Here is a 114038-nt window from a genome sequence, read left to right as displayed (position 1 = left end):
AAGACCAGGACCCGGGCGGTCTTACCGGTGCCGTGCGGAAGGTTCACGGTGCCACGGACCATCTGGTCGGCCTTGCGCGGGTCGACACCCAGGCGCATGGCCACCTCGACGGTCGCGTCGAACTTGGCGGCGGAGGTCTCCTTGGCGAGCCGAACGGCCTCGAGCGGGGCGTACACGCGCTCCCGGTCGATCTTGGCGTCCGCGCTGCGGAGAGTCTTGCTGCGCTTCACTGCTGCTCCTGAAAGGTTGTGGAGTCGTGGTCCGGGCCGCGCTTGGCCCTGCCACGGTGGTGCTACGGGGGTGTCAGCCCTCGACCGTGATGCCCATGGAACGGGCGGTGCCGGCGATGATCTTCTCGGCGGCGTCCAGGTCGTTGGCGTTCAGGTCGGGCATCTTGGTGGTGGCGATGTCACGGACCTGGTCGCGGGTGATCTTGGCGACCTTGGTCTTGTGCGGCTCGCCGGAGCCCTTCTCCACACCCGCGGCCTTGAGGATCAGCTTGGCGGCCGGCGGAGTCTTGGTGACGAAGGTGAAGGAACGGTCCTCGTAGACCGTGATCTCCACCGGCACGACCATGCCGCGCTGCGACTCGGTCGCGGCGTTGTAGGCCTTGCAGAACTCCATGATGTTGACGCCGTGCTGGCCCAGCGCGGGGCCGACCGGCGGAGCCGGGTTCGCGGCACCGGCCTGGATCTGGAGCTTGATCAGCCCCGTGACCTTCTTCTTCTTGGGAGGCATGCTCTCTCCGGGTCTTAGTGAGAGGTGATTCGCCTCCGAACCGGATCATCCGGATGGAGGCATACCGCACAACAGTAACGGGTATAGCTGTGCGGCCTAAAACCGAGCAGGTCAGACAGGCCGCGAAAGCCCGTCTGACCTGATCGGAAGGTTCGTATGGTCAGTTCTTCTGGATCTGGTCGAAGCTCAGCTCGACCGGGGTCTCCCGGCCGAAGATCTCCACCAGGCCCTTGACCTTCTTCGAGTCGGCGTTGATCTCGTTGATCGTCGCCTGCAGCGTCGCGAAGGGACCGTCGGTGACCGTGACCGAGTCGCCCACCTCGAAGTCCAGCACCTGGACCTCGACCTTGCGGCTCGGCGCCGGCAGGCCCGCCTCCTCGGCGGCGGCCTTGGCGGCCTTCTCCTCGGCCTCCGGGGCGAGCATCTTGACGATCTCGTCCAGGGTCAGCGGGTACGGGTCGTACGCGTTGCCCACGAAGCCGGTGACGCCCGGGGTGTTGCGGACCACGCCCCAGGACTCGTTCGTCAGGTCCATGCGCACCAGCACATAGCCGGGCAGCTTGTTCTGGCGCACGGTGCGGCGGTCGCCGTTCTTGATCTGGACGACCTCTTCCTGCGGCACCTCGGCCTGGAAGATGTAGTCCTCCACGTTCAGCGATACGGCACGCTGCTCGAGGTTGGTCTTCACGCGGTTCTCGTAGCCCGCGTAGGTGTGGATGACGTACCACTCGCCGGGGAGGGTCCGCAGCTCCTCACGCAGGGCCTCGACCGGGTCGACCGCGATCTCTTCTTCGGCGGTCTCTTCCCCGGCCTCTTCTTCGTCAGCCTCTTCTTCGGCCTCTTCTGCGTCGGCCTCGGCGTCCTCGGCCGCCAGGACAGCGTCCTCGTCCTCGACGCGGACCGCATCCTTCTCGGCCGGCTCTCCCGCCTCAGCCTCCGCAGCCTCGGCCTGGTCCTCATCGGCAGCCTCGATGATGTCGAGCTCGTCCTCATCGGACTCGACGGCCGCGGCGGCCTCGTTCAGGTTCGGGTCAGACACGGTGGCTGCTTCTTCCTGGCTTCAAGAGGGGTGGAACGTACGAAGGGGCAACTCGGGACAGCGCCACCCTTCGAGGGTCAGCCAAAGACGTACTTGATGGCTTGGTTGAACCCATAGTCGATCACTGTAACGATGCCGATCATGATGAGCACAAAGACGATCACCACAGTGGTGTACGTCGACAGCTGGCCACGCGTGGGCCACACGACCTTGCGCAGCTCAGCGACGATCTGGCGGTAGAAGAGCGCGAGCCTGCCGAAGGGCCCCTTCTTGGCGCGCTTGCCACCACGGCGGCTCTTCTTGGCCGCCACCTCTTCTTCGGGACGACCGCTTTCAGGCGTCGCGGTGGAGCCAAGGGCTTCCGTCACTACGTCCTCACCTGAATCCGGGTCGTGGCCGTGCCGCGTCCGGCCCGGCCGCACAGCGGTGCATTCTCAGTACGCGCCCACGCACCCTGGTAAATGTGCGTGTAGCAGGGCCGGAGGGACTTGAACCCCCAACCGCTGGTTTTGGAGACCAGTGCTCTACCAATTGAGCTACGACCCTTTGCGGCTCCACCCAACCTACCGCATCCACCCGGCTCCATGGAGTGCGCGAGGCGAAACGGCTGTTGAGCGGCCAACGACGGATGAGTGTACGTGGTCCAGGGCCGGGCGTCGAACGAGAAGCGCCCATGGCGCCCTTAAACCCGTGTGCCGCGCTATTCGGCGGTCTGGGACGATGCACATATGACCGCTGCTAACCCTCCTGCACAGTCCCCGACAGAGCGCCGTGTCTCCGCCCGTATCGGAGCCATTTCCGAGTCCGCCACGCTCGCCGTCGACGCCAAGGCCAAGGCCCTCAAGGCCGCCGGGCGTCCGGTGATCGGCTTCGGCGCGGGCGAGCCCGACTTCCCCACGCCCGACTACATCGTCGAGGCGGCGGTGGAGGCCTGCCGCAACCCGAAGTACCACCGCTACACCCCGGCCGGCGGGCTGCCCGAGCTCAAGGCCGCGATCGCCGCGAAGACGCTGCGCGACAGCGGCTACGAGGTCGAGGCGGCGCAGGTCCTGGTGACCAACGGCGGCAAGCAGGCGATCTACCAGGCGTTCGCGGCGATCCTGGACCCGGGCGACGAGGTCATCGTCCCCGCCCCGTACTGGACCACCTACCCCGAGTCGATCCGGCTCGCGGGCGGCGTCCCGGTCGATGTCGTCGCCGACGAGACCACCGGCTACCGGGTCTCCGTGGAGCAGCTGGAGGCGGCCCGCACCGAGCGCACCAAGGTGCTGCTCTTCGTCTCCCCGTCCAACCCCACCGGCGCCGTCTACCCGCGTGAGCAGGTCGAGGCGATCGGGCGCTGGGCGGCCGAGCACGGGCTGTGGGTGCTCACCGACGAGATCTACGAGCACCTGGTGTACGGGGACGCGGAATTCCACTCGCTTCCGGTCGTGGTGCCCGAGCTGCGGGACAAGTGCATCGTGGTCAACGGCGTGGCGAAGACGTACGCCATGACCGGCTGGCGGGTGGGCTGGGTCATCGGCCCCAAGGACGTCGTCAAGGCCGCGACCAACCTCCAGTCGCACGCCACCTCCAACGTGAGCAATGTCGCACAGGTCGCCGCCTTGGCCGCCGTCGCGGGCGACCTGGACGCCGTGGCCGCGATGCGCGAGGCATTCGACCGCCGCCGCCGCACCATCGTGCGGATGCTGAACGAGATCGACGGCGTGGAGTGCCCCGAGCCCGAGGGCGCCTTCTACGCCTACCCGTCGGTGAAGGCCCTGATCGGCAAGGAGATCCGCGGCAAGCGCCCGCAGAGCTCCGTGGAACTGGCCGAGCTGGTCCTGGAGGAGGCCGAGGTCGCGGTCGTCCCGGGCGAGGCATTCGGCACCCCGGGCTATCTGCGGCTCTCGTACGCGCTGGGCGACGAGGACCTGGTCGAGGGGATCTCCCGGCTGCAGAAGCTGCTGGGCGAGGCGCGCGACTGATTTCGCGCCCCCTCAGAGGCGCGCTCAGACGTGTGTGACGCGGGCGCTCGGCGGTGGCCGGGCGCCCGCGTCCGTTTACGCCCGCCCTTTGCGCCCGCGTTCAGGTAGACCCGCATTCATGTGCGGGCAAGCCCCCGTTCGGCGAAAGCGGTACCGGCGGGCTCCGGGCTGCGGCAGTATCTGCAGATGGCACGTGACGTACTTCTGCTCCCCAAAGCGCATCTCCATCTGCATTTCACCGGCTCCATGCGTCCCGCCACGCTGCTCGAGCTCGCCGACAAGTACGACGTCCACCTCCCGGAAGCGCTCAGCGGCGGCGAGCCCCCCAAACTGCGGGCCACCGACGAGCGCGGCTGGTTCCGGTTCCAGCGGCTGTACGACATCGCGCGGTCCTGTCTGCGCGAGCCCGAGGACATCCAGCGGCTGGTGCGCGAGGCCGCCGAGGAGGACGTACGGGACGGCGCCAAGTGGCTGGAGATCCAGGTCGACCCCACCTCGTACGCCCCGCGTCTGGGCGGTCTGATCCCGGCGCTGGAGATCATCCTGGACGCCGTGGAGACCGCCTCCCGGGACACCGGGCTCGGGATGCGGGTGCTGGTCGCCGCCAACCGTATGAAGCACCCCCTGGAAGCGCGCACGCTGGCCCGGCTGGCGGTCCGCTTCGCCGACCGCGGCGTCATCGGCTTCGGGCTGTCCAACGACGAGCGGCGCGGCCTGGCCCGGGACTTCGACCGGGCCTTCGCCATCGCCCGCGACGGCGGCCTGCTGGCGGCCCCGCACGGCGGCGAGCTGTCGGGCCCCAGCAGCGTCCGCGACTGCCTGGACGACCTCGGCGCCCAGCGGGTGGGCCACGGCGTACGGGCCGCCGAGGACCCCCGGCTGCTGCGCCGGCTCGCCGAGCGCGGCGTGACCTGCGAGGTGTGCCCGTCCTCGAACGTGGCCCTGGGCGTCTACGAGAAGCCGGAGGACGTGCCGCTGCGCACGCTGTACGAGGCCGGGGTGCCGATGGCGCTGGGCGCCGACGACCCGCTGCTGTTCGGGTCGCGGCTGGCGGCCCAGTACGAGCTGGCGCGCGAGCACCACGGCTTCACGGACACCGAGCTGGCCGAGCTGGCCCGCCAGTCCATCCGCGGCTCGGCGGCCCCCAAGGACGTGGCCGCGCCGCTGCTCGCGGACATCGACGCCTGGCTGGCGGCCGGGTGAGCGAGGCGACGGCTCAGAGGCTGACGCCGACCGTCACCGGCTCGTTGACGAGCGTGACCCCGAACGCGGCCTCGACCCCGGCGACGACCTCGCGGGCGAGCGCGAGCAGGTCCTCGGTCGTGGCCTCGCCGCGGTTGGTCAGGGCGAGGGTGTGCTTGGTGGAGATGCGTGCCGGGCCGGTGCCGTAGCCCTTGGTGAAGCCCGCCTTGTCGATCAGCCATGCGGCGGAGGTCTTGACCCGCCCCTCCCCCGCCGGATAGGCGGGCGGGGTGACGTCCGGGCCCAGGCGCTCGGCGACGCGGGCCAGGAAGGCGGCGTGGGCCTCTTCGGTCAGGATCGGGTTGGTGAAGAAGGAGCCCGCGGACCAGGTGTCGTGGTCCTGCGGGTCGAGGACCATCCCCTTACCCGCGCGGAGCTTCAGAACCTCGTCGCGGGCGGTGGCCACGGGCACCCGCTCCCCCACCGCCACGCCGAGGGCGCGGGCGGTCTCCGCGTACTTGACCGGCGCGGACAGGCCGTCCGCGTCCTCCAGCGCGAAGCGCACCCGCAGCACCACATGGCGGCCCGGGTCGGCCTTGAAGCGGCTGTGGCGGTAGGCGAAGCCGCAGTCGGCGTTCGGGATGGTCACGACGGTCTCGGTGCGCCGGTCGTAGGCGACGACCTCGGTGATCGTGGCCGAGACCTCCTGGCCGTACGCGCCCACGTTCTGGATCGGGGTCGCCCCCGCGGAGCCGGGGATTCCGGCCAGGCATTCGATCCCGGCGAGTCCGGCCCCGACCGTACGGGCCACCGCGTCCGACCAGTTCTCGCCCGCGGCCAGTTCCAGTCGGCCGCCGTCGAGGGTGAAGCCACTGGTCGCGATGCGCAGGGCGGTGCCGTCGAAGCCCTTGTCGGCGATGACCAGATTGCTGCCGCCGCCTATGACCAGCAGCGGGGTCCCGGCCGCGTCGGCCTCCCGGACCGCCGCGATCACCTCGTCGTCGGTGGTGGCCGTGAGCAGCCGGCCGGCCGGGCCGCCGAGGCGGAAGGTGGTGAAGGGGGCCAGGGGCGCGTCGTGGAGTTCCTGCACGCGCTCAAGAGTACGGGGGCGCCCCGACGGGGCCTGGTCTGGTCTGGCCTGGCCCGTGGGGCGCCTCTCGTGCTGCCTGCCGCCAGGAGGTCTCAGGCGAGGCGGACGACGGCGCGGGCCCGGCCCAGCACCTTCTGCCCCGCGCTGGTCGCCACGACGTCGACGCGGACCGTACGGGCCTCGTCGTCCAGCTTGGCGGCGACCTTGGCGGTCACCTCGACGACCGAGCCCTTCTCGTCGTTCGGCACGACGACCGGCTTGGTGAAGCGCACCCCGTACTCCACGACGGCCGCCGGGTCCCCGGCCCAGTCGGTCACCACACGGCCCGCCTCGGCCATGGTGAACATGCCGTGCGCGATGACGTCGGGGAGGCCGACCTCTTTGGCGAACTTCTCGTTCCAGTGGATCGGGTTGAAGTCGCCCGAGGCGCCCGCGTACTGGACGAGGTCCGCGCGGGTCACGGGGAATTCCTGCGCGGGCAGCTCGGTGCCGACCTCGACGTCGTCGTACGAGACCTTGGCTGTCATCTGCCGTCCTTTGCTGCCTGGGCGTCTGCTGCCTGAGCGTCCTGGGCCTGCGCCGGGATGTCCTGGACCGCCGTCGGGGTGACCTCGGCCGCCGGGGTGACCTGGGCCTCGACGGCGCGGGCCACGAGGGTCGTGTAGGAGGTCACCACGTGCTCCCCGGCCTCATCGTGCACCTCGCCGCGGACGGACAAAATGTCATTACCGGCCAGCGACTTGATCGAGTCGATCGTCGAGGTGACCGTGAGGCGATCGCCCGCGTGCAGCGGACGGGTGTAGACGAACCTCTGGTCGCCGTGCACCACCCGGCTGTAGTCCAGGCCCAGCTGCGGGTCCTCGATAACCTGCTGCCCGGCGGCCTTGAAGGTGAGCGCGAAAACAAAGGTCGGCGGGGCGATCACATCGGGGTGGTCGAATGCCTTGGCCGCCTCCGGATCGAAGTACACCGGATTGGCGTCGCCGATCGCCTCGGCGAATTCGCGGATCTTCTCCCGGCCGACCTCATAGGGCGCGGTGGGCGGGTAGGACCGCCCGACGAACGACTGGTCGAGCGCCATCGACTCGGCACCTCCTGTGATGGTGGAACGAAACAAGGCCGCCCCCGCGTGTGGGGGGCGACCTTGAATGCGGTCTATACGATCGATCTGACCGTCGTGTTTATCGCGTCTCGCGGTGCGCGGTGTGCGCGTTGCAACGCGGGCAGTGCTTCTTCAGCTCAAGACGATCCGGGTCATTACGCCGGTTCTTCTTGGTGATGTAGTTCCGCTCCTTGCACTCCACGCAGGCCAGCGTGATCTTCGGGCGGACGTCGGTGGCAGCCACGTGAGTGCTCCTTGACGAACGGATGGATGAACGCAGAAATAGTAGCCGATCGAAGGACCGACCCCACAATCGGCTACAGTGAGTAGCGGTGACCGGACTTGAACCGGTGACACAGCGATTATGAGCCGCTTGCTCTACCGACTGAGCTACACCGCTGCGATGCGATCGATCCCCCACCCGACCTGAGCCGAGCGGGACATCTCACACATCAGAGCCCCAATACGGAATCGAACCGTAGACCTTCTCCTTACCATGGAGACGCTCTGCCGACTGAGCTATTGGGGCGAGCGATGAAGACATTACACGCTCGGGCGCCGAAGGTGAAATCCGTATCGAGGGTGCCGTCACGGTCCGCCACCGCCCGCTCAGGCACCACGCCAGTACGACTATTCGGCTCCTCCCGGAAGCCGCCCGCGGCGCGCCCTAGGCTCGGGCTCGGATCACGCTGAGCGATCTTGAGCCCAGGACATCCACAGGACATCCATCCACCGGACATCCAGGAGCGCGATGCCCGACAGCCATCCGCAGCGGCAGCCCCATACCCCCGACGGCGCGGCCGGCACGGCGCCCGAGGACGCCCCCGCGCTGGTGCTCGGCGGCGTCCGGCTCGCCGACGGCCGCACTGTGGACGTACGGGTCCGCGGCGGCCGCATCGAGGCGGTCGGCACGGCGGGCAGCCTGATCCCCGGCACCCGCCTCGACCTCGACGGCTATCTGCTGCTCCCGGCCCCCGCCGAACCGCACGCCCACTGCGACACCGCCCTCACCGCCGACACCGTCGGGCCCGTCTCGCACACACCCGAGGACGTCCAGCGGCGCACCACCGAGGCCGCCCTGATGCACCTCGGCCACGGGGCGACCGCGCTGCGCACCCATGTGCCCATCGGCGGGGTGCACGGGCTGCGGTCCCTGGAGGCCGTCCTGCGCGCCCGGGAGACCCTGCGCGGGCTCACCGACCTGTCCTCCGTGGCGGTGCCCCGGATGCTGACCGGTGTGGCCGGGGCCGATGGCCTGGCGATCCTGAGGGACGCCGTGAAGATGGGCGCCGGGGTCATCGGCGGCTGCCCCGACCTCGACCCCGACCCCACCGGCCATGTGGAGGCCGTCCTCGATATCGCCGCCCGCCACGGCTGCGCCGTCGACCTGCACACGGACGGTGACGACCCGGCCCGCCTGGCCCGGCTCGCGGCCATGGCCGGCGGGCTGCGGCCGGGCGTCACGATCGGCCCCTGCGGGGGGCTGGCGCGGCTGCCGCGCGATGTGGTGGCACGGGTGGCGGACCGGCTCGCGGCGGCGGGCGTCACGGTCGTATGCCTGCCCCAGGGCGACTGCGCCGGGCTGGAGGACCGGCGCGCGCGAGGGGCGTACACCCCGAGCTGCGCGCCGGTGCGGCTGCTGCGCTCGGCCGGGGTCCGGGTGGCCGCGGGCAGCGGGGCGCTCCGGGACGCCGCCAACCCCGTCGGGCGCGGCGACCCGCTGGAGGCCGCCTTCCTCCTGGCCTCGCGGAGCGAGGCCGAGCCCGAGGAGGCGTACGAGGCGGTCTGCGGGCGCGCCCGAGCCGCGCTGGGGCTGCCCGAGGTGCGCGTGGAGGCCGGATTCCCGGCGGAGCTGCTCGCGGTGCGCGGGGACGGACTGCCGGGCGTGCTCTCGCTCGCGTACAGCCGGGTGGTGGTCCACCAGGGGCGCGTGGTGGCGCGGACGAGCGCGGTGCGCGAGTACTGCGCCTCGGCGGCCGCGGCGGCGCTGGACCTGCCGCGGCAGGCGCGGACGGATCACAGCGGCCGGCCGCAGCCGCCTGACTGAGTCGTGGGTTCGGGGCTGAGCCGGGGTGTCGGGCGGGTCAGCGGTTCCGGGCGTCCGCCTTGTCCAGGTCGTGGAGGTCGATCGGCAGGCCGTCGATACCGTTGATGTCCTCGGGACCCTGCACATCGTCGTCCACGATGAAGTCGTCCCCGGAGACGGCGTCGTCAGCACCGTCGACGCCGCCCAGCATCATCGCGCCGGCCGCCTCCATCAGCTCCTTGATGTCGAGCTCGGTGGCGCCGGACGGGGCGGTGATCTTCCCGCCCTCGCCGAAGGCCAGCTTGAGCGGCAGCTTGTCGCCCTTCTTCAGCCCCTCGGCGAGCGGCGCGAGATCCGCGCTGGCCTCGGCGAGCGCGCCGTTCTTGATGGCGAAGTCGACCGCGATCTTCTCGTTCGGCACATCCTTGAAGTCCTTGGCGGTCGGCAGGTCCTCGCCGCCCGGGAGCTCGTCGGTGAACGGCCGCAGCTCGTTGAAGACACCGGTCAGCAGGGTCCGTACGGGCCCGGTGGCCACCACATGGTCCGCCCCGTCACGGCGGCCCTTGTCCTTCAGGGTGACTTCGCGCGCGAAGAGCTTCTTGAGCGACTTGGTGATCTTCCGGCTGGTCTCGGGGGAGACCTCGGACCCGTCGGCCCCCTTCTTCCCGGCCCCGGCGCCCATCTCCTCACGGGCCTTATCCATCTCGGCGGTGTCGAGCTTGACCCACCCGCCATCGAAAAGCTTCCGCACCACCTTGCCGCCCGGCATGTCCGCGGGCAGCTCGTCGGCGGACGGTATGGGCTCGCCGCTCAGCTCACCCAACGCCCGCATGTCCACCCGCATGTACGCCGTCTCGCCCATGATCCGGTACTCGACGAGATCGCCGTCCGGTCCGCTCAGCTTCACCCGCGTCGCGATGAGGTCCTTGTCCTTGGCCTCCGCCAACGGCTTCTTCGCCTGGACGGCCACGCTGACCTTCATCCCGGCCAGCGCCTCCGCCTCCTCGCGCGTCATCGGCTCCGCCGCGCTGTCGCTCTTGGAGAGGGCGATCAGCTGCTCGGGCGTCGCGTCGAGGTCCAGCTCCACCGAGAGGGAGCGGCGCTCGCCGAGCTTGTCGACCGCGTTCTCCAGCTTCTTCCCCGCCGAGACGTTCTCGATGGTGCCGCACGCGGCGACGCCGGTGACCAGGACGGTCGTACAGCCGACGGCGACGAGGGACTTACGGATGGCGGTCATGGCGGTACGGGGCTCCTCCAGTCGGCTGAACAGACACCAGCGCCTGATCTCCCCGTCAGACTCGCGAGTGCCGAGGAGGGTTGCACGGCGTACGGTCGGGATCATGCGCATTGTCATCGCAGGAGGACACGGTCAGATCGCGCTGCGGCTGGAGCGGCTGCTCGCCCGGCGCGGCGACGAGGTCGCGGGCATCATCCGCCGCCCCGAGCAGGCGGGCGACCTGCTGGCGGCCGGGGCCGAACCGGTCATCCGCGACCTGGAACAGGCCTCGGTGGACGACGTCGCCCAGCACCTGGAGGCCGCCGACGCCGCGGTCTTCGCGGCCGGCGCGGGCCCCGGCAGCGGCACCACCCGCAAGGAGACGGTCGACCACGGCGCCGCCGTGCTCTTCGCCGACGCGGCCGAGCGGGCCGGCGTACGGCGGTTCCTCATCGTCTCCTCCATGGGCACCGACCGCGAGATCCCCGCCGACACCGACCCGGTCTTCGCCGCCTACCTGCGCGCCAAAACCGAGGCGGACGCGGCCGTACGGGCCCGCCTGGCCCTCGACTGGACCGTCCTGCGCCCGGGCCGCCTGACGGACGACCCGGGCACCGGCCGGGTGACCCTGGCCGAGCACGTCGAGTACGGCTCGGTGACCCGGGACGACGTGGCCGCCGTCCTGCTCGCCCTCCTCGACGAGCCCCGTACGGCGGGCCGCACGCTGGAGCTGGTGAAGGGCGCGACGCCGATCACGGAGGCGGTGCGGGCCTCAGCGTCCTGAACGATGTCCCGAGTGATGTCCTGAGCGATGTACCTGGGCCCTAGAAGTCCACCCGGGTGGCGTCATCCGCACGGGCCACGGACTCCTGTGCGTACTGGTGCTCATAGGCGTCCCGGATCCGTTCGATCTGCGGGTCGTGCTCCCGCGCCTCGGACACCGGGTACAGCAGGATCAGCTCGTACGACCGCTCCCGCTCGATCGTCCCGTTCTGGTCCCGCCACTGCCCCCGCCCGTCCTGGATCGTCAGCCCGGACGGAAAGCTCGGCGTGACCTCCTCGTCGACGAAGGCCATGAACTGCTTGTCGGTCACGGGCGGCCCGCCGTCGGGCCGCTGCGTCCCGAAGAACAACCGGGTCTCGACGTACGGCTTGCCCCGGCTGACGGCGGAGGCGGGGGCCGAGGACGTGGCGGACGCGGCGGACGCGGGCTCGTCGTCGAGCGCGGCGTACGCGGCGACGGGCGTGGCCGCGGCGAGAGCGAAGGCCACTCCGACGGCGGCGAGCCGCACGCGCGGCTTCAAGGTCACCATCCCCTGATCATCCCGCCGTCCCGCGCGCCCGCGACAGACCGCCTCCCGGCGCCTCAGAGCCGTACGGGCAGCCGCAGCAGGTGGAAGCCGTCCGCAGGCCAGTGCCCGAATTCCAGTTCGTCCCGCCGGACCGCGAGCGCCGCGCCCGGCCGCCGGATGAGCACCTGGTCGAAGACCGCCGAGGCGACGAGACGGCCGAGGGCCGCGCCCAGGCAGTAGTGGGCACCGTGGCCGAAGGCGAGGTGGCCGTCGCCACGGCCGAACTCCCGGGTGATATCGAGCCGTTCTGGCGCCTCCCCGTACTCCCGCGGGTCGTGGTTGGCGGCGAGCAGGGCCACGGTCACCGGCTCGCCCTTCCTCAGCGCGGTCCCGGCGAACTCGAAGTCCTCGGTGGCGTACATCGAGGCGCCGATCCGCACGAGGGTGACATAGCGGAGCAGTTCGGGCACGGCACGCCCCAGCAGCTCGGGCTCGGCGCGGAGCTGGGCCAGCTGGTCGGGGTGGTCGAAGAGGGCGAGGAGCGCGTGGGCGAGGAAGAGGGCGGGCGGGGTGATGCCCGTACTGATGAGCAGGAAGACCACCGAGACCAGCTCGTCCTCGGTGAACGCCTCGTCGCCGTCCCCGCCCTTGTTGTCTGTGCCCTTGTTGTCTGTGCCCTTGCTGTCCCTGCCCTTGCTGTCCCTGCCCTTGCTGTCCCTGCCCTTGCTGTCCCTGCCCTTGCTGTCCCTGCCCTTGCTGTCCCTGCCGCCTTCGATCAGGGCGGAGATCAGATCGTCGGTGGGCTCGGCCCGCCGCCGCGCGATCAGCTCCTTGACGTAGTCCACGATGCCCACGAGCCCGTCGGCCATCCGGCTGCCGTCGCCGTACGCGAAGTCGCGTATCCAGTCGCACACCCGGCCCCGGTCCGCCTCGTCGACGCCGACCAGCTCACAGATGACGACGGTGGTCAGCGGATACGCGAACTCACCCAGCAGATCCGCCTCGCCCTTCCCGGCCAGCCCACGGATCAGCTCCTCCGCGGTCCGCTCCACGAACGACCGCAGCGCAGCGATGCGCCGGGCGGTGAACGCCCGGGTCAGCGGGGCGCGGCGGCGGGCGTGGTCCTCGCCGTCGAACAGCGCCAGGTGACCGGCGACGTACTTCGCGTACTCGGCCGGAAAACCCTCGAACGCCGCCTCCACCAGCTCGGCCTGCGGATCCCCTCCCCCGGCCCCGCCGGGCACCTTGGAACGGTCCCGGATGAGCCGCGGCTCGGCCAGCGCCGCCTTGACGTCGGCGTAACGGGTGACGAGCCGGGCCGGGGTCGTCAGCCCCGGCAGCACCACCTGGGGGAGCTGATCCTGCGCACGGAATTCCGCGTAGGCGCCGACCGGGTCCTCGACGAGTTCCGGGGTGAGATGGACAGTGGCGGCGGTGGCGGTGCTGTGTCGTGAGGTCATGCCGCAGATCTTGCGGACGGTGGCCTTCACCGCGGTTTCGGGGCGGTTTCACGGCGGCCCGGACGGCCGCGGATGCGGACGCGAATATCGGCTGCTACCACTCGTGCCCCCCGAAGGTAGGGGTGCATTCCATGCTCTCGGGGGAGGCGTGCGGCCGATGACCAGCGCAGGGTAGAGGCGAGGGAAGGATGGAGATATGAGCCTGCATTCATCGCGCTTTACCTCGCGTCGTTCCGCACTCATTATCGGCATCTTCTTCGCGGTGGTCGCCCTGGTCACTTTCGCGATCTTCTTCTACGCCGCAAGCGCGGATTCCACACCCGGGAAGACCACGCCACGGGAATCCCATTCCTCGACCAAGTCGCCCGCTCCATCCAAATCCAAATACAAATCGAAATCCAAATCCCCCAAACACCGGTCCCACTCGGCCACTCCTCCTGAAGCACAGCCGTCCACGCCGGATCAGCCCCCGCCCGATACGCCGTCCGACCAGCCATCAGACCAGCCACCGCCCGCACAGCCCCCGCCCCAACCGCCGCCGCAGGACACCCAGCAGCCTCAGCCGGACCCGAACCAATCCCAGCCCGACCCGAACCAATCCCAGCCCGACCCCAACCAACAGCAGCAGCCCCAACCGGACCCGAACCAATCCCAACCGCAACCGGACCCCAACCAGCAGCAACAGCCCCAGCCCGACCCGAATCAGCAGCAACAACCCCAGCCCGACCCGAACCAATCCCAACAGCCCCAGCCCCAGCCGCCCCCGCCGCCTCCCCCGCCCCAGCAGCCGCCGCCGCAGCCGCCTCCGCAGCAACCGCCCCCGCAGCCGCCTCAGCAGCCGACCGCGCCATGATGTCGCGCCGGCCGACGCAAACGGCCCGTGAGCAGGCGCTGATCACGGGCCGCATTCCATGAATTGATGCCCGAGGTCACCATCGCTTCAGCGGCGTCGTAAAGACAAGCTCGGCGCGATCCCCAGAAAAGGTGACGTCGGAGAATTCCACGACCCGGCCGTTGATGTCGATGGAGATCTTCCGGAGGAGAATCACCGAGGCGCCCTTCTTCAGGCCGAGCTCTTCGGCTTCCGCCACGGTCGGCGGGCGGGCCGTAATCCGCTCCTCCACGCGATCCAGCTCGATGCCGAGCGTATAAAGCTGGCTCTGCGTACCGCCGGGCCACGGTTCATTCGAATCGTCGAGCAGATCCGGATTGGCCGCCGCCACATCGCGTACGAGATACGAGCGCACCAGCGCGAGGGGGAAGTCCTCACGGCAGTTGGTGCGGTAGATCCGCTCCAGCAGCCGGGTGCCGACCGGCACCCCGAACACCACCGCCCGATCCTCGTCGGCCGTGGCCTCGCGGTACTCGACGCGGAAGACGAGGTCGGCGGTCTCCAGCCCGGTGTCGTGCTCCGTGGAGCCGGTCTTCAGACGCTCGGCCCGCGACTGCCGTGCCCGGTCCTTCTCCCACTGGTGCCGGTCGTTGTTCCGCTCCACCCGCCGACGCGGCTCGCGGACGAAGGTCTCCATGTTGTGCTCACCGCCCTCATGAACAACAACGGCCCCTGGCCGCGTTTTCGCAGCTCAGGGGCCGTTTTCCCAGCGTGGCGGCGCCAGGATTCGAACCTGGGTAGGCTAAGCCGACGGATTTACAGTCCGCTCCCATTGGCCACTCGGGCACACCGCCTGGGATGTGACCAGGGGCTCCGTTCCCACTTTCGGGGAACCCCCTGGCGACGACGTAAACAATACCCGATGACAGGGGGTGCTCCGCCACCGGGTTGATCCCGTCTCGGCGTCTCTCTCGAGTCTCGATCATGGCCGGGATGGCTAAGACTTGTCCCGTATGTGTGTTCGGGGGCGGCCGGTGTGCGGTCGTGTCGTTCCGGCGTGGGCCTTGGGCCGCATGGGTGCGGGTCGGGTCTCATCCGGGGTTGTCACGGTGCAGGGTCCGGCGTTTCACCGAGCAGAGGCCGTCCATTGCCGAGCAAGGGTGTTCCCGTGGGGATCGGCTGCCGCGCGGGGCCGGCCCGAGGGCGCGGACTTCGGTGCGGTTGACTCGGTCAGGGCTTCTTGCAGCCCTTGGGCGAAGAGGATCTGGGCGGTGCGGGCGCTGGTGTGGTCCAGGCGGGCGGTGGTCGAGTCCCTCCGCCGACGTCGCCGCAAGAGGAGAGGGGATGACGATCAGCGAGGTCAGGCCCCTGCTCACGCCGAACCGCCAGGCCAGCACGCCCCAACCTCAATCGCCGACCGAGTCGTTAGGCTGACCCGTGTGGTCCGGCGGGCCGCGCCCCTGACAGATCTATGTACGAGGAGCCAACTCAAGATGGCCGACTCCAGTTTCGACATCGTCTCGAACGTCGAGCGGCAGGAGGTCGACAACGCGCTCAACCAGGCGAGCCGCGAGATCTCCCAGCGCTATGACTTCAAGAACGTCGGCGCCTCGATCGAGTGGTCGGGCGAGCGGATCGAGATGCGCGCCAACTCCGAGGAGCGGGTCAAGGCGATCCTCGATGTCTTCCAGTCCAAGCTGGTCAAGCGCGGTATCTCGTTGAAGGCGCTGGACGCGGGCGAGCCTCAGGCCTCCGGTAAGGAATACAAGATCTTCGCCTCGCTGCAGGAGGGGATCTCCCAGGAGAACGCCAAGAAGATCGCCAAGATCATCCGCGATGAGGGCCCCAAGGGCGTCAAGGCGCAGGTGCAGGGCGATGAGCTGCGGGTGTCGTCCAAGAGCCGGGACGATCTGCAGGCCGTGATCGCGCTGATCAAGGGCAAGGACCTCGACTTCGCGGTGCAGTTCGTCAACTACCGGTGAACGTCACCACTGCCGGCTAGGGACCGCTCTCCGGCTCTCCTTCGCATGGGCGGGCAGCCTGTTCACGGGCTGCCCGCCCTTGGCATGTGTCCGCCGCCGTCTTCCGCTGGAGCGGCTACCAGCGGCCGGTCGCGAAGGGGCGGTCCGTGGAGACGATCTCGTGGCCCAGGGGGGTCAGGGATATCGGGATCAGCTTGAAGTTGGCCAGGCCCAGCGGGATGCCGATGATCGTCAGGCACAGGATGGTGCCGGTGATGATGTGGCCGAGCGCCAGCCACCAGCCCGCAAGGACGAGCCACAGCACATTGCCGACGCAGGAGGGCGCTCCGGCGTCGCGGCGGGGGACGGCGGTGCGGCCGAAGGGCCAGAGGGCGAAGCCCGCGATGCGCCAGGAGGCGAAGCCGAACGGGATGCCGATGACGGTGAGGAAGAGGAACAGCCCGGCGATCAGATAGGCGCAGGCGAGCCAGAAGCCGGAGAGGACGAGCCAGATCAGGTTGAGGATGGTCTTCACGGTTGGCGTCCTGCCATCTCCTCGAGGCGGGCGATGCGCTCCGCCATGGGCGGGTGGGTGGAGAAGAGCTTGGCCATGCCCTCGCCGGCACGGAAGGGGTTCGCGATCATCAGGTGGCTCGCGGTCTCCAGGCGGGGCTCGGGCGGCAGCGGGAGCTGCTGGGTGCCCGTTTCGAGCTTGCGGAGGGCGCCCGCGAGGGCGAGGGGGTCGCCGGTGAGCTGCGCGCCGGAGGCGTCGGCCTCGTACTCGCGGGAGCGGCTGACGGCGAGCTGGATGATGGTGGCCGCGAGCGGGCCGAGGATCATGATCAGCAGCATGCCGAGGAAGCCGGGTCCCTCGTCGTCGTCGGAGCGGCCGATCGGGATCAGCCAGGCAAAGTTGACCAGGAACATCACGACGCTGGCGAGCGCGCCGGCGACGGACGAGATGAGGATGTCGCGGTTGTAGACGTGGCTGAGCTCATGGCCGAGCACCGCGCGCAGCTCGCGCTCGTCGAGGAGGCGCAGGATGCCTTCGGTGCAGCACACCGCCGCGTTCCGCGGGTTGCGGCCGGTCGCGAAGGCGTTGGGGGCCTCGGTCGGGGAGATGTAGAGGCGCGGCATGGGCTGGCGGGCGGCGGTGGAGAGCTCGCGGACCATGCGGTAGAGCTGGGGGGCCTCGAACTCGCTCACGGGCCGCGCGCGCATGGCGCGCAGGGCGAGCTTGTCGCTGTTCCAATACGCGTACGCGTTGGTGCCGAGCGCCACCAGGACGGCGATGATCAGGCCCGTACGGCCGAAGAGGCTGCCGACGACAATGATGAGCGCGGACAGTCCCCCGAGGAGTACGGCGGTTTTGAGCCCGTTGTGCCGACGATGCACGGTGTGCCCCTCCAAAAGATGCCGCAAGGGAACCCTTTTTCGCGGTGTCTCCACCTTCCAGTGGACCCTTCCGCATTGGTCAACGCCATATGAAGGTCGCTGGTTCCCTAGTGCACACATGGCGGGCCGTTGGGCCGTTGGAGTGAGACCTCAGACAGCGGTCACAGCAGGGCGCCGGAGGCGAAGCGCAGGACGAGTTGCGGGGCGCCGGAGAGGGCGACGCCGAGCACGGCGGCGAGGCCGATGACCGCGGTGAGGGAGGCGGGGACCGCACGGGTGGCGAGAGCGGGGGTGGCCGGGGCCGTCGGCTCGGCTCCGGCGGGCACGGGGGCTCCGGCGGGCGCGGGGGCTCCGGCGGGCGCGGGGGCTCCGGCGGGTGCGCGGAAGAGGACGGCCATCCACTGGAGGTAGTAGTAGAGCGCGATCACGACGTTCACGGCCATGACGACGGCGAGCCAGCCCAGCCCCGCGTCCACGGCCGCAGAGAAGACGGTGACCTTGGCGAACAGGCCGATGACGCCAGGCGGCAGCCCGGCCAGGCAGAGCAGGAAGAAGCCGAGCGCGAGGGCGGTCAGGGGGCGGGTTGCGTACAGGCCGCGGTAGTCGCTGAGGCGGCCCGTGGGGTGGGTGCGCGACACCAGGGCGACGACCGCGAAGGCGCCGAGGTTGACGGCGGCGTACATCAGGGCGTACGCGACCGTGGAGCCGATGGCGTGGGCCGCGTCGCCGGAGGAATCGGCGTAGCCGGCCGCGGCGATGGGGACCAGCAGATAGCCCGCCTGGCCGACGGAGGACCAGGCCAGCAGGCGTACGGCGCTGTGGGCGCGCTCGGGGCGCTGGCGCAGCGCGGCGACGTTGCCCGCAGTCATGGTGAGCGCGGCCAGCACGGCGACGGCCGGGCCCCATACGTCGGCGTACGCGGGGAAGGCGAGGACGGTGACCAGGATGAGGCCGGAGAAGCCGACCGCCTTGCCGATGACGGAGAGGTACGCGGCCACCGGGATGGGGGCGCCGACGTAGGTGTCGGGGACCCAGAAGTGGAACGGCACGGCGGCGGTCTTGAAGGCGAACCCCACCAGGGTGAGTACGACACCGGCCTGGGCGAGCGTGTCCAGCCGCGGGTCGACGTGGCCGAGGGCGGCGGCGATCCGGGACAGGTGGAGACTGCCGGTGGCGGCGTAGACGAAGCTGACGCCCATCAGCATGACCGCTGTCGCGGTGACCGAGGAGAGGAAGAACTTGAGGGCGGCCTCGGAGGAGAGGCGGTCGCCGCGGCGCAGCCCCACGAGCGCGAAGGCCGGCAGGGAGGCGACCTCCAGGGCGACGACGAGGGTGGCGAGGTCGCGGGAGGCGGGCAGGAGGGCCGCGCCCGCGGCGGAGGACAGCAACAGGAACCAGAATTCGCCGGCGGGAAGTTTGCCGCCCTCCGCGGCGTCCCTGGCGTCGGCACGCCCGGCGGCCCCGGTGTCACCGTCTCCGGCGTCCCTGGAGCCGCGGTTGTGGACCGTGCTCATGGACAGCAGGGCCGTCAGAAGAGCTCCGCCGAGCACCAGGAATTGGATGACGACGGCGAATTCGTCGGCCCTATAGCTGCATACGTCCGGGTCGGAGGTCAGGCAGAAGGTGCTGCGGTCCCCGGCGCGGAGCGGCAGCAGGAGGAGCGCGGCCAGGGCCAGGCCCGCGGTCGCGAACCAGCCCAGGAGGGGTTTATTCCGCTCGGCGAGGAAGAGGTCGGCGACCAGGACGGCCAGGGCGGCGACGGCGGCGATGGTGGGCGGGGCGATCGCGAGCCAGTCGACGGACTGGACGTAGGCTCCGGCGAGCGCGGTCATCAGTGGCCTCCCGCGAGAAGTTGCTGCACGGCCGGATCGGTGAGGCCGAGGAGGGCCGCGGGCCACAGTCCGCCGAGGACGGTGAGGGCGACCAGCGGGGTCCAGGCGGCGAATTCGTAGCCGCGTACGTCCGCCAGGGCGGGGCGGAGCGGCCCGGCGGGTGCCCCGGCGCCCTCGGCAGCCCCTGCGGCTCCGGTGGCCCCCGCGGCTTCTCCCGCCTCACCCACGGGGGCGCCCGCGGGCGCGCCGGTGAGCGTGCCGCCCATCTCGGCCTCCGGGTGCTCGCCCATGCAGACGCGGCGTACGACGACGAGCAGATAGGCGGCGGTCAGCAGGGTGCCCAGGCCCGCGAGCGCCATGAAGGTGAGGAAAGCGGGGCGGCTGAGCCCGTCGGCGGGCTCGAACGCGCCGAACATGGCGAGCATCTCGCCCCAGAAACCGGCGAGCCCCGGCAGCCCCAGGGAGGCGACGGCGGCGAAGGCGACCAGTCCGCCCAGGCGCGGCGCCCGGCCGTACAGGGCGGCTCCGCCGGTGCCGGAGAGCTGGTCGAGGTCGGTGGTGCCGCAGCGGTCCTTGAGGGCGCCGACGAGGAAGAAGAGCAGGCCGGTGATCAGGCCGTGCGCGATGTTGGCGAACAGCGCGCCGTTGACTCCGGTGGGGGTGAGCGTGGCGATGCCGAGCAGAACGAAGCCCATATGGCCGACGGAGGAGTACGCGATCAGCCTCTTGAGGTCGCCCTTGGCCCCGGTGCGGGCCAGGGCGAGGCAGGCGAGGGAGCCGTAGATGATGCCGACGGCGGCGAGGGCGGCCAGGTAGGGCGCGAAGGTGTGGGCCCCTTCGGGCGCGATGGGCAGCACGATGCGCACCAGCCCGTACGTGCCCATCTTGAGCAGCACGCCCGCGAGGAGGACGGAGCCGACGGTGGGCGCGGCGGTGTGGGCGTCCGGGAGCCAGCTGTGCAGGGGCCACATGGGGGCCTTGACGGCGAGGCCGACTCCGATGGCGAGGACCGCGATCAGCTGGGTGGTGTGGCTGAGCTTGGCGCCGTTGTCGGAGGCGAGTGCCACCATGTCGAAGGTGCCGCCCTTGAGCCCGACGAGGAGGAGGCCGAGCAGCATGATCACGGAGCCGAGAAGCGTGTAGAGGATGAACCTCCAGGCGGCGCGCTCGCGCCCGGCGCCGCCCCATCGGTTGATGAGGAAGTACATCGGGATGAGCACCATCTCGAACGCCAGGAAGAACAGCATCAGGTCGAGGACGGCGAAGGAAGCCAGGGTGCCGGACTCCAGGAGCAGCAGCAGCGCGACGAACGCCTTCGGGGAGGGCCCGGCGGGCATGTTGAAGTAGCCGTAGAGGGCGCACAGGAAGGTCAGCAGCGCGGTCAGCACGAGGAGGGGGAGCGAGACGCCGTCCACGCCGAGGTGGATCCGGATGTCCAGCGCCGGGATCCAGCTGATGTCGGTCTGTGCCTGCATGGCGGCCGGGCGGTCGTGGTCGAAGCCCGCGGCGAGGGCGATGGCGACGGCCAGGACGGCCCCGGTGACCGTGACGCCGTGGCGCAGCACGGCCTGGTCGGGGCCGCGGCCGCGCAGCCCGGGCGGGGCGGGGAGGAGCGCGGCGGCCGAGCCGAGGAGGGGCAGGACGATCAGGGCCGCGAGGAGCGACTGCAGGACGGTGTGGTTCACGGCTCAGGCTCCCGCTGCGACGAGGACGGCGACGGCCAGGACGAGCGAGCCCGCGAGCAGCGCGCCGAGGTAGGTCTGCACATTGCCGGTCTGGGCACGCCGTACGGCCGCGCCGAGCAGACGGGGAACGCCGCCCGCGCCGCGCACATAGGTCTCCACGACCTCCCGGTCGAGGAAGCCGACGAGCCGGGCGGCGGCGCGCACCGGGCGGACGAACACCGCGGCGTACAGGGCGTCGAGGTGGAAGCCCGCCGCGGCGTGCCGGTGGAGCGGGCCGAGGAGGAGACGGCCGGGGTCCGCCGGGTCGTGGGCCGCGGCGATATCGCCGTACGCGGGCTCGTGGGTGGCGATGGCCTCGGCCTCGGAGAGCGCGGGCTCGGCGTCCGGGTGGGCGGCCACGGCGCCCATCGGGGTGCGGGCGGCCAGCGCGGTGGTGTGCCGCCAGGCTCCGTACGTGACGAGGACGCCGACGAGGGCGAGCCCGGTGCCCAGTACGGAGGTGGTGAGGGTCGGGGCGAGGGACCCGCCGTCGAACCAGTCCGGGAGGGCGCCGAATGCGAGGCCGAACGCGGCGGCGGGGATGAAGAGCACCCATAGGACGGCGTTCATGACGAGGGGCTGGCGGCCGTGGTCGGGGGCTTCGGTGCCCTTGCCGCGGAAGGTCAGCAGCCACAGGCGGGCCGCGTAGCCGGCGGTGAGGAGGGCGGTGAGCAGCCCGGCGACCAGGACGGTCCAGCCGACGGCCGCCGGGACGGCCGGGGCGTGCCCGGTGGCCGCGTGCTCGGCGGCGCCGAGGACGGCTTCCTTGGAGAAGAAGCCCGCGAACGGCGGGATGGCGGCGAGCGCGAGCAGCGCGACCGTGATCGTCCAGTAGGCGTCGGGAATGCGCTTCGCCAGGCCGCTCATGCGCGACATCGCGGCCAGCGAGTTCGTCCCGGCCGCGTGGATGATCACGCCGGCACCGAGGAAGAGCAGTGCCTTGAACGCGCCGTGGGCCAGCAGGTGGAAGACGGCGGCGCCGCGGTCGTCGACGGCGAGCGCGCCGGTCATATAGCCGAGCTGACCGACGGTCGAGTAGGCGAGTACGCGTTTGATGTCGTCCTGGGCCAGAGCCGCGAGCGCCGAGCCGACCATGGTGACCGCCGCCATGACGGCGAGCACGGCGAGGGCGGCGGCGGAGGACGCGAAGACGGGCAGCAGCCGGGCGATGAAGTAGACGCCGGCGGCGACCATGGTGGCGGCGTGGATCAGCGCGGAGACCGGGGTGGGGCCGGCCATCGCGTCGGGCAGCCAGGTGTGCAGCGGGAACTGCGCCGACTTGCCCGCGACCCCGGCCAGCAGCAGCAGCGCGATCAGGGTGGGGTGGTCGAGTTGGAAGTGCGAGGCGGAGGAGGTCAGCTGGGCGTAGATGCGGCTGATGCGGAACGTACCGGCGTCGGCGCCGAGCGCGAAGATCCCGAACAGGAACGGCACATCGCCGAGCTTGGTGACCAGGAACGCCTTGAGGGAGGCGGAGCGCGCGGCCGAGGTCTCCCAGTAGTGGCCGACCAGGAAGTACGAGCAGATGCCCATGATCTCCCAGCCGACGAGCAGCACGATCAGGTCGTCGGAGTAGACGACCAGCAGCATCGCGGCGGTGAAGAGGGAGACGAGCGCGGCGTAGGACGGGTAGCGCGGGTCGTCGCGCAGATAGCCGGTCGAGTAGATCTGCACACAGCACGCGACGACGCCGACGAGGACCGCGACCAGGGCGGCGAAGCCGTCGATGTGCAGCGCGAGGTCGATGGGGAGCGAGCCGGTGTCGGTGAGCCGGGTCGCGGCGTCCAGCGCCCCCTTGCCGCCGCCCGATCCCCCGCCCTGCCGTACGGCGACGAGGACGGCGAGGGCGGCCGCGGCGACGGTCGGCAGCACCGCGAGGGGGCGTACGAAACCGGGGGCGCGGCGGCCGAGCAACAGTCCGGCGAGGGCGCCGAGGAAGGGCAGGAGGGGGACGAGGACGGCGGCGGTCGTGGTCGTCACGCGGTCTGCCTCCGGGCGGGGATTCCCTGGTCAGCGCTGGTGTCGGCGTCGCTGTCTGCGCCGTTGTCAGTGGTGCCTGGCACGCTGTCATCGGTGGGCGGGGGCTCGGCGAGGCCCCGGAGCTTGTCGATGTCGGCGGTGCCGCGGTCGCGGTGGACGAGGAGGACGATGGCCAGCCCGATGCCGATCTCGGCGGCGGCGATGGCGATGACGAAGAGCGTGAGGGCCTGGCCCGCGTGCAGGGTGTCGCGGAGCCAGACGTCGAAGGCGACGAGGTTGAGGTTGACGGCGCCGAGCATCAGCTCGACGGACATCAGCACCAGGATCGCGTTGCGGCGGGCGAGGACGCCGTACAGGCCGGTGCAGAAGAGGAGGACGGCGAGCACGGCGGGGTAGGCGAGGTGCATCAGCCCTCCTTTTCAGCGGCGGCGCGGGAGCGGTTGGGGCGGGGGCCGTTGGCGCCCGGGGTCCGCTGGGCGGATCGCAGCCGGGAGAGCACGATCGCGCCGACGAGCGCGGCGAGCAGCAGCACCGACAGCGCCTCGAACGGCAGCACCCAGTGCCGGAAGAGGCTTACGCCGGTGACCTTGGTGGAGCCCTGCACCTCCCCGAGGTCGATCCAGGTGGCCCGGAAGGCGTCCACGACCACCCAGACCAGGGCGGCCGCGGAGGCCACGGCCACCGCCAGGGCGGCCGGGCGGTTGCCCGAATCGGCGTCAGGCGACCGGCCGATGGGCGCCTTGGTCAGCATCAGCCCGAACAGGATGAGGACGACGACGGAGCCGACGTAGATCAGCACCTGCACCCAGGCGATGAACTCCGCCGTGAGGAGCAGGAATTCGACCGCGAGCCCGCCGAGCGTGACCACCAGCCACAGCGCGGCGTGCACCAACTGCTTGGTGGTGACGGTGACGACGGCCCCGCCCAGGGTCACCACCGCGACCAGAAGGAAGGTGATCTCCACACCGGTCGGTGACAGAAAACCGTGGCCGGCGGCCGCGAGCTGCGCCGCGGCGGTCATGACGCCGCTCCGTCCCGGCCGGAGGAGCCGGTGGGGCGATCGCCCTGCGCCGCGTCCTTGGCCTGCGCGGTCTGTGCCGCCTCGGCCGCCACTGCTGCGGCGATCTTGTCGGCGGCCTTGCGGGCGGCGGCGATCTCCTTGGGCTCCTCGGCACTGGGGTCGAGCGCGGGCGGCGCGGGCACCGTCCACATCCATTCGCGGAGCTTGTCCCGCTCATGGGTGAGGTCGCGGATGTCCTCCTCCGCGTACTCGAACTCCGGCGACCAGAACAGCGCGTCGAAAGGACACACCTCGATGCAGATACCGCAGTACATGCACAGGGCGAAGTCGATGGCGAACCGATCCAGCACATTGCGGCTGCGCTCGCGCCCGCCGGGCGCGGCCGGCGGCACCGTCTCCTTGTGGGAGTCGATGTAGATGCACCAGTCCGGGCACTCGCGCGCGCAGAGCATGCAGACCGTGCAGTTCTCCTCGAACAGGCCGATGACGCCGCGCGTCCGGGGCGGCAGTTCGGGCTGGACGTCCGGGTACTGCGCGGTGTGCGCCTTCCGGGTCATCGTGCGCAGGGTGACGGCCAGACCCTTGGCCAGGCCGGAACCGGGGATGCCCATCAGGAGATCACCACCTTGACGACGCCGGTGAGGGCGATCTGGACCAGGGCGAGCGGGATGAGGCCGGTCCAGGCGAGCTTCTGCAGCTGGTCCTCACGCAGCCGCGGATAGCTCACCCGCAGCCAGATCACCACGAAGGCGAGTACGGCCGTCTTCAGCAGCGTCCACACCCAGCCCAGGTCATGGGCGGCCGGACCGTGCCAGCCGCCCAGGAACAGCACGGTGGTCAGCCCGCAGAGGATGACGATGCCCGCGTACTCGGCCAGCAGGAACAGCGCGAAGCGCAGCCCGGTGTACTCGGTGTACGCGCCGAAGATGATCTCGGAGTCGGCGATCGGCGCGTCAAAGGGCGGACGCTGCAGCTCGGCGAGCCCGGCCGTGAAGAACACCACCCCGCCGACGATCTGCCACGGCACCCACCACCACTCGAACGCGTCGAGGATGCCGGGCAGCGAGACGGTACCGGCGGCCATCGCCACGGAGGCGGCGGTGAGCAGCATCGGCAGCTCGTACGCCATCAGCTGCGCGGCCGTACGCAACCCTCCGAGGAGGGAGAACTTGTTGGCCGACGCCCAACCCGCCATGAGCGAGCCCAGCACGCCGACGCCCATCACGGCGAGCACAAAGAAGATGCCGGCGTCGATGAACCGGCCGACGGCGCCGGGCCCGACCGGGATCGCGACCAGGACCAGCAGATACGGCAGCAGCGCGACGGCGGGCGCGAGCTGGAAGATCCGCCGGTCGGCCCCCGCCGGTACGACGTCTTCCTTCTGCGCGAACTTCACGCCGTCCGCGACCAGCTGTGCCCACCCGTGGAACCCACCGGCGTACATCGGCCCGAGCCGACCCTGCATATGGGCCATGACCTTGTGCTCGGTCTGTCCCACGACGAGAGGCAGTACGAGGAAGGCGACCAACAGCGCGAGCAGTCGCAGCGCGACGTCGAGGACGTCGTTCACGCGGTGCCTCCCGCCGGGTCGTCGGTGTCTGTGTGGGGTGCGTCGGGCTCAGCGGGCGCGTCAGGCTCACCGGCGCCCTCCGGCACCGCGGGCCGCCCCGGCCCTTGGGACCCCTCGCGGCGCGCGGGGTCTCCGGCGTTCCCGTCGTCCGCGACGGTCCGGGATGGCCGGGAAGCCGCCCGCGGCTCGGTGCCGGCCCCGGCCTCAGCGGCGGCACCGGACGCGGACTCGGTCTCGGACCCGGATGACTCTGACCCGGCGGCCTCCGCGCGAGACGGTTCCTCGGCGCCCGAGGCGGGGCCGTCCGCGGCCGTCGGCCCGCCTGTGGCCGGAGCCTGCGGCCCGGGCCCGGGGGGCGGCGGCTCGTCGCGGGCCGGGCGGGCGTGGTGCCAGGGGGCGTCGGTCGAGCGTTGGCGGGTGGTGGGGCGGTCCGGGCGCGCCTGGGCCTGACCGCCCGTCGCGGCGCGCCGGCTTGCCGGCCCCTCGCCGGCGCTACGGGCACGGCGCGCGGGCCGGGCAGCGCCGTCCGACGCCTCCTCCGCAGCCGCCCCCTCCGCTGCCTCCGCACTCGTGCCCCGCTGGCTCGCGGAGCCCTCGCTCACACTGCGCGACCGGCGCGCGGGCCGGGCAGTTCCCTCCGCCGCTGCCGTATCCGTACCGGCGTCCCGCTGCGTCGCCGAGCCCTCGCTCGCGCTGCGAGCGCGGCGTGTGGGCCGCGCGGAGTCGTCCGTCGGAGTCTCCGCGCCCGTGGTGTCGGTGGTGCGCTGGCCGGCCGAGCCCGCGGACGCGCTGCGGGCCCGGCGGGCCGGGCGTTCGCCCCCGGCGCCCGCGGCGCCTGCCGCGCCCGCCGTGCGGGTCGCGCGCGCCGGGCGGGCGGGGGCAGGGGGGAGCTGGCCCTTGAGGGGGCCCCATTCGTTGGGGTCGGGAACGCCGGGCGGCAGCATCTGCCGCCGTCTGGGCGCGTGGGCGGCGTCGGACTCCCCCGGCTCCTTCGCGCCCGGCCATGCCTTGACGACCCGCGCCGCCAGCACGAAGTCCTTGCGCAGCGGGTGCCCCTCAAAGCCGTCCGGGAGCAGCAGCGGCGCGAGGTGGGGGTGGTCGGCGAAGTCGATGCCGAACATCTCGTGGGTCTCGCGCTCATGCCAGGCCGCGCCCGCGTAGACGCCGGTCGCGGTCGGCAGGGCGGGCGCGTCGTGCGCCAGGGTGGTGCGTACGAGCAGCCTGCGTACGGCGGGAACGGCCACGGCGGTCGACGGCCCCAGGGCGACGACGTGCGCGGCCACGCGGAAGCCCTCGCCGGGCTCGTCGACCGCGCTCAGCCAGTCGAAGTAGGTGCAGCCCAGCGCGTCGCGGGCGGTCTCCAGCGCGGGGATCCACGCGTCGGCGGGGACGTCGACGGTGAGCAGCCCGTACGCCTCCTCCGCCGTCGCGCCTTCGCCGAACAGCTCGGTCGCCGGCCGCGGCAGCCAGCCGACCGTCGGCTGCGCGGGCTCGGCAGCGGCCCCAGCGTCAGCAGGCGCGGCGGCCTCGATGGGCTGGTTCCGGTCCTCGGGCGCGGTCACGGCGTGCCCTCCCCCGCGGCCGGTCCTGAGGACGGGGTGGGCGGCGCGACCAGGCCGCTGCGCAGAGCTGTAGCGGACGGCCGAGACGCCCCGCCGTCACGTCCGTACCGCTCGCCCAGCGACTCGCGCGCGATCTTCTCCTGAAGCTTCAGGATCCCCTGAAGCAGCGCCTCCGGTCGGGGCGGGCAGCCCGGCACATACACATCGACGGGGATGATCTGGTCGACGCCCTTGGTGACCGCGTACGAGTCCCAGTACGGCCCGCCGCAGTTCGAGCAGGCTCCGAAGGAGATGACGTACTTGGGCTCGGGCATCTGCTCGTAGAGCCGCTTCACCGCGGGCGCCATCTTGTCCGTCACCGTGCCGGACACGACCATGAGGTCGGCCTGGCGCGGCCCGGGGGCGAAGGGGATCACGCCGAGCCTGATGAAGTCGTGGCGGGCCATCGATGCCGCGATGAACTCGATGGCGCAGCAGGCCAGCCCGAAGTTGAAGACCCACAGGCTGTAGCGGCGGCCCCAGTTCAGGACCACCTTCATCGGCTCGGGCGCCAGCCTGGCGAGCGTCCCGAGGCGGCGCGGCTCCGGGAGATCCACAGGTGTGGCGGCCGGTGTGAGGGCGGGGGTCGGTGTCACGTCCATTCCAGGACGCCCTTCTTCCAGGCGTACAGCAGGCCCACGGCGAGGAAGCCGAGGAAGATGAACATCTCCACCAGCGTCGTTCCGCCATAGCCCGGTGCGGCGAACACCGTCGCCCAGGGGAAGAGGAAGATCGAGTCCACCGCGAAAATCACATACAAGAAAGCGTAGACGTAGTAGCGGATCTGGGTGTGGGCCCAGCCCTCGCCGACCGGGTCGACGCCGCACTCGTACGTCAGCAGCTTCTCCGGGGTGGGCACCACGGGCCGCAGCAGCCGCCCGGCCCCGAAGGCCACGGCGACGAAGAGCACGCCGACCACCGCGAGCAGGCCGACCACCGAATAGCCCTGGAAATAGTCGGCCGCGAGCGGCACGGCTGTGGTGCGCACGGTCGTCGCCTCCGGCACGTCCGCCCCTCGCTCCCTGTCCCGCCTGATGTTCGCCGATGTCGTATGTTCGACGCTACGTACGCACGGGAGTGTAGGCCCTGGAGCCGTCCAGGTGAGCCGCCGGTCCGAGATGCGGTGGGGTTACCCCTACCCGGGCACGGCGACGTACCCCATGGCGGGGCGGGGGCGGGCCGGGCAATCTTGGCCGTATGACCGTGAGTTCAACCGACGACGGCGACCAGGGCGACCAGGGCCACGAGCGGCTGCCCCGGCCGCCCGCCTTCGGCTTTCCCGCGCAGACCTGGAAGGAGATCGCCCACCTCCTCGCCAATCTGCCCATGGGCATCCTCGGCTTCGTCTACTCCCTGGTGTGGCTCGTCATGGGCCTGGGGCTGGCGATCACCGTGGTGGGGCTGCCGCTGCTGGCCCTGGGGCTGCGCGGCAGCCGGCTGTACGGCGCGTTCGAGCGGCGTCGCGCCCGCGCGCTGCTCGCGGTGCGCGTCGACGAGCCGAGCCGGCTGCGGCACCACGCGGACGGCGGCTTCTTCTCCTGGCTGTGGGCGCGGCTGCGGGACCCGGTGGGCTGGCGGACCACGCTGTACTCCTTCATGCGGCTGCCCTGGGCGGTGGCCACCTTCTGCGTCACCCTGCTCTCCCTCTTCCTCGCCTGGCCCGTGCTGCCCTGGATCGCCCGGGGCCTGACCAACGCCGACCGGGCGATGGTGCGCGGGCTGCTGTCCCCCTCCGACGAGCTGGAGCGGCGGATCGCGGAGCTGGAGTCGGACCGGGGCACGGTGGTCGACACGGCGGCGGCCGATCTGCGCCGTATCGAGCGCGATCTGCACGACGGGGCGCAGGCCAGGCTGGTCGCCCTCGCCATGGGTCTTGGCCTGGCGAAGGAGAAGGTGCTGGAGGACCCGGGGGCGGCGGCCGCGATGGTCGACGAGGCGCACGGCGAGGTGAAGCTGGCCCTCCAGGAGCTGCGCGACCTCGCCCGGGGCATCCATCCGGCGGTGCTGACCGACCGGGGCCTGGACGCGGCGCTGTCGTCGGTCGCGGCGCGCTGCACGGTGCCGGTGCAGGTCGGCGTGGACCTGCCGGAGCGGCCCGCGCCCGCCATCGAGGGCATCGCCTACTTCACCGTCTCCGAGCTGCTGCAGAACATCAGCAAGCACAGCGGCGCCCGGACGGCCACCGTCGAGGTGTGGCGGTCGGACGGGCGGCTGCTGATCCAGGTGCGGGACGACGGGCACGGCGGCGCGAGCACGGACGGGGGCAGCGGTCTGGCCGGGCTCGCGGAACGGCTCGGGTCGGTCGACGGCCTGTTCACGGTGGATTCACCGGTGGGCGGCCCGACGGCCGTGACCGCCGAGCTGCCGTGGCGCGACCGCGGAGCCGCGCGGGCCTAGGGGCGCTCCGGTGGTATGCCCAGGGCTACCCCGACGGTAGGGCTAGCCCCACGGTCAAGACGCCTACCTGCTCCATGGCCCGACCGGGCGCGCTCCGGGAGCCTGGATGTACGCACCGCAGCACACGGGCACCATGCCCCACCCTTCGGAGGACGGACGAGAGATGGCCACCGCATACGAACCGTACGGGCCGGAAGCCGAGCCCAGCGGCTCTCTGGTGCCCGCGGCGCTGCGTGCACCCTTCAAGGCCCGCGTCTGGCGCGAGTTCCTGTATCTGATGCTCAGCCTCCCGATGGCCCTGCTCACCTTCACCTACGCGGTCACGATGCTCGCGCTCGGCTTCGGACTCCTGGTCACCTTCCTCGGCATACCGGTGCTCGGGGTCGCCCTGGCGGGCTGCCGGGCGCTCGGGGCCGTGGAGCGGGCCAGAGCGCGCGGGCTGCTGCGGCTGGAGGTCGCCGATCCCGAACCGGTGCGGGCGGTGACCCGCGGGTCGCGCAAGTCAGGTCCGTTCGCCTGGGTGGGCGCGCTGCTCAGGAGCGGCACCTCCTGGCGCCATGTCCTCTACTCGCTGATCCACCTCCCGTGGGCGATCTTCGCCTTCGCCGTGTCGCTGGCGCTGTGGGTGAACGCCTGGGCCCTTGTGACCTATCCGCTGTGGCAGTGGGTCCTCCCCACCTACAGCGACCAGCAGGGCATACAGCTCTTCGAAGTCGACGGCCGCGGCTTCTTCCTCGACACCCCGTTCGAGATAGCCGTGACCAGCGTCGCCGGAGCGCTGCTGCTGGTGGGGACGCCGTTTGTGATACGGGGGCTGACCTGGGTCGACCGGCTGCTGGTGTCCGGACTGCTGGGCCCCTCGCGGCTCGCGGAGCGGGTGTGGGAGCTGGAGTCGGACCGGGGCACGGTGGTCGACACGGCGGCGGCCGATCTGCGCCGTATCGAGCGCGATCTGCACGACGGGGCGCAGGCCCGGCTGGTCGCCCTCGCCATGGACCTGGGCCTGGCGAAGGAGAAGCTTCAGGAGGACCCGGAGGCGGCGGCGCGGATGGTCGACGAGGCCCATGGCGAGGTGAAGCTGGCCCTCCAGGAGCTGCGCGACCTCGCGCGCGGCATCCACCCGGCGATCCTCACCGACCGGGGCCTTGGTCCTTCCCTGTCCGCCCTGGCGGCCCGCTGCACCGTGCCCGTCACGGTGACGGTGGACCTGCCGGAGCGGCCGGCGGCCGCCATCGAGGGCATCGCCTACTTCACCGTCTCCGAGCTGCTGCAGAACATCAGCAAGCACAGCGGCGCCCGGACGGCCGCCGTGGATGTGTGGCGCTCCGAGGACCGGGTGATGCTGCAGATCTCGGACGACGGCCGGGGCGGGGCGGACGCCCGGACCGGGTCGGGGCTCGCCGGGCTGGCCGAGCGGCTTGACGCGGTCGACGGCCTTCTCGTCGTGCACTCCCCGGGCGGCGGCCCGACCTCCGTCACCGCCGAGCTCCCCTGGCGAAGGTGACCAGCGGGCCCCATCGCCGCCCCCGCCTGCCCCGTCCCACCCCGTCCCGGTGAGCGTGCCGGGCCTCGCGCGGGTCCGATCCCTGGGATGCTGGGGGCCGAGAAACCGACGAGTGGGGGCGGGCTGTGGAGGACAGGGTGCGGGTGGTCATCGCCGAGGATTCGGTGCTGCTCCGGGAGGGGCTGACCCGCCTGCTGACCGACCGTGGTCATGAGGTGGTCGCGGGGGTCGGCGACGCGGAAGCGCTGGTGAAGTCGGTCCAGGAGCTGGCCGACGGGGGCGCGCTGCCGGATGTGGTGGTCGCGGACGTACGGATGCCGCCGACCCACACCGATGAGGGGGTACGGGCGGCGGTCCGGCTGCGCCGCGACCACCCCGGACTGGGTGTGCTGGTGCTGTCGCAGTACGTGGAGGAGCAGTACGCCACGGAGCTGCTGGCCGGCAACAGCCGTGGCGTCGGCTATCTGCTCAAGGACCGGGTGGCCGATGTCCGGGAGTTCGTGGACGCCGTGGTGCGGGTGGCCCGGGGCGGCACGGCGCTGGACCCGGAGGTCGTGGCGCAGCTGCTGGGGCGCAGCCGTAAGCAGGACGTGCTGGCCGGGCTCACCCCGCGTGAGCGGGAGGTTCTCGGTCTGATGGCCGAGGGCCGTACGAACTCGGCGATCGCCAAGCAGTTGGTGGTGAGCGACGGCGCGGTCGAGAAGCACGTCAGCAACATCTTCCTGAAGCTCGGCCTGTCGCCGAGCGAGGGGGATCACCGCCGGGTGCTCGCGGTGCTGACGTATCTCGACTCGTGAGTCTCGGCTCGTGAGTCTCGGCTCGTGAGTCTCGGCTCGTGAGACAGCTCGGGATGTAAGACGGGCATGGGGTGTCCGGGCCAGGCTGATCGGGTCCGCCCCGGCCCGGTCCGGTCCGGTCGATTGGCAGTCGTACATCCGTCGTACGTCCAAAGACCGAAAGGGGAGTATCGCTCGACATGAGTACGGGGGCGCATGCAGAGCATGACAATTCACCGCATAAAGGGGCAGTGTCAGGGCGTCCATTATGCGATCCGGTCAGGGAAGGCGACCCTTACCGACGTACGATGGCGATGGGACAACCGGTCGGCACCGATGTCCACGAGCGCCGCCTCAAGGGAGGTCCGAATCAGTGACCAGCCAGGTCAGTAGCCCGGCCGAGCAGGCCGAACCAGCCGATCAGCAGGACGGGCAGACGCTCGTCGGGGGACAGCGAGCGTCGGACGGCGGCAAAGAGGTCCGCCGTCTGGACCGGGTGATCATCCGGTTCGCTGGTGACTCGGGCGACGGTATGCAGCTCACGGGTGACCGGTTCACCTCGGAGACGGCGTCATTCGGCAATGACCTGTCCACGCTGCCGAACTTCCCGGCCGAGATCCGGGCCCCTGCCGGCACCCTCCCCGGCGTGTCGAGCTTCCAACTGCACTTCGCCGATCACGACATCCTCACCCCCGGCGACGCGCCGAACGTGCTGGTGGCGATGAACCCGGCCGCGCTGAAGGCCAATCTGGGCGATGTGCCGCGCGGCGCGGAGATCATCGTGAACACCGATGAGTTCACCAAGCGCCCGATGGCGAGGGTCGGCTACGACCAGAGCCCGCTCGAGGACGGCTCGCTGGACGGGTACAACGTCCACCCTGTGCCGCTGACGACGCTGACCATCGAAGCGCTCAAGGAGTTCGGGCTGTCCCGCAAGGAGGCGGAGCGCAGCAAGAACATGTTCGCGCTCGGTCTGCTGTCGTGGATGTACCACCGCCCGACCGAGGGCACCGAGAAGTTCCTGCGCCAGAAGTTCGCCAAGAAGCCGCAGATCGCCGAGGCCAACGTGGCCGCCTTCCGGGCCGGCTGGAACTTCGGCGAGACGACGGAGGACTTCGCGGTCTCCTACGAGGTGGCGCCCGCCTCCTCCGCGTTCCCCCCGGGGACATACCGCAACATCTCCGGCAATCTGGCGCTGTCGTACGGGCTGATCACTGCCTCACACCAGGCGGATCTGCCGCTGTTCCTGGGCTCGTACCCGATCACGCCCGCCTCGGACATCCTGCATGAGCTGTCCCGGCACAAGAACTTCGGCGTGCGCACCTTCCAGGCCGAGGACGAGATCGCGGGCATCGGCGCGGCGCTGGGCGCCGCCTTCGGCGGGGCGCTCGCGGTGACCACCACCTCCGGTCCCGGCGTGGCGCTCAAGTCGGAGACCATCGGGCTCGCGGTCAGCCTGGAACTGCCGCTGGTGGTGGTCGACATCCAGCGGGGCGGCCCGTCGACCGGTCTGCCCACCAAGACCGAACAGGCCGATCTGCTGCAGGCGATGTACGGGCGCAACGGCGAGGCCCCGGTGCCGATCGTGGCACCCAAGACCCCGGCGGACTGCTTTGACGCGGCGCTGGACGCGGTGCGTATCGCGCTGACCTACCGCACCCCCGTCTTCCTGCTCTCCGACGGCTACCTCGCCAACGGGTCGGAGCCGTGGCGGGTGCCGGACCTCGAGGACCTGCCGGATCTGCGGGTCCGGTTCGCCAGCGGCCCCAACCACACCCTGGCGGACGGCACCGAGGTCTTCTGGCCGTACAAGCGCGACCCCGAGACGCTCGCCCGCCCCTGGGCGGTGCCCGGCACCCCCGGCCTCGAGCACCGCATCGGCGGTATCGAGAAGCAGGACGGCACCGGCAACATCTCCTACGACCCGGCCAACCACGAGCACATGGTGCGCATCCGGCAGGCCAAGGTCGACGGCATCGAGGTGCCGGACATCACGGTGGACGACCCCACCGGCGACGCCCGCACGCTGGTGCTGGGCTGGGGTTCGACCTATGGGCCGATCACCGCCGCCGTGCGCCGGGTCCGCGCCGCCGGAGACGCCATCGCCCAGGCCCATCTGCGCCATGTCAACCCCTTCCCGGGGAACCTCGGCGCGGTGCTGGCCCGCTACGACAAGGTGGTCGTGCCCGAGATGAACCTCGGTCAGCTCGCCACCCTGCTCCGCGCCAAGTACCTGGTCGACACCCGCTCCTTCACCCAGGTGCGGGGGCTGCCATTCAAGGCCGAGCAGCTTGCGACGGCCCTTAAGGAGGCCATCGATGACTGAGACGATCACGGAAGGGCTCTCCTCCGTCGACGCGCTTTCACTGGTGCCGAAGGCCGGCGCCAAGCAGACCATGAAGGACTTCAAGTCCGACCAGGAAGTGCGCTGGTGCCCCGGCTGCGGTGACTACGCGGTCCTCGCCGCCGTCCAGGGCTTCATGCCCGAACTCGGCCTGGCGAAGGAGAACATCGTCTTCGTCTCCGGCATCGGCTGCTCCTCCCGCTTCCCGTACTACATGAACACGTACGGGATGCACTCGATCCACGGCCGTGCCCCCGCCATCGCCACCGGCCTGGCCGCCTCGCGCCGCGATCTGTCGGTGTGGGTGGTCACCGGTGACGGCGACGCGCTGTCCATCGGCGGCAACCACCTGATCCACGCGCTGCGCCGCAACGTCAACTTGAAGATCCTGCTGTTCAACAACCGGATCTACGGCCTCACCAAGGGCCAGTACAGCCCGACCTCCGAGGTCGGCAAGATCACCAAGTCCACGCCGATGGGCTCGCTCGACGCGCCCTTCAACCCCCTCTCGCTCGCGCTGGGCGCCGAGGCCGGGTTCGTCGCCCGCACCGTGGACTCCGACCGCAAGCACCTCACCCAGGTGCTGCGGGAGGCGGCCGCCCACCCGGGCACCGCGCTGGTGGAGATCTACCAGAACTGCAACATCTTCAACGACGGCGCCTTCGAAGTCCTCAAGGACAGGGACCAGGCGCTGGAGGCCGTCATCCGTCTCGAGCACGGCAAGCCGATCCGCTTCGGCGCGCCGTTCAGCGAGGAGGACGGCGGCGACGGCCTCGGCTCCAAGGGCGTCGTCCGCGATCCGGCCACCGGCGACCTCAAGGTCATCGATGTGACCCGGGAGGGCACCGAGCGGGTGCTGGTCCACGACGCGCACGCCGCCTCGCCGACCACCGCGTTCGCGCTGACTCGCCTCGCCGACCCCGACACCCTGCACCACACCCCCATCGGGGTGCTGCGCAATGTCGCCCGCCCGGTCTACGAGGCCGAGATGACCACCCAACTCGAGGCCGCCGTGGAGCAGAAGGGCAAGGGCGACCTCGGCGCCCTGCTCACCGGCCACGACACCTGGACCGTCGTCGGCTGAAGTACACGAAGCACACCGAGGGGGCACCTCCCAGCGGTAGCTGGGGGAGGGTGCCCGCCCGGAGCGTCTGACGGCGCTCCGGGCGGGCACCCGCTTTTATGCCTTGGCGGCTGGCGCCTTGGCCGCGTCGTACGCCTCCCTGGCGGCCAAGACCTCCGGGACCTTCTCGTTCGTCCACTGGGCCAGCGCCCACACCCGCCGGGCCGCCTCCTCGCCGAGTTCGGTCAGCGAGTAGTCCACATGCGGCGGAATGACGGGGTACGCCTCGCGGTCCACAAAGCCGTCCCGCTCCAGGGTCTGAAGGGTCTGCGTCAGCATCTTCTCGCTGACGCCACCGATCGCGCGCCGCACCTCGCTGAAGCGGTGCGTCCCGTCCAACAGCACGCCGAGGACGAGGACGCCCCAACGGCTGGTGACATGCTCCAGCACCAGTCGTGACGGGCACATGGCGGCCTCGGGGCCACCTATCAGCACGCCCTGCGTCTCCGCGGTGACCTTTTCACTAACTGACATGCCTGTACCTTACTTCAAAGTGGGTACTTTCAAATGGTTAGCGTCGAGACTAGGGTGGTTCGCAGATCGACACCAAGAGGATAAAAGGGAGAACACAGACATGAGCATCGTCGTCACCGGAGCCACCGGCCACCTCGGCCGCCTCGTCGTCGAGGGCCTGCTGGAGAAGGTCCCCGCGGACCAGATCGTGGCCGTGGTGCGGGATGCCGACAAGGCGGCCGACCTCGCGGCGCGCGGCGTACAGCTGCGCATCGCCGACTACAGCCGGCCGGAAACCCTCCAGGGCGCCTTCGCCGCCGGCGACAAGGTGCTGCTGATCTCCGGCAGCGAGGTCGGCCAGCGCGTTCCGCAGCACCAGGCCGTCATCGACGCCGCCAAGGAGGCGGGCGTCGCCCTGCTCGCGTACACCAGCGTCCTCGGCGGCCCCGCGGCCGACTTCACCCTGGCCGATGAGCACAAGGTCACCGAGCAGGCCATCCAGGCCTCCGGCCTGCCGTACGTGCTGCTGCGCAACGGCTGGTACCACGAGAACTACACCGAGCAACTGGCCCCCGTGCTGGAGCACGGCGCCGTCGTCAACAACGCGGCCGGCGGCCGCGTCGCCTCCGCCTCGCGCGCCGACTACGCGGCCGCCGCCGTCGAGGTGCTGACCGGCGAGGGCCACGAGGGCAAGGCGTACGAGCTCAGCGGCGACACGGCGTGGAGCTTCGAGGAGTACGCCGCCGAGATCGCCAAGCAGACCGGCAAGGAGATCGCGTACGGCCCCGTGCCGGCCGAGACCCACAAGGCCATCCTGACCGGCGCCGGCCTTCCCGAGCCGTTTGCCGAGATCCTGGTGGACGTCGACGCCGCGATCTCCCGCGGCCGGCTGGCCGGCACGCCCGGCGACCTCTCCCGCCTCATCGGCCGGCCGACCACCCCGATCGCGGACTCGGTCGCGGCGGCCCTCAAGGGCTGAGCGCTCGGGCTGAACGCCGGGGCCGAGCACCCTGGATCCCCCGGCGACCGCACGGCGGCCCGCTTGTCATGACCGTATGACGATACGTAAATGACAGGCGGGCCGCTTCGGCGCTACCTTCGACAGGTCGCCATGCCGCCGGGAGGACATGTGAAGCCGGAGAGCCAGCCTCAGCAGCGCAGCGGACTCGCCTACGGCTTCGCCGCCTACGGCATGTGGGGCCTGGTCCCCCTCTACTGGCCGCTGCTCGAGCCCGCCGGGGCCGTCGAGATCCTTGCCCACCGCATGGTGTGGTCGCTGGTGGCCGTCGTCCTCGTACTGCTCGCGCTGCGCCGCTGGTCCTGGATACGTCCGCTGCTGCGGCAGCCCGCGCGGCTGGGGATGATCGCGATCGCGGCGGCCGTCATCTCCGTCAACTGGGGCCTGTACATCTGGGGCGTCAACAGCGGCCATGTCGTCGAGACCTCGCTCGGATACTTCATCAACCCCTTGGTCAGCATCGGCTTCGGTGTTCTGCTGCTGCACGAGCGGCTGCGGCCGGTGCAGTGGGTGGCGGTCGGCGTCGGCGTGGCGGCCGTGGCCGTGCTGTCGGTCGGCTACGGCTCACTGCCCTGGATCGCGCTCACCCTCGCCTTCTCCTTCGCCACCTACGGCCTGGTCAAGAAGCGGATCGGCCTGGGCGGACTGGAATCGCTCGCCGCCGAGACCGCGGTCCAGTTCCTGCCCGCGCTCGGCTTCGTGATCTTCCTGACCGCGCGCGGGGACAGCACCTTCGGCAGCGAGGGCGCCGGGCACTCGGCGCTGCTGGCGAGCAGCGGGCTGATCACCGCGGTGCCGCTGATCTGCTTCGGGACGGCGGCCGTGCGGCTGCCGCTGTCGACGATCGGGATGCTGCAGTACATCGCCCCGATCTTCCAGTTCGCGCTCGGCGTCGCCGTCTTCCACGAGTCCATGCCGCCCGAGCGGTGGGCGGGCTTCTCCCTCGTATGGCTCGCACTGGCCCTGCTCACCTGGGACGCGCTGCGTACGGCCCGCCGGGCGCGGGCACAACTGCGCGCGGCCTCCGAGCGGGCCGCCGCGGCGACGGCGCAGAACGGTGGCACGGCGGCCGAGGACCCCGTCCTCGGCTAGCGGATTCGCTGAGGAAATGTCGACGACCTGCTGAGGACCGGCAGGAAGCGCGACGGTCACGCCCGTAAAAGGACGCACGGGATCGATATGCGGCGGCTGGTGTCCGGTTTATGCCCTTGACGCGGCGTCAACCGGAGCCGGAGCATCTGCCTTTGCGACACTCCGCACCCACGTGCCACCGCTACACCGTGCCACCGCTTCAGCGCTCCCCGCCCCACCGGGTGCGTGCACCACACAGCGACACGTTCATTCCGTCCTGTCCTCGTTCGGAATTCGGAGCCCCCCATGTCGTCAACCGGAAGATCCTTGATACGCCGGGCCGCCACCGCCGCCACAGCGGCCGGTGCGATCGTCGCGGCCCTGGCCACCGCGGCGCCCGCCGCGCCGCTGCCAATGGCCGGACCGACGCCGGCCCCGGCGGCCGCGGCCGCCCTCGCGGCGCCCGACATCCCGGTCGCCAACGTCAAGGCCCACCTGAGCCAGCTGCAGTCCATAGCCACCGCCAACAGCGGCAACCGCGCCCATGGCCGCCCCGGTTACAAGGCCTCGCTCGACTACATCAAGGCCAAGCTCGACGCGGCCGGATTCACCACCACCGTGCAGCAGTTCACCTCCGGCGGTGCCACCGGCTACAACCTCATCGCCGACTGGCCCGGCGGCGACGCCGACAACGTGGTGTTCGCGGGCGCCCATCTGGACTCCGTCACCGCCGGCCCCGGTATCAACGACAACGGCTCGGGCTCGGCGGGCGTCCTGGAGACCGCGCTCGCCGTCTCCAGGGCCGGGCTGCAGCCGACGAAGCACCTCCGGTTCGGCTGGTGGGGCGCCGAGGAGCTGGGGATGGTGGGCTCCCGTTACTACGTGAACAGCCTGTCGACCGCGAATCGCGCGAAGATCGACTCGTATCTGAACTTCGACATGATCGGCTCGCCCAACCCGGGCTACTTCGTCTACGACGACGACGCGCGCCTCGAGTCCGTGTTCAAGGACTTCTTCGCGACCAAGGGCGTGCCCACCGAGATCGAGACGGAGGGCGACGGGCGCTCCGACCACGCGCCGTTCAAGAACGTGGGCGTGCCGGTGGGCGGGCTGTTCAGCGGCGCCGACTACACCAAGACCGCCGCCCAGGCCCAGAAGTGGGGCGGCACCTCCGGCCAGGCGTTCGACCGCTGCTACCACCGGTCCTGCGACACCTCGAGCAACATCAACGACACCGCGCTGGACCGCAACACCGACGCCATCGCGTACGCCATCTGGACCCTCAGCAGCTGACGGCGAGCGCAGCCGACGGCGGACAGCTGAGCGGCGGTCGCGGGGTTCGCCACCCGCGGCCGTCGTCGCCGCCGTCGTAGGGCTCAGCTCGGCTCGGCTCAGGCGGTGATGTCCTTCGCGGTGAACCGCGCCCAGGCGGCCGAGCCGAACACCGCTACATAAAGGGCCTGCAACTCGAAGTTCTTGATGAGTTGATCCCAGTAGACCGGGTCCCGGAGGACGTCCGCGAAGGACAGCCAGTAATGCGGGAACAGATACGGCTGGATCGCGTGCAGCTGCGGGATGGTGTCCAGGATCTGCACCGTTATCAGCAGCCCGACGGTCGCCGCCATGGCCGCGATCCCGCTGTTGGTGAGGGTCGAGATGAACAGGCCCACCGTCGCGATGCCGATGAGGGAGCACGCCACGACGCCCGCCACCGCCAGGGTCCTGAGCAGTCCGTCGGTGAACGAGACGGTGGTTCCCGAGATCAGCGTGACATCACCGAGGGGGAAGAGCAGCGCCCCAGTCGCCAGTCCGGCCGCGGCCACCACACCCGTGGCGACCATGCAGAAGGCGATCACGGTGGTGAACTTGGCGAGGAGGAGACGGGTCCGCCCGGCCGGTGCGACCAGGAGATAGCGCAGCGTGCCCGAGCCCGCCTCACCCGCGATGGAGTCACCGGCGATCACGCCGATGGCCATCGGCAGGAAGACGGGCAGCGTCGCCGCCAGCGAGGCGAAGACCAGGAAGATGCCGTTGTTGGTGATCTGGGAGAAGAAGGCGGGGCCCTGGCCGTCTCCCCCATGTCCCTCACCGAACGAGCCGCCGTCGCTCGTCTCGATCTTCACCGCGATTCCGGTGAGGACCGGGATGGCCGCGAGCACGCCGAGCAGGGCGATGGTCCGCCAGCGGCGGAAGGTGGTGCCCAGCTCGCTGCGGAACAGGGCGAGCGTCCACAGCGGGCTCGGCCGCCGGGCGGGCGCCCTGGCAGCCCTTTTGACCTCGGCTTTGACCTCAGCCTGCGACATCGAAGCCCTCCCCGGTCAGTGCCACAAAGGCGTCCTCGAGCGAGGCCCGCTCCGCTCCGAAGGCCCGGACCCGCACCCCGGCGCGCACGAGGGCGGCGTTGAGGTCCGCCAGGTCGAACGGCGGGGCGCTCTCGCCGGAGGCGGAAGTGGGCCCGGCCGAGGGCAGCTCCCCCGTGACGCGCTCGTCCAGGACCGCGATGTCCGTCACCCCGTGCTCCTTCAGGACGCGGACCGCGTCCGCGGGGTCCGGGGTGGTGACGGACAGCCGGCCGCGGCTGCCGGCCGCCAGCTCGGCGACGGTGCCCTGGGCGATGAGTCTGCCCTGGGCCATGACCGCCGCATGAGTGCACACCTGTTCGATCTCATCGAGGAGATGGGAGGAGAGAAAGACGGTGGTGCCGTCCTCGGCCAGCTCGCGCACCAGCGCCCGGATCTCCCGCATGCCCTGCGGGTCGAGGCCGTTCGTCGGCTCGTCGAGAACGAGAAGTTCCCGCGGCTGGAGGAGCGCCGCGGCCAGGCCCAGGCGCTGTTTCATGCCGAGGGAGTACGCGCGGGCCTTCTTACGTGCCGCGGCCGAGAGGCCCACCCGCTCCAGGGCGGCCGAGACCCGCGCGGCCCGGGTGCGGGGATCTGCGGTGGGGTCGGCGGCGTCGAAGCGGATCAGATTGTCCCGGCCGTTCAGGAAGGGGTACAGGGCGGGGCCCTCGATGAGGGCCCCGACCCTGGGCAGCACGCTGCGGGCAGCGCTTGGCATGGGCGCGCCGAGCACCCGGGCTCTTCCCGCGGTGGGCTCGATCAGTCCCATGAGCATGCGGATGGTCGTCGTCTTCCCCGAGCCGTTGGGCCCGAGGAAGCCGAAGACGCTGCCGCGCGGCACGGTCAGGTCCAGCCCGTCGACCGCGAGCTGTCCGCCTCGGTAACGCTTGGTGAGCCCGCGGGTCTCCACCGCCGCGCCCGTCGCGCGGGCGGTCGGCGCCCCGGCCGTGTCCTCGGCGGACGGCTCCTCCACGGGCTCCCCCTTCGTCAAGCGGTCACTTGGCCGCGTCCGCGGCGTCGATCAGGGCGTTCTTGTCGACCGCGCCGACGAAGACCTTGCCGTCATCGGTGATCAAGGCGTTGACCAGGCGGGTGCTGAGCACCGTGCCCGAGCCGAAGTCCCCCTTGACCTTCTTGCCCAGCCCGCCCAGGAACTCGCTGGGCCCGCCCCCGCCACTCGCGCCGGCGGGCAGGCCGCCGGGGAGGTCCAGCCGCGCCACCGAGTCCCAGCCCTTGCCGACCACATTCAGCTTCGACAGCTCGCGGAGGCCCTTCTCCTCGCCCTTGGCCTTGTGCTCGGCGCGGCCCTCCTCGGTGACCTTGGCACCCTTGGGCGGGGTGAAGCGGAAGGCGCTCGCCTTGGGCTTGCCGAAGTCCACCTCGGTGAAGGCCACATCGATCGCCGCCTTGCCACCGCTCTTGGGCTCCAGGGTGAACTTGAGCGGCACCCAGTTGTGCGCGTCCACGGCGATACGGATGGAGCCGACCGTGGAGTCGCTTTGCTTGGGACGGATCAGCAGCTGGTAGGCGTCCCGTCCGGCGACCCTCGCGGTGCCGTCGACCTTGACCTGGGTCGTGTCGTCCACGGCGGCGAGCGCCTTCTTGGCGGCCTCCCGCGGGGTGAGGCCGCTCAGGTCCTCCGGCACTTCCCGGCGGTGGTCGCCCTTGGCGGCCTTCTCGGGGGACTTGGCGTGGTAAACCGAGTTGTCGGCGCTGTTGTACGCCCACACCTCGTCGCCGTTGTGGATGAGGCTGTACTCGGCGGCCTTCTCGATGATCGAGACCCGCTGCCGCTCCGGTCCGTCGGCGGCCACCCGCAGGGTGTGGGAACCGGACGCGAGCTCGGCGAGCTTCGACTCCGGCGCGGCGTCGCCCTTCCCCTGCTGCCCGCCCGCGAGGTCGCCGAGCGAGACGCCTCCGGGCAGGGAGGGTATGCCCAGATCGGTCGTGATCTTCACCGAGCCGGACAGCTGCTCGGCGTCCGATGCGGCGATCTTGCTGATCAGCTCCTCTGCCGTGATCTTCGGCAGATCGGGCGACCCGGCGCTGGCGAGGGCCGGGACCAGCCCGATCGTCGCCGCCGCGATGCCGGCCACCGCCACCGGGGCGGCGTACCGGACGGCTTTATGGCGCCCTTTCGGTCGGTCCTCATCCCAGAAACCGTCGTCGGCGACCTGTGTCGGTCGGATCCGTGCCATATGTGCTCTACCTCCGTCGTCGGCGGCGGTTGTCAGCCTCGCACTCGTCCACCTCTCGGGCCATTGTCACCCGATACCGCCATGTGGTGGTCCTTCAATCCCACCAAATCGACCGTCTTGGCGCGTCAGCCGACAGGATCACCTCTGGGTACCCCTGAGGTAGGACCCGATGCGCCGCAGGTCTGAACCGAAGAAGCCGGAAGTCCGGGCCGGAGCAGCCGGAGGACGAGGGCGCGGACGGCAGCGGGGAAGGCGGAGGCGGTCAGCCGGCCCGGTGCACCACCGCGTCGCACAGCCCCTCGAGCGCCGCCTTCGCCGCCCCCTCGGGCAGCGGCGCCAGCATCGCGCGGGCCTCCTCCGCATAGCGCAGGGTGTCCTGGCGGGCCTGCTCAAGCGCCGGGTGGGCGCGCAGCCGCCGCAGCACCTCGCCGTGGAGCCCGTCGTCGCTGAGGTCCGCGGTCAGCAGTTCGCACAGCTCACGGTCCTCGGCGGAGCCGGACGCCTCCGCCCGCGCCCGCAGATGGAGCACGGGCAGGGTGGCGATGCCCTCCCGCAGGTCGGTGCCGGGGGTCTTGCCCGACTCATGGCTGTCGCTGGCGATGTCCAGGACGTCGTCGGCCAACTGGAAGGCGATGCCCAGCCGCTCGCCGTACTGGGTGAGGATGCTGACGACAGACTCGTCGGCCCCCGACATCATCGCGCCGAACCGCCCGGAGACCGCGACCAGCGAGCCGGTCTTGCCCTGGAGCACGTCCAGGTAGTGCTCGATCGGGTCCTGGCCGTCCCTCGGCCCCGCCGTCTCCAGGATCTGCCCGGTCACCAGCCGCTCGAACGCCTCGGCCTGGATCCGCACCGCCTCCGGGCCCAGATCGGCCAGGATGTGCGAGGCGCGGGCGAAGAGGAAGTCGCCGGTGAGCACCGCCACCGAGTTGCCCCAACGGGCGTTGGCGCTGGCCACACCGCGGCGGACGTCCGCCTCGTCCATGACGTCGTCGTGGTAGAGCGTCGCCAGGTGCGTCAGCTCGACCACGACGGCCGAGGGCACCACCCCGGGCGCGTACGGGTCGCCGAACTGCGCGGCGAGCAGCACCAGCAGCGGCCGGAACCGCTTGCCACCCGCCCGCATCAGATGCTGGGCCGCCCCGGTGATGAACGGCACGTCGCTCTTCGTGGCCTCCAGCAGGCCCTCTTCGACGGCTGTCAGCCCGGCCTGGGTATCGGCTTCCAGAGTCCGGTCCCGCACGCTCAGCCCGATGGGCCCGACGACGCTCACGGGGTACTCCTGTCTGCCTGCGGTCACACGCAATGTCGATGTGTCGCTGTCTCCACTAAAGGCAGCGTATCCGGTCGGCTGGCGATCACCATGGGCGCCTTCCCGCCTTGTGCGAGCTATCACTTCCGGCGCTCTACCGACCGGCTCCCCACGACATTCTCCGCGCTCACCGGCAGATCAAACGTGTTCAGGTCCCCGATCATTCAGTGATCGACTCTGGGTCGATCACTGATCAACAGTCGGTCAATCCGTGATCGGCTGTGCCATCCGCGGCCGACACACCTTCCTCGGGCGGGTGGCCATACCGACCGTCACCCATGGGCCATCGCCACCGCCTTCGCCAGCCGGGGCGAGGCGTACTCGGTGCCGCAGACGAAGCGCATGACCGGCCCGAAGCTCGCCGCCGCGGGCAGCCCGGTGAAGTACAGGCCCGGTACGGAGGAGCCATAGCCCGCGTCCAGCCACGGCCCTCCGGCCCTGCTCACCACCTCGGCCCTCAGCTCCGGCCCGAGGAAGCCCAGCGCCGCCACATTCATCCGGTAACCGGTCGCGGCCATCACATGGTCCGCGGCCAGCTCACCGGCGCGCCCGCCACCGCGCAGGGAGAGCGCCACGCGCCCGTCGCTCTCCACCTCCACCCGGGTGACCCGCTGCCCCTGCGTGACCTGCACCCGCCCCGCGAAGCGCTCCCGCAGCCACCAGGCGCCCAGCGGCCCCAGCACCGTGCGGACCAGATACCGCCGGGCCGGCGCGGGCAGCCGTCTGAAGGCCGCGGCGTGGTGCGAGAGCGCGTACAGCGACCAGGCGCGCCCGAAGGGCGACTCGGGGCGCAGCCGCGGCTGACGGTCCGGCGGCGCGCCGAACGCGACCGCGCGCCGCCCCCGCGCCACCACCCGCACCGCCGCGGCGCCCGCCTCGGCGAGCAGCACCGCGGACTCCAGCGCCGACTGCCCGGCCCCGACCACCACCACCTCACGTCCGGCGAACCGCCCCAGGTCGCGGTGTTGTGAGCTGTGCGAGACGGGCCCGGTGGGAGAGGGTCCGTCGGGGACGGCGGCGGCGAACTCGCCGGGCAGATGGGCGAGCCCGGCCAGCCCGCTGGCGACCACCACGGCGCGCGCGGCGCACTGCTCCCCCGAGTCCAGCTTGAGCTCGAACCGGCCGCCCCGCCGGTCGACCGACACCACCCGCACCTGCTCCAGCTCCGGCACCAGCCGCTCCTGGAACCACAGCCCGTACCGCGCGAAGGTCTCGACCGGGATGATGTCCCAGTCCGACTCATAGCGCTTGCCGCCCTCCGCACAGCAGAAGTCGAGCAGGGTGTGGCCCACTTGCGGGGCGTCGATATTCGAGGCCACCGGGGTGGATTTGAGCAGCATCCCGGCCGGCATGTGCTCGCGCCAGCTCACCATCGGTGTCCCGAAGACGCGGACCGACAGGCCGCGCGCACGCAGATGGGCGGCCGTCGACAGGCCGTAAGGACCGGCCCCGATGACTGCTACCGGATCGTTCACAAGTCCCCTCCCCGAGACGTCACTTACTCGTGGTGCGACCTACTCATGGCGCGACTTACTGGTGACGCGGCCTACTGGTTGCGCGCCACCGCTGGTACAGGTGGACCGCGCCGGGCCGCACACAGCGCGCCAGCATCGTGAAGAACGGCTTCATGTCGTCGCGCGCGGCCCACGCCAGCTCGGTCCCGCTCGCACGGGCCGGCGCGTGCGGGGTGGTGTATCCGCTGCGGTGGTAGGCGAGCAGCGCGGGCAGGTCGATGTTCTCCACGACGAACCGCCGGTCCGCGCGCTGCTCGGCCTCCGGGACCTTGCGCCCCGTCAGGTCCAGGTGCTGGGCGCGGACCACATCGATCCCCGCCTCGCTCTCGAAGAGCCGGAACTGGGCGCCCATGCGGGGGTTGAAGTCGAGCAGTTTGTGCCGCCCGTCCCGCCGGTCGAAGCGCCAGTCCAGATCGACGATTCCGGAGAAGCCGATCCGCTTGATGAACTGGGCGGCCAGCTCCGCCAGCTCTGGGTTGTCCACCACATAGGCGCAGGCCGTCATGCCCGCATGCGGCGGCCATGACCGCACCTTGACCCCGGTGAACATCGCCAGCGGTGTGCTCTCCGCGTCGACGTAGGCGTGCACGATCCAGTCCTCGGCCTCCTCCCTCGGCAGATACTCCTGCAGAATCACCCCGGGCCGCCGACCCCACCCGGCCGCCAGCGCCAGCAGCTCACGTGGCCCGGTGATCCGCGTGGTGCCGCCGACCGCCGGCCTTCTGCGCCGCTCGAACGCCTCCCGGTTCTTGGCGACCACCGGGAAGCGCGCGGTCGCCGCGAACTCCTTGACGTCGGCGTACGAATCAGGGAACGCCGCGGACGGGGTGGGCACGCCGTGGTCCAGACACAGCTCGTACAGCCCCTGCTTACTGGCCAGCCGCCTGGGCAGCCCGGGCTCCGCGCGCGGGAAGAGGAAACGGCCCTCCCCGGCGAGGGTGTCGGCGTGCTCGGCGATCAGCACCGCCGCCTCCTCGTCCGTCGGCAGCAGGACGGCCGGCCGCCCGATCGCCCGCCCGATCCGCAGCAGCCCCTCCACCAGCCGCTCCGGCCGCTCCATGCCGGTGGTCGGCCAGACGAAGGCCCGCTCCAGATAGCGCGAGAGCGCGGCCGGAGTCCAACGGTCCTCGGTGACGGCGTACATGGGGATGCCCAGGCGGCCCAAGGAGCGGATGGCGCCTACGCCCCCGTGGTGCAGCGGGTAGTCGCCGATCTTCACGATCAGACCGGGCACCGTGCGGTCCACCGCGAACGGCACGTCACTGCTCGCCACGAGTCCCCCTCGGTCACCGCAGCGCAGTGGCCCCCCCACCGTGCGTGACCCGATTAAGGACGCTACTGGGGAATTGACGACCAGGGCAAGACTATCCGGACATTACTATCCCTTTAGGCAACAGTCGGTACAGTCCTCCCTTCGCGCGCCCGCCCCGTAGGGTGTGGCCCGGTGATCCCGGCAGCCCCCGGCGACGACGAGAAGGCGAGGCACACCCATGCCACCACTGAGCCCGCTCGACCTGCCCCACGACGATCCGTACGGCCCGCACAACCTCCCCTATGGCGTCTTCACCACGCCCGACGCCCCTGACCTGCGCCGGATCGGGGTCCGCTACGGCGACCATGTGCTGGACGCGGGCGCCGCCGCGGCCGCCGTCGGCTCCCCGCACGCCGCGCTGCTCGGCCATCCGACGCTCAATCCGCTGATGGCCGCGGGCCGTCCGGTCTGGCAGGCCGTACGAGAAGAGCTGCGCGGCTGGCTGACCGAGTCGGCGCACCGGTCCGCCATCGAGCCCCTTCTGCACCCCCTCACCACCGTCGCGCTCCATCTGCCCTTCGAAGTCGCCGACTACGTCGACTTCTATGCCAGCGAGCACCACGCGTCCAATGTGGGCAGGATCTTCCGCCCGGAGGGCGGCCCGCTCACCCCCAACTGGAAGCACATGCCCATCGGCTACCACGGGCGCGCGGGCACGGTCGTGGTCTCCGGCACGCCCGTCGTACGCCCCCGCGGCCAACTCCGCCCGCCCGCCGGCCAACCCGAATCCGCCCAACCCACTTCTGGCCAGCCCACCTCTGATCAGCCCACGTCTGATCAATCCGCTCCGGCTCATTCCGCGCTCCCCCCGTTCGGCCCCACACGCCGACTCGACTTCGAGGCTGAGGTCGCCTTCGTCGTCGGTGCCCCTTCACCTTTCAATACACCGGTGCCGCTCTCCGGGTTCCACGACCACGTCTTCGGCGTCTGCCTGCTCAACGACTGGTCCGCGCGCGACATCCAGAGCTGGGAGTACCGCCCGCTCGGCCCCTTCCTCGGAAAGTCCTTCGCCACCTCCGTGGCCGCCTGGATCACCCCGCTGGACGCCCTCGCCGCCGCCCGTACCGCCCCGCCCGCCCGCGACGTCCCGCTCCTCCCCTACCTCGACGACTCCGCCACCGACGCCGCCGAGACCGCAGGGGCCGCCGAGCCTGGCGGGCTCGACCTGCGCATCGAGGTCGCCATCAACGGCCACCCCGTCTCCCACCCGCCCTTCGCGGCCATGTACTGGACGGCCGCCCAGCAGCTCGCGCATATGACGGTCAACGGCGCCTCGCTGCGGACCGGCGACCTCTTCGCCTCCGGCACGGTCAGCGGCCCCGAGCCCGATCAGCGCGGCTGTCTGCTGGAGTTGACCTGGTCGGGCCGCGACCCGCTGCGACTGCCCGACGGCGAGCGGACGTTCCTGGAGGACGGCGACGAGGTGACCCTCACCGCCTGGGCCCCGGGCCCGGGTAACAACCGTGTCGCACTAGGGGAAGTAACCGGTTGCGTTGTCCCGTCCACGCCCTGAGCGGCTGCTAGCTTGTCGTGTTCTCGTCCCCACAACCGAGGAGAAACACGTGATCAAGGCAGTGCGCATCGCCGGTGCGGCGGCTGCGGCCGCCCTGCTGTTGACCGGATGCGGCAGCGACAGCGACGGGGGCGACAGCAAGTCGGACCCGTCCACGAAGGCCCCGGCGAGCGAGCAGTCGAGCGCCCCTGCGGAGGGGGGCGCGGGCGGCGAGGTGGCGGGCGCCTTTATGGCGAAGTCCGACGGCGAGGCGTTGATCCTGTCCATCAAGGGTGAGAAGGCGGTCCTGGTCGCGGGCAAGCACCAGTGCACTGGCGAGTACGCCGACATGGGCAACAAGATGCTGATGCTCAAGTGCGCCGACGGCAACACCGACCGCACCATGGGCAAGGTGACGGCGAGCGCGGACGGCAAGACCCTCAAGGTCAGCTGGGATGCCGGCATGAACGACACCTTCACCAAGGTGACCGCCCCCGCCGACATCCCGACCAACTTCCCGACCGACATCCCCGGTCTGGAGAGCGTCGGCGGCATCACCGGCGGCTGACCTGACGGCCCTGAAGCGCGTCCGCCCGGCCCCCACACGGGGGACCGGGCGGACGGCCGCCGAGCGGCCGCACAAGGCGACGGGCGCTCAGCGTACGAAGACCCCCGCCTGGCCGGCCAGATCGAGGAAGTACTGCGGGGCGACGCCCAGCACGATCGTCACCGCGACGCCGATCGCGATCGCCGCCGAGGTCAGCGGGGACGGCACCGCCACCGACGGGCCCTCCGTCCGCGGCTCGCTGAAGAACATCAGGACGATCACCCGGATGTAGAAGAACGCCGCGATCGCCGAGGAGATCACACCGATCACCACCAGCGGCCCCGCGCCCCCGTCGGCCGCCGCCTTGAAGACGGCGAACTTCCCCGCGAAACCACTCGTCAGCGGGATTCCGGCGAAGGCCAGCAGGAAGACCGCGAAGACCGCGGCCACCAGGGGCGAACGGCGTCCGAGCCCGGCCCACTTCGACAGATGCGTGGCCTCGCCGCCCGCGTCGCGGACCAGGGTGACCACGGAGAACGCGCCGAGGGTCACAAAGGAGTACGCGGCGAGGTAGAAGAGGACCGAGGAGATGCCGTCGGGCGTCATGGCGATGACACCGGCCAGGATGAAGCCGGCGTGGGCGATCGAGGAGTAGGCCAGCAGCCGCTTCACATCGGTCTGGGTGACCGCGACGATCGCGCCGCCCAACATGGTGACGATCGCCACCCCCCACATCACCGGCCGCCAGTCCCAGCGCAGCCCCGGCAGTACGACGTACAGCAGCCGCAGCAGCGCGCCGAACGCCGCGACCTTGGTCGCCGCCGCCATGAAGCCGGTCACCGGTGTCGGGGCGCCCTGGTAGACGTCCGGCGTCCACATGTGGAAGGGGACGGCACCGATCTTGAACAGAAGGCCCATCAGCACCATCGCGCCACCGATGAGCAGCAGCGCGTCATTGCCCATGGTCCCGGCGAGCGCCGGGGTGACCTCGCGGACCGTGCCGTCGACGACATCGGCGATCCCCGCGTAGGTGACGGTGCCCGCGTAGCCGTACAGCAGCGCGATCCCGAAGAGCAGGAAGGCGGACGAGAAGGCGCCGAGCAGGAAGTACTTGACGGCGGCCTCCTGCGAGAGCATGCGGTGCCGCCGGGCGAGCGCGCACAGCACATACAGCGGAAGCGAGAAGACCTCCAGCGCCACAAAGAGCGTCAGCAGGTCGTTGGCTGCGGGGAAGATGAGCATGCCGCCCACCGCGAAGAGCAGCAGCGGAAAGACCTCGGTGGTGGTGAACCCCGCCTTGACCGCGGCCTTTTCGGCGTCTCCGCCCGGGACGGCGGCCGCCTGCGCGGCGAAGGAGTCGACGCGATTGCCGTGGGCCGCCGGGTCGAGCCGCCGCTCGGCGAAGGTGAAGACCGCGACCAGCGCGACGAGGAGGATCGTGCCCTCCAGGAAGAGCGCGGGTCCGTCGACCGCGATGGCGCCCATGGCCGCGATGCGCGCCTTGCTCGTGCCGTAGTCCCCGGCCGCGAGGCCCAGGACGGCGGCGAAGGCCGCGGCCAGGGCGACCACGGAGACGAAGAGCTGGGCGGCGTAGCGGTGGCGGCGCGGCAGCAGGGCCTCGATCAGCACCCCGACGATCGCGGCGCCGAGGACGATCAGGGTGGGCGCCAGCTGGCCGTACTCGATATGCGGCGTGGGGATCTTGTCGGGGGGCGACACCGCCGCTGTCGTCCACAGGCTGTGGACAGTGGCCGCATGGCTCACTTGGCACCTCCGGAAGCACGGTCGTGCATCGGGCTGTAGCTGAACCAGCCCGCGTCAGTGACGGGGTGATCGGGCTTGGGATCCTTCTTGTCCACCACGGACAGCGTGTGATCGACAGCCGGGTTGACGATGTCGGTCAGCGGCTTCGGGTAGACGCCGAGGAAGATCAGCAGCGCGATCAGCGGCGCCACCACCACCAGTTCGCGCACCTTCAGATCGGGCATGCCCCGCACCTCGGCCTTCACCGGGCCGGTCATGGTGCGCTGGTACAGCACCAGGACGTAGAGCGCGGCCAGCACGATGCCGACGGTCGCGATGATGCCGAGCGCCGGATAGCGGCTGAACGTGCCGACCAGGACCAGGAATTCGCTGATGAACGGTGCCAGGCCGGGCAGCGACAGGGTGGCCAGACCGCCGATCAGGAAGGTGCCGGCGAGCACCGGGGCGACCTTCTGCACCCCGCCGTAGTCGGCGATGAGGCGCGATCCGCGGCGGGTGATCAGGAATCCGGCCACCAGCATCAGCGCGGCGGTCGAGATGCCGTGGTTGACCATGTACAGGGTGGCTCCGCCCTGGCCCTGCGTCGTCATGGCGAAGATGCCGAGGATGATGAAGCCGAAGTGGGAGATCGAGGCGTATGCGATCAGCCGCTTGATGTCCCGCTGGCCGACGGCGAGCAGCGCCCCGTAGATGATGCTGATCAGGGCGAGGACGAGGATCACCGGTGTGGCCCACTTGCTGGCCTCCGGGAAGAGCTGGAGGCAGAAGCGGAGCATCGCGAAGGTGCCGACCTTGTCGACCACCGCGGTGATCAGCACGGCGACGGGGGAGGTGGCCTCGCCCATCGCGTTGGGCAGCCAGGTGTGCAGCGGCCACAGCGGCGCCTTCACGGCGAAGGCGAAGAAGAAGCCGAGGAACAACAGCCGCTCGGTGCCGGTCGCGATGTCCAGGGTGCCCGCGGCCCGGGCGTCGGTGATCTGCTGCAGCGAGAAGGTGCCGGTGCCCAGGTCGTCGGCGGTGACCACGTACAGGCCGACCACCGCGGCCAGCATGATCAGGCCGCCCGCCAGGTTGTAGAGCAGGAACTTGACGGCGGCGTACGAGCGCTGGGTGGCCGACTCCTCCTCGGACCGCCCTCCGGCCCGGTCCCCGAAGCCGCCGATGAGGAAGTACATCGGGATCAGCATGGCTTCGAAGAAGATGTAGAAGAGAAAGACGTCGGTGGCCTCGAAGGAGATCACCACCATCGCCTCGACCATCAGGATCAGCGCGAAGAAGCCCTGGGTGGGCCGCCAGCGGCGGTTGGGGCTGGCCTCTTCCAGCGGGTCGGCGTCATGCCACCCGGCCAGGATGATGAAGGGGATGAGGACCGCGGTCAGCGCGATCAGCGCGACCGCGATGCCGTCCACCCCCAGTTCGTACCGCACGCCGAAGTCCTTGATCCAGGCGTGGGACTCGGCGAGCTGGAAGTGGGCGCCGTCCGGGTCGAAGCGCACCAGCACGATCGCCGCCAGGACGAGCGTGGCCAGCGAGAAGCCCAGCGCCACCCACTTGGCGGCGGCGCGCTTGGCGGCGGGCACGGCGGCGGTGGCGACCGCGCCCAGCGCGGGCACCGCGGCCGTGACCGTCAGCAGGGGAAATGACATGACTCAGACCGCCCTCATCAGCAGGGTCGCGGCGATGAGCACCGCCGTACCGCCGAACATCGAGACCGCGTACGTACGGGCGTAGCCGTTCTGGAGCTTGCGCAGCCGCCCGGAGAGGCCGCCGACCGAGGCCGCGGTGCCGTTGACCACGCCGTCGACCAGCTTGTGGTCCACATAGACCAGTCCGCGGGTCAGATACTCGCCGGGCTTGACGAGTGCGACGTGGTTGAAGTCGTCCTGCAGCAGGTCGCGCCGGGCGGCCCGGGTGAGCAGGCTGCCGCGCGGTGCGGTGCGCGGAACGGGCCGGCGCCCGTACTGCACCCAGGCGATCGCGACGCCGATCAGCAGGACGACCATGGTCCCGGCGGTGACGGTGGCGGCGCTGAGCGGGGAGTCCCCGTGGCTGTGGCTGGTGACGGGCTCCAGCCACTTCAGGAACGCGTCGTTGAGGCTGAACAGCCCGCCGGCGAACACCGATCCGAAGGCCAGCACGATCATCGGGATGGTCATGGACTTCGGCGACTCGTGGGGGTGTGGCTCATTGCCCTGCTCGTCGGGTTCCCAGCGCTTCTCGCCGAAGAAGGTCAGCAGCATCACGCGGGTCATGTAGTACGCGGTGATGGCGGCGCCGAGCAGCGCCGCGCCGCCCAGGATCCAGCCCTCCGTACCGCCCTTGGCGAAGGCCGCCTCAATGATCTTGTCCTTGGACCAGAAGCCGGAAAGCCCCGGGAAGCCGATGATCGCGAGATAGCCGAGCCCGAAGGTCACGAAGGTGACCGGCATGTACTTCCGCAGGCCGCCGTACTTGCGCATGTCGACCTCGTCGTTCATGCCGTGCATGACCGAGCCGGCGCCGAGGAAGAGCCCCGCCTTGAAGAAGCCGTGGGTGACCAGGTGCATGATCGCGAAGACATAGCCGATCGGGCCGAGCCCGGCAGCCAGGATCATGTAGCCGATCTGCGACATGGTCGAGCCCGCCAGGGCCTTCTTGATGTCGTCCTTCGCGCAACCGACGATCGCACCGAAGAGCAGCGTCACCGCGCCGACGGTGACCACCGCGGTCTGCGCGTCCGGCGCGTTGTTGAAGATCGCGCCCGAGCGGGTGATCAGATAGACGCCCGCGGTCACCATGGTGGCCGCGTGGATCAGGGCGGAGACCGGGGTCGGGCCCTCCATGGCGTCCCCGAGCCAGGACTGCAGCGGCACCTGGGCCGACTTGCCGCAGGCGGCCAGGAGCAGCATCAGCCCGATGGCGGTGAGTTTGCCCTCGCCCGCTTCGGTGGCGTTCGAGAGCACCGGGGCGAAGGCGAACGTCCCGAAGGTCGTGAACATCAGCATGATGGCGATCGACAGGCCGACGTCGCCCACCCGGTTGACGATGAACGCCTTCTTCGCCGCCGTGGCCGCGCTGGGCTTGTGCTGCCAGAAGCCGATCAGCAGATACGAGGCGAGGCCGACGCCCTCCCACCCCACGTACAGCAGCAGGTAGTTGTCGGCGAGGACGAGCAGCAGCATCGCCGCGAGGAAGAGGTTGAGATAGCCGAAGAAGCGGCGGCGGCGCTCGTCGTGCTCCATATAGCCGATCGAGTAGATGTGGATCAGGCCGCCCACACCGGTGATCAGGAGCACGAAGGTCATCGACAGCTGGTCGAGCTGGAAGGCGACGTCCGCCCGGAAGCCGCCGACCGGGATCCAGCTGAACAGATGGCTGTGCAGGGCCCGGTCGTGCTCGTCCCGGCCGAGCATGTCGGCGAAGAGCACCGCCCCGATCACGAAGGAGGCGAGCGCGAGCGCGGTGCCCAGCAAATGGCCCTTGCCGTCCAGCCGCCGCCCCCCGCACAGCAGCAGGGCCGCGCCGAGCAGCGGGGCCGCGACAAGCAATCCGATGAGGTTCTCCACGTGAACGCGACCCTTCTAGAGCTTCATCAGGCTGGCGTCGTCGACCGAGGCCGAATGGCGGGCGCGGAACACCGACACGATGATCGCGAGGCCGACCACGACTTCGGCGGCCGCGACGACCATCGTGAAGAACGCGATGATCTGGCCGTCGAGATTGCCGTGCATCCGGGAGAAGGTGACGAACGCCAGGTTGCACGCGTTCAGCATCAGCTCGACGCACATGAAGAGGACGATCGCGTTCCGCCGGATCAGCACCCCGGCCGCGCCGATGGTGAACAACAGGGCGGCCAGGTACAGGTAGTTGACCGGGTTCACTTGGCGACCCCCTTCGAGTCCTCCGGATGGTCGGCGCCGCCCGAACCTGCCGCGCCGTTGGCACTGTCATGGCGGTCGGCGCCCTCGGCGCCCCCGGTGCCCTTCGCGCCCCCGGGGCGCCCCGCGCCCTTGCCGCCCTTGGCGTCCCGCCCCAGCCAGCGCGCCGAGCGCTGCTCCAGGGCGGCCAGTTGGGCCAGCGCCTTCCCGGAGACGTCCCGCATCTGGCCGCGGCCGCGCAGCGTCGGGTTGACCGAGAGCTCGGCGGGCGTGCCGTCGGGCAGCAGACCGGGGATGTCCACCGCGTTGTGCCGGGCGTAGACGCCGGGCGCGGGCAGCGGCGGCACCTGTGTGCCGGTGCGCACTCGCCGCTCGGCCTGCTCGCGCTGGCTGAGCACGCGCTCGGTGCGCTCGCGGTGGGTCAGCACCATCGCGCCGACCGCCGCGGTGATCAGCAGCGCGCCGGTGATCTCGAAGGCGAAGACGTACTTGGTGAAGATCAGGGTGGCCAGGCCCTCCACATTGCCGCCGGAGTTGGCCTCGCCCAGGCCGTTGAAGCTCTTCAGCGAGGCATTGCCGATCCCGGCGCACAGCAGGATGCCGAACCCGAGCCCGCACAGGGCGGCGAGCCAGCGCTGCCCCTTCAGCGTCTCCTTGAGCGAATCGGCGGCGGTGACGCCGACCAGCATGACGACGAAGAGGAAGAGCATCATGATCGCGCCGGTGTAGACGACGATCTGGACGACGCCCAGGAAGTACGCGCCGTTGGCCAGGTAGAAGACCGCCAGAACGATCATGGTGCCCGCCAGGCACAGGGCGCTGTGCACGGCCTTGCGCATCAGGATCGTGCCCAGGGCGCCGATCACGGCCACGGTGGCGAGGACCCAGAACTGCACCGCCTCGCCGGTGGAGGTGGTGGAAGCGGCGGCGGCCAGCATGCTGCTCACGCCCCTCCCTCCCGCCCAGTCTTGGCGCGCTTCAATGCGCGGGCGTCCCTCGTCGCTGCTCGCTCCTTCGTCGCTGCGCGGCTCCTCAGTCCAGCCCGCGCAGCGCGCCAAGACACGCTCATGCCTGCACCTCCTGCTGCTTCCCCTCCGGGGCGTCCTCGGCGGCGTCCTCGGGCGCGGTCTCGCCCTTGCTGACCGCCACCTGGCGCACCGTCCCGGGCGCGGCCTCGGTCACCAGACCTCGGTAGTAGTCCTGCTCGTCCATGCCGGGGTAGATGGCGTGCGGGGAGTCGACCATGCCCTCCTCCAACCCCGCGAGCAGCTCCTCTTTGGTGTAGATGAGCGATTCGCGGGTCCGGTCGGCGAGCTCGTACTCATTGGTCATGGTCAGCGCGCGCGTCGGGCACGCCTCCACGCACAGGCCGCACAGAATGCAGCGCAGATAGTTGATCTGGTAGACGCGGCCGTAGCGCTCACCCGGGGAGTAGCGCTCCTCCTCCGTGTTGTCCGCGCCCTCCACATAGATCGCGTCCGCCGGACAGGCCCAGGCGCACAGCTCGCAGCCGATGCACTTCTCCAGCCCGTCCGGATGGCGGTTGAGCTGGTGGCGTCCGTGGAATCGGGGCGCGGTCGGCTTCTTCTCCTCGGGGTACTGCTCGGTGAGCCGCTTCTTGAACATGGCCTTGAAGGTCACGCCGAAGCCGGCCACCGGGTTCTGGAAGTCAGACACCGTCGGCCTCCTTTCCGTCACTGACAGTGTCGGGCCCGCCACTGACAATCAGCTCGCGGTCGTGTCGCGGGCGTCGGCGCGGTGCGGGCGGCAGGGTCTGGCCGGGCAGCGGTGGCACCGGGAAGCCGCCCGCCATCGGGTCGAAGGCGGGCTCCGGGCCGCCCTCGGCCTCCGCCTCGGCCCGCGCTTCCCCGTCGCGGCCCTCCCTGTCACGGAAGATGTCGACGACGAACGACAGCAGCAACAGGACGAGGACCGCGCCGCCGACGTACAGCACGATGTCCTGGTAGTCGTAGTTCTCATTGCGCAGCGCCCGCACGGTCGCGACCAGCATCAGCCAGACCATGGAGACCGGGATGAGGACCTTCCAGCCCAGCTTCATGAACTGGTCGTAGCGCACCCGCGGCAGCGTGCCGCGGATCCAGACGAAGGCGAACAGCAGCGAGAGGACCTTGCCGACGAACCAAAGCATCGGCCACCAGCCGTGGTTGGCCCCCGCCCAGAAGGTGCTGATCGGCCATGGCGCCCGCCAGCCGCCCAGGAAGAGGGTGACCGCGACCATCGAGACGGTGACCATGTTGATGTACTCGGCGAGCATGAACATCGCGAACTTGATGGACGAGTACTCGGTGTTGAAGCCGCCGACCAGGTCGCCCTCGGACTCCGGCATGTCGAAGGGCGCGCGGTTGGTCTCACCGACCATCGCGATGATGTAGATGATGAAGGAGACCGGCAACAGCAGCGCGTACCAGCGGTCGTGCTGGGAGTTGACGATCTCGGAGGTCGACATCGACCCGGAGTAGAGGAAGACCGCCGCGAAGGACATGCCCATCGCGATCTCGTAGCTGATCATCTGGGCGCAGGAGCGCAGGCCGCCGAGGAGCGGATACGTGGAACCGGACGACCAGCCCGCCAGCACGATGCCGTAGATGCCCACCGAGGCGGTGGCCAGGATGTAGAGGATCGCGATCGGCAGGTCGGTCAGCTGCATCGTGGTGCGGTGCCCGAAGATCGAGATCTCGTTGTCGGCCGGGCCGAAGGGGATGACCGCGACCGCCATGAAGGCGGGGATGGCCGCGACGACCGGCGCCAGGACGTAGACGACCTTGTCCGCGCCCTTGACGACGATGTCTTCCTTCAGCATCAGCTTCACGCCGTCGGCCAGGGACTGCAGCATGCCCCAGGGGCCGTGCCGGTTCGGGCCGATGCGCAGCTGCATCCAGCCGACGACCTTGCGCTCCATGACGATGGAGATCAGCACGGTCACCATCAGGAAGGCGAAGCAGAAAACCGCCTTGATCAGGATCAGCCACCAGGGGTCGTGGCCGAACATCGACAGGTCTTCTGCGGCGAGGTAGCTCAGGTTCATGAGGTCACCTCCGGTTCGGTCGCGGGAGCGCCGATCTTGACCAGTTCACCGGGGCGCGCGCCCAGGTCGTGGTACGCGCCGCCGCCCGTCGAGTTCAGCGGCAGCCAGACCACCCGGTCGGGCATCGCCGTCACCGCCAGGGGCAGCTGGAGCGACCCGGCCGGGCCGGTGACCCGTACGGTCTCCCCGTCGCGCACCCCCGCCTCCTCCGCGGTCGCCTCCGACAGCCGGATGACCGCCGCGTGGCGGGTCGCGGCGAGCGCCGCGTCGCCCTCCTGGAGCCGGCCCTGGTCCAGCAGCAGCCGGTGGCCCGCGAGCAGCGCCTCGCCCTCGCCGGGGCGGGGCAGCGGCCCGCCGGTCTCCATCGGCCCGATGCCGTGGGAGCCGGGCCAGGTGCCGAGCCGCGTCAGCTCGTCCCGTACGGCCTGGACGTCCGGCAGGTCGAACGGCACGTCCATGGCGTCGGCCAGCATGTGCAGCACCCGGGCGTCCGGAAGGACATGGCGGCGGGTCATCTGGTCGGGCTTGATGGCCGCCTCGAACGGCCGGGCCCGCCCCTCCCAGTTGAGGAAGGTGCCCGCCTTCTCGACGACCGCCGCGACCGGCAGCACCACGTCCGCGTGCGCCGTGACCTCGGTGGGCCGCTGCTCCAGGCTGACCAGGAAGCCGACCGCCTCCAGGGCCTCGACGGCCCGCGCCGGGTCGGGCAGATCGGCGATCTCGACGCCCGCGACCACCAGCGCGCCGAGCTCGCCCTCGGCGGCGGCCTCGACGATCCGGCCGGTGTCCCGGCCCGTCCGGCCGGGCAGTTCGGCGACGCGCCAGACCTCGGCGGTCTCCTCGCGGGCCCGCGGATCGGTGACCGGGCGCCCGCCGGGCAGCAGCCCGGGGAGCGCGCCCGCCTCGATGGCGCCCCGCTCCCCCGCCCGGCGCGGGATCCAGACCAGCGTGGCGCCGGTGGCGGCGGCGGCCCGTACGGCGGCGGTCAGCGCGCCCGGTACGGTCGCAAGCCGCTCACCTGCGACGATCACCGCGCCATCGAGGCGCAGCGCCTCGGCCACCCGCTCCCCGTCGGCATCCAGGCCGGTGCGGCCCGCGAGCGCGTCCAGCCACTCGGTCTCGGTGCCGGGGGCCGCGGGCAGCAGCGTGCCGCCCGCCTTCGTCAGGCCCCGGGTGGGGTGGGTGGCCAGTGAGAAGGTGCGCTGGCCGTGCTTGCGGTGGGCCTTGCGCAGCCGCAGGAAGACGCCGGGCGCCTCCTCCTCCGATTCGAAGCCGACCAGGAGGACGGCCGGGGCCTTCTCCAGCGCGGCGTACGTCAGGCCGCCGCCGTCCAGGTCGCGGCCCCGGCCCGCCACCTGGGTGGCCAGGAAGTCGGCCTCCTCGGCGCTGTGCGCCCGGGCCCGGAAGTCGATGTCGTTGGTGTCCAGGGCGACGCGGGCGAACTTCGCGTACGCGTACGCGTCCTCGACGGTGAGCCGGCCGCCGGTCAGCACGCCCGCGCGGCCGCGGGCCGCGGCCAGGCCGGTGGCCGCCGCCTCCAGCGCCTCGGGCCAGCTCGCCGGCTCCAGTTCGCCCGTCTCCCGGTCGCGCACCAGCGGGGTGGTGAGCCGGTCGGGGAGCTGCGCGTAGCGGAAGCCGAAGCGCCCCTTGTCGCAGATCCACTCCTCGTTGACCTCGGGGTCGTCCGCCGCGAGCCGCCGCATGACCTTGCCGCGCCGGTGGTCGGTGCGGGTCGCGCAGCCGCTCGAGCAGTGCTCGCACACACTCGGCGAGGAGACCAGGTCGAAGGGGCGGGAGCGGAAGCGGTAGGCGGCCGACGTCAGCGCGCCCACCGGGCAGATCTGGATGGTGTTACCGGAGAAGTACGACTCGAACGGGTCGCCCTCGCCCGTGCCCACCTGCTGCAGGGCGCCGCGCTCCAGCAGCTCGATCATCGGGTCGCCCGCGACCTGGTTGGAGAACCGGGTGCAGCGCGCGCACAGCACACACCGCTCGCGGTCCAGCAGCACCTGCGGCGAGATCGGCACCGGCTTGGCGAAGGTGCGCTTATGGCCCTCGAAGCGGCTGTCGGCCTGCCCGGCGGACATGGCCTGGTTCTGCAGCGGGCACTCGCCGCCCTTGTCGCAGACCGGGCAGTCCAGCGGGTGGTTGATCAGCAGCAGCTCCATCACACCGCGCTGCGCCTTCTCGGCCACGGGCGAGGTGAGCTGGGTCTTGACCACCATCCCGTCGGTGCAGGTGATCGTGCAGGAGGCCATCGGCTTGCGCTGACCCTCGACCTCGACGATGCACTGGCGACAGGCGCCGGCCGGGTCGAGGAGCGGATGGTCGCAGAAGCGGGGGATCTCGATGCCGAGCAGCTCGGCCGCGCGGATCACCAAGGTCCCCTTGGGGACGGAGATCTCGATTCCGTCGATGGTGACAGAGACCAGATCTTCGCGTGGCACCGCCGCCTCTCCGCCTCCGGAGGGTGCATTGGTGGTCACGGTCATGCGGTCACCCCCAGGTGAGTGGAGCTCGGATCGTCGGACCACACGGTGGACTTGGCGGGGTCGAAGGGGCACCCGCCACCGGTGATGTGCTGCTCGTACTCCTCCTTGAAGTACTTGAGGGAGGAGAAGATGGGGCTGGCGGCGCCGTCGCCGAGCGCGCAGAACGACTTGCCGTTGATGTTGTCGGCGATGTCGGCCAGCTTGGCGAGGTCTTCCATACGGCCCTTGCCCGCCTCGATGTCGCGCAACAGCTGAACCAGCCAGTACGTGCCCTCGCGGCAGGGCGTGCACTTGCCGCAGGACTCATGCGCGTAGAACTCGGTCCAGCGGGTCACCGCGCGCACCACGCAGGTCGTCTCGTCGAAGCACTGCAGCGCCTTGGTGCCGAGCATCGACCCGGCGGCGCCCACGCCCTCGTAGTCGAGGGGGACGTCCAGGTGCTCCTCGGTGAGCAGCGGCGTCGAAGAGCCGCCGGGCGTCCAGAACTTCAGCCGGTGGCCGGGCCGCATACCGCCGCTCATGTCCAGCAGCTGCCGCAGGGTGATGCCCAGCGGGCCCTCGTACTGGCCGGGGGCCGCGACATGCCCGGACAGCGAGTAGAGCGTGAAGCCCGGGGACTTCTCGCTGCCCATCGACCGGAACCATTCCTTGCCCTTGGTGAGGATGGCGGGAACCGACGCGATGGACTCGACGTTATTGACGACAGTGGGGCACGCGTACAGACCCGCGACCGCCGGGAAGGGAGGCCGGAGCCGCGGCTGGCCGCGCCGCCCTTCCAAGGAGTCCAGCAGCGCGGTCTCTTCACCGCAGATGTACGCGCCGGCGCCCGCGTGCACGGTGATCTCGAGATCGGGCAGATCGGCCAGCCCCAGCTTCTGCCTGCGCGCGTCGGCCTTGCCGAGGTAGCCCGCCTCGTACGCCTCGCGTACGGCCTCGTGCAACCGGCGCAGCACGGGCACGACTTCACCGCGCAGATAGATGAAGGCGTGCTGGGAGCGGATGGCATGACAGGCGATGATCATGCCCTCGATGAGGGAGTGCGGATTGGCGAAGAGGAGGGGGATGTCCTTGCAGGTGCCGGGTTCCGACTCGTCCGCGTTGACGACCAGGTAGTGCGGCTTGCCGTCGCCCTGCGGGATGAACTGCCACTTCATCCCGGTGGGGAAGCCCGCGCCACCACGGCCGCGCAGCCCCGAGTCCTTCACCAGCGCGATCACATCGTCGGGTGCCATGGCGAGGGCCCTACGCATGCCCTCGTACCCATCGTGGCGCAGATAGGTCTCCATGCTCCAGGACTTGGACTCGTCCCAGAACGAGGACAGCACGGGTGCCAGCAGCTTCTCGGGGCTGGACTCGCCCCGCTCGACTGTCACGGTCATCACTCCCCCTCCTCTGTGACCGGACCGGACGGATGGTGCGGGTCGGAGGCCGACGTCCGCTGCGGCGCGTCATGGGAGCTCGGATGCGTGGGCGCCTGCTCGTCCGCCGGATAGTCCGCGGACCTGGGCGATACGACGCGGCCCGGAGCCGCCTCGCCCTTGGCCAGCCGCAGCCCGACCAGCGAGGCCGGGCCGGCGCTGCCGCTCGCCTCGACCGCGCCCGGGCGCGCGTCGGGGAAGCCGGCGAGGATGCGCGCGGTCTCCTTGAAGGTGCACAGCGGAGCGCCGCGGGTCGGCTCGACGGTGCGGCCCGCCTGGAGGTCGTCGACCATCTGCTTGGCGGAGTCCACGGTCTGGTTGTCGAAGAACTCCCAGTTGACCATCACCACGGGCGCGTAGTCGCAGGCCGCGTTGCACTCGATGTGCTCGAGGGTGATCTTGCCGTCGTCGGTGGTCTCTCCGTTGCCGACGCCCAGATGGCGCTGCAGGGCCTCGAAGATCGCGTCGCCGCCCATCACCGCGCACAGGGTGTTGGTGCACACCCCCACCTGGTAGTCGCCGGAGGGCTTCCGCCGGTACATGGTGTAGAAGGTGGCAACCGCGGTGACCTCGGCGGTGGTCAGTCCCAGCACCTCGGCGCAGAACCGGACCCCGGTGCGGGTGACATGGCCCTCCTCCGACTGCACCAGGTGCAGCAGCGGCAGCAGCGCGCTGCGGCTGTCGGGGTAGCGGGCGATCACCTCCTCGGCATCCGCCTCGAGCTGTGCCCGGACCTCGGCCGGGTAGTCGGGGGCGGGGAGCTGCGGCATTCCCAGCTGGACATCGGTCATAGCGTCTCCCTGTTCCCTTCTCCGCCCGCGCGGCGCAGAGGTGCGGCCATCGTCGTCATCTGCGGCCCGGCGGCCGCGCGTGCGTCGGTCACCTATCGACGCCTCCCATCACAGGGTCGATGGACGCCACGGCGACGATCACGTCGGCGACCTGGCCGCCCTCGCACATCGCCGCCACGGACTGCAGGTTGGTGAAGGACGGGTCGCGGAAGTGCACCCGGAACGGGCGGGTGCCGCCGTCGCTGACCATGTGCACGCCCAGCTCGCCCTTGGGCGACTCGACGGCCGTGTACGCCTGCCCCGGCGGGACCCGGAATCCCTCGGTCACCAGCTTGAAGTGGTGGATCAGGGCCTCCATCGAGGTGCCCATGATCTTCTTGATGTGGTCGAGGGAGTTGCCGAGCCCGTCCGGCCCCAGCGCCAGTTGCGCCGGCCAGGCGATCTTCTTGTCCTCGACCATGACCGGTCCCGGCGCCAGCCGGTCCAGGCACTGCTCGACGATCCCCAGCGACTGGCGCATCTCCTCCAGCCGGATCAGGAAGCGGCCGTAGGCGTCGCTGGTGTCGGCGGTGGGGACCTCGAAGTCGTAGTTCTCATAGCCGCAGTACGGCTGGGACTTGCGCAGATCGTGCGGCAGCCCGGTGGCCCGCAGTATCGGTCCGGTGATGCCGAGCGCCATGCAGCCGGCCAGGTCGAGGTAGCCGACGTCCTGCAGCCGGGCCTTGAAGATGGGGTTCCCGGTCGCGAGCTTGTCGTACTCGGGCATGTTCTTGCGCATCTTCTTCACGAAGGCGCGCACCTGGTCGACCGCCCCGGGCGGCAGATCCTGGGCGAGCCCACCGGGCCGGATGTACGCGTGGTTCATCCGCAGGCCGGTGATCAGCTCGAAGATGTCCAGGATCATCTCGCGGTCACGGAAGCCGTAGATCATGATGGTGGTCGCGCCGAGCTCCATACCGCCGGTGGCGATCGCCACCAGATGAGAGGAGAGCCGGTTGAGCTCCATCAGCATGACCCGGATGACCGAGGCCCGGTCCGGCACCTGGTCCTCGATGCCCAGCAGCTTCTCGACGCCCAGGCAGTACGCGGCCTCGTTGTAGAAGGGCGTCAGATAGTCCATGCGGGTCACGAAGGTGGTGCCCTGCGTCCAGTTCCGGAATTCGAGGTTCTTCTCGATCCCGGTGTGCAGATAGCCGATGCCGCAGCGGGCCTCGGTGACCGTCTCGCCGTCGATCTCCAGGATCAGCCGGAGCACGCCGTGGGTGGACGGGTGCTGCGGCCCCATGTTGACGATGATCCGCTCGTCGTCGGCCCGGGACGCGGCGGCCACGACCTCGTCCCAGTCACCGCCGGTCACGGTGTAGACGGTGCCTTCGGTCGTCTCGCGCGTGGAGGCGGAGGGGGTTGCGTGGGTGGCAGACATCAGCTGTACGACCTCCGCTGGTCCGGAGCCGGGATCTGGGCGCCCTTGTACTCGACGGGGATGCCGCCCAGGGGATAGTCCTTGCGCTGCGGGAAGCCCTGCCAGTCGTCGGGCATCATGATCCGCGTGAGCGCGGGATGTCCGTCGAAGATCAGGCCGAAGAAGTCGTACGCCTCGCGCTCATGCCAGTCGTTGGTCGGATAGACGTCGACGATCGACGGGAGGTGCGGGTCGCTGTCGGGGACGCTCACCTCCAGCCGGATCAGCCGGTTATGGGTGATCGAGCGCAGGTGGTAGACGGCGTGCAGCTCACGCCCCTTGTCACCGGGGAAGTGGACGCCGCTGACGCCCGTGCACAGCTCGAAGCGGAGCGCCGGGTCGTCGCGCAGGGTCCTGGCCACCGTCGGCAGATGCTCGCGCGCGATGTGGAAGGTCAGCTCGCCGCGGTCCACGACGGTCTTCTCGATCGCGTTCTCCGGGACCAGTGACTGCTCTTCGAGCGCGCCTTCGAGTTCGTCGGCGACTTCGTCGAACCAGCCCCCGTACGGCCGGGAGGCCGCGCCGGGCAGCCGTACCGGCCGCACCAGGCCGCCGTAGCCCGAGGTGTCGCCGCCGTTGTTGGCGCCGAACATGCCGCGCTGGACGCGGATGGGCTCACCCTGGTCGCCGCGGCTGCCGGGCAGGTTCTCGGCGTTGAGGTCCTTGTCGGGGTTGACCCCATTAGCCTCAGTCAACGCAGCAGCCCCTTCATCTCGATCGTCGGGAGCGCCTTCAGCGCCGCTTCCTCCGCCTCGCGGGCCGCGCGCTCGCGGTTCACGCCGAGCTTCTCCTCGCGGATCTTCTGGTGCAGCTTGATGATCGCGTCCAGGAGCATCTCGGGCCGCGGCGGGCAGCCGGGCAGATAGATGTCGACCGGGACGATGTGATCGACGCCCTGCACGATCGCGTAGTTGTTGAACATGCCGCCCGAGGAGGCGCACACGCCCATCGAGATGACCCATTTCGGATTCGGCATCTGGTCGTAGACCTGCCGCAGCACCGGGGCCATCTTCTGACTGACGCGCCCGGCCACGATCATCAGATCGGCCTGTCGGGGCGAGCCGCGGAAGACCTCCATGCCGAAGCGGGCGAGGTCATAGCGCCCGGCGCCCGTGGTCATCATTTCGATGGCGCAGCAGGCGAGCCCGAAGGTGGCCGGGAAGACGGAGGACTTTCGCGCCAGTCCCGCCGCCTGCTCCACGGTGGTCAGCAGGAAGCCGCTCGGCAGCTTGTCTTCGATACCCATGGGACGGTTCTCCTCTCACTCAGTCCATTCCAGGCCGCTAGTCCCACTCCAGGCCGCCGCGTCGCCACACATACGCGTAGGCGACGAAGACGGTGAGCACGAAGAGGAGCATCTCCACGAGCCCGAACAGCCCCATGGCGTCGAAGGTGACCGCCCAGGGGTAGAGGAAGACGATCTCGATGTCGAAGACGATGAAGAGCATCGCCGTCAGGTAGTACTTGATGGGGAAGCGCCCACCGCCGGCCGGATGTGGCGTCGGCTCGATGCCGCATTCATAGGCCTCGAGCTTGGCCCGGTTGTAGCGCTTGGGGCCGATGATCGTGGCCATGAGGACCGAGAAGATCGCAAAGCCTGCCCCGAGGGCTCCCAGTACGAGGATGGGCGCGTATGCGTTCACCGTCCTCGCTCCCTTCAGTCGACGATGACTGGTTGGCGGACCACACGGACTGTGCGGACCGCACTCACGAAGATCGCGCACATGTGAGGCAGTTCACAAGCCCGTTTCGCCTGCATCCTATGCCCGCCGGTATGTGATCTGCGACACGGGGTGCAACAACGTCTTTGTGATCTCCACCACCTGACGAAGGATCATGAAGTCGGATGAGAAGTGATCTTGCACTCGAAGCATCCGATCGATCACGAGAAGTGACATATGGATCCGTCGTCACAGGTGAGCGGCTTGCGCTCTTTACAAGCTATGGTACCTACACGCAAATTTGCGATGGACTTCGCCGTCTGATATGAGGCATCCATCCCGATGAGTGACCCGGTCGCGGACCGCGACGCCGTCACCCCGCCCCGCCGCCTCTTGATCGCTACTACGCGCTTTCGTTCACGAGCCGGGTCCGGGAGTGAGGTATCCCACCCCGCGAAAGGTTGTGGATCTCAATTTGATGGGAATCCTTGGTGCGCCAGTCGGGTTGATGGTAGGCCGCACGGGAGCCCGCCAGGGCCGCCAAATGCCGTGCGTATGGGCATGATCGAAAAATTCGGACACGACAACCGGGCCCCGGAACAAGATCAAGAACCCCGGATTTCAGGCGTGTACACGCCAAATGTGGCGCACTCCACTTTTCTTGATCCCGGCCTACGACCCCTGATAGCGGTTGGACCCATGTCCCAGACCGCACACATACCCAGCCACCGGAAGCCCCGCCGTGCCGCCTCCTCCACGCGTGCACTCCGCGCCGGGGTCACCGGTGGCTTCCTCACGCTCGCGGTCGCCGGCGCCGCCGCACCCGCTCTGGCCGCCGAGTCGGCCGCCGCCGAGACGACGCTCGAGATGCCGACCCTCGGCGACACCCTGGCCAGCACCGCGGCGCAGTCCGCCGACGCCACCCACCAGGCGGCCTCCGACTACCAGCTCCAGGCGCAGCAGGACCAGGCCGCCGCCAAGGCCAAGACCGCGGCGAAGAAGGCCAAGGTCGAGGCCGACCGCAAGGAGCGCGAGGCCAAGGAGGCGGCGCGCAAGGCCGCCGCCCGCCGCGCGGCTCAGGAGAAGGCCGAGCGGGCGTCCCGCGCCGCCGAGCGCACCACCCTCTCCACCACGGCGTCCAACGCCACGTCGACCGCGACGAAGGCGACCGGCAATGCCGCGACGCTGATCAACTTCCTGAAGGCCCAGCTGGGCAAGGCGTACGTGCTGGGCTCCAGCGGCCCCTCCTCGTACGACTGCTCCGGCCTGACCCAGGCCGCCTTCAACCAGATCGGCATCAGCCTGCCGCGCGTGTCGCAGGACCAGTCCAGCCAGGGCACCGCCGTATCGCTGGACAACCTCCAGCCCGGCGACCTGCTCTACTGGGGCGGCCGGGGCAGCGCGTACCACGTCGGCGTCTACATCGGCGACGGCAAGTTCATCGGCGCCCAGAACCCGAGCACCGGCATCGTCGAGCGCCCGCTGAGCTACGACCCGCCGACCGGCGCCGTCCGCCTCCTCTAAGCGCGGAGAGCCCAGAAGCGCGAGCCGAACAAGAGATGGGGCCGCCTTCCCGTACGCCAGTCGGCGTCCGGGGCGGCGGCCTCATTCCGTACCGGCGTCAGGCATGGGCCTATGCGTAGACCTTCTCCACGAACTCGGCGATCTGGGGTTCGGTGAGGTGGTGGGCCAGATCGGCCTCGCTGATGATGCCGACCAGCCGCTTGTTCTTGTCGATCACCGGCAGCCTGCGGATCTTGTTCTGCTCCATCTCCCGGAGCACATCGCTGACGTCCGCATCGGCCGGTATCCAGCGCGGCGTGCCCTTGGCCAGCTCCCCCGCCGTCGTCCTGGAGCAGTCCTTGCCCTCGGCGACACAGCCGACGACGATGTCGCGGTCGGTCAGGATGCCGCACAGCCGCTCGTTCTCATCGGCGATCGGCAGCGCCCCGACGTTCAGGTCCCGCATCAGCTGAGCCGCACGGTCCAGGGTCTGGGACTTGGGGATCCACTGCGCGCCCGGGTGCATGATGTCTGCGGCCTTGGTCATGGTGTGTCCTCCTGACGGCCCACCGCCGGCGGAACCGACCCGCGGGCCCGATCCGGTGTCACCGCGGCCCGGCGCCACGGCGCCCCCTCTCCTTCAATGTCACCACCGCCCCGGGCGCCTCGCGACCGGCGGGCGCCCGGGAAGCCCTCCCGGCCGGCCCCGCCCCCGGCCCGCCCCGGCCTCCCAGCGGCGGCCTCCGGTGCCCGGTGCCAGACTGAGAACTGCCAGGGCGGCCGCAGCCCCGCGGCGGCGCAGGATCCGGCCCCGGCGACCCCGGCTCACCAGGATCCGCCGAAGGAGCGCACATGCTCACCACCGACTACGTCCCCGGCGCCCCCAACTGGCTCGACCTCGGCACCCCCGACACCGACACGGCCGCCGCCTTCTACACCGGCCTGTTCGGCTGGACTTCGGAGTCGGCCGGTCCCGAGGCCGGCGGCTACGGCTTCTTCAAGAAGGACCGCAAGACCATAGCGGCCCTCGGCCCGCTCCACGAGGAGGGCGCGCGCCCCGCCTGGACGCCGTACTTCCACACCACCGACGCCTCGGGCACCGCCGCGCTGGTCGCGGAGGCGGGCGGCACGGTGCGCACCGAACCGTTCGACGTCTTCGACGAGGGGCGGATGGCCCAGTTCACCGACCCCGGCGGCGCCCGGTTCGCCGTCTGGCAGCCCGGCAAGACCCAGGGCCTCGAAGCGGTCACCGAGCAGGGCACGTTGTGCTGGGTGGAGCTGCACGCCCCCGACCCGGTCGCCGATATCGCCTTCTACCACACGGTGTTCGCCTGGACCGCCGAGGAGATGTCGTTCTCCGGCGGGACCTACACCGTGCTCTCCACCGCCGGGCCCGGCGGTGGAGGCTCCTTCGGCGGCATGGCACCGCTCCAGCAGGGGCACGACGTCCCGCAGTGGCTGCCGTACTTCGAGGTGGCGGACTGCGACCAGGTCGTCGCCCGGGCCGAAAAGCTGGGCGCGTCGGTGCTGATGCCCGCCATGACGGCCGAGGACATCGGCCGTATGGCCTGGCTGGCCGACCCGGCCGGCGCGCACTTCGCCGTCATCACGAGCGCCAATCCGGCGACGGCCGCCTGAGCGGCTTGAACCGGCGCCCTCGCTATGCCTTCGGGGCCACCTTCGCCAGGCCGTTGATGATGCGGTCCATCGCGTCGCCGCCCGTCGGGTCGGTGAGGTTGGCCATCAGCTTGAGCGTGAACCGCATCAGCATCGGGTGAGTCAGACCGCGCTGGGCCGCCAGCTTCATGACCGTCGGATTGCTGATCAGCTTCACAAAGGCGCGGCCCAGCGTGTAGTAGCCGCCGTAGGTGTCCTTGATGACCTTCGGATAGCGCTGGAGGGCCAGTTCGCGACGGGCGGCGGTGGCGCGGGCGTGGGCCTGGACGATGACATCCGAGGCGATCCGGCCGGATTCCATCGCATAGGCGATGCCCTCGCCGTTGAACGGGTTGACCATGCCGCCCGCGTCGCCGACCAGCAGCAGCCCCCGGGTGTAGTGCGGCTGACGGTTGAAGGCCATGGGGAGGGCGGCGCCGCGGATCGGGCCGGTCATGTTCTCCGGGGTGTAGCCCCAGTCCTCGGGCATCGAGGCGCACCACGCCTTGAGCACCTCGCGCCAGTCCAGCTCCTTGAAGGACCCGGAGGTGTTGAGCACCCCGAGGCCGACATTGCTGGTGCCGTCGCCCATGCCGAAGATCCAGCCGTAGCCGGGCAGCAGCCGGTCCTGCGGGCCGCGGCGGTCCCACAACTCCAGCCAGGACTCCAGGTAGTCGTCGTCGTGGCGGGGCGAGGTGAAGTACGTGCGCACCGCCACGCCCATCGGCCGGTCCTCGCGCCGGTGCAGCCCCATGGCCAGTGAGAGCCGGGTGGAGTTGCCGTCCGCGGCGACCACCAGCGGGGCGTGGAAGGTGACCGGCGTCTTCTCCACGCCGAGCTTGGCCTGGACGCCGATGACGTTGCCCGTACGGTCGTCGATGACCGGGGCTCCCACGTTGCACCGCTCGTGCAGCCGGGCGCCGGCCTTCTGGGCCTGCCGCGCCAGCTGCTCGTCGAAGTCGTCGCGCTTGCGGACAAGACCGTAGTCCGGGTACGAGGCCAGCTCCGGCCAGTCGAGCTCGAGACGCACCCCGCCGCCGATGATCCGCAGACCCCGGTTGCGCAGCCAGCCCGCCTCCTCGGAGACGTCGATGCCCATGGCGACGAGCTCCTTGGTGGCGCGCGGGGTCAGCCCGTCGCCGCACACCTTCTCGCGCGGGAACGCCGTCTTCTCCAGCAGCAGCACATCCAGGCCGGCCTTGGCGAGGTAGTACGCCGTGGTGGAGCCGGCGGGCCCGGCGCCGACGACGATGACATCGGCGGTCCGCTCCGTGGATGCGGTCTCGCTCACGCGGGTCTCCCGAAGGCTCGGTAACGGCGTGCCGGTCGCGCCGGGCACTGGACGGTTGCAGTCTATGTGGCGTGCTCCGGCGGATACGGAGGGCCACCCCTGGTCGTGCCTGCCGCGCATCCGGCTTGACGCCGCGATCGCCTGACGCCGCGGTGGTTACGGCTTGGCGCCGCGGTGCTTACGGCTTGACGCCCCGGTGGTCACGGCTTGACGGCGCCAGTGGTTACGGCTTGACGCCCCGGTGGAGCGCCACGATCCCGCCCGTCAGATCGCGCCAGGCGACCTTCGCCCAGCCCGCCTTGCCCAGCCGCGCGGCCAGCCCGGCCTGGTCGGGCCAGGCCCGGATCGACTCGGCGAGGTAGACGTACGCGTCCGGGCTGCTGCTGACCGCGGTCGCGACCGGCGGCAGGGCGCGCATCAGGTACTCGGTGTAGACGGTGCGCAGCGGCCGCCAGGTGGGGTGGCTGAACTCGCAGATCACGATGCGCCCGCCGGGCCTGGTCACGCGCAGCAGCTCGCGCAGCGCCGCCTGGGTGTCCTGGACGTTGCGCAGCCCGAAGGAGATCGTGACGGCGTCGAAGACCCCGTCGGCGAAGGGCAGCCGGGTCGCGTCGCCCGCCGTGAGCGGAAGCCGCGGATGGCGCCGCTTGCCCTCCCGGAGCATGCCGAGCGAGAAGTCGCAGGGGACGACGTACGCGCCGGCGGCGGCGAACGGCAGCGAGGAGGTGCCCGTACCGGCGGCGAGGTCGAGCACGCGCTCACCGGGGCGCGCGGCGACGGCCCGCGCCACGGCCTTGCGCCACAGCCGGGCCTGCCCGAGCGACAGCACGTCGTTGGTGAGGTCGTACTTGGCCGCCACGTCGTCGAACATCGCGGCGACTTCGTGCGGCTGCTTGTCCAGGGATGCTCGGGTCACGCCCCCATTGTTCACCTGGCGCCGGCACGCCACGCGCGGGGCCCCGCCCGTGTCGTTCAGCGGCGGTTCAGCGGCGGCGGTGCACCAGCCGGCCGGCCAGCACCGTGGCCACGCACTCGCCGTCCGCGTCGAAGGCCGCGAGGTCCGCCCGGCCGGTCTTGACCAGCGCGGAAGGGCGCGGCCGGTCCAGGACGGCGACGCCGCCCCGCCGCGCGGCCGCCAGCAGCTCGGGGTCGGTGACCCGCGCCGCGACGACGGCCGTCGCGCCCAGCCTCAGCAGCGCGTGGATCCGCTCACGCGGGCTGGGCGCGTCGGGCACCGGCGCGTCGTGGACCAGGCCCGGGCCCAGCGTGCCGGGCCAGTGGCGCACCCGGGCCCGCGGATACGCCCGGAGCAGCTCGTCCAGCGGCCCGACCGCCGCGATCCGGTCGCCGTCGACCGCGACGGCGGCGTCACGCAGCGGCGCCGCGTCGTCGGGGGTGAGCCGGACGAGGGGCGCCGCGTGGAGGGTGAGCATCAGAAGTGTCGTATCAGGAGGTTTATCGGCAGACGTATCAAGAGGCGTCTCAAGAGGCGTCGATCAGCTTGAGCTCCGGGTGGGCGGTGCCGCCCTCGATCGCCGTCGACGACAGATGGGAGACGACATGGTCGTCGACCGGGTCGTTCGCCGGGTCGTCGTGCACGACCAGGTGCTCGTACGTGGTGGCGCGCTGCGCGGGCACCCGCCCCGCCGTACGGATGAGGTGGAGCAGTTCCATCCGGTTGGACCGGTGCCGGGCGCCCGCCGAGGAGACCACGTTCTCCTCCAGCATCACCGAGCCGAGGTCGTCCGCCCCGTAGTGCAGCGACAGCTGACCGGCCTCCTTGCCGACGGTCAGCCAGGAACCCTGGATATGGGCCACGTTGTCGAGGAACAGCCGGGCGATCGCGAGCATCCGCAGGTACTCGAAGATGGTCGCCTGCGTCTGCCCCTTCAGATGGTTGTTCTCGGGCTGGTAGGTGTACGGGATGAAGGCGCGGAAGCCGCCCGTACGGTCCTGCACATCGCGGATCATGCGGATGTGCTCGATCCGCTCGGCGTTCGTCTCGCCGGTGCCCATGAGCATCGTGGAGGTGGACTCGACCCCGAGGTTATGGGCGGTCTCCATGATCTCCAGCCAGCGCTCGCCCGACTCCTTCAGCGGCGCGATGGCCTTGCGCGGCCGCTCGGGCAGCAGCTCGGCGCCCGCGCCCGCGAAGGAGTCCAGGCCGGCGTCGTGGATGCGGCGGATCGCCTCCTCGGCCGAGACGCCGGAGATCCGCGCCATGTGCTCGACCTCGGAGGCCCCCAGCGAGTGGATCACCAGCTGCGGGAATTCCTTCTTGATGGCCGAGAAGTGCTGCTCGTAGTACTCCACCCCGAAGTCCGGGTGGTGGCCGCCCTGGAACATGATCTGTGTGCCGCCGAGTTCGACGGTCTCGGCGCAGCGGCGCAGGATGTCGTCGAGGTCGCGGGTCCAGCCCTTGGCGGTGTCCTTGGGCGCGGCGTAGAAGGCGCAGAACTTGCAGGCCGTCACGCAGACGTTGGTGTAGTTGATGTTCCGCTCGATGATGTACGTCGCGATGTGCTCGACGCCCGCGTAGCGGCGGCGGCGGGCCGCGTCGGCGGCGGCGCCGAGCGCGTGCAGCGGGGCGGACCGGTACAGGTCGAGCGCTTCCTCCGGGGTGATACGGCCCCCGGCGGCGGCGCGGTCGAGGACGGCCTGAAGCGATGCGTTCTCGGTCACCGGGGCGTCCCTTTCGGCGGGTTGCGGACGGACTGCCCCAGCCTACGCCAGCCCTCACGGCCCCACGCCGAGGCCCCACGGCGGCCTGCGTGGTGACTCCGTAGCGGCTCCGCGACGGCTCCGCGACGGCTCCGTGGCGGCCCTTCAGCGGGGCCCGGAACGGTTGGTCAGTTCACCTTGCGCAGGGTGCCGCTCGGGTTGCCGCCCTCCTCGTCCGCCGTCTCGTAGCGCAGCGAGCCGTTGGAGGCGAGCGTGAACCGTTCATCGGACGAGCCGGTGCTGCAGCCCGTCTGCCTCTCGTCCTTCTTGATCCGCGAGTCGAGGACCAGCGTGGTCGAGGTGGCCGAGACCAGCTTCCAGCTGCTGTCGCAGCGGAGCACCAACAGCTCGACCCTGCCACTGGCGACCCTGTCCCCCGGCTTTCCCTGGCGGATGGTGATGGTCAGCTCGCCCCCGGGAGCGCCGGAGTCGGTCGTCAGGTCGCCTTTCCAGGTCCCGAGGAACGCCTTGGGCACGCCCTGGCCGGCACCGTCGCCGTTGTGATCCGTCGCGCTGGGCCCCGGGGTCTTGGTCGCGGAGACATCGCTGTGGTCCTCGCCCCCGCCGGTGCCCGGCAGCACATGGAACACGACGGCCGCCGTCGTGGCGGCGGCCAGCGCGCCCGCGATCGACAGCACCAGCGTGCAGCTGAGCGCCTTGGGCCGCTTCCTGCCCCCGATGGCGGCGGACAGCGCGAACCTGCGTCCCCCGGCCGGCTGTCCGTCGGCCGGCTGCCCCTCTGCGGGGGCGGGCGTGCCGGGAGCCCGGCCCTCCGGCGCGGCGGCCTGGGCCGGGCCGCCGTACGACGGGTCCGGCGGGCCGAACGCTCCCAGGGGCGTGGCGGGTGTGTGCGCCGACGCCGCCGGGGTCCCGGGAGCCGTGGGGATCACCGGGGCGGGCGGGGTCCCGGGGGTCGACGGAGCCGCCGGCGTGACCGCGGGGACGGCGGGCGCCGACACGTCCAGGTCAAGGAGCTCCACCGCCCGCCGGCTCACCCGCTCGACCAGCGGCCCGGGCAGCCACCCCGGCCGCACCAGGTCCGAGGCGCCCCCGCCCGGGGCGAGGCGGCTGACGATCCGCTCCGGGGTGGGCCGGGCGGACGGGTCCTTGGCCAGGCAGGCGGCGACCAGGTCCCGCAGCTCCCCGGTCAGCCCGCGGCCGAGCCGGGCCTCCTCATGGACCACCTTGTAGAGCAGCGCGGCCGAGCTGTCGCCCGGGAAGGGCGGCTCGCCCGTCGCCGCGTACGCCAGCACGGCGCCGAGCGAGAAGACGTCGGCCGCCCCGTCCACGCCCTTGCCCAGGATCTGCTCGGGGGCCATATAGCCGGGCGAGCCGATCGAGGCGCCGGTCGAGGTCAGGGACACCGTGCCCTGCGTGGCCCGCGCTATGCCGAAGTCGATCAGGCGCGGGCCGTCCAGGGCGAGCAGGACATTGGACGGCTTGACGTCGCGGTGGACCAGGCCCAGGGCGTGCACGGCGACCAGCGCCTCCGCCAGCCCCGCGCCCAGGGCCCGTACGGACGGCTCGGGCAGCGGCCCCTCGTCGGCGATGGCCTGGCTCAGGGACGGGCCCGCGACATAGCCCGTGGCCACCCACGGGACGCGCGCGTCCGGATCGGCGTCCAGGACCGGCGCGGTCCACTCCCCGCCGACCCGCCGCGCGGCCTCCACCTCACGCCGGAACCGGGCGCGGAACTCGTGGTCGAGCGAGAAGTGTGCGTGCACGACCTTCACGGCCACGGTCCGGCCGCCCGCGCTGCGCCCCACGAAGACCCGGCCCATACCGCCCGAGCCGAGCCGGCCGAGCAGTCGGTATGCGCCGATGACCTGCGGGTCCTCCGCTCCCAGCGGCTCCATCCCGTCGCTCCCCCCTTGCCTGCGCCGCTCCAGCTTAGGTCCTGCCCCGGACATACCGCCGGGAGCGGGACCCGACGCGCACCAAGCCGTTACACCGCTGCCCAGGGCGGCCGAACGGCCGTTCCAGGGCGGTCAGACGGCCGTTTCGCCCGGTTCGCCCGGTTCACCCGGCACGGGAGCCCAGGTCCGCCGGGCGCACCCGTACGTCGGCGGGGTAGCCGGCCACCGGGCCGGTGCGGCGCGCGAACTCGGCGATGCCCTCCAACTGGCGCTCGCCCAGGCTGAAGTCGAGGGTGGTGAAGTAGCGCTCCAGGACCGACGCCTCCAGCGCCTCCCAGCGCGCCGCCTGCTCGGCGACCTTGGTGACCTCCACCAGGGACAGGTCCCGGGAGTCGAGAAACGCCTCGTGCACCTTGCTGACGATCTCCGGCTCCCGCTCCATGTACTCGCGGCGCGCCGCCCACACCGCGAAGACGAACGGCAGCCCGGTCCACTCCTTCCACATCTGCCCGAGGTCATGGACCTGGAGGCCGAGCTTCGGGGCGTAGTGCAGATTGGCGCGCAGCGCCGCGTCGCCGATCAGCACCGCCGCCTCCGCCTCCTGCATCATCAGGCTGAGGTCGGGCGGGCAGGTGTAGTAGTCGGGGGTGATCCCGTAGCGCTCGGCGAGCAGCAGCCGCGCCAGCCGTACGGAGGTGCGCGAGGCGGAGCCGAGGGCGACCCGGGCCCGGTCCAGCTGCTCGAGCGGCAGCTGTGAGACGATCACACAGGACATCACGGGGCCGTCGCAGCCGACCGCGATATCGGGCAGCGCCACCAGGTCGTCGGCGTTGCGCAGGAACTCCACCAGGCTGATCGGGCCGATGTCGAGATCGCCGCGGACCAGCTTGTCGTTGAGGGCGTCCGGAGTGTCCTTGGTGAGCTCGACGTCGAGCAGGGCGCCGCTGGTCGCCAGGCCCCAGTAGAGGGGCAGACAGTTGAGGTACTGAATGTGGCCGACCCTCGGCCGGGTCCGGCGGCAGGGCGGGTGGGCACCGCCTGCGGCGGTCGTGGCGTCGTATGTACTCCGGGCGGGGGAACTCGGTGAATTGTCCACATACGGAGGCTAGCCCCGTGCGTCGCGGACGACGGCGGCGGGGGCCGCGCGGGAGCCGCCGCGGGACCGGGGCAGCGCGCCCTGACCTTGCGCCCGACCTGGGGTTCTATCCAATCGGCCGAGCATGGAAACCCCTCGAATTCGTGATCTTCGGCTCTTTCCCCGCGCACACGCAGCGTGCTAAGCTCGCCGCAAGTTGCAGTTTGGTTTCCTTGCAGTACAAAGCCTGCGGAGCATGTAACCGCGGGCTTTTGTAGATTTTCAGACTTCTTGCAGGTTCTGGAGCAGGGCAACCCTTTGGCCCAAGGAGGGCTTATGGCTACCGGAACCGTCAAGTGGTTCAACGCCGAGAAGGGCTTCGGCTTCATCGCCCAAGACGGCGGCGGCCCCGATGTCTTCGTTCACTACTCCGCGATCAACGCGTCTGGCTTCCGCTCCCTGGAGGAGAACCAGGCCGTTACCTTTGACGTCACCCAGGGCCCGAAGGGCCCGCAGGCGGAGAACGTCAGCGCGGCCTGAGTAAGCAGTACCCAAGGAGCCCCGGCTTCCGCTTCGGCGGGGGCCGGGGCTCCTGCCTTCTTTTCGACCTTGAAATCTCCCCTATTCACTTAATCGTTTATTCACCTCAGATACCGGCATTGTTTTCTGTGTCATCCGCGTTCTTCGCGTTCTTCGCGTTCTTCGCGTTCTTCGCCGCGTACAGCGCCTCGATCTCCTCGGCGAAGTCCCGGGCGACCGCCGCCCGCCGCAGCTTCAGCGACGGCGTCAGATGCCCGGACTCCTCGGTCAACGACACCGGCAGCACGGCGAAGCGGCGGATCGACTCGGCGCGCGAGACCAGCTCATTGGCGTCGTCCACGGCGCGCCTGACCTCCGCGAGCAGCAGTTCGTCGGTGACCAGCCGGCGGATCGGCACGCCCTGCCGCTGCGCCATCCGTCGCCAGTGCGCCAGCCCGTCCGGGTCCAGGGTGAGCAGCGCCGTCACATAGGGGCGGTTGTCGCCGACCACCATGCACTGACCGACCAGCGGATGGGCGCGCAGCCGGTCCTCCAGCGGGGCGGGGGCCACGTTCTTACCGCCCGATGTGACGATCAGTTCTTTCTTGCGGCCGGTGATGGTCAGATAGCCCTCGTCGTCGAGCGCCCCGAGGTCACCGGTGGCGTACCAGGTCTCCGGGCCGCCCTCGGGCACGGCGTGCCCCAGCCGCGCGTCCCAGTAGCCGGAGAAGACCTGCCCGCCGCGCAGCAGCACCTCGCCGTCCTCCGCGATCCGCACCGCGCTGCCGGGCAGCGGCCAGCCCACCGTGCCCAGGCGCGGGCGCAGCGGGGGTGTGACGGTGGCGGCCGCGGTCGTCTCCGTCAGGCCGTAGCCCTCGAAGATCTCGATGCCCGCGCCCGCGTAGAAGGCGGCGAGGCGGCGGCCGAGCGGGGAGCCGCCGCAGATCACATAGCGCACCTTGCCACCGAGCGCGTCCCGGATCCGGCGGTAGACCAGCGGTTCGTACAGCGCGTGGGCGGCGCGCAGCACCGGCCCCGGGCGGCTGCCGCCGCGCCGGGCCTCCTCAAGCGCCGCGCCGTATCGCCGGGCCACCCCGGCGGCGCGGTCGAAGGCGCCGACCCGGCCCATCCGCTCGGCCGTCGCCCGTCCGCTGTTGTAGACCTTCTCCAGCACATAGGGGATGGCCAGCAGGAAGGTCGGCCGGAATCCGGCCAGGCCCGCCAGCAGGTCCTCGGTGCGGAGGCTGGGCGCGTGGCCGAGCCGGACCCGGGCCCGGAGACAGCCGACGGCGATCATCCGCCCGAAGACATGCGACAGCGGCAGGAAGAGGAGAGTGGCGGCGGGCTCGTCACTGACCGTTTTGAAGACCGGGTGGAGCAGTTCGATGGCGTTGTCCACCTCGGCGAAGAAGTTGGCGTGGGTGAGCGCACAGCCCTTGGGGCGACCCGTGGTGCCCGAGGTGTAGACGATGGTCGCGAGGTCGCCGGGCCCCAGGCCGGCCCGCCGCCGCGCCACCTCCTCGTCCGGGATCGCCCGCCCGGCCGCGTCCAGCTTGGCGACGGCGCCCGCGTCGAACTGCCACAGGTGGGCGAGGTCGGGCAGCTCCCGCCGTACGGCGCTGACCAGCCGCGACTGCTCCACGCTCTCGACGACGCAGGCGGCGGCGCCCGAGTCCCGCAGGATCCAGTGCGTCTGCGCCTGTGAGGAGGTGGGGTAGACGGGGACGGTGACCAGCCCGGCGGCCCAGGCGGCGAAGTCGAACAGCGTCCATTCGTAGGTGGTGCGGGCCATGATCGCCAGCCGGTCGCCGGGCCGCAGACCGTACGCGATCAGGCCCTTGGCGCAGGCCAGCACCTCGGCGGCGAATGCGGCGGCGGTGACGTCCCGCCAGCTGCCGTCCGGGTTCACCCGGCTGAGGACGGGGTCGGCGGGGGCCTGGGCGGCGTTGTCGAAGGGGATGTCGGCCAGGCTGCCGCGGGTGACGGGCGGGGCGAGCGGGGGGACGGCGGCCTGCCGTATCCGGCCGCCCGCGGACTGCAGTTCGGGTGGGGTGAGGGCGGGCACGGGGGTGGGCGCGGGAGGTGCTGACCGCTGTGGCATGACGACTCCTGACCCCTCAGTAACGTTACTTCAGAGTAACCATCCTTTGATTCCCCCGGGAAGACCTGTGCGAATGCGCCGTGTGGCGGTGCCTGTTTACGGTGATGCCCTCGGGCCGTACACCGACGAGGGGCAAGTGCCCATGGCGATACGCCTCCCCGCAGGTCTTCCCATACGTGTCCCTGTTCGCCGCCCTGTACGTCTCCCTGTGCGCGTTCTGACGACCGCGTCGCTGACGGTGGGGCTGTGCGCCGGGCTGCCCGCTCCCCCGGCCTTCGCGGCCTGCGAGGACGCCCCGAACACCGCCGGATCCGTGGACGGTTCGGAGCTGACCTACGATCTGCACACCAAGTACACGGCGGAGTGGGACCGGGCGCGCGCCGCCTGGAACGCACTGGGCAAGGTCGACGTCCGGCCCGACACGGGCACGGCGTACGCGGATGTGGACGCGACCGACGTCGACCGCAGCGACGTCGGCTGGTCCGGTCTGTGGGAGCCCCACGACCTCGGCTCCGACGACATCGTCCTCAACGACCACTTCCTGAAGGACTACTCCGCCGAGACCAAGAACGGCGTGGTCACCCATGAACTCGGCCATGCGCTCAAGCTGGGGCACCACACCGACACCGGCGCGGTCATGTACTGCGACGACACCCGCACCGCCATCACCCCGTCGGCCGACGACATCGCGGCCTACCGGGCCATCTGGGGGTGAACGGCGCTGTGCTCACCGAACTTCACCCCAGCGGAGCAGCGCGCACGGCGCATCCGAAGCGCAGGGCGGGCGCAGGAGCGCGCACCAAAGCGATCGCGCTCGGCTCGGCCCTCCTGGGCCTCGGCGGCGGCGCGGCCGCGTGGTTCACCGTCCCGTACGGCACCACCCACTACCACCCCACCTACGCGGTACGGCTCGACACCCCGGAATTCGCCTCCGGTTGGGCCGACGACGTGTTCATCGGCAAGGTCACGGCGCGCGAGGGACTGCGGCGTACGAACGGCGACCGGCTGCTGTGGACCACCTACCGGGTCGAGGTGCGCAAAACCCTCAAGGGTGAGGTGAGCGGCAGCGTACGGGTCGCCCAGGAGGGCGGCGACGACCCGCTGCGGCGGCAGCGGATCGTGGTGGGCGAGGCCCCGTCGCTCGAGGTGGGCAGGACCTATGTCCTGGCCACCCGGCTCGCCCCGGACGGCTGGCACACCGCCCCGTCCAACTTCCACCCGGTGGACCTGTCCCCCGCCGAGGGAGGTTCGGACAGCGGCACCGATATGTCCACGGTGTGGGAGAAGGGCGTCGCGCATCCGACCGCCCAGCGGCATACGCACCCCTCGGCGGTCTCCCGGGCCAAGGACCCCTCGGCGCTGTACGCCAGGGCCCACATCGGCTGAGCGCCGCCCCTACGCCCCTACGTGCTCGCCGGGCGACCAGCGCTCGCCCCGCAGCAGGTTGCCAAGCCCCGCCCAGGCGAAGTTCATCAGCGTGGCCGCCGCCTCCTCGGCCGAAGGCCCTCCGCCCGCCCGGTCGCCCGCCCACTCGGCCAGCGACTCCGCCGCGCCCACCAGCGCGTACGCGAGCCCGGCCGCCTCGCCGCCGGTCATCCGGCCCGTCCGCGCCGCCCCGCATCCGTTCTCCCGCACGGCCGCCCGGAGCAGATGGGTGACGAACTCGATGATCTCCGCCCGCATCGCGGCGACCTCCCGCGCGAAGGGATCGCCGTGCGTACGGGCCTGGACGTGCAGCAGCGCCCATCCGTCCGGGTGCTCGGCGGTGTGCGTGAAGAAGCCGTACAGCCCGCTCCACAGCCGGCGGTCGGCGGGCGCGTCATGCTCGACGGCGGCCCGTATCGCCGCCACCAGCGAGTCGGCCTCCCGCCGGATGCACGCCGCGAACAGCTCGTCTTTGGAGTTCAGATACAGATAAACCAGCGGCTTGGAGACCCCCGCCTGCTCGGCGACATCGTCCATGGAGGCGTTTCTGTAGCCGCGCCGCGCGAAGGTTTGTACGGCCGCGTCGAGCATCTGCTGCTCGCGCACCGCCCTCGGCATCCGCTTGCTCTTCGTCGCCCCGCCCACGCCGGCCGCCCCCTTCGCCCCTGCCCGCCCGGCACCCCTCGGTCGTGGGGTCTCCAGTCGCCTGGCCGCCGTCAAGCCTAAGGCTGGTGAAGACCCCTCACATCAGTTCCGGAAGATCAGGATCATGGTGTCACGCCCAGGGCCGCCCACAGCGCGACGGCGCCCACGACCGCCAGAGCCGTCATGGCCACCAGGATCCCTGCGACGCACCGGCACACCAGGCGCCGCCGCAGCTCGTCGTAGCGCGCCGTGTACTCGGCGCGCAGTTCCTCGCAGCGGTCGACGATGCGGCGCAGCATGCGCCGGGAGAGCTCGACGCGCTCCTCGGTGTACAGCCGGACCACCTCCTCGCGCTGGGCGGCGGTGAGCCAGGCCAGCCGTCCGGCGAACGCCTCGGCCTCCGCCCGGGCGTCGCCGAGCTCGCTCTGGCACAGCAGATAGCCCTCCAGCCGGGCGATGCCCGACTCGATCTCATAGGGATCGGGCACGTGTGCCTACGCCCGCTCGCGCTGCAACGACTCGGCGACGTCGGGGTGGTGCAGGTCGAAGGCGGGGGATTCGCTGCGGACCTTGGGGAGGGCGAGGAAGTTGTGCCGCGGCGGCGGACAGGAGGTCGCCCACTCCAGCGATCTGCCGTATCCCCAGGGGTCGTCCACGGTCACCTTCTCCCCGTATTTGGCGGTCTTCCAGACGTTGTAGAGGAACGGGAGGGTGGACAGGCCGAGCAGAAACGCGCCGATGGTGGAGATGGTGTTCAGCCCGGTGAATCCGTCCGCGGCCAGGTAGTCGGCGTAGCGCCGCGGCATTCCCTTGACGCCGAGCCAGTGCTGGACGAGGAAGGTGGTGTGAAAACCGGTGAACAGCGTCCAGTAATGGATTTTTCCGAGCCGTTCGTCCAGCATTTTTCCGGTGAACTTCGGCCACCAGAAGTAGAATCCGCCGAACATCGCGAACACCACGGTCCCGAAGACCACGTAATGGAAGTGGGCGACCACGAAATAGCTGTCGCTGACGTGGAAGTCGAGGGGTGGCGAGGCCAGGAGCACCCCGGTGAGCCCGCCGAACAGGAAGGTGACGAGGAATCCGATGGACCACAGCATCGGTGTCTCGAAGGACAGCGACCCCCTCCACATCGTCCCGATCCAGTTGAAGAACTTCACCCCGGTGGGCACCGCGATGAGGAAGGACATGAAGGAGAAGAACGGCAGCAGCACCGCTCCGGTGACGAACATATGGTGCGCCCACACCGTGGCCGAAAGACCAGCGATGGAGACGGTCGCGGCGACCAGACCCGCGTAGCCGAATACCGGCTTGCGGCTGAACACCGGAATGATCTCGGTGATCACCCCGAAGAACGGCAGCGCGATGATATAGACCTCTGGATGGCCGAAGAACCAGAACAGATGCTGCCATAGCACCGCACCACCGTTGGATGGATCGTAGACCCGCGCCCCGAACTTACGGTCCGCCTCCAGCGCGAAAAGGGCCGCGGCCAGCACCGGGAAAACCATGATCACCAGCACGCTGGTGAGCAGGACGTTCCAGGTGAAGATCGGCATCCGGAACATCGTCAGCCCCGGGGCGCGCATACAGATGATCGTGGTGATGAAGTTGACCGCGCCCAGGATCGTGCCGAACCCGGAGAAGGCGAGCCCCATGACCCACATATCGCCGCCCAGATTCGGCGAATGCACCTTGTCCGACAGCGGGGTATAGGCGAACCAGCCGAAGTCGGCGGCCCCGTTCGGGGTGATGAATCCGGCCACCGCGATGAGCGAGCCGAAGAGATAGAGCCAGTACGCGAACATGTTCAGCCGTGGGAATGCCACGTCCGGGGCGCCGATCTGCAGCGGCATGATGGCGTTGGTGAAACCCGCGAACAGCGGCGTCGCGAACATCAGCATCATGATCGTGCCATGCATGGTGAACGCCTGGTTGAACTGCTCATTGGAGACGAGCTGGGTACCCGGCCGCGCCAGCTCCGCCCGCATCACCATCGCCAGCAGCCCGGCGAAGAGAAAGAAGACGAAGGACGTCACCATGTACAAGTTGCCGATCTTCTTGTGATCGGTCGTGGTCAGCCAATTGATGATGACCGTGCCGACTCTGTTCCGGCTCTCCCGCTCGGGCTCCCGCTGCTCCGCCCGCCTCGCCTCTACCGCCATCGCTCCTCCGCCCGACGCCGTACGCGTCCGACGTTCATAACGCGGCTGGGGCGGAAGAGACGGCTATGACCCTTTGGTGGGCGTGTGACAGGAGTGGTCTGTAAAAGACCATGCGTGAGCGGTATGGGCGGAACCCAGGACTCCGGCGCATGATGCGGCCATGACAGCAAATCTGACGCGTCGTCATATTCTTGGTCTGGCCGCCCTGCGCGGCGCCGCGGCCCTCGGGCTCACCCGGATAGCCCTCTCCCCGGCGGCCGCCGCCGACCGCCCCGCCCCCACGGCGAGCGCCGAATACGCCCCCGCCGTCGTCGTCGGCTCCGGCTACGGCGCGGCGGTCGCCGCCCTGCGGCTCGGCGAGGCGGGCGTGAAGACCCTGGTCCTGGAGATGGGGCGGCTGTGGAACGCCCCGGCCTCCGACGGCAAGGTCTACTGTTCGATGACCGCGCCCGACCGGCGCTCCATGTGGTTCAAGACCAGAACCGAGGCGCCGCTGGCCACCTTCCTGTGGCTGGACGTCATCAACAAGGACATCACGCCCTACCCCGGCGTCCTGGACCGCGTCCGCTTCCCCAACATGTCCGTCTACGTCGGGCGCGGCGTCGGCGGCGGGTCGCTCGTCAACGGGGGCATGGCCGTCACCCCGTCCCGCGCGTACCTCCAGGAGGTGCTGCCCCAGGTCGACGCCGATGCGATGTACGCCACGTACTTCCCGCTCGCCAACCGCATGCTCGGCGCCGCCACCGTCCCGTCCGCCTGGTTCGAGTCCACTGAGTGGTACAAGTACGCCCGCGTCTCCCGCGACCAGGCGAAAACTGCGGGCCTGAAGACCGTCTTCGTCCCCAATGTGTACGACTTCGACTACATGCAGCGCGAGGCCGCCGGGACCGCCACCAAGTCCGCCCTCGCCCAGGAGGTCATCTACGGCAACAACTTCGGCAAGCGCAGCCTGGACAAGACCTATCTCGCGGCGGCCCTTGGCACGGGGAACGTCACCATCCGCACCCTCAGCCGCGCCCGTGCCATCCGCAGGGCCGCCGACGGTACGTACGTCCTGACCGTGGACCGCCTCGACGACACCGGTGCGGTCGTCGCGACCGACGAGGTCTCCTGCCGCTCACTCTTCCTCGGCGCGGGCAGCCTCGGCACCACCGAGCTCCTGCTGCGCGCCCGCGAGACCGGCACCCTGCCCGCCCTGAGCCCGCAGATCGGCCGCGGCTGGGGCGGCAACGGCAACGTCATGCTCGGCCGCGCCAACCACATATGGAACCCGACCGGCGCCAACCAGTCGACGATCCCGGTGATGGGGATCGACGACTGGTCCAACACCGCCAACCCCGTCTTTGCCGAGATCGCCCCGCTCCCGGCCGGTACCGAGACCTGGGCCAGCCTCTACCTGGCCATCACCAAGAACCCCGAGCGCGGCACCTTCACCTACGACGCGGCCAAGGACGCCGCCGTCCTGAGCTGGACCGGCACCCAGAGCGCCCCCTCCGTCGCCGCCGCCAAATCCCTCTTCGACCGCCTCAACTCCGCCAACGGCACCATCTACCGCTACGACCTCTTCGGCGACACCCGCGCCTTCGCCGCCGACTTCTGCTACCACCCCCTGGGCGGCTGCGTCCTGGGCCGCGCCACGGACGCGTACGGCCGGGCCGTCGGTTACGACAAGCTGTACGTGACCGACGGCTCGCTCATCCCGGGCTCGATCGGCGTCAACCCCTTCGTGACCATCACGGCCCTGGCCGAGCGCACCATGGCCCGCGTCCTGGCCGAGGACGGCGTGGGCTGACGGGTCACCGCCACTCCTACGGCCGCGCGGGCCCTTGGGAGCGCGGCAGCGGTTCGAGACCGTGCCGGCGCTCGCCCAGGACCCGCGCGCAGACCTCGGCCTCACCGGCCGGACCGAAATCGCCCCCGGAGACGGCTTCGGAAGCGGCTTCAGAGGCAGCAGCCGACCTGCGGCGGGCCACGGCGGCGTCGGTGTCCTCGGCCACCAGATCGGCGTTGATCGCCGCCGCGGCCTGGAACCCGGCCGCCTGCGCGACCGGGACGTTGGCCAGCAGGTCGGTGACGTTCCCCGCCGCCCACACCCCGGCCACCTCGGTGAGCCCGCTCGCGTCCGACGGCACATACGTCCCGACCCCCATGGGATGCTCCACCGCGCTCAGCCCGAGGCCCGCCAGGACCTCGCCGCGCGCCACCATCCGCGTCGCCACCACCAGGGCCTCCACCGGCACCCGCCGCCCCGAGGCCAACCGGACCCCGGCCAGCCGGTCCTCCACCACCTCGAGACCCGTCACCTCGCCGTCGACCACGGCGATCCCCCGCGCGGCCAGCCGCTCCCACTCGTCCTCAGCCAACTCGGCACCGGTGTGCAGAAACAGCGTCACCCGATCCGACCACTGCCGGAACAGCAACGCCTGGTGCACGGAGAGCGGGCTGACGGCGAGCACGCCGATGGGCGCGTCGCGGACCTCCCAGCCATGGCAGTACGGGCAGTGCAGCACATCCCGCCCCCACCGCTCCCGCAGCCCCGGCACCTCCGGCACCTCATCCACCAGCCCGGTCGTCACCAACAGCCGACGCGCCCGGAAGCGGCGACCGCTCCCGGCCTCGACGACAAAGCCGCCCGCCACCCGCCGGGCGGAGACCGCCCGATCGGACACGACCTGCCCGCCGTACCCGGCCACCTCCTCCCGGCCGATCCGCAACAGCTCCAGCGGCGACACACCGTCGCGCGACAGCAGCCCGTGCGCCCCCGCGGCGGGCGCGTTGCGCGGCTCACCGGAGTCGATCACCACCACGGACCGCCGGGCCCGCGCCAGCGTCAGCGCCCCCGACAGCCCGGCGGCACCCCCTCCGACCACCACGACATCGAACTCTTCAGAAATCCTGTCTTCAGAAACCTTGTTCTCGCTCATACGCCCACCGTGCGCCGCGGCTGCCGAAACCGCGAACCTTCTTGCCGCTTCGGCAAAGCAGCGAAAAGCACGCCGCCCCGCTCTCGGCCGAGGACGGCGGGAGCGGGGCGACGTCGGGTACGGGCGGCTGCTACGCCGCGGCCGGGACCACCTGGCGGTCGCCGGCCGCGTCCGCGTCGTCCAGGGGGGACGCGGAGGCGTGCTCGTAGGCGTGGTGGTCGAGGATCTTCTCGCGGGCCGAGACGAGGACCGGGATCAGGGCCTGGCCTGCGACGTTGGTCGCGGTGCGCATCATGTCCAGGACCGGGTCAATGGCCATGAGGAGGCCGACGCCCTCCAGCGGGAGGCCGAGCGTGGACAGGGTCAGGGTCAGCATGACGGTGGCGCCGGTGAGGCCGGCCGTGGCGGCCGAGCCGATGACCGAGACGAAGGCGATCAGCAGGTAGTCGCCGAAACCGAGGTGCACATCGAAGATCTGGGCGATGAAGATCGCGGCGATGGCCGGGTAGATCGAGGCGCAGCCGTCCATCTTCGTCGTCGACCCGAAGGGCACCGCGAAGGAGGCGTACTCCTTGGGGACGCCCAGGCGCTCGGTGACCTTCTGGGTGACCGGCATGGTGCCGACCGAGGAGCGGGAGACGAAGGCGAGCTGGATCGCGGGCCAGGCGCCCTTGAAGAAGTGCAGCGGGTTGACCTTGGCGACCGTGGCCAGCAGGGTCGGGTAGACGCCGAACATCACCAGGGCGCAGCCGACGTAGATGTCGGCGGTGAAGGTGGCGTACTTGCCGATGAGGTTCCAGCCGTACTCGGCGATGGCGTAGCCGATGAGGCCGAGGGTGCCCAGCGGGGCGAGGCGGATGACCCACCACAGAGCCTTCTGCAGCAACTCCAGAATGGCCTGGCTGAGGGTGAGGATCGGCTGGGCCTTCTCGCCGAGCTGGAGGGCGGCGACGCCCGCGACGGCGGCCATGAAGACGATCTGCAGGACGTTCAGCTCGGTGAACGGCGTGATGACGTCGGTCGGGATGATGCCGGTGAGGAAGTCCAGCCAGGAGCCCGCGTGGTCGGGCTTGGCGCCGTCCTGCGGGGTCAGGCCGGTGCCGGAGCCGGGGTTGGTGATCAGACCGATCGTCAGGCCGATGGCGACCGCGATCAGCGAGGTCGCCATGAACCACAGCAGGGTGCGGGTCGCGAGGCGCGCGGCGTTGTTGACGTTCCGCAGGTTGGTGATCGAGATCAGGATCGCGAAGAAGACCAGCGGGGCGACGGCGAGCTTCAACAGCTGGACGAAGATCGAGCCGATCTTGTCGAGGGTGGTGACCAGCCAGTCGACGTCACCGCTGCGGGCGACCCAGCCGAGCACCACGCCGAGCACCAGGCCCAGCAGGATCTGCGCCCAGAACGGCACCTTGGGCAGGCGTATGGAGGACGACGTGGACGACGCGTCGGGCACGGATGACAACGGACACACTCCGAAGGCAGGGAAAAGCGGGGAAAGGCGGAAATGTCAGGGGACGAGATAGCGGACGGGGGTGAGCCAGGAGTCCGTACGATCTCCGGCCGCTGGGGCGTCAGAAGCGGTCAGCGGCGGCGACAGGCTGCCGACCGGCAGCGGCAGAGATCGATGTGCAGGCGCGCCACGAGCGGGACGCTCATGGGGAATCGGGGCGCGGCTGCGGTCGTCATGACAAGAACACTAACACCCTGACTTTGAGTTCCCCATAGCCAAGCTTTTACACACGGGAGTGCGAACGAACAACGTCCCGTCTTCCAGCGGGAGCTGGAGGACGGGACGCCGAAGAGGTGTGAGGAGGGTTACAAGCAGAAGCCGTACGGAAGAGCGGGGGCGGAGATGTGGCTCAGACGCCGTCTTCCTGGCTCTGGTTCGCCGCCAGCCGCTCCTTGGCGCGGTCCACCCGCTCCGAGATCTGCACCGCCATCTCGTCGCGCTGCTTGCGCAGCAGGACGAAACTCAGCGGCGCCGAGACGACCAGGGCCAGCAGCGCGACCCAGAAGAGGTTGGAGCCGCCGAGCCCGGCGGGCACCACCCGGAAGTACACCAGAGCCCACATCACCAGGAAAGAGCCCGCGAAGATCCCCAGGCGCATGGCGGTGTAGCGGAACGTCGCGCTCGGCTTGAAAGGCACGGCCGTCTTCTTTCTGCTGGGAAGTCCTGCCCATCCAGTGAATCACGGCCCCCCCAATGCCTCCGCGACGACCCTGAGATCCGACACCAGCCCCTGGTAGGCCGCCTCCCGGTCGTCGGCGCGCAGCACGGCGGAGGGGTGGATGGTGGCGACCACGCACTCCCGCGCCCCCTCCTCGGGGACTGGCAGCAGCATCCCGCGCTGCTTGGTGACCCGGAAGGAGGGACCGAGCAGCGCCTTCCCGGCCGTCGCGCCCAGCGCCACGATCAGCTCGGGGTCGATCAGGGACAGCTCCGCGGTCAGCCACGGCCGGCAGGCGCTGATCTCGCGCAGGCTCGGCGGCTTGTGGATGCGCCGTTTGCCACGCCCGGGGAGGTGGCCGAACTTGAAGTGCTTGACGGCGTTGGTGATGTACGTCTCGGTGGGGTCGATGCCCGCCTCGTCCAGCGCCCGCGTCAGCACCTTGCCCGCGGGCCCCACGAACGGGCGCCCCTGCCGGTCCTCCTGGTCGCCGGGCTGCTCCCCGACCAGTACGACGCGGGCGCCCGGGTCCCCCGCGCCGAAGACGGTCTGGGTGGCCTCGCGGTGCAGCGGGCAGCCGCGGCACGCCGCGGCCGCCTCGCGCAGCGCGGCGAGGTCGGCGCCGCGCGGCACGAAGGGCTCGGCGGTGTACGCGTCCTCAGGGTCGTGCGCCGCCTCGGCGGCGGCCTTCCCGGCGGACCCTCGAGCGGCGGCCATGGCTAGGCGGGTACCCGCCCCGGCGGCCGTCAGACACCACCGGGCACGGGTACGGGCGGGCGTGGGCGGGCGCCGGTGGCGTCAGGCGCGCATGGGCTGCGGCGCCTCGCGCCGGGCCGGGTCCGGCCCCTCGTACTCGCGGATGATCTCGTAGCGGGTGTTCCGCTCCACCGGGCGGAAGCCCGCGTCCCGGATCAGCTCCAGCAGATCGTCCCGGGTCAGCTTGTTCGGCGTGCCGTAGTTGTCCGCGTCGTGGGTGATCTTGTACTCGACGACCGAGCCGTCCATGTCGTCCGCGCCGTGGTTGAGCGCGAGCTGCGCGGTCCGTACGCCGTGCATCACCCAGAAGACCTTCACATGGGGGACGTTGTCGAACAGCAGCCGCGAGACCGCGAAGGTCTTCAGCGCCTCCGCGCCGGTGGCCATGGTGGTCCTGGCCTGCAGCCGGTTGCGGACCTTGCCGTCCTTCATGTCCACGAAGTCGTGCTGGTAGCGCAGCGGGATGAAGACCTGGAAACCGCCGGTCTCGTCCTGGAGCTCGCGCAGCCGCAGCACATGGTCCACCCGGTGCCGGGGCTCCTCAACATGCCCGTACAGCATGGTGCACGGGGTCTTGAGGCCCTTCTCATGCGCCAGCCGGTGAATCCGCGACCAGTCCTCCCAGTGGGTCTCGTGGTCGACGATGTGCTGCCGGACCTCCCAGTCGAAGATCTCCGCGCCGCCGCCGGTCAGCGACTCCAGGCCGGCGTCGATCAGCTCGTCGAGGATTTCCGAGGCCGGCAGCCCGGAGATCTTCTCGAAGTGGTGGATCTCGGTGGCGGTGAAGGCCTTCAGGGACACCTGCGGAAGGGCTTCTTTGAGCGCCTTCAGCGACCGCGGGTAGTAGCGCCAGGGGAGGGTGGGGTGCAGACCGTTGACGATGTGCAGCTCGGTGAGGTTCTCGTTCTCCATCGCCTTGGCGAGGCGGACGGCCTCCTCGATGCGCATGGTGTACGCGTCCTTCTCGCCCGGCTTGCGCTGGAAGGAGCAGTACGCACACGAGGCGGTGCACACATTGGTCATGTTGAGGTGGCGGTTGACGTTGAAGTGAACCACGTCACCGTTCTTGCGGGTGCGCACCTCATGGGCCAGCCCGCCGAGCCAGGCCAGGTCATCGCTTTCATACAGCGCGATGCCGTCCTCGCGTGACAGCCGCTCTCCGGCGCGGACCTTCTCTTCCAGTTCGCGCTTGAGACCCGCATCTTGGATAGACGCAGTCATGCGGCCGCCTCCCATACGTCTGCAATACGTCTGCTTATGTAGGCCTTTGCTTTAAGTGGCCTTCCTGAGACTACGCCTTGACGTCGTCGGGCAATTCGCCGACCCGGTTCTCCCACTTCGTGGACAGCACGATCGTGGTACGCGTACGGGCGACGCCCTTGGTCCCGGACAGCCGCCGGATGGTCCGCTCGAGCCCGTCCACATCCGAGGCGCGCACCTTGAGCATGTACGAGTCGTCGCCCGCGATGAACCAGCAGTCCTCGATCTCGGCCAGCTCGCGCAGCCGCCCCGCCACCTCCTCGTGGTCGGCGGCGTCGGAGAGCTGAATGCCGATGAGGGCGGTCACCCCGAGGCCCAGGGACGCGGCGTCGACGGTCGCGCGGTAGCCGGTGATCACTCCGGCCGCCTCCAGGCGGTTGATCCGGTCCGTGACGCTGGGTCCGGAAAGGCCGACGAGCCGGCCGAGCTCCGCGTACGACGCCCTCCCGTTCTCCCGCAGGGCCTGGATGAGCTGCCTATCCACCGCGTCCATATGCCGTGCGCCTTCCATTATTCAGAGATACAGCAAGTTTACACGCATAAACTAAGGTACAGAGGGCATCTTGCCTTCTAGACCCTGAAGACCCTGCGGCCTGTGCGGGCGGGCCACGCGGGCGGGCCACTCAGGCGAAGCGCCATGGCGGTACGGCCCCCGCTACTCGTCCCCGGCCCCTCCCCGGAGTTCCCCCTCCCAGCGGCGGTACAGCTTGTGCGGCACCCCCGCCGCGTCCAGCACCCGACCCGCCACGAAGTCCACCAGATCCTGGATACGGGTCGCCCCCGCGTAGAACGCGGGTGAGGCGGGCACCACGACCGCGCCCGCCTCGTCCAGCGCGACCAGGTGTCTGAGGGTCTGTCCGCTCAGCGGCGCCTCCCGCACCGCGACCACGAGCGGGCGCCGCTCCTTGAGGTTGACGCTCGCCGACCGCTGCAGCAGGTCCTTGGACAGGCCCAGCGCCACCCCCGCCACACACGCGGTGCTCGCCGGGACGATCAGCATCCCCTTGACGTCGTAGCTGCCGGAGGACGGGCCCGCGGCCAGGTCCCCGGCCGCCCAGTGGCGTACGTCCGCCGTCTCCACTCGTGGTTCGAACGCGTCGGGCGTGCCGTCCGCGCCGCGCGCCAGCCAGCGGCCGAGGTCCTGGCGCCAGTGCGCGTCCCGGAAGGAGATGCCCGTCTCGTCCAGCAGCGTCAGCCGCGAGGCCCGGCTGACCACCAGGTCGACGGCCTCCCTCGCGGACAGCAGCGCGCGCAGTACGGAGGCGGCGTACGGCGTCCCGGACGCGCCGGAGACACCGACCACCCAGGGCCGGCGCCGGCTCACTTCTTCGTGCGGTCCGTACGGCTGTCTGTGCGGCCTGTACGGCTCGTGCGGCGGCTCCACACGACGAGCCTAACCAACGGGCCTCATGGGCTCAGTCCCCGCACCAGCAGGTCGAGCAGCGCACAGCAGAACAGCGCGATGCCGACGAAGCCGTTGACGGTGAAGAAGGCGCGGTTCAGCCGGGACAGATCGCCGGGCCGCACGACCGAGTGCTCGTACCAGAAGGCCGCCGCCACGATCAGCAGACCGAGCCAGAAGAAGAACCCGGCGTCGGTGGCCAGCCCATACCAGCCCAGCAGCAGCGTGGTGACGACGTGACAGACGCGCGCCCCGTACAGCGCCCCCGCGATGCCGAAGCGGGCCGGCACCGACTTCACCCCGTGGGCCCGGTCGGCGGCCACGTCCTGGCAGGCGTAGATCAGATCGAAGCCGCCGATCCAGATGCCGACCGCGAGGCCGAGGATCACCGCGTCCCAGGACCACTCCCCCGTGACCGCAATCCATGCCCCGACCGGGCCCATCGCCTGGGCGAGGCCGAGGATGGCGTGCGGGAAGTCCGTAAAACGCTTCCCGTACGGATAGACCACCATCGGGACCACCGCGACCGGCGCCAGGGCCAGACACAGCGGGTTCAGCAGCGCGGCCGCGCCGAGGAAGACGGCGAGCGCGACCAGCGCGCCGATCCAGGCGGAGCGCACCGGCACGGCGCCGGTGACCAGCTCACGCCCCGCGGTGCGCGGATTGCGGGCGTCGATCTCCCGGTCGATGATCCGGTTGCAGGCCATGGCGAAGGTGCGCAGCCCCACCATGGCGACCGTCACCAGCAGCAGCCGCAGCCAGTGGACCGTGCCGTCCCACAGCTGCATCGCGGTCAGCGAGGCGATGTAGGCGAAGGGCAGCGCGAAGACCGAGTGCTCGATCATCACCAGCCGCAGAAAGGCGCGGACGCGGCCGGGCGGCGCGGCCCCCGGGCCGAGGATGCCGGGGGTCGCGGAGTCGGCGCTCATCGGGCCACCCCAGCAAGGGGCGTGCCCGCGCCGCCCGCCTCCGTTCTCGCCGCGCCTGTCACAGCCCGTACTCCTTCCATCGCCGTGTCACCCGATCGGCCGTCTCGGGGTCGGACTCGACCATCCGCGGCCAGCCGCCGTCCCGCGTGTAGCCCTCCTCGGGCCACTTCGCCGTGGCGTCGATGCCCGCCTTGCCGCCCCAGAACTGCTGGTACGAGGCGTGGTCGAGATGGTCGACCGGACCCTCGGCGACGGTCAGGTCGCGGGCGTAGTCGGTGTTGCCCAGCGCCCGCCAGGACACCTCGTGCAGATCGTGGACATCGCAGTCGGCGTCGACCACGACGATCAGCTTGGTCAGCGACATCATGTGCGCACCCCAGATGGCGTGCATCACCTTCTGTGCGTGTTTCGGGTACTTCTTCTCGATGGAGACGATCGCACAGTTGTGGAAGCCGCCCGACTCCGGGAGGTGGTAGTCCACGATGTCCGGGATGATGATCTTGAGCAGCGGGAGGAAGAACCGCTCCGTCGCCCGCCCCAGCGGCCCGTCCTCGGTCGGCGGACGGCCCACCACGATCGACTGGAGCAGCGGGCGCTGCCGCATCGTCACACAGTCGATGGTGAGCGCCGGGAAGGGCTCCTGAGGGGTGTAGAAGCCGGTGTGGTCGCCGAACGGCCCCTCGGGCAGCATCTTCCCGGGCTCCAGCCAGCCCTCGATGACCACCTCGGCGTGGGCCGGGACCTGAAGGGGCACCGTCTTGCAGTCGACCATCTCGACCCGCTTGCCCTGGACGAAGCCCGCGAGGAGGTATTCGTCGATGTCGCCGGGCAGCGGGGCCGTCGCGGCGTACGTCACGGCGGGCGGCGCGCCGAAGGCGATGGCCACCGGCAGCTTCTCCCCGCGCCTGGCGGCCACTTGGTAGTGGTTGCGGCTGTCCTTGTGGATCTGCCAGTGCATCCCGATGGTGCGGCGGTCATGGCGCTGCAGCCGGTACAGGCCCAGATTCCGGGCCCCGGTCTCGGGGTGCTTGGTGTGGGTCAGGCCGAGGTTGAAGAAGGACCCGCCGTCCTCGGGCCAGGTGAACAGCGCGGGCAGCGCCTCCAGGTCGACGTCGTCGCCCGTGAGCACCACCTCCTGCACGGGCGCGTCCTTCACCTTCTTCGGCGGCACATGCGCCACGGCGCCGAGCTTCCCGAACGCCTCGCGCAGCCCGCCGAAGCCCTGCGGCAGCTCCGGCTTGACCAGCCCGCCGATCTTCTCGCCGATCTCGTCGTACGAGGCGAGCCCAAGGGCCTTGAGCAGGCGGCGATCGGTGCCGTAGACGTTCATCGCCAGCGGCATGGCCGAGCCCTTGACGTTCTCGAAGAGCAGCGCCGGACCGCCTGACTTGTTCACCCGGTCGACGATCTCCCCGATCTCCAGGTACGGGTCGACTTCGGCCTTGATGCGCCTGAGGTCTCCCTCGCGGTCAAGCGCCCGCAGAAAGGAGCGAAGATCGTCATAAGCCATGCGTTCCAGTATCCGGTACGGACTACCCTGGAGCCGTCATGGGGCCACGTGCGGCCCACCATCGTTCCCCGGGGACCGGCCATCATGCTCAGGTATCTGCCCTTCCTGCTCATCCTGGCGCTGTGGATCTACGCCTTCATCGACTGCCTCAACACCCCCGAAGAGGAAGTGCGCCACCTGCCCAAGGTGGTCTGGGTGATCATCGTGCTGCTCTTCGGCGAGGTGCTGATCGGCCCGATCGCCTGGCTGGTGGCGGGCAAGAACCGGACCGCGATCGCGGGCGCTGGCGGCGGCAGCCGTTCCGCGGCCGGGCCACAGCAGCAGTGGGTGGCCCCTGACGACAACCCCGAATTCCTCAAGTCCCTCCGCGAGGAGAACAAGAAGGACGACGAGGAACTGCTCAAGGACTGGGAGGCGGACCTGCGCCGCCGCGAGGAGGAGCTGCGCCGCAAGAACGAGGAAGGTTCGGGGGACGCGAAGGAGTAAGACCGTCCGGCAGTAGGTAGCGCGGGAGAAGAAGTGGGCACCGCCCAGGCCCATAGGGCCTAGAGGGAGGGTCGGGGTCCAAGTCTGAGCGTGCTGCGTGAGGAGAGCCCGCGGCTCCCCAGCTATCACTGGGCGGGCGGGAGGCGACGTCGTCGGCGAAGTCGCGTACGGCCTCCTGGCGCGGCAGCCGGTTCAGAGCGGCGGCGTGGCGGCGGGCAGCGTCGTGGGGCGTTGTAGACGGCATTGATGGCGACGCCATCAGGCCAGGCGGTAGGCATGGTTTTGAAGTGCTCTCCCGGATGAATCCGAGAGATTCCCACCTACCTTGCGGTGGCGGGCTTGACGCGGGCCTGCGCGCCTGACGACTGCCCTCCCGGCAGCCGGGATGAGCGCGAGGCCCATCCGGTACAGGTGCAAGATGTTCCGGGCTCCGTTGTGGTCGGCGTTGCCCACCCAGCCGCAGCCGGGGTTCTTGCACACAAACACGGCCTGGGACTCCCGGCTGCCCGGTGTGGTGATGCCACACATCGAGCAGCGCTGGGAGGTGCCGGGGGCGGGGACCTTGTGCAGGGTGCCGCCGTTGCGGGCCGTCTTGTACGTCAGCAGTCCGACCGTGCGGCCCCAGGCCTCGCCGTTGATGGCGCGGTTGAGGCCGGACTTCTGGGCGACATGCTTCCCCGGCCGCTCCACGGTGCCTTTCGCGCTCTTGACCATGTTCGTGATGTTCAGGTCTTCCACCACGACCGTGCAGTACTTCACGGCGATCGCGGTGGTGGCCTTGTGCTGCCAGTCCAGGTGTCTGCGCTTGGCTCTCGCGCGGATTCCCGCGATCTGGTCATAGGTGGCCCGCAGGCGGCGGGAGGTACGCTCTCCCGGCTTGCGGAAGCTCTTGCGGTGCGCGGCCCGCTGCTCCAGCCGGCCCAGCCTGGCCTGTTCCTTCTTCGTCAGCCAGGCGTGGTGGTCGTATGTCGTGCCGTCCGAGAGGGCGAGTGGCACGGTGACGCCCATGTCAATGCCGACTTCGGGGCCGGTGTGCGGCTCGGGGGCGGGTTCGAGGGTCTGCACACGGAAGGCTATGTGCCAGCCGAGCGCGTCTTTGACCAGCCGGGCCCCGGTGATCCGGTTGTCGGCGTTGCCGCGCTTTCCCACGGGCAGATCCTTGGTCCAGCGGAACCTGACCCGGCCGACCTTGGGGATGTTGACCATGCCCCAGCGGCGGTGCACCCGGGTGATGCACAGGTCCCGGCCCTGAGGGATGTCCACGGACATCACGGTGCGGAAGCGGGCTTTGAAGTCCGGCGCCGCCGCGCGGCCTTCCCAGCAGTTCTTCCATGCCCGGAAGTATGTCTTGAGCACGGCCTGGGCGGGGAGATGGGCAAGCCAGTCGATCTCCTTACGGGCCTGGCGGATCGCCGCGTCCGCCGCCGCGAGGGAACGCTTGTCCCTGGGAAGCATCGTCCACCAGTCGTGCAGCAGATTCCACAAGGTACGGGCCACGTGCGCCTGACCATCCACGAACAGGACCTGCGCAGGCGTCAGCGCCAGCCGGGCACGATGCCCGAACTGCCGCTTCCCCCACGCACGTTCCGTGACCACGCAACTACGCTATCACTTGACTTATGTCGCGCACTGGAAACCGAATCCTGATATATGCACGGACGCCATATCGCCTAATACGGGCTCGAAGATTCTTCTCCACGACGGGGACTGTCCGAACGACGAGGGCCGGTTCCCGTGACCCGGGTCACAAGCTCTTGACCTGGGGCACGCGAACCGGCCCTGCGGGCGGCGGCGGTTCAGACTCCGGCGTAGGAGTGCTTGCCGCTGATGAAGATGTTCACGCCGTAGTAGTTGAAGAGGTAGCAGCCGAACGCGATCAGCGCGAGGTAGGCGGCCTTGCGGCCCTTCCAGCCGGCGGTGGCGCGGGCGTGGAGGTAGGTGGCGTAGGCGACCCAGGTGATGAAGGACCAGACCTCCTTGGGGTCCCAGCCCCAGTAGCGGCCCCAGGCGGCCTCGGCCCAGATGGCGCCCGCGATGATCGTGAAGGTCCACAGCGGGAAGATCGTGGCGTTGATGCGGTACGCGAACTTGTCGAGGCTGCCGGCCGCGGGCAGCCGCTCCAGGACGGACGCGAAGCGGCCGGGCTGCTCGCCCTTGGCCAGCTTCTCCTCGTACCGGTCGCGGAAGAGGTAGAGCAGCGTGGAGACGGCGCCGAGGTAGAGGCAGGCGCCGGAGATGATCGCGCAGCTGACGTGGATCCACAGCCAGTACGAGTGGAGGGCGGGAACCAACTGGTCGCTGGCGGTGTACAAGACAGAGACAGCGAGACCGAGGTCGAGGAGGACCGTGGTGACGAGGGGGAGCCCGATCCAGCGCACGTTCTTCTTCAGCGCGAGCAGGGTGAGATACGCGCCGACCGCGACCATGGCGAAGGTCGTGGAGAACTCGTACATGTTGCCCCAGGGGGCGCGCTGTACGGACAGGGCGCGGGTGAGCACGGCGCCGACGTGCATCAGGAAGGCGAGCACGGTGAGGCCGACGGCGATCCGGCCGTACAGATCGCCCTGTTCGGTGCCGCCCGCGGCGCCGGGCCCGTCGGGGACGTCACGGGTGCCCGCGGCGGAGCGGGTGACGATCTTGGGGCGTTCGAGGACGGCGGTGCCGCCGCCCTGGGCGACCCGCACGGTGACCTTGGCGGGGGCTGAGGCGGCGGAGTCCGCGGTGATGGCGGCGGCGGTGCGGCCGACGGCGCTGCGGCTGCCGAACACCCACTCGGCGATATGGGCGAGGAAGGCGAGGGTGTAGACCGCCATGGCCGAGTAGATCAGCACATTGCTGAAATGGGCCAGGCTCTCGTTGGTTTCGGCAGCGAGGTTCACGCGCGCGCTCCTTCGGCAGGATCAGCGGGTTGTGCGGTGTCGATATCCGGATTCGGCTCCGGCTCCGGCGCGGGCGGGGCCTCGGACTGCAGGGCCACGGCGAGGTCGGCGAGTTCTTCGGGAAGCTTGGCGGACTCGCTGCGGCCGAGCCCCGCCATCTCGACGACGGTGACGCCGTCGTCTCCGGTCACCGCGCGGACCCACACCCGGCGGCGCTGGATGAACAGGGAGGCGGCGAGGCCGATCAGCGCGGCGACGGCGCCCACGAGCGCGTAGTCGTTGCCCGGCCGGTGGGAGATCTGGAAGGTGGCCCAGGTCTTGATGCCCTCGAACTTGAGGGTCCCCGCGCCGTTCGGCAGCTTCATGGTGTCGCCCACCTTGAGCGCCTTCGCGAAGGCCGACCCGTCCGACTCCTTGAACTGCTTCATCCGCGAAGTGTCGAGCTGGTAGACGTTCTGCGGGATCCCGGCGTCCACGCCCAGGCTGCCGCGGTAGGCGGTCAGGATGAGCGCCGGATTGTCCAGCGCCGGGAACTGGGAGAACATCGTGCCCGTGTTGAGGTCGAGGGTCGGCACGAACTGACCCTGGAAGCCGAGCTGGTCCTTCTTGTTGTTCTTGTCTCGGTAGTCCGGGACCTTGATCACTACGTTCTCGGTGAGGTTGACCGCGTCGATCGGCAGCGAGGCCACCGCCCCGCGGAACGCGATCTTGCCCTGTCCGTCGCGCACCGTGACGATCGGGGCATACCCGTGGCCGAGCAGATAGACCTTGGAACCCGCGATCTCCAGGGGCTCATTGACCTTGATCGAGGTCTTGTGCTCCTTGCCGTCCGCACCCTCCCAGTAGGTCACATCGGCGCGGAAGGTGCGCGGGGTGCGCTTCTGGGGGCCGCTGCGCTCATAGGTCGCCGTGAAGCGGTCCAGCTGGAAGCCGAAGGGAGCGAGGTCGTTCTTGTCGAAGAGGGTGCCGGATTTGAAGTCGTCGTACTGCGTCAGATTGTTGGCGAAGCCGTCGCCCTCGACGATCAGCTTGCCGCCCTCGGCCTTGTACAGCTGCCCGACGGCGAAGGCCACCAGCATCACGATCAGCGCGATATGGAACAGGAGGTTGCCGGCCTCGCGCAGATAGCCCTTCTCGGAGGCCACCGCGCCACCGACCGTATGGGTCCGGAAGCGGCGCCGCTTCATGATCCGCTGGGCGGTCTCCAGCACCCGCTCCGGCTCGGCCTCGGTCCGCCAGGTGGTGTACGCGGGCAGCCGGGTCAGCCGGCGCGGGGCGCCCGGCGGACGGCTGCGCAGCTGGCCGATGAACTGCCAGGTGCGCGGGACGATACAGCCGATCAGCGAGACGAACAGGAGGATGTAGATCGCGGAGAACCACACCGAGCTGTAGACGTGGAAGAGCCCCAGCTTCTCGTAGACCGGCGCGAGCGTTTCATGCCGCTGCTTGAAGTTCTCCACCTTGACCGGGTCGATGCCCGTCTGCGGGACCAGCGAGCCGGGGATCGCACCGAGCGACAGCAGGAAGAGCAGCAGCAGCGCCACCCGCATCGAGGTCAGCTGCCGCCAGAACCACCGGGCCCAGCCGATCGGCCCCATCGAGGGGACGCTGATCTCCTCGGCGGGAGCCGTGGACAGCTGCGCCCCCGCCGCGTCGAGGTCGCGCTCGTCGGCGGATGTGGCGGCCTTGTCCTCGGCTGCCTTGCCCGTGGGGTCGCTCCCCGTGGCGGTGTCGGTATCGGTGGTGGACATCGATCAGATCCCAACGTTGAAGCGCAAGGCCCAGGCCTGCATGTCGCCCATCATGCTGTCCCAGACACCTGTGAGGAGCAGCACCCCGAGAGCGACCAGCATGCCGCCGCCGATCCGCATCACCCAGACGTAGTGCCGCTTGACCCAGCTGAAGGCGCCGAGCATGCGCCGGTAGGCGATGGCCACGGCGATGAACGGCAGTCCGAGACCGAGGCAGTACGCGACCATCAGCAGGGCACCGCGCCCCGCGCTCGCCTCGTTCAGCGCCAGGGCGTTGACCGCGGTGAGGGTGGGGCCCAGGCACGGGGTCCAGCCCACGCCGAAGAGGGCGCCCAGCAGCGGCGCGCCCACCAGGCCCATCCCGGGCTTCATATGGAAGCGGAACTCCCGCTGCCCGAAGCCCTTCAGCATCCCCATGAAGGCGAGGCCCATGACGATCGTGATGACCCCGAGCACCTTGGAGAGAGTTTCCTTGTGCTCCTGCAGCGTCCAGCCGAAGTTGCCGAAGAGCGCGCCGGCGGAGACGAAGACGGCGGTGAAGCCGAGTACGAAGAGGGAGGCGCCGGCCAGCATCCGGCCGCGCTTGGCCTCGCCCAGATCCGTACCGGTGACGCCTGTGACATACGACATATAGCCGGGCACCAGCGGTAGGACGCAGGGAGAGAAGAAGGAGACGAGGCCACCGAAGACGGCGACCGGGAGCGCCACCAGCAGCGCCCCGGTCAGGACGGTCTCATTGGCGCCAGGGACGGCCGCGGCCAGAATGCTCACGGCGTCACTTCTCCTCGATCAGCGGTTTGAGCATCTCGCGCAGGCTCTCCTCGCTGAGCGGGGTGAGCGCGCGCGCCGCGATGCGGCCTTCCCGGTCCAGGACGATGGTCGTGGGGATGGCCTGAGGATTGAGGCTGCCCTTGGGGAAGCGCAGCATGAGCTTGCCGATCGGGTCGTACAGGCTCGGATAGTCGACCTTGAATTCCTTCTCGAACTGAATCGCGTTGGCGGGGTCCGGGTCACGGGTGTTGATCCCGACGAACTGCACCCCGTCCGCCTCGGTGTCCTTCGCGACCTTGACGAGGTTGGGCGCCTCGGCCCGGCACGGCGTGCACCACGAGCCCCAGACGTTGACCACGACGATCTTGCCCTTGTAGTCGGCGAGATCGAGCTTGTCGCCGTCGAGGGTCTTGCCGGTCAGCTCGGGGGCGTGCTTGCGGTCGCTCTTGGCGACGGTGTCCACGCCGCCCTTGCCCTGGATGAACTTGGTGTCGCTGGAGCCGCCCGAGGTGCCGCCCGCTCCACAGGCGGACAGGGTCAGCGCGGCTACCGCGGCGCCGGTGGCCAGCACGGTTGCGCGAGGGCGGATCGCGAGGCGCCGAGGGGCGCGGCGGGCACTCATGTGAAAAGTTTCGCATGCGCCTTTCGCGGATCTTCGGCGCCCCCCTCGGCACCGCCCCGGCAGCGTCCCGGCGCCCGCTCCGCGCCTTCTCGGCCCTGCCTTCGGCCCGGTCGGCCGGGCCGCCCGGTCAGGCGGCGGCGCTCCACTGCTGGCCCACGCCGAACCCCTGCAGATGCGCGAGGACCTTGGGGTCCTGGGCGTCCATCCAGTCCGTGAGCTGCCGGAAGGAAACCAGCCGGACGTCCTTGTGCTTTTCGTCGGCGATGTGCTTGATCGCCGCTTCGACGGCGTCCATGTAAATGCCGCCGTTCCACTTTTCGAAGTGATTGCCGATGAAGAAGGGGGCGCGGTTGCTCTCGTAGGCCCGCTGGAATCCGGAGATGTATGCCTGGGTCGCCTGCTGGCGCCAGCCCGGGTAGTTGGCCGGCGGGGCATTCGTCGAATTCCGGGACTGGTTGGCCAGAATGTTGTAGTCCATCGACAGGACCTCGAAGGAATGCCCGGGGAACGGTATTTGCTGCAGCGGGAAGTCCCAGATGCCCAGCTTCTTCGTCGGCCACACCTGACGCCCGCCGGGCGAGCTCGCGTCATAGCGCCAGCCGAGCTCCTTGGCGGTCGGCAGCAGGTTGTCCTGGCCGAGCAGACACGGGGTGCGGCCGCCGACGAGTTCCTTGCTGTAGTCGAAGGGCAGCGGGTCGAGGTCCTTGAAGCCGGTGTTCGTCCGCCACTTTGTGACAAACGACACAGCCTGGTCGATCTCCGACCGCCACTGGGCGGGCGTCCAGTTGCCGACCGAGCCGCTTCCGGCGCAGAAGTGACCGTTGAAGTGGGTGCCTATCTCATGGCCCTCCAGCCATGCCTCGCGCACGTTCTGCAAAGTCATCCGGACGTGGTCGTCGGTGAGATAGCCGATGTCGGAGGCGCCGACCGGGTTGTTCGGCGGCTGGTACAGCCTCTTCTTCGACTCCGGCAGGCAGTAGAGACCGGAGAGGAAGAAGGTCATGGCCGCGCCGTGGTCCTTGGCGAGCTTGCGGAACCTCGGGAAGAGGCCGTTGCCGACCTCCCCCGCCCCGTCCCAGGAGAAGACCACGAACTGCGGCGGCTTCTGGCCCGGCTCCAGCCGCTCCGGCGCGGCCGGCTGGTTCGGCTGCTTCCCGGTGTGCGCGGTGGAGCCGTCGCCGATCGGCTTCGGCCGCGCCTGCGTCGTCCTGCCCGGCTTGGGGGTGAATCCGGATCCCGACGACGAGGAGCAGCCGGCGACGGCCAGCGACGCCGCCGCCCCCGCTCCCAGACCGAGAATCCCCCTCCGGCTGATCTCCCGCATCGTGTCCTCAATTCGCTCTCGCCGTGACCGGCTTCCGGGGTCCGCCAGGTCCTGCGGACGCCCGTTGAGATGGCGATGCGAATACCGAGGTTCCGAATCAGCGCCACCGAATCGAAACGTCGACGCGCTGTTTCCGTTCCATTACATATCGGCCGTGTACACGCCGGTCATGCGCCGCCGGTCATGCGCCGTAGCCCTTGGAGGCCCCCTTCACGGGCCTGGCGCCCGCGAGCAGATGCGCCGGGACCAGATCGCGCGCCGGTTCGCTGTAGCCGACCGAGACGATGTTGTCGCCGCGGTAGGTGAAGCTGGTGAGGCTGGCCAGGGTGCACTGCCGCTTGCGCGGGTCGTGCCACAGCCGCCGCCGCTCCACGAAGCTGCGCACTATCCAGATCGGCAGCTGATGGCTGACGCAGACCGCCTCGTGCCCGCGCGCGGCGTCCCGCGCCACCCCGATGGCCGCCATCATCCGCACAACCTGGTCGATGTAGGGCTCGCCCCAGGAGGGGCGAAAGGGGTTGGTCAGGTACTTCCAGTTGGCCGGCCGGCGCAGCGCGCCGTCGCCCACGCCGAACGTCTTCCCCTGGAAGACGTTCGCCGCCTCGATCAGCCGCCGGTCGGTCCCCACATCCAGACCGTGCGCCTTGGCGATCGGCGCCGCCGTCTCCTGCGCCCGCTCCAGCGGCGAGGCCACGACATGGGTGATGTCGCGCTCGGCCAGGTGCTCGGCGACCCGGTCGGCCATCTGTCGGCCGAGGTCCGAGAGGTGGTAGCCGGGCAGCCGCCCGTACAGCACACCCGTGGGGTTCTCCACCTCGCCGTGCCGCATCACATGCACGACGGTGATGTCGTTGTCGCTGTTTGTCATAGGGGTCATAGGGCCCATCATTCAGTCGCCTCGGCGGCGGCCCGCGCCGCCCCCGGCAAAGCCTCCGCCACCCGCTCCAGCGCCCGCTCGTCGTGCGTCGTGGACAGGAACCACGACTCGAAGGCGGACGGCGGAAGGTAGACGCCCTGGGACAGCATCGAGTGGAAGAAGGCCGTGAACCGGTACGCCTGCTGCGCCCTGGCCTTCTCGTAGTCGGTGACCTCGTCCCCGGTGAAGAACACCGAGAACATGTTTCCGGCGGCCTGCACCCGGTGCTCGACCCCCTCCTTGGCCAGCGCCTCCGTCACCAGCGCCCGCAGCCGCGCGGACGCCGCGTCCACCGCCGCGTACGCCGCCTCGTCCAGCAGCCGCAGCTGCGCCAGGCCCGCCGCGGTCGCGATCGGGTTCCCGGACAGGGTGCCCGCCTGGTAGACCGGGCCGGCCGGGGCGAGCCGCGCCATGACGTCGGCGCGCCCGCCGAACGCCGCGGCCGGGAAGCCGCCGCCCATGACCTTGCCGAAGGTCATCAGGTCGGGCTCCACGCCGTCGATCCCGTACCAGCCGGCCTTCGAGACCCGGAAACCGGTCATGACCTCGTCGGAGATGTACAGCGCGCCGTGCTCGGCGCACAGTTCCTTCAGCCCCGCGTTGAACCCCGGCAGCGGCGGCACCACGCCCATGTTGCCCGGCGACGCCTCGGTGATCACACACGCGACGTCGTCCGGGTGCGCGGCGAAGGCCGCCCGCACCGCGTCCAGGTCGTTGTACGGCAGCACCACGGTCTCCCCGGCCTGCGCGCCCGTCACCCCCGGCGTGTCCGGCAGCCCGAAAGTGGCCACCCCGGACCCCGCCGCGGCGAGCAGCGCGTCCACATGCCCGTGGTAGCAGCCCGCGAACTTGATCACCTTCGCCCGCCCGGTGAACCCACGCGCCAGCCGGATCGCCGACATCGTCGCCTCGGTCCCCGAGGAGACCAGGCGCACCTGGTCCACGGGCCCGACCCGCGCCACGATCTCCTCGGCGAGCGCGACCTCCCCCTCCCCCGGCGTCCCGAACGAGGTCCCCCGCACCACGGCCGCCTGCACCGCCGCCGTCACCTCGGGGTGCGCATGGCCGAGGATCATCGGCCCCCACGAGCAGACGAGGTCGACGTACTCCCGTCCGTCGGCATCGGTGAGGTACGGACCGGCACCGGACACCATGAAGCGGGGCGTACCACCCACGGCGCGGAACGCCCGCACCGGAGAATTCACGCCGCCGGGCGTCACGACGGCCGCGCGGTCGAAAAGCGTCTGCGAAACTGGTGCTGCGTACGGATAGCTCACGCATGCCATGTTGTCAGAGGCTGACTAAGAACTGCCGCCGGGCGTTTCACACGACTGGCGCGGGGGAGGTCTCTGACACGATGATCGGGTTGCGCGGCAGGTGCCGCGAGTGGTCGGGTGGAGATATGCATCGCGGTGGCGAACTGGGTGAAGGGACCGACGATCGAGGTCCCGAGCGCGCCCGCCCTGGACGCCATAGGCGCCGCGGGGACGACGCAAGCGGCGCACGCAGAAGCGGGAGCGGGCGTATGGGGGTGACGTACAAGTACTTCGGCGCGCCCGACGGCGCGACCGCGGCCCGGGTCCCCATCTCCATGCGTCCCGAGGAGCTCGGCGGCGACGAGCTCGGCCATGGCATGTTCACCAAGATCAAGCCGGAGACGGTGGCCGCGATGGTCCTCACCGGCATCGAAGGCGTCCCCCTCCACAAGGTGCCCCCGCTCGAACTCGTCGTCCTCCACCCCGACTACGCCGTGGTCAAGCTCCCCATGACCGCCGTCGACCCGCTCCGCGGCGTCGGCGAGGAGGCCGTCGGCGCCGCCGCCTTCATCTGGTCCACCGTCCCCGACCGCGGCGGCCCCCGCGACGCCTTCACGGTCTACCGGCTGCTGCACGAATGGCAGGACTTCTCGCACCGGCTGCACGAGGCGGGACATCAGCCCTATTGCCTGGTGTGGCCCTGAGCCGGGGTTTCTCGCGGTTTGGGCGGGGCCTTCGGGTCCCGCCCTCGTCATGGCTCGCTGGATGTACGGTCCCCATCGCCCGGGTCGACCGCAGAGGTGCCCGGGGCGGTGCCCCTTGTTGAGTGATCCCGAGAGCCGGGATCGGTGCCATCGCGCAGTTCGTGCCGGACCTGCCGCCACGCGCGGATGATGTGTGGCAGCTTTGAGAGCACCTCGCTGATCTGCGTCAGCAGTAGCGTGACGCAGCCGAACGCGGCGAGGATGACGAGGGTCACTTCGTCCCACTTCACCGGGTGGCCTCTGCCTTCTGCTGGGCCGCCCCGCCGCGCTCGGGCAACCGCACAGGGGTGCAGGCCAGTATTTTGCCAGTGCTTCTGGGCATGTCGACACCTCGCGCCACCCCGGCCGGCACTTCAGGTCACATACCTGGTGAGCCGCTGATGTGAGTGTGCGGAGTTGGGCGGAACCACGCCCATGTGCGGCTTCCTCGGGTGCCGGGGCCCGCGGGAAAACGCCGCCCACCGACTCTCCGCGAGCCGGATGCAATGAAGTTATGCCCTGGTATGAGGGGGCTCCCGACCCCAGGCCCGTCGGCGAACGGGCGGGCCCGGGTGGCGCGCTAGCTGAGCAGGGCCTGGCGGGAGATCCAGTCGAGGGCGTCTGCTCCCAGCCGGTCGGGCGCTTCGAGCAACGCGGCTTCCACCGCCGCGAGGTCTGTCAGCGCCTCGGGGGCGCCCGACCTGTCCAGCACGGCGAGACGCTCCATTGCCGAGGCGACAGCGCCGGGCCAGCCCGGCATACCGAAGTGGGTAGGAACCTTGAACGCGGCCGAAGTGGCTCTGTGCAGCAGCCCCGCGCGCCAGCCCTGTTCACGTATCACTTCCGCGGTGAACCAGACCCGGTCGTCGACGTGCTGGACAAGCTCCGCCACGGATTCGGACACCATCCGCAGCGCGAAGCGCGAACCGCCGGCCCACGGAAGGTTCGCGTCCGAGGCGACGGCCACGAACGCGAGCAGCGCCTCGGGCCCGTCGTCCCGCGCGGCCACCAGCGCGGCGCGGGCCCTGTGGTACAGATCGACGCTCTGGGCGAAGATCTCCCCGTCGCTTGGCCCGTCGTCGGCCGCGTGGATCACGTCCAGCGGCCCCTCGCGCCAGGCGTCGGCCACCAGCCCGACCGCCGCCGCGCTCACCAGGGCATCCGTGTCGTCGGCGTCGATGCCGAAATGTGCCAGGACAACGGGCGCCTGCTCCTCGATGCCCGTGAGCAGCGCGTGCTTCTCCTCGGCCTCGGTCCTTCCCAAGAGAGCCGCGAGCCGAGGCGGCAGGGGTTCGGGCTCCGGCTGCTCCACGGTGATTCCGTGATTCGCCAGATCCTCGAAGACGGCGTCCGGTCCGCAGTCGATGTGTGAGGAGTCATGGCGTCCCGAGCAGCCTTCCAGGCACTCGAGCTCCTCGCACATCTCCGGTTCCTCGGGCTGCGCCTCGTTGATGAGGTGATAGGCGAGCCGCTCCGCCACCGCCTCCCGCGCTGTGATCATCGCCAGGTCGAGCCGGAACGCCTCGTCCTTCAGCTCCGGGTCCTCGCGCCCCGCAGAGGTGGGTGGCTCCGGCGCCTCCGGGACCCAGGCGTACGCCGACTCAAGCGAGACCAGCAGCCAGGCGACCCGCAGCGGCTCGGTGTCACCGTCCCGGGCCAGCCCGGCCACGGCCTCCGCGGCCTGCCGCGCACTGTCGAGCCGGGCGAGATGCCGCTCACGCACCGGCAGCCATGCCTCGGACTCCGTCCGGGCCCGCTCGGCGTCCTGGGTCAGCGCGGCGTCACGGGCCCGCCGCGCCCGGGCGACCAAACGGGTCAGACAGGGATGGCAGCCGAACAGTCCCGACTCGGGAGTCGGCCCGAGCGGTACGGGCGGCCGATCGTCAAAGGGCTTGTCGCAGAGGCAGCAATCCAGCGCCCCCACCTGGCGGGAGGTGGGGACAGTCGGCAGTGCGGACCGGATCATGGCATAGGCATATTTAGGGATGTGCACGGGGGCAACTCCTCGGAAAACTGCGCCGGTTCGCTCACGGCGCTGTCTCCATGCTCGGGGCCCTCTCGGATTGCTTGTCATCGTTTGACGCCCGGGACGGGGAAGTTGGCGAAATCTGGCATGTGGCACTTTGCCTGCGACTTCTACGCTCTTGGCACTATCTGACGGCCTTCCGGGCCGCCACCTGAAAGGCCGAAGGGATCTGTGGTTTCGTGACCACCGACACCGTTTCTCTTCCGAACGAAGCCCACCAGGAGCTGGTACGCGCCCTGGAAGAGCTCCACCGGGCGGCAGGCCGCCCCGGCATGCGAAAGGTGAGCGCCCTGATCGCTGAAGGCGACCACCCGGCGGTCGTCAGCCATGAGGGCGTCCGTACGACCCTCAAGGGCCTGAACGTCCCGCGCTGGGAGACCGTGCAGTCGATCGTGGCGGTGCTCGCCGCCGCCTGCGTCGATCCGCCCCGAGACCCGACCGCCGAGGTGGCGCGGTTCCTGCCCCTGTGGCGCGCAGTGCGGGAGGGAGAACCGGGTGGCATGAAGTCGGCCCGGGAACTGGCGCTGTCACAGGGTTGGGGCACAGATGACGGGCAGTGGACCGCTGAGGCGGTCGTCGGCATGATGATCAACCCGTTCAATGCCATTGAGATCGCCCCCTCGCTCGCGGTGCCGCACGAGCCTGTGTTCTCAGAGGACGAATGGGTTCAGGCCGGTGTCCGTCTCATCGAGGAGAACGGTGCCGAGTTTGCTCTGCGTGCTCTCCTGCGAACCCTGAAGGGCGACTACCTGGGCGCCGAGGAGGGCAGCCCCTTCGGCTACCGCTATCCGGACCAGGAAGCTGTCGAAATGCATACGGCCTTCCGCTACGGCTGCGACCGGATACTCCAGCGCCTGGCGGTCGAGCCGAACCTCCTTCAGCGGTCGATCAGTGCCATGCATGCCGACGAGACCATGGACCGTGAGGACCGCATCGAGATGCTGCGCGCCGAATCGGACGTGTCCTTGATGCGGGAGGTCATGACCGCGACCCCGGAGACCTGGCATGAACTCTCCGAGGAGGCCCACCATCAGATCTTCGGCTATCTCATCAAGGAGATCGGCCCAGTGGGCAGATTCGGGCTTCCGCCGGACCAGCGGTTCCGCATCACCTGGCGCATCCCCGAACCGGCGGCGTAGCTCCGCCGCCGGTCACCGGCTCAGGGATCGCCAGTCGGGAGCGAGGACCGCCCAGATCTGCTTGTCGTAGCGCACGCCCTCGTACGGCCATGCCTCGCGTCGCACGCCCTCCAGCGTCATGCCGAGCCGCTTGGCCACCGCCGAGCTTCGGTCGTTGTCGGCCCGGCAGTGCCACTCGGCCCGGTGGAGCCCACGGGAGGTGAACGCCCAGTCCACCAAGGCGCCGCACGCCTGTGTGACCAGCCCGTGGCCCTCGGCGGACGGCTCCAGCCAGCAGCCGATCTCGCACCCACCGAAAGGGGCATTGAAATCGGTGAACATCACGCCGCCGGCCAGCGCTCCGTCCCGCCAGATGCCGTACAGCCGGGCGCCGTCGTCGGCCTGGGCCTTGGCGTACCGCTTGAGCGTGGCCCGCGCCCCGTCCACATCGTCGGTGACGAACGTGGGCCCGACCCAGGGGCGAATGTGCTCGCGAGCCCGGTCCAGATGGTCGGCGAACTCCTCGGCATGCCAGACCTCCAGCGGACCAAGGCGAGCACCGTCGCCAAGCGGCAGCGAGAACATGAGCGGCCTCCCCATTCACATAACAAGCGTTACGGCAATGTACCGTGGCGGCATGCCACGCACCAAGGGAGACCACGAGGCCCGCCGACGCGACGTCTCCGAAGCCGTCTGGAAAGTGATGGCCACACGCGGCTTCGCCGGTCTGACCCTGCGCGCCGTCGCCGCCGAACTCGGCGCGACCACCGGCCTGCTCACGCACTACTTCCCCACCAAACACGCCTTGGTGGAGTACGCACTCGACCTGCTCGAAGAGCGCACCGTCGCCCGCCCCCGCCGCCAAGCGGGCAAAGGTCTGGCCGCCCTCAGGGCCGCACTGCTCGACATCCTGCCGCTGACTCCCGCGGCCACCGACAGCAACCGAATCTGGGTCTCCTCCTGGGACGCCGCGCTCTCCGACCCCGCCCTGAGCACCGACTACGCCCGCAAATACGCCCAAAGCCGCGACAGGCTGAGCGAGCGGGTGGCCGCAGCCCAAGAGCTCGGCGAACTGCCCCCGGGCGACCCCGCGCACATCGCGGCCGGCGCCTCGTCCTTCATCCTCGGCCTGGTGGTCCAGGCGCTGTTCGACCCGGCGGCGTTCCCGCCACAGCGGCAAGTCGAGCTCCTGGACGACTACCTGGCAAACCTGAGCGCCCGCCCGTAGACAGCATGAGCCTTCATGACGCCGACGGCCATATCGAAGACACCGCGGGGGACGATCTCGACGGACTCAGTACAACCGCGGTGTCCCATATGGTGCGGGCTGCCGGATACCGGTGTGGGGTGAGGGCTCCGCGAGGCTGTCGTAGGGTGCCGACTGCGGATAGCCCTCGTAACCCTCGTACGGTGTCGGCTGCGGAAAGCCGGGCTCCTGCGGGGTGAGGTCCTGGGGTGGTGCCTCCGTGCCGCCCGGGGTTTGCAGGCTGCCGTAGCGCTCCATGCGCTGCCATCGCAGCCGTGAGCCGGACACGGCGGTGAAGACGGACTGGATCACCACCAGGTACATCAGTTGCCGGTAGACGAACTGCTGCAGGGGCAGGCTCCACAGCGGGCCCGGACGCTCCCCGTCCAGGCGGAACGCGTACAGGCCCATCCCGAGTTGCAGCAGCAGGAAGGCGAGCCACAGCCCGACGATCCGGACCGGGTCGAGGAAGACCAGCCCGTACAGGGCGAAGATGTCCACGACGGGTGCGAGCAGGGGCAACAGCACCTGGAAGAGCAGCAGATAGACCAGGCCCCGGCGGCCGAGCTTTCCGGCGGCGCCGCGCTGCACCAGGGCGCCGCGATGCTTCCACATCGCCTGCAGGGTGCCGTAGCACCAGCGGTATCGCTGCCGCCACAGGGCGTTCAGGGAGGCGGGCGCCTCGGTCCAGGCCCGCGCGTGCTCCTCATAGACCACGCGCCAGCCGGCACGGCACAGCGCCATGGTGAGGTCGGTGTCCTCGGCCAGAGTGACGTCGCTGACGCCGCCGAGGTCCAGGAGCGCCTGCCGGCGGAACGCGCCGACCGCGCCGGGTACCGTCGGCATGCATTTGGCGAGATCGAACAGGCGGCGGTCGAGGTTGAACCCGATGACGTACTCGATGTGCTGCCAACGGCCCAGCAGGCCGCCGCGGTTGACGACCTTGGCATTGCCGGAGACGGCGCCCACGCGCGGGTCGGCGAAGGGCTGCACGAGGGTGCGGACGGTGTCCGGTTCGAAGACCGTGTCGCCGTCGACCATGACCACCAGGTCACAGGTGGCCGCGGCGAGTCCGGTGTTGAGCGCGGCGGGCTTGCCCGCGTTCTGCTGGCGGATCACCCGCACCGGCAGGCGGAGCGATTCCACCAGGTCGGCGGTGCCGTCGGTGGACCCGTCGTCCACCACGATGATCTCGACCGGATGGTCCGAGGCGAGCAGTGAGCGTACGGCGGCCTCGATCCCGGCGCTCTCGTTGTAGGCGGGGACGATGACGCTGACCGGCTCGGTCACCGGCGGCCCCCAGGACCCGCCCCGCCCGGTCCGCAGGCGCCGGTGCCTCCGGGCGGCGATCAGCACGACCACCGCACGCAGCACGCTGATCCCTCCCGCCGCGTACATCAGCAGGCCCAACAGCCATACGAGCCAGTCGCCACCCTGCAGCACCTTGATGAGGGCAAGCCCCTGGAGATGGTCACCGAGCCCGGCGGACCGGACAGGTTCGGCCATGCCGACCGCATCGGAGACCGTCGCGAACGTGAAGCCCTGTGCCTTGAGCCGTGGCACCAGGGCGGACAGTGCGGTGACGGTCTGCGAGCGGTCACCGCCGGCATCGTGCATCAGCACGATCTGGCCGGCGTGGCCGCGCGGTGTCGCGTTGGCGAGAATGCGGTCCGCGCCAGGACGCTGCCAGTCCCCGGCGTCCCGGGTGGCGAGGACGGTGACATAGCCCGCCCCGTCGGCCTGCTTGAGGACGGACCAGTCGGCGTCGTCCAGTGCGTCGTTCCTGGAGGAGAACGGCGGCCTCAGCAGTGTGGTGGTCACCTTCGCGGCGCCGGCCACCGCCAGCTGTGTCTCGTGCAGTTCCAGGGAACGGTGCCATGGGGCGAGGCGGCTCAGGTCGGGATGGGTGAAGCTGAGGATGCCGATCTGGTGGCCGTCGGCGATGATCCGGCGGACCAGCTCCGGGTGGGCGACGACCTGGGTGCCCACGACGAAGAAGGTCGCGTGCACACGGTTGCGGCGCAGCACATCCAGGATCCGTGGCGTCCAGACCGGGTCCGGGCCGCCGTCGAAGGTCAGCGCGATGGTACGGGACTTCACCCGGGCGGTGTGTGGAGAGGCGGCGGCATCCGCGATCACCGGGCCGCCGTGGACCACTTGGCTGGGCACCGTGCCGCTCCGCCCGCGGGTTCCGGTCGCGCTGTCCGATGAGAGACCGAACATGTGATGGGTGTAACCCTGCAGCAGCAGGGCCGTCGACAGGGTCAGCGCGAGCACACTCAGCAGCAGCCAGTGGGTGCGAGGTGTGATCTGGCGGGCGCGGCTGCGGCGACGAGGACGAGCTTTGCGGCGTCTGCGGTCGGTCACTTCAGGAAGCCTTGGATCACTTCACAGGGTTGCGGGACGAGCCGACCGCGCGGCCCTTGGAGGCGGGATGGGACGTGGCGGTTGCGGTCGGGGCGGGGGTCGGGGACGTGGTGCCGGTGGGCTCCGCGGTGGACCCCGGTGTGGCCGCGGTTGTGGCGGAGGCTGTCGGCCGGCCGGTGGAGCCGGAGGTCTTCTGCGCCGCTGTGGGGCGGGAGTTCCTGTCGGCCGTGGTAGGGCTCACACTCCCCGCGGAGCCGCCGGTGCTGGGGGAGGCGTCGGGCGCGGACACGGAGGGTGTGGCCGGGTGCGTGGAGTCCGATTGCGGGACGAACGGGGCGTTGAGACTGGGGCCGCCCAGCACGGTGCTGATCAGCAGGGCGACGTAGCCACCTGCGGGGATCACCAGCAGCCGGGCGGCGCGGAGCGCGCGGCGCTGGCGTCGCCCCGAGGAATCGACGAAGACGGGCCGCGCCGACTCGGTCTTCAGCGTTTCCGGTCCTGGTATGTGCGGGTCGGCAGCGTCGTCGAGTTCTGGAGGCGGCACGGTGAGGACGTCGCCGTGGGGGGAGTCCCACGTCGTCGCGGCGGGGCCCGGCCCGGTGACGTAGGGATCCGTCCCGGTCGCGTAGAGATCCGTCCCGGTCGCGTAGGGATCCGTCCCGGTCGCGTAGAGATCCGTCCCAGTGGTGCAGGGGTCCATCCCGGTGGCGTAGGGGTCCGTTTCCGACCCGAGGACACTGCCCGTTGGGTGCGTCCACTGCCCGAGTTGTACCGGATCCCAGGGCATCGTGGCCGTATCGGTGGCAGCGCCGCCGCTGTACTCGTAGCCGTAGGCATACGCGTACCCGGCGCCTCCGTACGGATCCTCGCCGTACGCCCTGCCGCTTTCGTCCGTCCACTGCACGAGTCGTGCCCCCTGTCCCGGGCGACCGCCGCGGTCGTCCGTTGAGGAAGAGCGAACTCGGCCGGAAGTGTTACACCTGCGCCTCACAGCACAGGACGCATCGCTCCAAAAAGTGCAAGTCGGTCCGATGTGCATATGGGGCGGCCGGACCCCCCGTGCAGTGGGCGGGGGGTCCGGCCGTCCCCGTCCCTCCCCGCGCCGCTCTCGGGGGGAAGCAAGGGCGCGCGGGGAGTGGTCCGGGAAGTGCGTGGTGCCGATGTCCACGCGGACTCGACACTCACACAGCGCACGGTCGACGCGAAACGTCACCCGGCCGGGACGGCGGCTGAGCGCCGGTTGCTCTGGCGAGGCGAGGGTGTGAAGGACGCCCGATGTGTTGTGACACTTCCGTGAGGGTTGACGCTGGTCACCATGTGGCCGCCGATGCGATCGGAGCGCGTGGGGCGGCAGTGACTCGGAATGGATCCGGTGCGAACGAGGACAGTCTTGAGCCAGGCACGGCAACCCCGGCGCGTACAGGCAGGCGACGGGGATTTGAGCACGGCAGTCGCGCGGGCCCAGGACGGGGACGAGGCCGCGTTCGCGGTCATCTACCGGATCGTGCAGCCGAGCATGCTCGGCTATCTGCGCGGACTCGTCGGCAACGAGGCGGAGGACGTGGCGTCCGACGCCTGGCTGGAGATTGCCCGCGACATCGGGCGGTTCAAGGGGGACGGAGCCGGTTTCCGCGGCTGGACGACGACCATCGCCCGGCACCGGGCACTGGACCACCTGCGCCGCCAGCGCGTGCGGCCCCGGTCGGGGGCGCTCGAGCAGGATGTTCTGAACTTGCCCGGCCCGCACAGCACGCAAGAACAGGCCCTGGAGACCCTCTCCACCGAGCGCGCCCTTGAGCTGGTGCGCTCACTGCCGCAGGACCAGGCCGAGGCCGTGCTCCTGCGGGTCGTCGTCGGCTTGGACGGCCCCGTCGCCGCACGCGTCCTCGGCAAGCGCCCGGGAGCGGTGCGCACTGCCGCTCACCGAGGTCTGAAACGCCTCGCCCGGCAGTTGGGCTTCGGTGACGCGGCGGGAGAGGGTGTGACGGATAAAACTTCCCGAACGCTGGGGGAGTCGGAATGAACGACGACGGCAATGGCAGGCAAGCAGACCCGCACCGGGGCCTGGCCCGCCGAATGAAGCGAACACGTCGGACAGGTGTGGAAGCGGACATGGGTGAGCGGCCGAGCGACGACGGAGTTCCAGGCCGCCGCGTGCATCCCAGTGGAGCCGCCTCCGAACCGCGGGACGTACGTGGCGACCCCGCGCTGGAGACAGCGCTGGCCTCCGTCATACGCGGAGACGATCTCGACCCCGAGGCCGAACAACGGGCGGTGGCCGCCTTCCGGGCCGCCCGCAGCGCGGGCGCGCACCGGGCGCGTACCCGACGCCGGGACGACTGGCGGCCGCCCGCGGAACGGCGTACCGGACGCCCTGTGAAGACGACGTTCGGCGTGGTGTTCGCCAGCCTCGCCCTGGGTGGTGTCGCGGTCGCGGCCATCGGTTCGGGGGGCTCGTCCGCAGGCGGCGCCCATCGGGAGGCGCCACACCCGTCGGCGGTCGCTCCGGACCGGTCGGCCGCCTCGTCGGCGTCGTCCGGCGGCGCCGGACCGACGAAGCGCCCTGCCGCCTCCCAGGACACCGAGGCCCACTGCCGCGCCTACGAACGAGTCGAGGACCGCGGCAAGGCTCTCGACGCCACGGCCTGGCAGCGACTCGTCGCGGTCGCGGGTGGGAAGGACAAGGTCGCCGCATACTGCTCCGAGCAGCTCGCGCGGGCGACAACCGAGCCGACCAGGCCGGACAATACGGGCAAACCCAGCGCGGGCGCCGCGGATCCCGGCAAGGGCACGGCAGGGAACACCGGCGCCTCCGGGAACGAGCACAGTGACGCGGGCAACCCGCCCGAAAAGAGCGGCCGGGCAAGCGGCGACAAGGGCAACGGGAAGCACGAGTAGGAGATCCACCGGCGGGAGCAGGATGTAACCGCCTCGTTTGTCGGGACTCGGCAGAGCCGCGTCGTCGACCACCACGACCCGGGCCACGCTCACCCCGCCGATTCCGCGGCCGGGGCGAACGATTCCGCGGTCGGCACGAACGCGGGCAGCGTCGCCTCGACGCTGAACCCGCCGTCGGAGCACGGTCCGGCGCGCAGCGTGCCGTGCACAAGCTCGATGCGCTGCCGCAGCTGCGCGATCCCCAGACCGGAGCCGGTACCGGCGAGGGCGCTGCGGGGGCTGCCGGTCGGGGGCGTGTTGTGGACCGTCAGCCGCACCTGTGCGTTGTCGTACGCCACGCGCACTCTCACCCGGGCGCCGGGAGCGTGCTTGCGTACGTTGGTCAGCGCCTCGCGCAGCACGCGGTAGGCGGTGCGCCCGACCACCGGTGAGGCCAGCGCCGGGTCGCCCTCCTCGATCAGCTCGGTCGGTATCCCCACCGCCACGGACTCGGCGACCAGACCGGCGAAGCCCGCCACCGACGGCGTCCGGTCGCCCTCCGGCGCGGTGCGCAGAATGCCGACCAGGTCCCGCAGCTCCTCCAGCGCCTGGCAGCCCGCGGTACGCAGTTCCTCCGCCGCCTGCCGGGTCGGCTCGTCCGGTGCCGTCACCCCGAGGGCGCCGGCCTGCAGCACCATCAGGCTCACTCGGTGGGTGACCACGTCGTGCATCTCACCGGCGAGCCGGGCGCGTTCCTCGGCGCGGGCCTGCTCGGCCAGCAGATGACGCTCCCGTTCGGCCCGCTCGGCGCGCTCGACCAGGGCCCGCACC

General features: G+C 70.4%; 103 protein-coding genes, 4 tRNA genes and 3 pseudogenes (2 of these 110 running past the window's edge). 27 read left to right on the top strand and 83 right to left on the bottom strand.

Annotated features, from left to right (window positions below):
- The 5 genes from rplA to ACFV2X_RS10030 form a co-directional block, all read right to left on the bottom strand.
- Nucleotides 1-230, bottom strand: the beginning of a protein-coding gene (gene rplA / locus ACFV2X_RS10050; RefSeq protein ID WP_385613819.1) for a 50S ribosomal protein L1. It extends 487 nt beyond the left edge of the window; the window shows 230 of its 717 coding nt (coding positions 1-230); it begins with the start codon at nt 228-230; the stop codon falls past the left edge of the window.
- A gap of 73 nt (nt 231-303) precedes the next feature.
- A complete protein-coding gene (gene rplK / locus ACFV2X_RS10045) occupies nt 304-738 on the bottom strand; it encodes a 50S ribosomal protein L11 (protein WP_030412999.1) in 435 nt (144 codons plus the stop codon).
- Between the two features lie 160 nt (nt 739-898).
- A complete protein-coding gene (gene nusG / locus ACFV2X_RS10040; protein ID WP_385613816.1) occupies nt 899-1777 on the bottom strand; it encodes a transcription termination/antitermination protein NusG in 879 nt (292 codons plus the stop codon).
- A gap of 77 nt (nt 1778-1854) precedes the next feature.
- Nucleotides 1855-2145 (bottom strand): preprotein translocase subunit SecE, encoded by a 291-nt coding sequence (gene secE, locus ACFV2X_RS10035; RefSeq protein ID WP_043487404.1) that lies wholly within the window; start codon nt 2143-2145, stop codon nt 1855-1857.
- Between the two features lie 105 nt (nt 2146-2250).
- Nucleotides 2251-2323, bottom strand: a tRNA-Trp gene (locus tag ACFV2X_RS10030).
- A gap of 182 nt (nt 2324-2505) precedes the next feature.
- On the opposite strand from ACFV2X_RS10030, the gene ACFV2X_RS10025 reads away from it, so the two are divergent.
- Complete coding sequence (locus ACFV2X_RS10025; protein WP_385613814.1) at nt 2506-3744, top strand: pyridoxal phosphate-dependent aminotransferase; 1239 nt, start codon at nt 2506-2508, stop codon at nt 3742-3744.
- 186 nt (nt 3745-3930) lie between these two features.
- Nucleotides 3931-4947, top strand: coding sequence for an adenosine deaminase (locus ACFV2X_RS10020; RefSeq protein ID WP_385613811.1), 1017 nt, complete (start codon nt 3931-3933; stop codon nt 4945-4947).
- Nucleotides 4948-4960: 13 nt separating this feature from the next.
- Here the strand turns inward: ACFV2X_RS10020 and ACFV2X_RS10015 are convergent, their stop codons facing one another.
- The 6 genes and pseudogenes from ACFV2X_RS10015 to ACFV2X_RS09990 form a co-directional block, all read right to left on the bottom strand.
- Nucleotides 4961-6016, bottom strand: a complete 1056-nt coding sequence (locus ACFV2X_RS10015; protein WP_385613809.1) for a UDP-N-acetylmuramate dehydrogenase — start codon at nt 6014-6016, stop codon at nt 4961-4963.
- A 92-nt stretch (nt 6017-6108) separates the two neighbouring features.
- A complete protein-coding gene (locus ACFV2X_RS10010; RefSeq protein WP_089509716.1) occupies nt 6109-6543 on the bottom strand; it encodes a MaoC family dehydratase in 435 nt (144 codons plus the stop codon).
- 107 nt (nt 6544-6650) lie between these two features.
- Nucleotides 6651-7097: pseudogene (locus ACFV2X_RS10005) on the bottom strand (MaoC family dehydratase N-terminal domain-containing protein); the annotation flags it as partial.
- Nucleotides 7098-7197: 100 nt separating this feature from the next.
- Nucleotides 7198-7362, bottom strand: a complete 165-nt coding sequence (rpmG, locus tag ACFV2X_RS10000) for a 50S ribosomal protein L33 (RefSeq protein ID WP_065962933.1) — start codon at nt 7360-7362, stop codon at nt 7198-7200.
- 83 nt (nt 7363-7445) lie between these two features.
- Nucleotides 7446-7518, bottom strand: a tRNA-Met gene (locus ACFV2X_RS09995).
- A gap of 56 nt (nt 7519-7574) precedes the next feature.
- Nucleotides 7575-7647 (bottom strand) — tRNA-Thr (locus ACFV2X_RS09990).
- Nucleotides 7648-7869: 222 nt separating this feature from the next.
- On the opposite strand from ACFV2X_RS09990, the gene ACFV2X_RS09985 reads away from it, so the two are divergent.
- Nucleotides 7870-9165: a hydrolase gene (locus tag ACFV2X_RS09985; protein WP_385613806.1), complete on the top strand. Its 1296-nt coding sequence runs from the start codon at nt 7870-7872 to the stop codon at nt 9163-9165.
- Between the two features lie 37 nt (nt 9166-9202).
- Here the strand turns inward: ACFV2X_RS09985 and ACFV2X_RS09980 are convergent, their stop codons facing one another.
- Nucleotides 9203-10381: a hypothetical protein gene (locus ACFV2X_RS09980; RefSeq protein WP_385613803.1), complete on the bottom strand. Its 1179-nt coding sequence runs from the start codon at nt 10379-10381 to the stop codon at nt 9203-9205.
- A gap of 103 nt (nt 10382-10484) precedes the next feature.
- Here ACFV2X_RS09980 and ACFV2X_RS09975 point away from each other — a divergent pair, with 103 nt between their 5' ends.
- Nucleotides 10485-11144, top strand: a complete 660-nt coding sequence (locus ACFV2X_RS09975; RefSeq protein WP_385613800.1) for an NAD(P)H-binding protein — start codon at nt 10485-10487, stop codon at nt 11142-11144.
- 40 nt (nt 11145-11184) lie between these two features.
- On the opposite strand, the gene ACFV2X_RS09970 is transcribed toward ACFV2X_RS09975, so the two are convergent.
- The 4 genes from ACFV2X_RS09970 to ACFV2X_RS09955 all read right to left on the bottom strand — a co-directional run bounded on the left by ACFV2X_RS09970 (nt 11185) and on the right by ACFV2X_RS09955 (nt 14798).
- On the bottom strand, nt 11185-11673 hold the full coding sequence (locus tag ACFV2X_RS09970; RefSeq protein WP_385613798.1) for a DUF3574 domain-containing protein: 489 nt from the start codon (nt 11671-11673) through the stop codon (nt 11185-11187).
- A gap of 53 nt (nt 11674-11726) precedes the next feature.
- Nucleotides 11727-13112, bottom strand: coding sequence for a cytochrome P450 (locus tag ACFV2X_RS09965; RefSeq protein WP_385613795.1), 1386 nt, complete (start codon nt 13110-13112; stop codon nt 11727-11729).
- A 929-nt stretch (nt 13113-14041) separates the two neighbouring features.
- Complete coding sequence (locus tag ACFV2X_RS09960; protein WP_385613792.1) at nt 14042-14641, bottom strand: UTRA domain-containing protein; 600 nt, start codon at nt 14639-14641, stop codon at nt 14042-14044.
- 75 nt (nt 14642-14716) lie between these two features.
- Nucleotides 14717-14798, bottom strand: a tRNA-Tyr gene (locus ACFV2X_RS09955).
- 639 nt (nt 14799-15437) lie between these two features.
- On the opposite strand from ACFV2X_RS09955, the gene ACFV2X_RS09950 reads away from it, so the two are divergent.
- Complete coding sequence (locus ACFV2X_RS09950; protein ID WP_089509725.1) at nt 15438-15926, top strand: YajQ family cyclic di-GMP-binding protein; 489 nt, start codon at nt 15438-15440, stop codon at nt 15924-15926.
- Nucleotides 15927-16041: 115 nt separating this feature from the next.
- On the opposite strand, the gene ACFV2X_RS09945 is transcribed toward ACFV2X_RS09950, so the two are convergent.
- The 12 genes from ACFV2X_RS09945 to ACFV2X_RS09890 all read right to left on the bottom strand — a co-directional run bounded on the left by ACFV2X_RS09945 (nt 16042) and on the right by ACFV2X_RS09890 (nt 28034).
- Nucleotides 16042-16440, bottom strand: coding sequence for a YccF domain-containing protein (locus ACFV2X_RS09945; protein WP_385613789.1), 399 nt, complete (start codon nt 16438-16440; stop codon nt 16042-16044).
- A complete protein-coding gene (gene htpX, locus ACFV2X_RS09940) occupies nt 16437-17300 on the bottom strand; it encodes a zinc metalloprotease HtpX (protein WP_385613787.1) in 864 nt (287 codons plus the stop codon). Before htpX ends, ACFV2X_RS09945 begins: the two co-directional genes overlap by 4 nt.
- Before the next feature lie 161 nt (nt 17301-17461).
- Entirely contained in the window at nt 17462-19132 is a 1671-nt protein-coding gene (locus ACFV2X_RS09935; RefSeq protein ID WP_385613785.1) for an NADH-quinone oxidoreductase subunit N, read from the bottom strand.
- Complete coding sequence (locus ACFV2X_RS09930) at nt 19132-20817, bottom strand: NuoM family protein (RefSeq protein ID WP_385613783.1); 1686 nt, start codon at nt 20815-20817, stop codon at nt 19132-19134. Before ACFV2X_RS09930 ends, ACFV2X_RS09935 begins: the two co-directional genes overlap by 1 nt.
- 3 nt (nt 20818-20820) lie before the next feature.
- Nucleotides 20821-22836, bottom strand: a complete 2016-nt coding sequence (locus tag ACFV2X_RS09925; RefSeq protein WP_385613781.1) for an NADH-quinone oxidoreductase subunit L — start codon at nt 22834-22836, stop codon at nt 20821-20823.
- A complete protein-coding gene (gene nuoK, locus ACFV2X_RS09920) occupies nt 22833-23243 on the bottom strand; it encodes an NADH-quinone oxidoreductase subunit NuoK (RefSeq protein ID WP_358631037.1) in 411 nt (136 codons plus the stop codon). Before nuoK (ACFV2X_RS09920) ends, ACFV2X_RS09925 begins: the two co-directional genes overlap by 4 nt.
- Nucleotides 23243-23857 carry an NADH-quinone oxidoreductase subunit J gene (locus ACFV2X_RS09915; protein WP_385613779.1) on the bottom strand — a complete coding sequence of 205 codons (615 nt, stop codon included), beginning with the start codon at nt 23855-23857 and terminating at the stop codon, nt 23243-23245. Before ACFV2X_RS09915 ends, nuoK (ACFV2X_RS09920) begins: the two co-directional genes overlap by 1 nt.
- A complete protein-coding gene (locus tag ACFV2X_RS09910) occupies nt 23854-24468 on the bottom strand; it encodes a NuoI/complex I 23 kDa subunit family protein (protein WP_385613776.1) in 615 nt (204 codons plus the stop codon). The genes ACFV2X_RS09915 and ACFV2X_RS09910 overlap by 4 nt, the downstream gene beginning before the upstream one ends.
- Nucleotides 24468-25427 (bottom strand): complex I subunit 1 family protein, encoded by a 960-nt coding sequence (locus tag ACFV2X_RS09905; protein ID WP_089509735.1) that lies wholly within the window; start codon nt 25425-25427, stop codon nt 24468-24470. The genes ACFV2X_RS09910 and ACFV2X_RS09905 overlap by 1 nt, the downstream gene beginning before the upstream one ends.
- Nucleotides 25424-26989 carry an NADH-quinone oxidoreductase subunit C gene (locus ACFV2X_RS09900; RefSeq protein ID WP_385613772.1) on the bottom strand — a complete coding sequence of 522 codons (1566 nt, stop codon included), beginning with the start codon at nt 26987-26989 and terminating at the stop codon, nt 25424-25426. Before ACFV2X_RS09900 ends, ACFV2X_RS09905 begins: the two co-directional genes overlap by 4 nt.
- Nucleotides 26986-27630, bottom strand: a complete 645-nt coding sequence (locus ACFV2X_RS09895) for an NADH-quinone oxidoreductase subunit B (RefSeq protein ID WP_385613770.1) — start codon at nt 27628-27630, stop codon at nt 26986-26988. Before ACFV2X_RS09895 ends, ACFV2X_RS09900 begins: the two co-directional genes overlap by 4 nt.
- Complete coding sequence (locus ACFV2X_RS09890) at nt 27621-28034, bottom strand: NADH-quinone oxidoreductase subunit A (RefSeq protein ID WP_089509737.1); 414 nt, start codon at nt 28032-28034, stop codon at nt 27621-27623. The genes ACFV2X_RS09895 and ACFV2X_RS09890 overlap by 10 nt, the downstream gene beginning before the upstream one ends.
- A gap of 191 nt (nt 28035-28225) precedes the next feature.
- Between ACFV2X_RS09890 and ACFV2X_RS09885 the strand changes: the two genes are divergently transcribed.
- The 5 genes from ACFV2X_RS09885 to ACFV2X_RS09865 all read left to right on the top strand — a co-directional run bounded on the left by ACFV2X_RS09885 (nt 28226) and on the right by ACFV2X_RS09865 (nt 35133).
- A complete protein-coding gene (locus tag ACFV2X_RS09885; protein ID WP_385613766.1) occupies nt 28226-29425 on the top strand; it encodes a sensor histidine kinase in 1200 nt (399 codons plus the stop codon).
- 163 nt (nt 29426-29588) lie between these two features.
- The gene (locus ACFV2X_RS09880) at nt 29589-30929 is read left to right on the top strand and encodes a sensor histidine kinase (protein WP_385613763.1); all 1341 of its coding nucleotides are present in this window, start codon (nt 29589-29591) and stop codon (nt 30927-30929) included.
- A gap of 137 nt (nt 30930-31066) precedes the next feature.
- Nucleotides 31067-31726, top strand: a complete 660-nt coding sequence (locus ACFV2X_RS09875) for a response regulator transcription factor (RefSeq protein ID WP_014178710.1) — start codon at nt 31067-31069, stop codon at nt 31724-31726.
- A 352-nt stretch (nt 31727-32078) separates the two neighbouring features.
- The gene (locus tag ACFV2X_RS09870; protein WP_385613760.1) at nt 32079-34031 is read left to right on the top strand and encodes a 2-oxoacid:acceptor oxidoreductase subunit alpha; all 1953 of its coding nucleotides are present in this window, start codon (nt 32079-32081) and stop codon (nt 34029-34031) included.
- Nucleotides 34024-35133 (top strand): 2-oxoacid:ferredoxin oxidoreductase subunit beta, encoded by a 1110-nt coding sequence (locus ACFV2X_RS09865; protein WP_385613757.1) that lies wholly within the window; start codon nt 34024-34026, stop codon nt 35131-35133. Before ACFV2X_RS09870 ends, ACFV2X_RS09865 begins: the two co-directional genes overlap by 8 nt.
- Nucleotides 35134-35229: 96 nt before the next feature.
- Here ACFV2X_RS09865 and ACFV2X_RS09860 read toward each other — a convergent pair whose 3' ends face one another.
- Entirely contained in the window at nt 35230-35646 is a 417-nt protein-coding gene (locus ACFV2X_RS09860) for a winged helix-turn-helix transcriptional regulator (RefSeq protein WP_385613754.1), read from the bottom strand.
- Between the two features lie 100 nt (nt 35647-35746).
- Here ACFV2X_RS09860 and ACFV2X_RS09855 point away from each other — a divergent pair, with 100 nt between their 5' ends.
- From ACFV2X_RS09855 to ACFV2X_RS09845, 3 genes and pseudogenes are all read left to right on the top strand, one after another.
- The gene (locus tag ACFV2X_RS09855) at nt 35747-36604 is read left to right on the top strand and encodes an SDR family oxidoreductase (protein WP_385613751.1); all 858 of its coding nucleotides are present in this window, start codon (nt 35747-35749) and stop codon (nt 36602-36604) included.
- Nucleotides 36605-36736: 132 nt separating this feature from the next.
- Complete coding sequence (gene rarD / locus ACFV2X_RS09850; protein ID WP_385613748.1) at nt 36737-37735, top strand: EamA family transporter RarD; 999 nt, start codon at nt 36737-36739, stop codon at nt 37733-37735.
- Nucleotides 37736-38020: 285 nt separating this feature from the next.
- Nucleotides 38021-39004 (top strand): annotated as a pseudogene (locus tag ACFV2X_RS09845) (M28 family metallopeptidase); the annotation flags it as partial.
- Nucleotides 39005-39105: 101 nt separating this feature from the next.
- On the opposite strand, the gene ACFV2X_RS09840 reads toward ACFV2X_RS09845, so the two are convergent.
- The 6 genes from ACFV2X_RS09840 to ACFV2X_RS09815 all read right to left on the bottom strand — a co-directional run bounded on the left by ACFV2X_RS09840 (nt 39106) and on the right by ACFV2X_RS09815 (nt 46350).
- On the bottom strand, nt 39106-40017 hold the full coding sequence (locus tag ACFV2X_RS09840; RefSeq protein ID WP_385613746.1) for an ABC transporter permease: 912 nt from the start codon (nt 40015-40017) through the stop codon (nt 39106-39108).
- Nucleotides 40004-41026 (bottom strand): ABC transporter ATP-binding protein, encoded by a 1023-nt coding sequence (locus ACFV2X_RS09835; protein ID WP_385613743.1) that lies wholly within the window; start codon nt 41024-41026, stop codon nt 40004-40006. Before ACFV2X_RS09835 ends, ACFV2X_RS09840 begins: the two co-directional genes overlap by 14 nt.
- 22 nt (nt 41027-41048) lie before the next feature.
- Nucleotides 41049-42251 (bottom strand): outer membrane lipoprotein carrier protein LolA, encoded by a 1203-nt coding sequence (locus ACFV2X_RS09830; RefSeq protein ID WP_385613740.1) that lies wholly within the window; start codon nt 42249-42251, stop codon nt 41049-41051.
- A gap of 262 nt (nt 42252-42513) precedes the next feature.
- A complete protein-coding gene (locus ACFV2X_RS09825) occupies nt 42514-43524 on the bottom strand; it encodes a polyprenyl synthetase family protein (RefSeq protein ID WP_385613737.1) in 1011 nt (336 codons plus the stop codon).
- Between the two features lie 311 nt (nt 43525-43835).
- Entirely contained in the window at nt 43836-45038 is a 1203-nt protein-coding gene (locus tag ACFV2X_RS09820; RefSeq protein WP_385613734.1) for an FAD-dependent oxidoreductase, read from the bottom strand.
- A 55-nt stretch (nt 45039-45093) separates the two neighbouring features.
- Nucleotides 45094-46350 (bottom strand): ATP-grasp domain-containing protein, encoded by a 1257-nt coding sequence (locus ACFV2X_RS09815; RefSeq protein WP_385613731.1) that lies wholly within the window; start codon nt 46348-46350, stop codon nt 45094-45096.
- A 217-nt stretch (nt 46351-46567) separates the two neighbouring features.
- Between ACFV2X_RS09815 and ACFV2X_RS09810 the strand changes: the two genes are divergently transcribed.
- Both ACFV2X_RS09810 and ACFV2X_RS09805 read left to right on the top strand, forming a co-directional pair.
- Entirely contained in the window at nt 46568-47902 is a 1335-nt protein-coding gene (locus tag ACFV2X_RS09810) for a fumarylacetoacetate hydrolase family protein (protein ID WP_385613729.1), read from the top strand.
- 49 nt (nt 47903-47951) lie between these two features.
- A complete protein-coding gene (locus tag ACFV2X_RS09805) occupies nt 47952-48449 on the top strand; it encodes a hypothetical protein (protein WP_385613726.1) in 498 nt (165 codons plus the stop codon).
- A gap of 87 nt (nt 48450-48536) precedes the next feature.
- Here the strand turns inward: ACFV2X_RS09805 and nuoN are convergent, their stop codons facing one another.
- The 14 genes from nuoN to ACFV2X_RS09735 form a co-directional block, all read right to left on the bottom strand.
- Complete coding sequence (gene nuoN, locus ACFV2X_RS09800; protein ID WP_385613723.1) at nt 48537-50192, bottom strand: NADH-quinone oxidoreductase subunit NuoN; 1656 nt, start codon at nt 50190-50192, stop codon at nt 48537-48539.
- The gene (locus tag ACFV2X_RS09795) at nt 50189-51838 is read right to left on the bottom strand and encodes an NADH-quinone oxidoreductase subunit M (RefSeq protein WP_385613722.1); all 1650 of its coding nucleotides are present in this window, start codon (nt 51836-51838) and stop codon (nt 50189-50191) included. Before ACFV2X_RS09795 ends, nuoN begins: the two co-directional genes overlap by 4 nt.
- A 3-nt stretch (nt 51839-51841) precedes the next feature.
- Complete coding sequence (nuoL, locus tag ACFV2X_RS09790) at nt 51842-53737, bottom strand: NADH-quinone oxidoreductase subunit L (protein WP_385613719.1); 1896 nt, start codon at nt 53735-53737, stop codon at nt 51842-51844.
- Between the two features lie 15 nt (nt 53738-53752).
- Nucleotides 53753-54052: an NADH-quinone oxidoreductase subunit NuoK gene (nuoK, locus tag ACFV2X_RS09785; RefSeq protein ID WP_014178692.1), complete on the bottom strand. Its 300-nt coding sequence runs from the start codon at nt 54050-54052 to the stop codon at nt 53753-53755.
- Nucleotides 54049-54987 carry an NADH-quinone oxidoreductase subunit J gene (locus ACFV2X_RS09780; protein WP_385614016.1) on the bottom strand — a complete coding sequence of 313 codons (939 nt, stop codon included), beginning with the start codon at nt 54985-54987 and terminating at the stop codon, nt 54049-54051. Before ACFV2X_RS09780 ends, nuoK (ACFV2X_RS09785) begins: the two co-directional genes overlap by 4 nt.
- 127 nt (nt 54988-55114) lie before the next feature.
- Nucleotides 55115-55726: an NADH-quinone oxidoreductase subunit NuoI gene (gene nuoI, locus ACFV2X_RS09775; protein ID WP_385613717.1), complete on the bottom strand. Its 612-nt coding sequence runs from the start codon at nt 55724-55726 to the stop codon at nt 55115-55117.
- Entirely contained in the window at nt 55719-57095 is a 1377-nt protein-coding gene (gene nuoH, locus ACFV2X_RS09770; RefSeq protein ID WP_385613714.1) for an NADH-quinone oxidoreductase subunit NuoH, read from the bottom strand. Before nuoH ends, nuoI begins: the two co-directional genes overlap by 8 nt.
- The gene (locus tag ACFV2X_RS09765) at nt 57092-59587 is read right to left on the bottom strand and encodes an NADH-quinone oxidoreductase subunit G (protein ID WP_385613711.1); all 2496 of its coding nucleotides are present in this window, start codon (nt 59585-59587) and stop codon (nt 57092-57094) included. Before ACFV2X_RS09765 ends, nuoH begins: the two co-directional genes overlap by 4 nt.
- Nucleotides 59584-60966 carry an NADH-quinone oxidoreductase subunit NuoF gene (gene nuoF / locus ACFV2X_RS09760; RefSeq protein WP_089509759.1) on the bottom strand — a complete coding sequence of 461 codons (1383 nt, stop codon included), beginning with the start codon at nt 60964-60966 and terminating at the stop codon, nt 59584-59586. The genes ACFV2X_RS09765 and nuoF overlap by 4 nt, the downstream gene beginning before the upstream one ends.
- The gene (nuoE, locus tag ACFV2X_RS09755) at nt 60966-61796 is read right to left on the bottom strand and encodes an NADH-quinone oxidoreductase subunit NuoE (RefSeq protein WP_385613709.1); all 831 of its coding nucleotides are present in this window, start codon (nt 61794-61796) and stop codon (nt 60966-60968) included. The genes nuoF and nuoE overlap by 1 nt, the downstream gene beginning before the upstream one ends.
- A gap of 88 nt (nt 61797-61884) precedes the next feature.
- Nucleotides 61885-63219, bottom strand: a complete 1335-nt coding sequence (locus ACFV2X_RS09750) for an NADH-quinone oxidoreductase subunit D (RefSeq protein ID WP_385613706.1) — start codon at nt 63217-63219, stop codon at nt 61885-61887.
- On the bottom strand, nt 63219-63953 hold the full coding sequence (locus ACFV2X_RS09745) for an NADH-quinone oxidoreductase subunit C (protein ID WP_385613704.1): 735 nt from the start codon (nt 63951-63953) through the stop codon (nt 63219-63221). Before ACFV2X_RS09745 ends, ACFV2X_RS09750 begins: the two co-directional genes overlap by 1 nt.
- Complete coding sequence (locus ACFV2X_RS09740; RefSeq protein ID WP_385613702.1) at nt 63950-64504, bottom strand: NuoB/complex I 20 kDa subunit family protein; 555 nt, start codon at nt 64502-64504, stop codon at nt 63950-63952. The genes ACFV2X_RS09745 and ACFV2X_RS09740 overlap by 4 nt, the downstream gene beginning before the upstream one ends.
- Before the next feature lie 37 nt (nt 64505-64541).
- Nucleotides 64542-64901, bottom strand: a complete 360-nt coding sequence (locus ACFV2X_RS09735) for an NADH-quinone oxidoreductase subunit A (RefSeq protein WP_089509764.1) — start codon at nt 64899-64901, stop codon at nt 64542-64544.
- Nucleotides 64902-65618: 717 nt separating this feature from the next.
- Between ACFV2X_RS09735 and ACFV2X_RS09730 the strand changes: the two genes are divergently transcribed.
- The gene (locus ACFV2X_RS09730; protein WP_385613699.1) at nt 65619-66443 is read left to right on the top strand and encodes a C40 family peptidase; all 825 of its coding nucleotides are present in this window, start codon (nt 65619-65621) and stop codon (nt 66441-66443) included.
- Between the two features lie 109 nt (nt 66444-66552).
- Here the strand turns inward: ACFV2X_RS09730 and ACFV2X_RS09725 are convergent, their stop codons facing one another.
- Nucleotides 66553-66969, bottom strand: a complete 417-nt coding sequence (locus tag ACFV2X_RS09725; protein WP_385613697.1) for a CBS domain-containing protein — start codon at nt 66967-66969, stop codon at nt 66553-66555.
- 305 nt (nt 66970-67274) lie between these two features.
- Between ACFV2X_RS09725 and ACFV2X_RS09720 the strand changes: the two genes are divergently transcribed.
- On the top strand, nt 67275-68060 hold the full coding sequence (locus tag ACFV2X_RS09720; protein WP_385613695.1) for a VOC family protein: 786 nt from the start codon (nt 67275-67277) through the stop codon (nt 68058-68060).
- A 22-nt stretch (nt 68061-68082) separates the two neighbouring features.
- Here the strand turns inward: ACFV2X_RS09720 and ACFV2X_RS09715 are convergent, their stop codons facing one another.
- The 6 genes from ACFV2X_RS09715 to ACFV2X_RS09690 all read right to left on the bottom strand — a co-directional run bounded on the left by ACFV2X_RS09715 (nt 68083) and on the right by ACFV2X_RS09690 (nt 75042).
- A complete protein-coding gene (locus ACFV2X_RS09715; RefSeq protein ID WP_385613692.1) occupies nt 68083-69489 on the bottom strand; it encodes a geranylgeranyl reductase family protein in 1407 nt (468 codons plus the stop codon).
- A 103-nt stretch (nt 69490-69592) separates the two neighbouring features.
- Nucleotides 69593-70285 (bottom strand): demethylmenaquinone methyltransferase, encoded by a 693-nt coding sequence (locus tag ACFV2X_RS09710; RefSeq protein ID WP_358630944.1) that lies wholly within the window; start codon nt 70283-70285, stop codon nt 69593-69595.
- A 67-nt stretch (nt 70286-70352) separates the two neighbouring features.
- Entirely contained in the window at nt 70353-70802 is a 450-nt protein-coding gene (locus tag ACFV2X_RS09705) for a hypothetical protein (protein ID WP_385613688.1), read from the bottom strand.
- Nucleotides 70803-70851: 49 nt separating this feature from the next.
- On the bottom strand, nt 70852-72051 hold the full coding sequence (gene mqnC, locus ACFV2X_RS09700; RefSeq protein WP_089509771.1) for a cyclic dehypoxanthinyl futalosine synthase: 1200 nt from the start codon (nt 72049-72051) through the stop codon (nt 70852-70854).
- Between the two features lie 167 nt (nt 72052-72218).
- Entirely contained in the window at nt 72219-73946 is a 1728-nt protein-coding gene (locus ACFV2X_RS09695) for a protein kinase (protein ID WP_385613685.1), read from the bottom strand.
- 163 nt (nt 73947-74109) lie between these two features.
- Nucleotides 74110-75042 carry a menaquinone biosynthetic enzyme MqnA/MqnD family protein gene (locus tag ACFV2X_RS09690; protein ID WP_385613682.1) on the bottom strand — a complete coding sequence of 311 codons (933 nt, stop codon included), beginning with the start codon at nt 75040-75042 and terminating at the stop codon, nt 74110-74112.
- Between the two features lie 315 nt (nt 75043-75357).
- Here ACFV2X_RS09690 and ACFV2X_RS09685 point away from each other — a divergent pair, with 315 nt between their 5' ends.
- Nucleotides 75358-75561, top strand: coding sequence for a cold-shock protein (locus ACFV2X_RS09685; protein ID WP_014178671.1), 204 nt, complete (start codon nt 75358-75360; stop codon nt 75559-75561).
- Between the two features lie 106 nt (nt 75562-75667).
- On the opposite strand, the gene ACFV2X_RS09680 is transcribed toward ACFV2X_RS09685, so the two are convergent.
- On the bottom strand, nt 75668-77641 hold the full coding sequence (locus ACFV2X_RS09680) for an AMP-dependent synthetase/ligase (protein WP_385613680.1): 1974 nt from the start codon (nt 77639-77641) through the stop codon (nt 75668-75670).
- Nucleotides 77642-77849: 208 nt separating this feature from the next.
- On the opposite strand from ACFV2X_RS09680, the gene ACFV2X_RS09675 reads away from it, so the two are divergent.
- On the top strand, nt 77850-78356 hold the full coding sequence (locus ACFV2X_RS09675; protein ID WP_385613678.1) for a matrixin family metalloprotease: 507 nt from the start codon (nt 77850-77852) through the stop codon (nt 78354-78356).
- A gap of 8 nt (nt 78357-78364) precedes the next feature.
- On the top strand, nt 78365-79027 hold the full coding sequence (locus ACFV2X_RS09670) for a hypothetical protein (protein ID WP_385613675.1): 663 nt from the start codon (nt 78365-78367) through the stop codon (nt 79025-79027).
- Nucleotides 79028-79036: 9 nt separating this feature from the next.
- Here the strand turns inward: ACFV2X_RS09670 and ACFV2X_RS09665 are convergent, their stop codons facing one another.
- The 3 genes from ACFV2X_RS09665 to ctaD form a co-directional block, all read right to left on the bottom strand.
- Entirely contained in the window at nt 79037-79684 is a 648-nt protein-coding gene (locus ACFV2X_RS09665) for a TetR/AcrR family transcriptional regulator (protein ID WP_385614014.1), read from the bottom strand.
- A gap of 149 nt (nt 79685-79833) precedes the next feature.
- Nucleotides 79834-80199, bottom strand: a complete 366-nt coding sequence (locus ACFV2X_RS09660; protein WP_089509778.1) for a hypothetical protein — start codon at nt 80197-80199, stop codon at nt 79834-79836.
- A gap of 6 nt (nt 80200-80205) precedes the next feature.
- Nucleotides 80206-81876, bottom strand: coding sequence for a cytochrome c oxidase subunit I (gene ctaD, locus ACFV2X_RS09655; protein ID WP_385613673.1), 1671 nt, complete (start codon nt 81874-81876; stop codon nt 80206-80208).
- Nucleotides 81877-82036: 160 nt separating this feature from the next.
- On the opposite strand from ctaD, the gene ACFV2X_RS09650 reads away from it, so the two are divergent.
- On the top strand, nt 82037-83668 hold the full coding sequence (locus tag ACFV2X_RS09650; protein ID WP_385613670.1) for a GMC oxidoreductase: 1632 nt from the start codon (nt 82037-82039) through the stop codon (nt 83666-83668).
- A gap of 16 nt (nt 83669-83684) precedes the next feature.
- On the opposite strand, the gene ACFV2X_RS09645 is transcribed toward ACFV2X_RS09650, so the two are convergent.
- The 9 genes from ACFV2X_RS09645 to ACFV2X_RS09605 form a co-directional block, all read right to left on the bottom strand.
- The gene (locus ACFV2X_RS09645; RefSeq protein ID WP_385613668.1) at nt 83685-84800 is read right to left on the bottom strand and encodes an NAD(P)/FAD-dependent oxidoreductase; all 1116 of its coding nucleotides are present in this window, start codon (nt 84798-84800) and stop codon (nt 83685-83687) included.
- Nucleotides 84801-84930: 130 nt separating this feature from the next.
- Complete coding sequence (locus ACFV2X_RS09640) at nt 84931-86262, bottom strand: dicarboxylate/amino acid:cation symporter (protein ID WP_385613667.1); 1332 nt, start codon at nt 86260-86262, stop codon at nt 84931-84933.
- 397 nt (nt 86263-86659) lie between these two features.
- Nucleotides 86660-86947, bottom strand: a complete 288-nt coding sequence (locus ACFV2X_RS09635) for a DUF4229 domain-containing protein (RefSeq protein ID WP_385613664.1) — start codon at nt 86945-86947, stop codon at nt 86660-86662.
- Between the two features lie 42 nt (nt 86948-86989).
- The gene (locus tag ACFV2X_RS09630) at nt 86990-87685 is read right to left on the bottom strand and encodes a UdgX family uracil-DNA binding protein (protein ID WP_385613662.1); all 696 of its coding nucleotides are present in this window, start codon (nt 87683-87685) and stop codon (nt 86990-86992) included.
- Nucleotides 87686-87766: 81 nt separating this feature from the next.
- Nucleotides 87767-88945 (bottom strand): aminofutalosine synthase MqnE, encoded by a 1179-nt coding sequence (mqnE, locus tag ACFV2X_RS09625; RefSeq protein WP_089509785.1) that lies wholly within the window; start codon nt 88943-88945, stop codon nt 87767-87769.
- 70 nt (nt 88946-89015) lie between these two features.
- Entirely contained in the window at nt 89016-89477 is a 462-nt protein-coding gene (locus ACFV2X_RS09620) for an Lrp/AsnC family transcriptional regulator (protein WP_385613657.1), read from the bottom strand.
- 162 nt (nt 89478-89639) lie between these two features.
- Entirely contained in the window at nt 89640-90368 is a 729-nt protein-coding gene (locus ACFV2X_RS09615) for a UbiX family flavin prenyltransferase (RefSeq protein ID WP_385613654.1), read from the bottom strand.
- A gap of 23 nt (nt 90369-90391) precedes the next feature.
- Entirely contained in the window at nt 90392-91315 is a 924-nt protein-coding gene (gene mqnP, locus ACFV2X_RS09610) for a menaquinone biosynthesis prenyltransferase MqnP (protein WP_385613652.1), read from the bottom strand.
- 58 nt (nt 91316-91373) lie between these two features.
- Entirely contained in the window at nt 91374-92825 is a 1452-nt protein-coding gene (locus ACFV2X_RS09605; protein WP_089509789.1) for a menaquinone biosynthesis decarboxylase, read from the bottom strand.
- Nucleotides 92826-92909: 84 nt separating this feature from the next.
- Here ACFV2X_RS09605 and ACFV2X_RS09600 point away from each other — a divergent pair, with 84 nt between their 5' ends.
- Complete coding sequence (locus tag ACFV2X_RS09600) at nt 92910-93311, top strand: PLD nuclease N-terminal domain-containing protein (protein ID WP_385613650.1); 402 nt, start codon at nt 92910-92912, stop codon at nt 93309-93311.
- A gap of 320 nt (nt 93312-93631) precedes the next feature.
- Here the strand turns inward: ACFV2X_RS09600 and ACFV2X_RS09595 are convergent.
- The 8 genes and pseudogenes from ACFV2X_RS09595 to hemL form a co-directional block, all read right to left on the bottom strand.
- Nucleotides 93632-94826, bottom strand: a pseudogene (locus tag ACFV2X_RS09595) (RNA-guided endonuclease InsQ/TnpB family protein).
- Nucleotides 94827-95107: 281 nt separating this feature from the next.
- Nucleotides 95108-96190: a c-type cytochrome biogenesis protein CcsB gene (gene ccsB, locus ACFV2X_RS09590; RefSeq protein ID WP_385613647.1), complete on the bottom strand. Its 1083-nt coding sequence runs from the start codon at nt 96188-96190 to the stop codon at nt 95108-95110.
- Nucleotides 96187-97941, bottom strand: coding sequence for a cytochrome c biogenesis protein ResB (locus ACFV2X_RS09585; RefSeq protein WP_385613644.1), 1755 nt, complete (start codon nt 97939-97941; stop codon nt 96187-96189). The genes ccsB and ACFV2X_RS09585 overlap by 4 nt, the downstream gene beginning before the upstream one ends.
- 3 nt (nt 97942-97944) lie before the next feature.
- Entirely contained in the window at nt 97945-98712 is a 768-nt protein-coding gene (locus ACFV2X_RS09580) for a cytochrome c biogenesis CcdA family protein (protein WP_385613642.1), read from the bottom strand.
- A gap of 4 nt (nt 98713-98716) precedes the next feature.
- Complete coding sequence (locus tag ACFV2X_RS09575; RefSeq protein ID WP_385613640.1) at nt 98717-99334, bottom strand: TlpA family protein disulfide reductase; 618 nt, start codon at nt 99332-99334, stop codon at nt 98717-98719.
- A 127-nt stretch (nt 99335-99461) separates the two neighbouring features.
- Nucleotides 99462-100658, bottom strand: coding sequence for a hypothetical protein (locus ACFV2X_RS09570; RefSeq protein ID WP_385613637.1), 1197 nt, complete (start codon nt 100656-100658; stop codon nt 99462-99464).
- A gap of 181 nt (nt 100659-100839) precedes the next feature.
- Nucleotides 100840-101526 carry a histidine phosphatase family protein gene (locus tag ACFV2X_RS09565; protein ID WP_385614011.1) on the bottom strand — a complete coding sequence of 229 codons (687 nt, stop codon included), beginning with the start codon at nt 101524-101526 and terminating at the stop codon, nt 100840-100842.
- 17 nt (nt 101527-101543) lie between these two features.
- Nucleotides 101544-102860, bottom strand: coding sequence for a glutamate-1-semialdehyde 2,1-aminomutase (hemL, locus tag ACFV2X_RS09560; protein ID WP_385613634.1), 1317 nt, complete (start codon nt 102858-102860; stop codon nt 101544-101546).
- 116 nt (nt 102861-102976) lie between these two features.
- On the opposite strand from hemL, the gene ACFV2X_RS09555 reads away from it, so the two are divergent.
- Entirely contained in the window at nt 102977-103534 is a 558-nt protein-coding gene (locus ACFV2X_RS09555) for a hypothetical protein (protein WP_385613633.1), read from the top strand.
- Between the two features lie 47 nt (nt 103535-103581).
- Here the strand turns inward: ACFV2X_RS09555 and ACFV2X_RS09550 are convergent, their stop codons facing one another.
- Nucleotides 103582-103824 carry a hypothetical protein gene (locus tag ACFV2X_RS09550; protein WP_385613632.1) on the bottom strand — a complete coding sequence of 81 codons (243 nt, stop codon included), beginning with the start codon at nt 103822-103824 and terminating at the stop codon, nt 103582-103584.
- A gap of 329 nt (nt 103825-104153) precedes the next feature.
- Nucleotides 104154-105539, bottom strand: coding sequence for a hypothetical protein (locus ACFV2X_RS09545; protein WP_385613629.1), 1386 nt, complete (start codon nt 105537-105539; stop codon nt 104154-104156).
- A 239-nt stretch (nt 105540-105778) separates the two neighbouring features.
- Between ACFV2X_RS09545 and ACFV2X_RS09540 the strand changes: the two genes are divergently transcribed.
- Nucleotides 105779-106738 (top strand): hypothetical protein, encoded by a 960-nt coding sequence (locus ACFV2X_RS09540; protein ID WP_385613626.1) that lies wholly within the window; start codon nt 105779-105781, stop codon nt 106736-106738.
- 12 nt (nt 106739-106750) lie between these two features.
- Here ACFV2X_RS09540 and ACFV2X_RS09535 read toward each other — a convergent pair whose 3' ends face one another.
- Nucleotides 106751-107302, bottom strand: a complete 552-nt coding sequence (locus tag ACFV2X_RS09535; protein ID WP_385613624.1) for a GNAT family N-acetyltransferase — start codon at nt 107300-107302, stop codon at nt 106751-106753.
- A gap of 52 nt (nt 107303-107354) precedes the next feature.
- Here ACFV2X_RS09535 and ACFV2X_RS09530 point away from each other — a divergent pair, with 52 nt between their 5' ends.
- Nucleotides 107355-107945 (top strand): TetR/AcrR family transcriptional regulator, encoded by a 591-nt coding sequence (locus ACFV2X_RS09530; RefSeq protein WP_385613621.1) that lies wholly within the window; start codon nt 107355-107357, stop codon nt 107943-107945.
- A gap of 66 nt (nt 107946-108011) precedes the next feature.
- Here the strand turns inward: ACFV2X_RS09530 and ACFV2X_RS09525 are convergent, their stop codons facing one another.
- Both ACFV2X_RS09525 and ACFV2X_RS09520 read right to left on the bottom strand, forming a co-directional pair.
- Nucleotides 108012-110330 (bottom strand): bifunctional polysaccharide deacetylase/glycosyltransferase family 2 protein, encoded by a 2319-nt coding sequence (locus ACFV2X_RS09525; RefSeq protein ID WP_385613619.1) that lies wholly within the window; start codon nt 110328-110330, stop codon nt 108012-108014.
- Nucleotides 110331-110346: 16 nt separating this feature from the next.
- The gene (locus tag ACFV2X_RS09520) at nt 110347-111234 is read right to left on the bottom strand and encodes a hypothetical protein (protein ID WP_385613617.1); all 888 of its coding nucleotides are present in this window, start codon (nt 111232-111234) and stop codon (nt 110347-110349) included.
- 459 nt (nt 111235-111693) lie between these two features.
- Between ACFV2X_RS09520 and ACFV2X_RS09515 the strand changes: the two genes are divergently transcribed.
- Complete coding sequence (locus ACFV2X_RS09515; protein WP_385613615.1) at nt 111694-112353, top strand: RNA polymerase sigma factor; 660 nt, start codon at nt 111694-111696, stop codon at nt 112351-112353.
- Nucleotides 112354-112442: 89 nt separating this feature from the next.
- Complete coding sequence (locus tag ACFV2X_RS09510; protein WP_385613613.1) at nt 112443-113228, top strand: hypothetical protein; 786 nt, start codon at nt 112443-112445, stop codon at nt 113226-113228.
- 89 nt (nt 113229-113317) lie between these two features.
- Here ACFV2X_RS09510 and ACFV2X_RS09505 read toward each other — a convergent pair whose 3' ends face one another.
- A protein-coding gene (locus ACFV2X_RS09505) for a sensor histidine kinase (RefSeq protein WP_385613610.1) crosses the window boundary here: on the bottom strand, nt 113318-114038 show its 3' portion. The gene runs 500 nt beyond the window's last position; 721 of the gene's 1221 nt are visible here — the last part of the coding sequence; the start codon falls outside the window, past its right edge; the stop codon is at nt 113318-113320.

The sequence above is a fragment of the Streptomyces sp. NPDC059679 genome (assembly GCF_042734105.1).
In the GTDB taxonomy this organism is placed as follows: domain Bacteria; phylum Actinomycetota; class Actinomycetes; order Streptomycetales; family Streptomycetaceae; genus Streptomyces.
This window is presented reverse-complemented; position numbering and strand designations above follow the sequence as displayed.

What these genes read in the sequence shown, in the direction of transcription:
- rplK (WP_030412999.1), bottom strand. Translation starts at nt 738, where the DNA reads ATGCCTCCCAAGAAGAAGAAGGTCACGGGGCTGATCAAGCTCCAGATC.
- ACFV2X_RS10025 (WP_385613814.1), top strand. Translation starts at nt 2,506, where the DNA reads ATGACCGCTGCTAACCCTCCTGCACAGTCCCCGACAGAGCGCCGTGTC.
- ACFV2X_RS10020 (WP_385613811.1), top strand. Translation starts at nt 3,931, where the DNA reads ATGGCACGTGACGTACTTCTGCTCCCCAAAGCGCATCTCCATCTGCAT.
- ACFV2X_RS10010 (WP_089509716.1), bottom strand. Translation starts at nt 6,543, where the DNA reads ATGACAGCCAAGGTCTCGTACGACGACGTCGAGGTCGGCACCGAGCTG.
- ACFV2X_RS09985 (WP_385613806.1), top strand. Translation starts at nt 7,870, where the DNA reads ATGCCCGACAGCCATCCGCAGCGGCAGCCCCATACCCCCGACGGCGCG.
- ACFV2X_RS09980 (WP_385613803.1), bottom strand. Translation starts at nt 10,381, where the DNA reads ATGACCGCCATCCGTAAGTCCCTCGTCGCCGTCGGCTGTACGACCGTC.
- ACFV2X_RS09975 (WP_385613800.1), top strand. Translation starts at nt 10,485, where the DNA reads ATGCGCATTGTCATCGCAGGAGGACACGGTCAGATCGCGCTGCGGCTG.
- ACFV2X_RS09970 (WP_385613798.1), bottom strand. Translation starts at nt 11,673, where the DNA reads ATGGTGACCTTGAAGCCGCGCGTGCGGCTCGCCGCCGTCGGAGTGGCC.
- ACFV2X_RS09965 (WP_385613795.1), bottom strand. Translation starts at nt 13,112, where the DNA reads ATGACCTCACGACACAGCACCGCCACCGCCGCCACTGTCCATCTCACC.
- ACFV2X_RS09960 (WP_385613792.1), bottom strand. Translation starts at nt 14,641, where the DNA reads ATGGAGACCTTCGTCCGCGAGCCGCGTCGGCGGGTGGAGCGGAACAAC.
- ACFV2X_RS09950 (WP_089509725.1), top strand. Translation starts at nt 15,438, where the DNA reads ATGGCCGACTCCAGTTTCGACATCGTCTCGAACGTCGAGCGGCAGGAG.
- ACFV2X_RS09935 (WP_385613785.1), bottom strand. Translation starts at nt 19,132, where the DNA reads ATGACCGCGCTCGCCGGAGCCTACGTCCAGTCCGTCGACTGGCTCGCG.
- nuoK (WP_358631037.1), bottom strand. Translation starts at nt 23,243, where the DNA reads ATGCACCTCGCCTACCCCGCCGTGCTCGCCGTCCTCCTCTTCTGCACC.
- ACFV2X_RS09915 (WP_385613779.1), bottom strand. Translation starts at nt 23,857, where the DNA reads ATGACCGCCGCGGCGCAGCTCGCGGCCGCCGGCCACGGTTTTCTGTCA.
- ACFV2X_RS09910 (WP_385613776.1), bottom strand. Translation starts at nt 24,468, where the DNA reads ATGGGCATCCCCGGTTCCGGCCTGGCCAAGGGTCTGGCCGTCACCCTG.
- ACFV2X_RS09895 (WP_385613770.1), bottom strand. Translation starts at nt 27,630, where the DNA reads ATGGACGTGACACCGACCCCCGCCCTCACACCGGCCGCCACACCTGTG.
- ACFV2X_RS09885 (WP_385613766.1), top strand. Translation starts at nt 28,226, where the DNA reads ATGACCGTGAGTTCAACCGACGACGGCGACCAGGGCGACCAGGGCCAC.
- ACFV2X_RS09880 (WP_385613763.1), top strand. Translation starts at nt 29,589, where the DNA reads ATGGCCACCGCATACGAACCGTACGGGCCGGAAGCCGAGCCCAGCGGC.
- ACFV2X_RS09865 (WP_385613757.1), top strand. Translation starts at nt 34,024, where the DNA reads ATGACTGAGACGATCACGGAAGGGCTCTCCTCCGTCGACGCGCTTTCA.
- ACFV2X_RS09860 (WP_385613754.1), bottom strand. Translation starts at nt 35,646, where the DNA reads ATGTCAGTTAGTGAAAAGGTCACCGCGGAGACGCAGGGCGTGCTGATA.
- ACFV2X_RS09855 (WP_385613751.1), top strand. Translation starts at nt 35,747, where the DNA reads ATGAGCATCGTCGTCACCGGAGCCACCGGCCACCTCGGCCGCCTCGTC.
- rarD (WP_385613748.1), top strand. Translation starts at nt 36,737, where the DNA reads ATGCCGCCGGGAGGACATGTGAAGCCGGAGAGCCAGCCTCAGCAGCGC.
- ACFV2X_RS09840 (WP_385613746.1), bottom strand. Translation starts at nt 40,017, where the DNA reads ATGTCGCAGGCTGAGGTCAAAGCCGAGGTCAAAAGGGCTGCCAGGGCG.
- ACFV2X_RS09830 (WP_385613740.1), bottom strand. Translation starts at nt 42,251, where the DNA reads ATGGCACGGATCCGACCGACACAGGTCGCCGACGACGGTTTCTGGGAT.
- ACFV2X_RS09810 (WP_385613729.1), top strand. Translation starts at nt 46,568, where the DNA reads ATGCCACCACTGAGCCCGCTCGACCTGCCCCACGACGATCCGTACGGC.
- ACFV2X_RS09795 (WP_385613722.1), bottom strand. Translation starts at nt 51,838, where the DNA reads ATGTCATTTCCCCTGCTGACGGTCACGGCCGCGGTGCCCGCGCTGGGC.
- ACFV2X_RS09780 (WP_385614016.1), bottom strand. Translation starts at nt 54,987, where the DNA reads ATGCTGGCCGCCGCCGCTTCCACCACCTCCACCGGCGAGGCGGTGCAG.
- nuoH (WP_385613714.1), bottom strand. Translation starts at nt 57,095, where the DNA reads ATGAACCTGAGCTACCTCGCCGCAGAAGACCTGTCGATGTTCGGCCAC.
- ACFV2X_RS09765 (WP_385613711.1), bottom strand. Translation starts at nt 59,587, where the DNA reads ATGACCGTGACCACCAATGCACCCTCCGGAGGCGGAGAGGCGGCGGTG.
- nuoF (WP_089509759.1), bottom strand. Translation starts at nt 60,966, where the DNA reads ATGACCGTGACAGTCGAGCGGGGCGAGTCCAGCCCCGAGAAGCTGCTG.
- nuoE (WP_385613709.1), bottom strand. Translation starts at nt 61,796, where the DNA reads ATGACCGATGTCCAGCTGGGAATGCCGCAGCTCCCCGCCCCCGACTAC.
- ACFV2X_RS09750 (WP_385613706.1), bottom strand. Translation starts at nt 63,219, where the DNA reads ATGTCTGCCACCCACGCAACCCCCTCCGCCTCCACGCGCGAGACGACC.
- ACFV2X_RS09740 (WP_385613702.1), bottom strand. Translation starts at nt 64,504, where the DNA reads ATGGGTATCGAAGACAAGCTGCCGAGCGGCTTCCTGCTGACCACCGTG.
- ACFV2X_RS09730 (WP_385613699.1), top strand. Translation starts at nt 65,619, where the DNA reads ATGTCCCAGACCGCACACATACCCAGCCACCGGAAGCCCCGCCGTGCC.
- ACFV2X_RS09725 (WP_385613697.1), bottom strand. Translation starts at nt 66,969, where the DNA reads ATGACCAAGGCCGCAGACATCATGCACCCGGGCGCGCAGTGGATCCCC.
- ACFV2X_RS09720 (WP_385613695.1), top strand. Translation starts at nt 67,275, where the DNA reads ATGCTCACCACCGACTACGTCCCCGGCGCCCCCAACTGGCTCGACCTC.
- ACFV2X_RS09715 (WP_385613692.1), bottom strand. Translation starts at nt 69,489, where the DNA reads ATGCGCGGCAGGCACGACCAGGGGTGGCCCTCCGTATCCGCCGGAGCA.
- ACFV2X_RS09705 (WP_385613688.1), bottom strand. Translation starts at nt 70,802, where the DNA reads ATGCTCACCCTCCACGCGGCGCCCCTCGTCCGGCTCACCCCCGACGAC.
- ACFV2X_RS09695 (WP_385613685.1), bottom strand. Translation starts at nt 73,946, where the DNA reads ATGGAGCCGCTGGGAGCGGAGGACCCGCAGGTCATCGGCGCATACCGA.
- ACFV2X_RS09685 (WP_014178671.1), top strand. Translation starts at nt 75,358, where the DNA reads ATGGCTACCGGAACCGTCAAGTGGTTCAACGCCGAGAAGGGCTTCGGC.
- ACFV2X_RS09680 (WP_385613680.1), bottom strand. Translation starts at nt 77,641, where the DNA reads ATGCCACAGCGGTCAGCACCTCCCGCGCCCACCCCCGTGCCCGCCCTC.
- ACFV2X_RS09665 (WP_385614014.1), bottom strand. Translation starts at nt 79,684, where the DNA reads ATGCCGAGGGCGGTGCGCGAGCAGCAGATGCTCGACGCGGCCGTACAA.
- ctaD (WP_385613673.1), bottom strand. Translation starts at nt 81,876, where the DNA reads ATGGCGGTAGAGGCGAGGCGGGCGGAGCAGCGGGAGCCCGAGCGGGAG.
- ACFV2X_RS09650 (WP_385613670.1), top strand. Translation starts at nt 82,037, where the DNA reads ATGACAGCAAATCTGACGCGTCGTCATATTCTTGGTCTGGCCGCCCTG.
- ACFV2X_RS09645 (WP_385613668.1), bottom strand. Translation starts at nt 84,800, where the DNA reads ATGAGCGAGAACAAGGTTTCTGAAGACAGGATTTCTGAAGAGTTCGAT.
- ACFV2X_RS09630 (WP_385613662.1), bottom strand. Translation starts at nt 87,685, where the DNA reads ATGGCCGCCGCTCGAGGGTCCGCCGGGAAGGCCGCCGCCGAGGCGGCG.
- mqnE (WP_089509785.1), bottom strand. Translation starts at nt 88,945, where the DNA reads ATGACTGCGTCTATCCAAGATGCGGGTCTCAAGCGCGAACTGGAAGAG.
- ACFV2X_RS09620 (WP_385613657.1), bottom strand. Translation starts at nt 89,477, where the DNA reads ATGGACGCGGTGGATAGGCAGCTCATCCAGGCCCTGCGGGAGAACGGG.
- mqnP (WP_385613652.1), bottom strand. Translation starts at nt 91,315, where the DNA reads ATGAGCGCCGACTCCGCGACCCCCGGCATCCTCGGCCCGGGGGCCGCG.
- ACFV2X_RS09605 (WP_089509789.1), bottom strand. Translation starts at nt 92,825, where the DNA reads ATGGCTTATGACGATCTTCGCTCCTTTCTGCGGGCGCTTGACCGCGAG.
- ACFV2X_RS09600 (WP_385613650.1), top strand. Translation starts at nt 92,910, where the DNA reads ATGCTCAGGTATCTGCCCTTCCTGCTCATCCTGGCGCTGTGGATCTAC.
- ACFV2X_RS09585 (WP_385613644.1), bottom strand. Translation starts at nt 97,941, where the DNA reads ATGTCCACCACCGATACCGACACCGCCACGGGGAGCGACCCCACGGGC.
- ACFV2X_RS09575 (WP_385613640.1), bottom strand. Translation starts at nt 99,334, where the DNA reads ATGAGTGCCCGCCGCGCCCCTCGGCGCCTCGCGATCCGCCCTCGCGCA.
- ACFV2X_RS09570 (WP_385613637.1), bottom strand. Translation starts at nt 100,658, where the DNA reads ATGCGGGAGATCAGCCGGAGGGGGATTCTCGGTCTGGGAGCGGGGGCG.
- ACFV2X_RS09565 (WP_385614011.1), bottom strand. Translation starts at nt 101,526, where the DNA reads ATGACAAACAGCGACAACGACATCACCGTCGTGCATGTGATGCGGCAC.
- hemL (WP_385613634.1), bottom strand. Translation starts at nt 102,860, where the DNA reads ATGGCATGCGTGAGCTATCCGTACGCAGCACCAGTTTCGCAGACGCTT.
- ACFV2X_RS09555 (WP_385613633.1), top strand. Translation starts at nt 102,977, where the DNA reads ATGCATCGCGGTGGCGAACTGGGTGAAGGGACCGACGATCGAGGTCCC.
- ACFV2X_RS09545 (WP_385613629.1), bottom strand. Translation starts at nt 105,539, where the DNA reads ATGATCCGGTCCGCACTGCCGACTGTCCCCACCTCCCGCCAGGTGGGG.
- ACFV2X_RS09535 (WP_385613624.1), bottom strand. Translation starts at nt 107,302, where the DNA reads ATGTTCTCGCTGCCGCTTGGCGACGGTGCTCGCCTTGGTCCGCTGGAG.
- ACFV2X_RS09530 (WP_385613621.1), top strand. Translation starts at nt 107,355, where the DNA reads ATGCCACGCACCAAGGGAGACCACGAGGCCCGCCGACGCGACGTCTCC.
- ACFV2X_RS09515 (WP_385613615.1), top strand. Translation starts at nt 111,694, where the DNA reads ATGGATCCGGTGCGAACGAGGACAGTCTTGAGCCAGGCACGGCAACCC.
- ACFV2X_RS09510 (WP_385613613.1), top strand. Translation starts at nt 112,443, where the DNA reads ATGGGTGAGCGGCCGAGCGACGACGGAGTTCCAGGCCGCCGCGTGCAT.